We start from the raw sequence: 115,343 nt of genomic DNA, 5'->3' as shown, positions 1-115,343 counted from the left end.
CCGGGAGAAGGAGTTAATTTTATATATTAATCCCCGGGACTATTCCAAGGTGGTGGGCCAGAAACGCTGTAATATCGGCTTCTTTAAGGAACATTTAAAAATAAGGGAAATCAAGGTTGTCCCTGACCCCGCCATTCCCAATCAGGACATAGGGATTTTGGTATCATCTTCATGCCATCCTCTCATTTTAGCGAGACAGGAGTTTTTGGAAAAATATCGAATTAAGTAAAGCGTGAACAAGGAGGGGACGGAAAAGGTGTACCTGAAACGCTTGGAGATACAAGGATTTAAATCTTTTGCCGATAAAACAAATCTGGAATTTAATCCGGGGATTACACTGGTGGTAGGTCCCAACGGCAGCGGCAAATCCAATATTGCCGATGCCATCCGCTGGGTTCTGGGGGAACAAAGTGTAAAATCCCTGCGCGGCGGAAAAATGGAAGATGTTATTTTTGCGGGCAGTGATAAGCGGCGTCCTCTGGGGATGTCTGAGGTTTCCTTAACCATTGATAATTCTTCAGGGATCTTTCCCTTGGAATTTAATGAAGTGACCGTCACCAGGCGGTTATACCGTTCAGGGGAAAGTGATTATCTGATTAACCGGGTACCCTGCCGTTTAAAGGATGTACACGAACTTTTCATGGATACGGGTGTAGGGAGGGAAGGTTTTTCCATTATTGGCCAGGGAAAGGTTGACGAGATTCTTTCCGCCAAGCCGGAGGAACGGCGTGGTTTGCTTGAAGAGGCTGCAGGCATTGTTAAATACCGGCATCGTAAGCGAGAAGCCGTCAGAAAACTGGAAGATACGGAAGCAAGTCTCATCAGGCTAAGTGATATCATCAGTGAACTTTCCCAGCAGGAGGAACCCCTGGCGGAACAGGCCAGAATAGCTTCCATCTACCAGCAATACAAAGAAGAGCTTGATTCCCTGGAAATTGGCCTCTTAATCGATGAAGCCCAAAACGCCCAAAATAGACTGGAGCTTCTCAAAAACGACATCAACCAGGAAGAACGGGAGTGCGAGGCCCTTACCTCACGGTTTCATGGACTGCAGGCCCAGGAAGAAGAGCAAAAGCTGAAGCTGCAGCAGAAGGAAGAGGATGTAGCCAGGTTTCAGGAAAAGGTGTACCAGGAAAATATCCTGCTGGAGAAATATGAAGGGGAAAAGAAACTCAGTGCAGAGCGGTTATCCTCCCTGGACAGAGAGGAATTAGCCCTGGAACGGGAGTTGGCCCTGGTAACGGAAAATGCCGCCTGTTTACTGGAGGAAATTTCCCGACATCAAAAGGAAGGGGAACAACTCAAAGTAAACTTGCAATTGGCCAAGACCAGTTTAAAAGAGTTTGAAAACCTGATTCACCAGGAATACAGTCGTCATTTAAAAGACAGCGCAGATTTGGAAACCTTAAAAACAGAACACTTTGAGTCCTTACAGGAAGAAACCAAAATAAACAACGAAATTGCCGGTGCCAAGCAGCAAATAGCCGGACTGGAAAGACAATGGGAACAGCTAAAAAGCAAAAAGGAAATGTTGTACCGGGAAAAACTGGAAGTCGCGGCCAAAGTTACCGAGCTAAAACGGTCTTTGAGCGAGAACCAGGAAACCCTGGCTCAGTTGGAAAAGGAATTCAAAGCCCATGAGGAAAGGTTGAAGCGGGAAACGGTCCTCCACCAGGAATTATTGCAGCAAAACCGTTGTTTAATGGACGAAAAAAATAACATTCTCTCCCGCCGGAAAGTCTTAATAGAAATGGAGAGGGATGGGCAGGGATATGCACAAGGTGTCCGGGAACTGCTGCAGGCCAGTCACCATCATCAGCTCAAAGGAATTTTAGGCACCGTCGCCCAGCTTATTATTGTTCCCAAGGCCTATGAAACAGCCATAGAAGAGGTTTTGGGCGGTTCACTGCAGTTTATTGTTACCGAGGACGACCAGTGTGCCCAGGAGGCTATTCACTACCTGAAAAACAAAGATAAGGGCCGGGCTACTTTCCTGCCTTTAAATACAATTAAAGGGAGTAAACCCAATGACCTCTTGCCTCAGGGAAAAGGCATCATCGGCCGCGCCAGTGAACTGGTAAGTTTTGATAAAAAATTTGCCGGTATCATCGAGTACCTCTTAGGCCGGGTTTTTCTCGTGGAGGATTTACCTACTGCCGTTAAAAAGGCTAAAGAAACGGGCTTTAAATACCGGATGGTTACTTTAGACGGACAATTAGTGAATGCAGGCGGATCTTTAACGGGAGGAAGTGTTAAAGCCAACCAGACTGGAATCTTAAGCCGTAAGCGCCATATCGAGGAACTGGCCGGTAAGGCAGCGGTATTGGAAGATAAAATAACCCTTGGTCAAGAGCAGGAAGGGAAAAAGGAAAAATTACTCCAGTCCCTGCAGGTTGATATTGAGGGCTGTAAACAAAGGATGCAGGAGTGTTCTTTGAAAGATGTGGAATTAAAGAACCGTTTGGCCCGCTGGGAAGGCGAAATTCAACGCCTTGTACGGGAGTTGGAAAGCTTAAAGTGGCAGCATGAGGAAACCCGGGAAGAAAAAGCACAACTGCAAAAGAAGATACTGTCCCTGGAGGAAGAGAAAGGAATTCTGCGCGAAAAAACAGCAGTGTATCAGGCAAAAATCCAGGAGCTTCAGGAGAGAATCAAAAACACCCAACAGGAACAGCTCAGCAAAAATGAACAGTTGTCCCAGTTAAGGGTACAGGTAGCCACTTGTGAAGAAAAATTGTCGGTCCACCAGAAAGAAGAGCAGCAGTACATACAACAGCTAAGGAATCTGGAACAGCAAAAAGCCGGGAAAGAACAGGAATTGACTTTCCTGAAGGAAAAAAGACAGGAACTGCTGAACACCCAGCGTACTCTGGAAGAAGAACAGGGCAAAGTACAGGTCGCCCTAAAAGAACTGGAGATGAAACTTTCCGCTTTAAGAATTGAAAAACAAAACATCCAGGATATTTTGCTGGAGGTTGGGCAAGAACTTAAACAACTACAGAGTAAGATTAAGGAAAAAGAAGACAAAATCCACCAATGGCAGGTGCAGCAATCCAAAATAGAGACAGCCCTGGAGGCGGCGGTGAGACGCTTGACGGAACAGTTTTCCCTGGAATTTCACCAGGCTAAGCATAAAGGCGCCCAGATCCAGGAACGCCGGAAAACCCTGCAGCGCATCAATGAACTCAAAGAAGAAATTAATGCCCTGGGCAGCGTTAACCTGGCGGCTATTGAAGAATATGCCCGTTTAAAAGAACGCTTGGAATTTCTTACACACCAGGTTCGGGATATGCTGGAAGCCAAAGAACGCCTGGAGCAGGTTATCCGGGAAATGGACCAGATCATGACCAGGAGATTCAAGGAGACCTTTGTCCAAGTAGATACGGCTTTCCAGGAGGTTTTTCGCCAGCTCTTCGGGGGAGGCCGTGCGCAGCTCATCTTAAATTCCCCCGAGAATATCCTGGAAACCGGGGTGGAGATTATCGCCCAGCCCCCGGGGAAAAAGACCCAGTCTTTATCCCTCTTATCCGGGGGAGAACGGGCCCTTACAGCCATTGCCCTCCTATTGGCCATTTTGAAGGTTAAACCAAGTCCCTTCTGCGTGCTGGATGAAATTGAAGCCGCGCTGGATGAAGCCAATGTAGCGCGTTTTGCCCAATTCCTCCGGGAATTCGCCGAGACAACACAGTTTATTGTGATATCCCACCGCAAAGGAACCATGGAAGTGGCCGATGTTCTTTACGGTGTTACCATGGAAGAAACTGGGGTCTCCCGTTTATTATCGGTAAAACTTGCAGATGTGAGAAGAGAAGCCAGTTAATAGGGAGGGGGTTTTCTCTCTATTCTTTTTTTAATAAAAACGTGAACCGTTAACCGATTTCCGACAACCGACCGCCTACTGGACGACTTCCTACAATGCTGTGCTAGAACATGGACTAGAAATAAATTAAACTCGGAATATCGGAAAGCGGATATCGGAAGTTGTATAAAAAGATATCGCGTGGCGTTGTAAGGCAGGGCTGGATAAGGAAAGATAAATATGAGACAAAAGATGGGAGGACAGAAATAATGGGATTTTTTAGCAAACTGAAAGAAAGCCTGGTAAAAACCAAGGAAGCTTTTGTGGAAAAGGTTACCCAAGTAGTTACCGGAAGAAAGCCTATTGATGAGGAACTTTTTGATGAGCTGGAAGAAGCCTTGATCCAGGCTGATGTAGGGGTGACTACCTCCCTGAAACTGGTGGAAACCTTACGTAAAAAAGCCAAGGAAAACAAACTGGAGGAAGCACACGAATTAAGAGGCCTCCTGGAAGAAGAGATCACCCGCATGCTGGAAGAGGGTGAGCACACCCTCAACATACAAAAAGGAAGGATTAATGTCATTTTAATCGTGGGTGTCAATGGCGTAGGCAAAACCACTTCCATCGGCAAACTCAGCCATAAACTGAAACAGGACGGCTACAAAGTACTGGTGGCCGCCGGGGATACCTTTAGGGCGGCGGCCATTGACCAGCTGGAAGTCTGGTGCCAGCGGGCCGGGGTAGACATTATTCACCAGAAAGAGGGCTCAGACCCTGCTGCCGTGGTTTACGACGGGATCCAGGCGGCCAGGTCACGGAAAGCCGACGTGCTGGTTATTGATACGGCAGGACGTTTGCAGAATAAGACTAATCTCATGGAGGAACTGCGGAAGATACGGCGTGTGGTGGAACGGGAGATTCCTGACGGTCCCCACGAAGTGCTCCTGGTCCTGGATGCCACTACGGGACAGAATGCCTTATCCCAGGCCAGGATTTTCGGTGAGGTGGTGCAGGTTAGCGGGGTCATCCTGACCAAACTGGACGGGACCGCCAAAGGCGGGGTCATTTTAGGCATTCAGAACGAATATAAATTTCCCGTGAAATTCATCGGTGTAGGGGAAAAGATGGAGGATTTACGGGATTTTGAACCCCAGGCCTTTGCCCAAGCGCTATTTGGTAAGAGTGAGGAGGAAGAATAATGTTGAAAGTGGATTTAGCCGTTATCGGCGGGACCGGTGTGTATAAAGCGGATATGCTGGAACAGGTAAAAGATGTGGAGGTAGAAACTCCTTATGGTAAGGTGAATCTCATTGCCGGCTTTTATAAAGGGAGAAGTGTGGCCTTTCTGGCGCGCCACGGCAAAGGCCATTCCGTACCGCCTCATCTGGTGAATTACAGGGCTAATATCATGGCCCTGAAAAAGCTGGGAGCCAAGAGGGTTATTGCCACGGCAGCAGTAGGTTCCCTCAATGAAAAGATGGGTCCTAAGGATTTTGTGATCGTAGATCAGTTTTTGGATTTTACGAAAAGCCGACCGCAAACTTTTTTTGAGGGGGGACCCCAGGGCGTTTTACATGTGGACGTTACCGACCCCTATTGCCGGGAAGTCCGTCAATTTCTCCTGCAAAAAGCCCGGGAGTTAAATTTCAGGGTCCATGACGGGGGCTCTTATGTCTGTACGGAAGGCCCCCGTTTCGAAACGCCGGCAGAAATTAAAATGTTTAAAGTGCTCGGTGGTGACCTGGTAGGCATGACCAGTGTTCCGGAAGTGGTGTTGGCCCGGGAGGCCGGTTTATGTTATGCCACTGTGGCTATGGTGACGAATTTCGCTGCCGGCATCTCGCCGGACCCTTTAACCCATGGTGAGGTCCTGCAGGTCATGAATGAACTAAGTGCCAATATCTCACAGCTGATTATGACCGTGCTGGAAACCATACCCCTGGAAGGAAACTGCACATGCGGCAAGGGACCGGGCGAAGCGGGCAAGTTTTAGGAGGATGATGACGTGAAGTCTGTGGAATGGAAGGACCAGGTCTTGCATCTTATTGACCAGACCCTTTTACCCGCTGAACTAAAAATAGTAGAATGCCATACCTACCAGGAAGTGGCCGACAGCATTAAAACCATGAAAGTAAGAGGCGCCCCTGCTATCGGTGTGGCGGCGGCGTACGGTCTGGCCTTAGCGGCTATACACTTTGCGGGTACGGAAACCGGGAAAATGATAGAAGAATTGAGGAGGGCCAAAGAAGTTCTGGCCCGGACCAGGCCCACGGCAGTTAACCTTTTCTGGGCCCTGGCACGGATGGAAAGGGTTTGGCAGGACCACCGGGATAAAGATGTAAAGACCTTAAAAGCAGTCCTGGAAAATGAGGCCCGGGCCATTGACGAGGAAGACCAGGCCATGAACAGGCGCATAGGGGATTTTGGCAAAGAGCTAATTCCCGCTAAAGCCCGTATCTTAACCCACTGTAATGCCGGAGCCCTGGCTACAGCAGGTTACGGTACGGCTTTAGGGGTCATCAGGGCCGCGCAAGAAGCAGGTAAAGAGGTACAGGTTTATGCCGATGAAACCCGGCCTCTCCTGCAGGGAGCCAGGCTTACGGCCTGGGAGTTAATGCAGGATAATATTCCCGTTACCCTGATCACGGACAGTATGGCCGGGTATTTGATGCAGCAGGGCAAAATAGATTTAGTCATCGTAGGAGCAGACCGCATTACAGCCAACGGGGACGTAGCCAACAAAATAGGTACATACAGCCTGGCCGTCCTGGCCAATTATCACAAGATACCTTTTTGCGTGGCAGCTCCTCTTTCCACCATCGATATGGATTTACGGACAGGTAGAGAGATCCCGATAGAGGAGCGGCACCATGATGAGATCAGACGTTTAGGCAATCTCCAGCTGGCACCCAAGGATGTGAAGGTTTATAATCCAGCTTTTGATGTTACACCATCCTCCCTCATAGAAGCTATTATTACAGACCAGGGAATTGTGAAGGCACCCTATGAAGAAAACCTGGCTAAGCTGTTTAAGGGGGCAGGTAAGTGAACTGGAGAGTTTATAAAGAAGAACTCATACATACCGGCAAAGAGCTGGTAGACCTGGGATTGGTAGCAGCCACCTGGGGAAACATCAGTATCCGTTTGCCGAAAAATCAAGGGGTACTCATCACCCCCAGCGGCATGGATTACTACAATATCAACCCGGAAGACCTGGTAGTCTTAGATCTTCAGGGAAAGGTGCTGGAGGGGGAGCGTAAACCTTCCAGTGAAAAACTCCTGCACCTTACTATTTACCGGCATCGTCCCGATGTCCAGGCCGTTGTGCATACCCACAGCCCCTATGCCACGGCTTATGCCGTAGTGAGAAAGCCCATTCCCGCCCTGGTGGAAGACCTGGCCCAGATTGTGGGCGGGGACGTTGATGTAGCCCTTTATGCCAGCCCGGGGACCCAGGAACTGGCCGATCATGCCGTTAACGCTCTGGCCGGCAAAATGGGCGTATTACTGGCCAATCATGGGGTCATCGGTGTGGGCAGGGATATCACCGAAGCTTTAAGGGTATGCCAGTTAATTGAAAAGACGGCCCAGATAGGCATCATGGCCAAAATGCTGGGAGAACCTGTTCTTTTGAGTGACAATGAGAAAAGAATCATGCGCCAGGCTTATTTATTTCACTACGGACAAAAGGAGGAGAAGTAAATGACCGGCTTGTTAATTAAGAATGCCTTAATACTGCCTATGAATAAGGAAACAACGTGGTTTCAAGGTGATATTTACGTTGAGGGAAACTCAATCAAAGAGGTCGGTAAAGAGCTTTCGCCGGACACACCCAATATTACTATCCTGGATGGGCAGGATACGGTAGTGCTGCCGGGGTTTGTTAATTGTCATACCCATGCGGCCATGACTTTGCTCAGGAGTTATGGGGACGATATGCCCCTGATGGTCTGGCTCTCCCAGCGCATCTGGCCCCGGGAAGCCCATCTTACGGAGGAAGACATTTACTGGGGTACTATGCTCTCCATCCTGGAAATGATTAAATCAGGCACCACTTGTTTTGCCGATATGTACTTTTATATGGATCAGGTGGCCCAGGCTGTGGAAGAGACGGGTATCCGGGCTTCTCTTTCCCGGGGAATGATTGGTCTTGGTGATAAGGCGGAATTAGCTTTGCGGGAAAGTGAAGAGTTTGTGCAAAAGTGGCATGGCAAGGCCCAGGGGCGAATCACCTGTTTACTGGGGCCCCACGCCCCCTACACCTGTCCTCCCGATTACCTGAAAGAGGTCATGGCACTGGCCGATAAGCTAGGGGTGGGGTTACATATTCATTTAGCTGAAACACGTACGGAAGTGGAAGATATCCAAAAACAGTACGGTATGACCCCCGTAAAGCTCATGGATTCCTTAGGCTTGTTTACAGGCCGCCATGTTTTGGCCGCTCACTGCGTGCACCTGACCCCGGAAGAGCGGGCCATCTTAATCAAACACCAGGTTGGGATCGCCCATAACCCCGAAAGCAATATGAAACTGGCCAGTGGTGTGGCTCCCATCCCGGAGCTGGTCAAGGAAGGAGCCCGTGTAGGACTGGGCACCGATGGCGCTGCCAGCAACAATAACCTGGATCTCCTGGAAGAAATGAGAACCTGTGCCCTCCTGCATAAAGTAACTACCCAGGACCCTACTGTGCTTCCTGCTTATCAGGTTTTAGAAATGGCTACACGAAATGGTGCCCAAGTTCTGGGCCTGGAAAAAGTGGGTTTGATTGCGCCAGGTCAGAAAGCTGACCTGATTATGGTGGATCTACATAAACCCCACCTAACCCCCCTCCATGATCCCGTGGCCAATCTGGTTTATGCCGCCCAGTCTTCGGATGTAAAAAATGTTATTATAGACGGCAAGCTTGTCATGAAGGACCGTCACATGGTAACCATGGATGAAGAAAGGGTCATTTATGAAGCCCGGAAACGCGGGCAGGACCTGGTGACCAGACAATAAATGCGTGATAAAGACCTGCATATTTTTTTGCAGGTCTTTTAAATTTCACCCTTCATAACGTACATACTAGTATAGTAATATATTGAAGATGTGTTTAGTTTGAATTTAGTGATTGAAGAGAATATTCCTAAAGGAACGGCCCCGGAGTATGTTTATCAAATACTTAAAAACAATATCTTAAACTTAAACTAAGATTACGAGTTGACACTGGTGAGGGAAAAGTGTAGAATAAAGCCTGTTAAGTAAATATCCTTAACAGCATGGGTGGTGGGAGTTGTGCAGGATATCGCCCGGCGGTCCTTATTGTTTGATTTTTACGGTCAACTGTTAACAAAAAAACAGCAGGAAATCTACGACCTTTATTTCCAGCAAGACTTGTCCCTGGGAGAAATTGCGGAACTGCACAGGGTTTCCCGGCAGGCCATCTATGACCTCTTAAGAAGAACGGAAGAGACCTTGGAAGAGTACGAAAACAAACTGGGACTGGTGAGAAAACACAACGATAACACAGAAATATTGAAACAGGTGCAGGAAAGATTAGAAAGCATCCAGGAAAAATACGGGGCTTACGAAATAAGGGAAGTTTACGCTCTTTTAAAAAAAATGGCCGAAGCATAAAAAGGTGGTGAGACATGTGGCTTTCGAAGGTTTAGCGGAAAAACTCCAGGGAATTTTTAAAAATTTACGCGGCAAGGGTAAGATCTCGGAAAAAGACGTTACTGAAGCCATGCGGGAAATACGAATGGCTCTTTTGGAGGCAGATGTCAACTATAAAGTTGTTAAAGATTTCGTAAACAGAGTTAAGGAAAGAGCTGTGGGTGTGGAGGTTCTGGAAAGCCTTACGCCGGGACAGCAGGTCATCAAAGTAGTCCATGATGAAATGACCCAGTTGATGGGTGGTACTCAGAGTAAGATAAATTTGGCTTCCAAACCCCCGACTATCGTCATGATGGTGGGCTTACAGGGTTCCGGCAAAACCACTTCCAGCGGTAAACTGGCCAGGCTCTTTAAAAAACAAGGGCGGCGTCCTTTGCTGGTGGCCTGTGACATTTACCGGCCCGCAGCCATCAAGCAGCTGCAGGTTTTAGGTGAGCAGCTGGAGATTCCCGTTTTTTCCATGGGGGATAAACAAAATCCCGTGGATATTGCCAAGGCAGCCAGGGCTTATGCGGAAAACCAGGGCCATGACCTGATGATCGTGGATACGGCAGGCCGTCTCCATATTGACGATGCCTTGATGTCTGAACTGGAAAACATCAAAACCAATATTAGGCCCCATGAAATACTCCTTGTGGTTGATGCCATGACCGGACAGGATGCCGTCAACGTGGCTGAAACCTTTAATGCAAGGCTAGGTTTAGACGGCGTTATACTTACCAAACTTGATGGAGATACCCGGGGGGGAGCTGCCCTTTCTGTAAAAGCAGTGACGGGGAAACCTATTAAATTCGTGGGTATGGGTGAAAAGCTCGATGCCCTGGAACCCTTCTATCCCGACAGGATGGCCTCCCGGATTTTAGGTATGGGTGATGTTTTAACCCTCATAGAAAAAGCCCAGGCTAATTTTGACGCCAAAAAAGCGGAGGAATTGGAACGTAAATTACGTAAGGCCGAATTCACCCTGGAAGATTTTCTTGATCAGATCCAGCAAATGAAATCCATGGGACCTCTTAGTGAATTGATGGGGATGCTGCCGGGGATGGGGCAGATGAAAGCCTTGAAGGGTATGGAGATTAGTGAAAAAGATGTAAAACATACGGAGGCTATCATTCGCTCCATGACCAGGGAAGAAAGAAGGCACCCGGAAATTATTAACGGCAGCAGGAGAAAACGTATTGCCCTGGGGAGCGGGACATCCGTACAGGAAGTGAATAAACTGCTCAAACAGTTCGAGCAGGCCCAGAAAATGATGAAACAAATAGCCCAAATGCAGCAGGGGGCAAAAAGTGGAAAAAAAGGTGGCTTCAAACTGCCTTTCTTTAAATAATAACGACTATCCGCTAACCGTTTTCCGCTATCCGTTATAGGAGAACAGGTTTTGCTATTGGGAAGTGGGGTACACCACAGACACAAGTCTCGCTATGTCGGAAGTCGGACAGTCGCAAATATTTGAACTTTATCAAGGAGGTGATATTCATGGCAACAAGAATTAGGCTGAGACGTATGGGCGCCAAAAAAGCTCCTTTTTATCGCCTGGTAGTGGCTGATTCCCGCTCTCCTCGCGACGGGCGCTTTATTGAGGAAATTGGTTATTATGATCCCACCAAGAATCCGGCGGTCATCGAAATTAATGAGGAAAAAGCACTTAAGTGGTTAAAAACCGGTGCGCAGCCTTCCGAAACTGCTAGAGCATTACTGAACAAAGCCGGTGTATTAAATAAGCTGGGTGAATAACACCCATGCTTGGGGGTAGGGTATATGGAAGAATTAGTAAAAACATTAGCCCAGGCTCTGGTTGACCGGCCGGAAGATGTAACTGTGACGAGACGCGAAGATGGTGATGCTGTCATCATTGAGCTGCGCGTAGCGCCCACAGATATGGGGAAGGTCATTGGTAAACAGGGCCGGATCGCTAAAGCTATACGGACTGTAGTTAAGGCAGCTGCGGTACGTGAAGAAAACAAGAAAGTTATTGTAGACATCATTGAGTAGAGGGGGGCCGTCCTGGCCTCTCTTTCCTTAGTTTATGAGTTAATGAGTTCACGAGTTAATGAGTTTGAGGTATTGCTTGGTTCTCCGGTTTTGAACCCCCTTGCTCGTTAACTCGTAAGCTCATAAACTGATGTGTTGAGGAGGAAAATATGGATAAAATAACAATAATTCGCAGGATAAAAGTTAAAGCTATTGTCACGGAAAGGTTAAAACAGGAACTGGTACAGCAGATCCAGGAAGGAATAAAAAAGATGGAGATGGAGTTAAGTTTCCTGGAACAGCGCAACAAAAAAGCTCTTACCGAGTTAACCCTTAAAGCGTCACCACAGGTACAGGCCGTCAGGGAACAGTTCGAGTGGGAAAAGAAGAAACGAGAAGAAGGTAAGGCTACACTTTTAGAACAGCTTAAAAAAATCAATGTTCTGGAGGAAGGTCAAGAAGTTTTGCAAGGTGAAGTGGAGGGGCCGGTGGAGATCAAACTGGGTGACAGTTGGGACGGGGTTTTGGACAAAGAGATTGTGATTAAAGATGGTGTGGTTGTCAATATAAGATAAAGGTGATTGCGGGATGTACATAAAAATTGGACAAATCGTCAATACCCACGGGCATAGAGGTGAATTAAAGGTTTATCCTTTAAGTGATGACCCCCAGCGTTTTTATGAACTAGAGCATGTTTATATTAAGAGAAACGATGAGTATATGGAATATCACGTTCATAGTGTGCGCCTTCACCAAAATGTGGTGATTATCGCCCTCCGGGAAATCCCCGATATGAATGAAGGAGAAAAAATGAAAGGGCTGTACCTGGAACTCCCCGCAGGAGAACTTAGACCTTTGCCGCCGGGACATTATTATCATTTTCAAATCGTGGGGCTGGAGGTTTATGAAGGTGAGTATTACCTTGGTAAGGTTGAAGAAATATTAGAGACGGGCAGCAATGATGTGTATGTGGTGAAGAAGGAGCGGCAGAAACCTATCTATTTACCGGCTCTAAAAGAGGTTATTAAGAAAATAGACCTGGATTCCGGTAAAATGGAGGTACAGATACCGCCGGGACTGTTGGAGTAGTGAGAGAGCATGAATATTTATGTTTTTACCATATTTCCCGAGATGTTTGAGGGACCGTTAAATACCAGCATCCTGAAAAAGGCCCGGGAGAAAAAGATATTAAACATCGAGCTCATTGATTTTCGCCCCTATTCGCCCAGTAAACATAAAAATGTTGATGATGCTCCTTTTGGGGGAGGGGCCGGTATGGTCTTAAAGCCGGATCCTATTTACCTGGCTTTGGAGGATAAACTCGGTGATCTCGTCACATATCCGGGCCAAATTCTTCTCATGTCACCCCAGGGTGTACAGTTTAACCAGGAACTGGCCAAGGAGTTAGCCAAAGAGCAAAGCTTAGTCTTTATCTGCGGCCACTATGAAGGTTTTGACGAAAGGGTTCGGGCCCTGGCCCATAAAGAAATCTCTATTGGGGACTATGTGCTCACGGGGGGAGAGCTTCCCGCCATGGTGATTATTGATGCCGTCAGCCGTTTAATTCCCGGCGTGTTGGGTGAAAGTGAATCCGTTGTTTCTGATTCTTTTTACGATGGGTTGTTGGAATATCCTCACTATACGCGGCCCCGCTCTTTTAGAGGGATGAATGTGCCGGATGTACTCCTCTCCGGAAATCATGAAAAAATTCGCCTGTGGCGGCGCAAAGAGTCCCTGAGACGAACCTTAGAGCGCCGCCCGGAACTACTGGAGAAGGTAAATCTTACGAAAGAAGACCTAAAACTTTTGGCAGAGATAGCCAATGAGGAGAAAGGAACCAATGGCTAATCGATTTTTTTTAGGGCTTGTTCACTATCCTGTTTACAATAAGCATCTGGAAACAGTGGCTACTTCTGTGACCAATCTCGATATTCATGATATTGCCCGCTGTGTAACCACTTATAATCTGGAGAAATATTATATTATTCATCCCCTGCCTACACAGCATAAACTTGTCCAGGAAATTATCGACTACTGGCAGAAAGGATATGGGGCCCAGTACAATCCGGACCGGAAAGAAGCCTTAAATAGCGTGGAACTTATCGATTCCATTGAAAGGGCCAGGGCAAAAATCCAGGAACAGTTTAGCGGACCGGTCTACACTGTAGTTACAGATGCCCGGGTTTACCCCCGGACCATTGGTTACCGGGCTCTAAGGGAAATTATCGAGAGGGATGAAGAGAATAATTTTTTCTTTCTTTTTGGTACCGGCTGGGGAATGATTGGAGAAGTCATGGAAAGTGCCGATTATGTACTGGAACCCATCTACGGGAAGGGTAATTATAATCATCTCTCCGTACGCAGCGCGGTAGCCATCATTTTGGATAGGATTTTAGGCGAAAAATGGTGGAAATAAGTTGTTTTCCAATTTAACTTTATGGTATAATACTTGACGGTTACCTGCCGTAATGGCTATCAGGACGGTCCGCTGTCTTGACAAAGGGGCAAGATATGAACGTCTACGCGGGAAGGAGGTATAGAGTATGGACTTAGTAAAAGCTGTGGAAAAAGAGCAAATGCGTCAAGATATTCCTGAGTTCCGCCCCGGTGATACCGTACGCGTTAACGTAAAGGTTGTGGAAGGAAACCGTGAAAGGATTCAGGCCTTTGAAGGAGTAGTTATCAAAAGAAGAGGCAGCGGTTTGAATGAAACATTTACTGTACGCCGTGTATCCTACGGTGTTGGTGTAGAGCGCTGCTTCCCTGTACATTCACCCAGACTTGAGAAGATAGAGGTTATCCGTAAAGGTCGTGTGCGCAGGGCAAAACTTTACTACCTCCGTGAACTAAGAGGCAAAGCCGCCAGAATTAAAGAAAGAGAATAATGACGTTATGAAGGGACTGAGCTGTCAGTCCCTTTTAACCTATTCTTAGGAGGATATGAAGGTGAAAGCGGTGGAAAGGGAGAATAAAACAAATCAAGGTGCCTTTACCTTGCGGGAACTGTTGCAGTCCTTGCTTGTTGCTCTTTTCCTGGTGGTTATTATCAAAACATTTATTGTGCAATTATTCTGGATACCGTCCCGTTCCATGGAACCAATATTGTTAATTAACGATCGGATCATCGTGACCAAATTCAGCTATTGGTACGAAGAACCCCAACGCGGTGACATTATTGTCTTTCGTTTCCCTAAAGACACGTCCAAGCATCTGGTTAAGCGCGTCATTGGTATGGGTGGCGAAATTATTAGTATCAGGAATAATCAAGTTTACATAAACGGTAAATTATTAGACGAACCTTATATTAACAACGAAAAATATCAGGATTTTGGGCCTGTGGTGGTCCCGGACGGCCATTATTTTGTTTTAGGGGATAACAGAGACAGCAGTGAAGACAGCCGCTCCTGGGGTTATGTTCCTGCGCGGCTGGTGGTGGGGAAAGCCCAGTACCGCTATTGGCCCCTCTCCAGGGTAGGGAAAATTTACTAAGGAGGCGCATGCGTGATTCAATGGTTTCCTGGTCATATGGCCAAAACGAGAAGGCTCATTACGGAAAATCTCAAATTAGTTGATGTAGTGATAGAGATAGTAGATGCCAGACTGCCTTTAAGCAGCCGGAATCCCTTAATTGATGAGATTGTTGGTGATAAGCCCCGGGTGATGTTATTAAACAAAGCGGATTTAGCAGATGAGCAATTAACCCGCCTGTGGACTCAGTATTACAGTGACCAGGGACTGGTCGTGCTGCCTTTTAATGCCCTCCAAGGGGCTTCCCGCAGTGCTAAAAAACAATTATTGGAGGCAATTCAAAGCCAGGCCCAAAACCTTTTGGAAAAACGTAAGAACAAAGGGATCATCAACAAAACCATCCGTATGATGATTGTTGGCATACCCAATGTGGGTAAGTCTACCCTCATCAATTTCCTGGTGGGAAAAGGTGCTGCTGAAACTGCTGACCGGCCCGGTGTTACCCGGGGGAAACAGTGGATTCGCCTGGAAAAGGATTTGGAACTCTTAGATACGCCGGGGATTTTATGGCCCAAATTTGAAGACCCCCAGGTAGGGTTCAAACTGGCGGCTACCGGAGCGATCAGTGAAAATGCTTACGACCCGGTGGAACTCAGTCTCGAGCTTTTAAACTGGTTCCGTCTGCATGCACCGGGACGGGTTGAGACCCGCTATAAGATTACGGAAAATGAGGACGTCTTTCTCATGTTAACAGATATCTGTAAAAGAAGGGGTTTCCTGCGGCCGGGGGGTGTTCCCGACCTGGAAAAGGGCGCCATTATGCTGCTGGATGAATTTCGTGCCGGCAAATTGGGGCAGGTTACCTTGGATCAAGAACCACAAAAATAGAATAAAAAATAAATTTCTATATATAATAATATTTATAAATTGTATAATTTATACTATAATATGACTATATGAGTGGAGAGATTATGGAACTTAGGCGTTTGACCATAGAAGAAATTAGGAAAATGTTGTCTACTGCTCCCCGGGAGGCCTTGCCCCTAATAATGGCGCGGTTTCAGCAGGATGCGCGTAAAGGCGTCCAGACTCTGCTTAGACGTTATCAAAAAGAGTTAGCTTCACAGATAGCGGAAGAAGAACGCCTGAGTATACTTTGGGAAAAGGAAACAGACTTACGAAAAAATGGCTATACACATATAGCCGGGCTTGATGAAGCGGGACGCGGTCCCCTGGCCGGGCCTGTGGTGGCTGCCTGTGTTGTTTTACCTTCCGGCTGCAGTCTTCCCGGCCTTAATGATTCCAAACAATTGACCTTGGATGCGCGTTCCAAATTGGCAGAGTTAATCAAAGAACAATGTATAGCCTGGAGCATTGGCATCTGTGATCATCAGGAGATTGATCGTATTAATATTTATCAAGCCACTATAAAAGCTATGGTTAAGGCTGTACAGTCTTTGAAAATCCAGCCTGATTACCTGATCATTGATGCATTAAAGCTTCCTCTTAATATACCCCAGGAAGGTATTGTTCAGGGAGACTGTAAATGCGCTGCTATCGCAGCAGCTTCTATAATTGCCAAGACATACCGCGACAGGGTGATGGATGTACTTGATCAAATATACCCGCAATATGGATTCAAAGAGCATAAAGGATATGCTACACCCCGTCATGTGGAAGCTATCAGGCGTTATGGCCCCTGTGAAATTCACCGGCAAAGTTTTATGCAAAAGATAATGAAAAGTTATAATAATAGATGATTAAAACAGAAAAATATCCTTTAGGAAAGGAATTTTTGCAGTAATATCGAGTTGTTTTCGGATGGGCATTTATAAACTATGGTTCAAGATAGAAAACATAAGAGGGGATTTTATATTGAGGTTATTTAATATGTATAAAATATTTGATTTTATCTTGATAAGAAAGAATAATGGGTTATTATAGAGAAGGAAGAGGAAAGGAGCTATTCTTTCGCGAAAATTAAATATGTTTGATCCTTGTGTGAAAAACTTCACGCACTACAGCTCTTTACCCCTAGTCACGAGAGTGTTTGGGGTTAAAAATAACAGGGGAAAGGAGGTAATATAATGCTTCAGCAATACGGGGCCATAGGATTGTTCTTCATTTTCGGTATTATTTTCGGTTTTGCAGCCTTAGCTACCAACTGGTTATTACGTCCCAAGAAGCCGCACCAGGTAAAATTAGAAACATATGAGTGTGGTATGGAGACCATTGGTGAAACCTGGGTACAGTTTAAAATCAATTATTTCCTGTACGCCCTTGTTTTTCTCGTCTTCGACGTAGAAACAATTTTCCTGTATCCCTGGGCAGTAACGTTCCAAAAATTAGGTTTCTTCGCTTTTGTAGAAATGTTTATTTTTCTTGCCATACTTGTGGTAGGCTTCTGGTATGCCTGGAAGGAGGGAGCGTTTGAATGGCAGTAGATCAAGAAAAAGAACAAAAAGAAATTGAGGAAATGGTTAAGAAAAATATCCTCTTAACCTCCCTGGATACCGTCCTGAACTGGGCCCGGGGCAATTCCTTGTGGCCAGTATCCTTTGGCTTAGCCTGTTGTGCCATCGAAATGATCTGTTCCACACAAAGCCGTTATGATTTATCCCGTTTCGGTTATGAAGTGTTCCGGCCCTCCCCCAGACAGGCCGATGTCATGATTGTGGCTGGAACCATCACGAAAAAAATGGCGCCTGCCGTTAGAAGAATTTATGACCAGATGCCAGAACCTAAATGGGTTATCGCCATGGGAAACTGTGCCATTGGCGGAGGACCTTTTGCCGACTCCTATGCTGTTGTGCCTGGTGCAGACGAGATTTTGCCGGTGGATGTTTATATTCCTGGCTGTCCTCCACGGCCTGAAGCTTTAATTTACGGTATGCTTCAGCTTAAGGAGAAAATTAACAATCCCACAAAGGTGAGGTTAAAGAAGTATGGAAAATAACATTCACGCTTTAATCAAAGACAGTTTCCCCGAGTTAGAGATACAGGAAGGTCATCTTCAGGTATCCCCCGAGCAATTGGCAAAACTTATGGACTTTTTAAAAGAAAACGGTTTTGCCTATTTGCATGATGTGACTGCAGTTGACTGGCCCCAACACTTTACGGTTGTTTATCAAGTACGATCCTACGAAAAGCCCGATAAGCTTACCGTAAAAGTGAATGTGGCCAAAGATAAACCCGTGGTCCCTTCCATGACGGGGCTTTGGGATTCTGCCGATTGGTTGGAAAGAGAAGTCTATGACATGTTTGGCATTAAGTTTACAGGGCACCCCAACCTTAAACGCATTCTCCTGGATGATTCTTTTATGGGGTATCCCCTGCGCAAAGACTTCGTTGGATAAGGTAACGAATCATAATAAATAGGGGTGGAGAGCTAGTGAGGACACAGGAAATCACCGTCAATTTGGGTCCCCAGCACCCCAGTACCCACGGAGTATTTCGCCTCGTCATTCACTTAGACGGCGAAGTGGCTACAGGTGGGACTTCAGTGTTGGGATATCTTCACCGTGGTTTGGAAAAACTGGCCGAGAGCCGGACCTATCCCCAGTTTATTCCCTATACAGACCGCCTGGATTATCTTGCTTCCATGAGCAATAACCTGGCTTATGTACAAACAGTGGAAAAACTGATGGGCATAGAGGTGCCGGAGCGTGCAGAATATCTCCGGGTGATTTTTGCGGAACTGCAGCGGATTGCCAGCCACATGGTAGGGGTTGGAACCTTTGTCATGGACCTGGGGGCAGTAACGGCTGTATTTTATCCCTTTATCCACAGGGAAAAAATATTAGACTTATTCAGTATGACCTGTGGGGGACGCCTAACCTATAACTATATGCGTATAGGCGGGTTATCCCATGATATTCCCGAGGAATTCCTGCCCAAACTACAGGAGTTCTTGGATTATATGCGTACGGCCCTTGAGGAATATCATCAGCTTGTTACAGGCAATGAAATCTTCCTGGCCCGTACCAAGGGCGTTGGTGTGATTACGAAAGAAATGGCCATGTCTTACGGGCTGTCCGGGCCGAATGTAAGGGCTTCTGGTGTATGCTATGATGTGCGCAAAGCCCATCCTTACGGGATTTACGACCGCTTCAATTTTAATGTTCCTGTCTTTGAATCTGGTGATACCTTTGACCGTTACATGGTCAGGATGATTGAGATGGAAGAGAGTGTTAAAATCATTCGCCAGGCCATCAAAGATTTGCCTGAGGGTCCTGTGCTGGGTAAAGTACCGAAATTAATCAAGCCACCCGCTGGAGAAGTTTACCATTCCATTGAAAATCCCAAGGGAGAACTTGGCTTCTATATTGTGAGTGACGGCTCTCCTAAACCATATCGTTTACACATTAGAAGACCTTCTTTCGTAAACCTGGGGGTTTTGGAAGAAATCATTAAGGGCTGGAAAGTTGCCGACGTGATAGCCATCTTAGCAAGTCTTGATATCGTTTTAGGCGAAGTGGATGGTTAGGATTTTACACAAAATCCACGTATAGGGGAGAATGATAATGAGTGTACTGGACAACTTGTTTGTCAAAATAGCCGCTTTGGTTCGCACTACCCTGACTGGATTAGGCCTGGGGGATATCTGGGTGAACCTGGCTATGGTCATCCTTTACCTGGCAGGTATTTTGGGTGTGATGATGACAGCGGCCTTAGTGCTGGTTTTGGTGGAAAGAAAAATCGCCGGCTTTATTCAATTAAGACCAGGTCCCAACCGTGTAGGGCCCTGGGGAAGCCTGCAAACAGTAGCCGATACCATTAAACTCTTAACCAAGGAGGATATTATCCCCGCCTGTGCGGATAGAAAGGTCTTCATGTTAGCACCGGTTCTGGTCCTGGTACCGACTATCCTGGCCTTTGCTGTTATTCCTTTCGGTAAGGGTATGATTGCTACCGATGTCAACATAGGTATTTTTTACTTGATTGCTGTCTCGTCCCTGGCCACCATTCCCTTTTTGATGGCCGGTTGGAGTTCTAACAATAAATACTCCTTATTAGGTGGTATGAGAGCAGTCGCTCAAATGGTAAGTTATGAAGTACCCATGGTCTTTTCCCTCTTGGGTGTGGTCATGATTGTGGGGTCCCTGCAGATGTCAGCCATTGTAGAAGCCCAGAGTAAAGTATGGTTTGTCCTTTTACAGCCTGTGGCGTTTCTCATTTATGTCATTGCCGCTACGGCCGAATGTAACCGGGCACCCTTTGATATTCCGGAAGGGGAATCGGAACTGGTGGCCGGTGTGTTTACTGAATATACCGGCATGAAGTGGGCCCTCTTTTTCCTGGCCGAATACGCTAACCTGGTCCTGGTTTCCGCCATCGCTACCACCATGTTTTTGGGAGGCTGGCATGGGCCTGTTTTACCGGGCTGGTTCTGGTTCTTTATTAAGACTTCCATCATGATTTTCTTCTTTATGTGGATGCGCTGGACATTCCCAAGGGTCAGGGTGGACCATTTAATGCATTTTGGCTGGAAGTTCCTGGTTCCTTTATCCTTAGCCAATATCTTCATTACAGGAATCGGTGTTTATCTCTACAAGACGATAGGGTGGTGAGTGAATGTACGGGTCGGGAGTTGTAAAAGGTTTAGCCTTAACTTTAAAAAAATTTTTTAGCAAAAAGATTACTGAGCAGTACCCCGAAGAGCGTCCATTTATCGATCACCGCTGGCGCGGTTCTTTGCAATTGGATAAGGATGCTTGTATTTGTTGCAATATGTGTGTGAACGCCTGCCCTAACGGTGTCATTACGTTAGAATCAGGGAAAGACGAGAACAATAAGCGTTTTCTTACCAGGTATGAAGTGAATTTTGAACGCTGCCTTGTTTGCGGTTTGTGTGTGGAAGCCTGTCCCAAACAATGTTTGAAATTTACCCGGGAATATGAGTTGGCCACTTATTTCAGAGACGATGTCAAATTAGATCTTTATCACAATCCTAAGCTTTCTGCTCCGTCTTCTACCTATGCCCAAAAGACAGAACAGAAGAAGGAGGGCTAAACCATGGATATATTCACTTTAGCCTTTGGCTTTATCGCTTTGGTTACTATTCTTTCCGCTTTAGGTGTAGTTCTTTTTAAAAACATTGTGCATAGTGCTTTAAGTTTAGTGGTTACTTTTATCGGGGTGGCTGCCCTTTATGTTACTCTCCAGGCCGATTATGTGGCCCTGGTGCAGGTTCTGGTCTATGGCGGCGCTGTTTCCGTCTTAATTGTCTTCGCCATCATGCTCATTCAAAGGGGGACCATTAAGGAAACTAATCTCTTCGGTAATCTCAAAATACCTGCTTTCGTCGTGAGCCTGGCTACTGTGGGAATCTTAAGTTGGCTTATCAGTATTACCGGCTGGCAGACTGTGGAGAAAAAACTCCCTGAAACAACGGTTACAGGAATTGCCGAATTAATGCTGACCAAATATGCTATTCCTTTTGAAGTAGCTGCTATTCTTTTGCTGGTGGCTTTGATTGGGGCCATCGTGATCGGGAAAGAGGTGAAGAACGCCCGATGATTACTTTACAGCATTATCTTATCTTAAGTGCCATACTATTCTGTATTGGGCTTTTTGGGGCTTTATCCAAAAAAAATGCCGTTGCTATCCTCTTATCCATCGAGCTCATGTTGAATGCCGTCAATATCAACTTAGTTGCTTTTACCAAATTCCTTACACCCGGTGAATTGGTTGGTCAAGTATTTGCTATCTTTGTAATTGTCGTTGCCGCGGCAGAAGTAGCCCTCGCTTTAGCCATAGTTATAGCTATTTACCGGCAGAGGAATTCTGTGGCTGTAGAAGATCTGGATTGGATGAAATGGTAGTAAGGTACTAACACAAAGGCAGGTGTAGAAACGATTATGATTGAACAGGTTTGGTTAGTGCCCTTTTTGCCTTTGGTGGCCTTTGTTATGATTAATTTCCTAACAAAAAGGTATCAAGGGTTAAGCGCCCTCACCGCAATCTTGGCCATGGCCGGCTCTTTTCTAATCTCTCTGGGGATTATGGCAGAAGTGTTCAAACAGGGAATTACCATGGAAAAACCGGTAGAGATGGCGGTGGACTGGATTAATATCCCAGGGCTCTATATCGAAATGGGCGCTTTGGTGGATCCTTTAACAGCGGTGATGCTGTTTGTTGTAACCTTCATTGCCCTTCTGGTTTTAATCTATTCTGTAGGTTATATGCACGGTGACCCGGGTTTTTCCAGATTCTTTTCCTACGTTTCCATCTTTGCTTTCTCCATGCTGGGTTTGGTCATTGCCAACAACTACTTCCAGATGTTCGTATTCTGGGAACTGGTGGGTCTTTGTTCTTATCTTCTCATCGGCTTCTGGTACCAGAAGAACTCTGCAGCCGAGGCCAATAAGAAAGCCTTTATCACCAACAGGGTGGCGGACTTCGGCTTTTTGCTCGGTATCATCATCCTTTTCCTGTACTTTGGCACCTTTAACTTTGGCGAGTTAGCCGAAGCCATTAAGCAAAGTAAAGACCTGGCCTTTCTCACCCTGGCAGGTATTCTGATCTTTATCGGCCCAGTAGGTAAGTCCGGTCAGTTTCCCCTCCATGTGTGGCTGCCTGATGCCATGGAAGGTCCTACGCCTGTGAGTGCCTTGATCCACGCCGCTACCATGGTTGCCGCCGGGGTATACCTGATTGCCAGGGGTTACATCTTGTTTGCAGCCTCTAACACTACCCTCTATACTGTAGCGGTAGTCGGTGGATTTACTGCGCTTTTTGCCGCCAGCATTGCTATTGTGCAGAGAGACTTAAAACGTATCTTGGCTTTTTCTACCTTAAGCCAGCTGGGTTACATGGTCATGGCTATGGGGGTTGGCAGCATGACGGCAGGGATGTTCCATCTTACCACCCATGCCTTTTTCAAAGCCCTCATGTTCTTATGTGCCGGTAGTGTTATACATGCCCTCCATGAGCAGGATATCATGAAAATGGGCGGCGTGTATAAGCACATGAAAATTACCTCTATTACCATGGTAATCGGTGGTTTGGCCATCGCAGGAATTCCACCTCTGGCCGGTTTCTGGAGTAAGGACGAAATTCTCCTGGCTGCTTTTGACCACGGTTATTATGGTCTTTATGCCATGGCTTCCTTAACCGCATTTCTCACCGCTTTCTATATGTTCCGGATGATCTTCCTGGCCTTCTTTGGTGAATCAAGAAGTGAAAGTCACCATGAACCCCATGAATCACCCTGGACTATGACGGTCCCCCTGATGATTCTGGCTGTGTTCTCCATCTTTAGCGGTTTCATCGGTGCCCCTTTCCTGGAACACGGTTTTAGCTCTTATGTCTATTTTGGCGAACCCCATCATCCGGCAGTTAATGCAGTGGTCATGGGTTCCTCGGTGGTACTGGCAGTCCTTGGTATTCTTCTTGCCTGGCTCATGTATATGAAAAAAGCCATCTCCCCGGAGAAAATCGCCCAAACCTTCCCTGGGGTATATAAAGTACTTTATAACAAGTACTATATCGATGAAATCTATCTCTGGTTCTTTGACAATGTAGTCTTAAGAATTGCCAGTGCCTTTAACTGGAGTGACCGCAACCTGGTGGATGGTTTGGCCCATGCCATCGCTGATGGAACAAGGGGAATCGGGAAGAGATTACGCTACATTCACACGGGTAACCTGCAGAGTTATGCCCTGGTCATCTTTGCTGCCGTGGTGGTCATTGTAATCTTCATGGCCGTACCTGCGCTGGGAGGTGTAAAATAGGCATGCCACTATTATCAATTATTGTTTTAGCACCCATCTTGGGAGCACTGATCATACTCTTTATACCAGAAAATGAAGATAGGATTATCAAATGGGTGGCCGCTCTCTTTACCGGCGTATCCCTGATTGCTTCCATCTATGTTTATGTGTCTTATGACCAAGCTAAAGGTGGTCTCCAGTTCCTGGAGGATATTCCCTGGATCGAGAAGTTTGGCATCAATTACTCCCTAGGTGTGGACGGGATTAGTTTACCTTTAGTCCTCCTAACTGCCATCGTTATCTTTACAGGAGTTTTTGCCTCCTGGGGGATGACTAAACGGGTCAAAGAGTTCTTTATCTTCCTCTTGACACTGGTAGCAGGGGTTTTCGGTGTTTTTGTATCCAGAGATTTATTTTTCTTCTATCTGTTCTTCGAGGTAGCGGTAATCCCCATGTATATCCTCATTGGCGTATGGGGCAGTACCCGTAAAGAGTATGCCGCTATGAAGCTGACCCTCTACCTCCTGGTGGGCAGTGCTTTCGCCCTTATCGGTGTCATCGCCGTCTATCTTTATACAGGGTTAGGGACCTTCGATATCCAGGCCTTAACAGCCTTCAAATATGACCCCTTCTTCCAGAAATTCGCCTTCTTTTTAATGATGGTTGGCTTTGGCTTCCTGGTACCTATGTGGCCTCTCCATACCTGGTCTCCCGACGGTCACGTAGCTGCGCCTACAGCCGTCAGTATGCTGCACGCCGGGGTTCTGATGAAATTAGGGGGCTACGGTTTAGTCAGAGCCGGGATCTTCTTATTCCCGGAAGGAGCAGTATTCTGGTCACCGGTCATCGGTTTATTGTGTATCGTTAACGTGGTTTACGGTGCCATGGTTGCCATGGCCCAGAAAGACCTGAAGTTTGTGATCGGTTACTCCAGTGTAAGCCACATGGGCTATGTATTATTGGGTATTGCTGCCCTTAATACCATCAGTATTAACGGCGCTGTAGCCCAGATGTTTGCCCATGGTATCATGACTGCTTTATTCTTCGCCCTGGTAGGGGTCATCTATGATAAGGCTCATACCAGAGTGATTGCCGATTTTGGGGGCCTGGCCTACCAGATGCCCCGTGTGGCCACAGGTTTTGTCATTGCCGGCTTGGCTTCCCTGGGACTGCCAGGGCTCAACAACTTTGTGGCTGAATTCTTGATTTTTGTCGGTGCTTATAAGACCTATCCCATTTTGGCCATTCTGGCCGTATCCGGTGTGGTCATCACTGCTGTCTATGTTCTCAGGGTTGTGCAAAAGGTATTCTTCGGCCCCGTAAATCCCAAGTGGGCTGACCTGACAGATGCCAAAGGTGCCCAGATGGTACCGATTGTCGTCCTCTGCGGCGTTTTAATTCTCTTTGGTTTCTTCCCATCCCTCTTGATCGATGTGATTAACAATGGTGTGGATCCTTTTGTTAACACCTATTTGAAACATATCACCGTAGGGGGTGGATTCTAATGAACTTTACTTTAATTAGTCCGGAAATTCTAACCACCGCCCTGGCTTTCTTTGTGCTGATGGTATCCCTCATGATTCCCAAAGAGCAGAGGAGAGGACTCAGTTATGTGACCACCCTGGGACTCCTCGGTATCCTGGGTAATCTCATATACCTCTTAGGAGTCAATGATACTTTCCTCGATGGCATGTATATCGTCGACAGCTTTTCTACCTATTTCAAAATCCTGATTGTCATCTCGGCCATCTTTGTTTCCATGATTTCTACGGAATACGTTGATAAAGAATTACCAGGGATTATGAGCGAGTATTATTCTTTACTCATCTTCGCCGTCCTGGGCATGATGATCCTGGTATCCGCCGGGGACGTGATTACCCTCTATATGGCATTGGAACTGATGACCCTTTCCTTTATTGCTCTCGTAGGCTTTGGAAAGGGACTGAAAAAATCATCAGAAGCGGCGATTAAATATATCCTGCTCAGCGCCCTGTCTTCAGCCCTCCTGTTGTACGGCTTAACCCTGGTATATGGGCTCTCCAAATCACCTTTACTGGTGAAGATCGCCAAATATGTGGCCAATGCTCCTACCCTGGAACCCGTGATGATTCTCGGCCTGGTTTTTGTGCTGGCCGGCTTCAGTTTTAAGATTTCGGCTGTTCCCTTCCACATGTGGGCGCCTGATGTGTACGAAGGGGCTCCTACACCTGTGACTGCTTTCCTTTCTGTGGCCTCCAAAGGAGCAGGCTTTGCAGTGCTGTTACGCCTCTTTATGCAGGCTTTTACCAATGCCGAGGCCTGGATGCCCATCGTCGTTACCATTGCCACCTTGACGATTCTTTTAGGAAACTATGTGGCTATTCCCCAGACCAACATCAAACGCCTGATGGCTTACTCCGGTATTGCCCAGGCCGGCTACATCCTCTTAGGTTTAATTGCATACAGTAACTCCGGTCTGGAAGCCGCCATGTTTTACGCCATGCTTTATGTCTTCTCCAACCTGGGAGCCTTTGCCGTCATTACCGTCATGGGTAAAGAAATTCAAAGTGACGAGATCGAAGATTATTCAGGTTTATGGAAACGCTCACCCCTTATGGCTGCCACCATGCTGGTATGTCTCTTATCCCTGGCCGGGATACCGCCTTTGGCCGGTTTCTACGGAAAGTTCTATCTCTTTACAGCAGTCATGGAACAGGGTTATCTCTGGCTGGTCTTTGTGGCTTTAGCCATGAGCCTCGTATCTGTATACTATTACCTCATGGTAGCCAAGGTCATGTATCTCCATGACCCTAAGGAACCCAGTACTATACCGGTTTCCTTGTCTATGAAAGTTACCATGATTGTAACCCTTGTCATTACCGTTTTCCTGGGCGTATATCCCGATCCATTGACCAACGTAGCCGTAAGTGTGGTCAGAGTTTTCTTGCCGTAAAATTATTTGGGCAGTTCCTGCGGGGAACTGCCTGTTTTTTTAGTATAGAATTGTTGCTTATGCCTTAGGGTGTGTTATGATATTAGTGAATCAGGGAAAAAAGGTGAAAGAATGGACAGAAAACGTATGGGCCAGGTAGCTGAAGAGGCGGCGGTTCACTATCTTAAACACCAGGGCTATCAAATTTTAGAGAGAAATTACCGGTCTCCTTTAGGGGAAATTGATATTATTGCGGAAGATCGGAATACCCTTGTTTTCATAGAAGTGAGAAGCAGGCAGGGGACACGCTTTGGACTGCCCCAGGAAACGGTCAACTGGGCCAAGCAGCAAAAGGTAAAGAGAATTGCTACCCACTATCTGAAAACCAAAAACGCCTGGAAGAAAGCCTGCCGTTTTGATGTTGTGGGTATTCTTTTTAATGAAGAAGGGGAAGTGAAGTCATTGGAATTGATACGGGATGCATTCTAGTTAACGTTAACCGTGAACCGTATCTAAGGTTAGTCTTTATTAGGCATTTAAAAAGCCCGTCTCTCGCCAGGAGAAACGGGCTTTTCGTTATGTTTAAACATATATGGTTTACGTTACTTAGTAATATTGTTGATTTATTAAATCACAGGTATATAGCGGTTAACTGTTAACGTTTTAACGGTTAACGTTCTTTAAGTTATTTACTATACTAATCCTTGCAGGTTTACTGTCAAAGAGGGTAATCACCAGGAAGGTGATGAGGCAGACAATCCATTCCAGATAGATGACATGGGGCAGTATGCGTATAGCAGGGACAAACTGCCAGAGAACTAAAACGATAATCCCGACCAGCGTGGTATAGAAGGCGGAATTTTTACGGCAGAGACCCGGGGCAAAAACGGTGAAGAGAAAGATAACGGTGAAAGCGGTAGTGAGGCTCAACCCAATGACCAGGGTTTTCACAATTCCCACCACGGATGCAGCCATCCAGTAGGTAAGGATACCGAGCAGGGCCACGGCAAGACGATTGACCAGAAGATACTGTTTATCGTCCATATTTTTCTGAATAAACCGTTTCCAGATATCCTGGGAGAAGAGGGTGGCAGAACCTAAGAGCAGGGTGCCTGCGGTGGATACATCAGCGGCCCAGAGGGCAGCCAGGGTTATTCCGGCAACCACAGGGTCTAAAGACATGATGATTTTGGGTAAAGCCAGGGTAGCTTGAATACCTGGGAAGGCGGCTCTGGCGGCAATACCCATGAGGGCGGAGAGGAAACCAATGGGTAAGATTAAGAGACCTCCCAGGAGGAACCCATTACGGGCAGCTCTGGCGTCTTTGGCGCCGCAGGCAATCTGCACGGGACCCTGAGCAGACAGGGTTTGGGTAATCATTACCGCCATCCAGGCCATAATGGTGCCCATACCGGCACCTTTGATGGGGCTGAAGTACTTGGCACTGTCCGGTATGGCCAGGGCAATCTGCTGTAAACCACCCTGGGATTTAACGCACATGAAGGTACCGATAATGGTACCTATGTAGATTAAGGAAACATTAAGAAGATTTGATAATCCGGCGGACCACATACCGCCAATAAGGGTCATGCCGATAAAGACCAGGGCGCTGGTTATCATACCCGTTTGCATGTTGAAATATTGAGGGAGGAGGGAGGCTAAGATGGCTCCGCCAGCCACATATTGAAGAGAGGTGATCACCAGCATAATAATGATCTGGCCAATGACACTGATAATTCGTCCTTTTTTATCATAGAAGCGCTCAAAAAGTTCTGGAATCGTAGTAACCTGCAGTTCCCGGTATTTACCTGCGGCCAGTAAACCCATGATAAAAGCTCCGGCTGCCCAGGCCACGTCATACCAGCCGGCCGAGAGACCCATGTTGTAGGCATTTTCGGAAACACCGATAGTGGAGGCTCCCCCTATAGCCAAACCAGCGATACTGACGGCCACTAAAGCAGGGGAGAGAGCCCGACCGGCCAGGAGAAAATGAGTGGAGCCCTGGGAGGCTAAACGTTTGGCATACCAGCTGATACCAAATAAAACGGCAATATATAAGACAACGATCAGGAGTTGGATATTCATAGTCATGCACCTCTTTATATTAATTTTTAAACAGGAGGAAAGAGAGGAACCGTACTTCCCGCATAGGGCATAAGAATAGTAACAGGATTGGGGCCCAGGATGCCATAAGCTATACTTAAGGCTTCCTGAAGGTCAGGAACGGCGTGAAAGCCCATGGGTTTTACATCTTCCGGTGAAATCTGGGAAACCAGGATAACTTTACATTTTTGGGCTGTTTCTACGGCGGCAAAAAAGACATAGCCGGGGATGGTGAAATTATGGCGCAGTTCCTGGTCGATGGTGTCGTCCAGCAGGAATTTGCTCCAGCCGAAAAATTCATCAGCGCCCGCTCCCTCACGACATTCCGTAATTAAAATCATCACACCATCGGGTTTTACGGCTTTAGCCGCATTAAACAGGGACTTGGTGGACTGGTAAAGGTTCATATCCTTGGGGTAACCGCCGCAGCTGGCAATCACCAGGTCGGCTTGCTCATTGATAGTAATACCGAAATTATCATCACACCACCGGCAGCCCTCTTCCCAGGCTTTTAGCCAGTGACCTCCCACCAGCTTAACAATCTGACCTTTTGTATCAATGATACTATTGACGAGAAAATCGGGATTCACCAGAGCAGTGGCTTCCACCATATCCTCGTGAAGAGGATTGTATCTCAGGGCTCCTACGCCGATAAGGGGATTGGATTTTTTCGCCTGGGGATCTAAGGCATGGAGATGGTTTTGGGCAATAGTCTTTTTACTGGCTACCCCCGGTACAATGCTCTTGCGCCCGCCGCCAAAACCGGCCATCAAGTGGTGGACAATACCCCCGGTGAGAATGACCCGGTCGGCTTCTAACAAAAAACGGTTTACTTCTACTTCCGTGCCCCGGGAGGTAGTACCCACATAGACCAGGTTTTCCCTTTGGTCACAAATATGGTCTATTACTTTAATGCGCTGGAAAATATCAGTTCCAACGATGGCCCGCAGTTCACTTTCCGATTCTTCACGATGGGTGCCTGTAGCTACCAGGATAGTAATAGCATCATCAGTAATACCCAGCTGGTTTAAGCGCTTTATGATAAAAGGAAGAAAGAGGCTGGTTTTGACCCAAAGGCGTGTGACATCACTTACCACAATAACTACTTTTTGACCCGAGGCAAAAATGTGATTAAAGGGTTCAGTTCCCAAGGGATTATCCAGGATTTCATTTACTGCGGCTTCCAGGTCTGTAATGGGTTCCAGATCTTGACCCTCCAGGATGTGCAGGATGTTTTCCTCTTTCAGTTCCAGGGGAAGGTAGATAGAACCGTATTTCAATTTAAAATGTTTCTCAGCCATAGCTTAAGCCTCCTAAAGTAAAAAAATAAAAAAAAACACCCCAAGAAGGGGTGCTGTAATATGTCATAGCAACACCTCCTGCCATTCTTCCATCCTGCAGTGTTTTCAATATTAGCCAAGAATACCTAAACACCATACTACAAAAACAACTTTCTTTGATTATATTTTATACTTTAGTTATATGTCAATAACTTGAAATTAAGACAACTCTTTTATCAATTTTTCTAAGGCCCTTTTTTCGATGCGGGAAACGTAAGAGCGGGAGAATTTAAGAATTTTAGCGATTTCCCGCTGGGGTTTACGAATGCCGTCTAAGAGACCATAACGCATTTCTACCACTTTTTTTTCGATACTGCTTAAATATTTTATCTGAGAAATGATTTTCTCCATTTCTACATTATTTTGTACTGTTTCATGAACAGTATCGGGATTAGTACCCAGGATATCAATAAGAGCTACTTCATTACCTTCTTTATCCGTGCTGATGGGGTCGTAAAGGAAAATCTCAGCCTTGTTTCGCTTGCGCAAATGCATAAGGATTTCGTTTTTGATGCATTTAGTGGCATAGGTGGCCAGCTTGGTGCCTTTAGTTTCATCAAAAGTGTTAACAGCTTTAATCAGGCCAATGGTACCGATAGAGATAATATCTTCCCGGTCCTCCCCCGTGTTTTCAAAGGACCTGGCGATATGAGCAACCAGCCTCAGGTTTCGTTCAATCAAGACGTTGCGGGCGTTCATATCCCCTTTTTTGAATTTCTCCAGATAGAGGGCTTCCTCCTCTTCCGAGAGGGGTTGGGGAAAAGCATTGTTGTTCAGGTAGTAAATTAACAGGAGTAAACTTTTCAGCAGTGTGGCCAAAGCGATCACTGCTGTTCCTATACCCATTAAATCTCCACCTCCTAAAGAACGTCATTTTGCATCATATGCAGGGAACTTAAAAGTGTGCATTCCGATAATCAGATGTCACAGCGGATATTTGATTCCTTACACCATGATATTCAAAGGTCAAAGGAATTAGGAGTCTGTGGCAGGGGATTTTAAGTGGTAGTAATTAGCAAAAACGATTAGGGGTTGAAGTAATACTTTCCCGGAAAAAAACATATCTTAAAGGCATTATGGAATAGTTAACAATTAAAATTTCCCTTTTTCTGATATAAATGAAGGAAAATCCCCAAACACGCCAGAATATATAATTTTATAGAAAATATTGTCAGCGGAGTGGTAATTTTGTTAGCAAAAGTCTTTAGCTGTACTACGGTAGGATTGGACCCTTATATCATTGAAGTAGAAGTGGACGTTTCGGGAGGATTGCCTAATCTGGAGATAGTTGGGTTACCTGATACAACAGTGAAGGAGAGTAAGGAGCGGGTACGGACAGCTCTCAAAAACGCAGGCTTTGAGGTTCCACCTAGAAAAATCATTGTAAATTTAGCTCCAGCCGATATTAGGAAAGAAGGACCTGGTTTTGATCTTGCCATCGCTGTGGGTATCCTGGCGGCTACCGAACAGGTAAAGAGTGACTTTTTAGAGAACCATGTTCTGGTGGGAGAACTATCCCTGGACGGAAGTATCCGTCCGGTGCCGGGAATTTTACCTATGGCCTTATTTTTAGCAGAGAAAAACAGCAAAGCTCTTGTTGTAGCTGTAGATAACAGCGGTGAAGCGGCTCTTACTCCCGTGAATGCCTATGGCTTTTGTAACCTGTCTCAGGTGAAAGAATTCCTGGAGAAGCCGGAACTCTTTACCCCCGTGGAAAAGATTAGTTTAACAGAATTCTTGAACCAGGAACAGCCTGGAGAGGCGGATCTGGCTGAAGTCAAAGGACAAGCCATGGTCAAACGGGCCCTGGAAGTGGCGGCGGCAGGAGGGCATAACATTTTATTAGTAGGGACTCCTGGCTCCGGTAAGAGTATGCTGGCCAGGTGCCTGCCCTCAATTTTGCCGCCCTTAACAGCGGAAGAAGCCCTGGATGTCAGTAAGATTTACAGTATTGCAGGGCTGTTATCCAAGGATACACCTCTGGTGACGCGAAGGCCTTTCCGGGCTCCCCACCATACCTCTTCCCCCGCCAGCCTCATCGGCGGCGGGCAAATACCCAGACCGGGAGAAGTCAGCTTAGCCACCCACGGAGTCTTATTCATGGATGAGTTGCCCGAATACCGGAGAGATGTGCTGGAGGCCCTGCGCCAGCCCATCGAAGACAAGGTAGTCACCATCTCGCGGGTTTCTGCCGCTTTGACTTATCCGGCCAGGTTTCAACTGGCGGCTGCGGCTAACCCCTGTTACTGTGGTTTCTATGGTGACCCCCTCAAGGAGTGTACATGCACTCCTCATCAGATTAATAAATACCGTAACAAAATATCGGGCCCTCTCCTGGACCGGATCGATATTCATGTGGATGTGCCCCGCGTGACTTTTCAGGACCTGGATAACAAGAAAGAGGAGGAATCCTCCCAGGTGGTGAGGGCCAGGGTCATTCAGGCCCGGGAGAAGCAGCTGGCCCGTTTTGCCGGGAGCAGTATCAAGTGTAATGCCCAGATGGGCGGGAAAGAAGTAAGAAAATACTGTACTTTACAGGGTGAAGCCAAAGACCTTTTAAAAATGGCTTTTAACTCCCTGGGCCTAAGCGCCCGTGCCCATGACAGGATACTAAAAATTGCCCGTACCATTGCCGACCTGGGCGGTTCTGAGGAGATTACCACTGCCCACCTGGCCGAAGCCATCCAGTACCGCAGTTTTGACCGGAAGCCCGTGTAAAAAAAGGGTGTAGTCTTAAGGCTACAACCTTTACTTATTTTATACTAAAGAAAAGTATAATTTGGCGTAAGTGCAACTCCAGCGGTGCTAAAAGCTTGGCGTAAGCCAAGTTGTCTTAAGCATAAAAACAGCGCCCGGATAACCGGACGCTGTTTTCTCTTACAACAAAATCATAATAATTGGGTCAGTTCCTGAAGGGTGTCCGAGAAGTCCTGGAAGGCAGCCAGGATAGGCGCAGAAGTAGACATATCTACACCGGCCTTTTTCAGGATGTTAATGGGATAATCGGAACCTCCTGCTTTAAGAAAATCAAGATAAGCCCCCAAAGCCTGGGGTTTTTGCACCAAGATATTGCGAGCCAGGCTGATGGCGGCGGAGATTCCCGTGGCATATTGATAGACATAAAAAGCGTTATAAAAATGGGGAATACGGGCCCACTCGTAAGTCAGTTCTTCATCAATGGTAAAACCGGGACCGTGGTAGTACTCGTAAAGCTGCCGGTACAGGGAGCAAAGGACATCGGGCGTAAGGGGCTGGTCTTCTTCAGCCATCTGGTGCACGCGCATTTCAAAGTCCGCAAAAAAGGCCTGGCGGAAGAGGGTAGAACGAATACTGTCCAGATGCATGCTGAGGAGATGAGCCTTTTCCTTGGCGGAAGCAGCCTTATTCAGCAGGTACCTGAAAAGGAAGTATTCATTAACAGTGGAAGCTACTTCGGCGGTAAAAATGGTGTAGTCAGAATTAATATAAGGCTGGTTTTTATTGCTGTAGTAACTGTGCATCACATGACCTAACTCATGGGCCATGGTAAAAATGTCTTCCAAAGTTCCTGTAAAGTTAAGCAGGGAATAAGGATGAACTCCATACACGCCATTGGCGTAAGCCCCCGGAGTTTTACCTTTGTTAGGATAATAATCCAGCCAGCGCTTATTAAAGGCTTGCTTTAAGTCGGTGATATATGTCTCCCCCAGGACACTTAAAGCTTCCAGTACGGTTTCCCGAGCTTCCTCCAAAGAGTAGATTTTATTGATATCCTCAACCAATGGTACAAACATGTCGTAAAAGTGGATGTCCTCATAGCCTAAGGTTTTTTTTCGTAACCTGATATAATCCTGGAGAAGCCCTACATTACTGCGGACTGTATTAATTAAGGTATCATAGACCTCAATAGGTATATGGTTCCGGGACACGGCCATATGGCGGGATGAACGATATCTTCGCGTTTTGGCGAGATAAGCACGGTACTTTACACTGCCGTAGAAGGTGGAACTGATAGAATTGATGTGAGAACCATAGGTACTCAAAAGGCCTTTAAAAAACCTTTTCCTGGTTTCCCGGTCGTAGGAAGTCAGGCTTTTTCTATAATTAACTTCATTGGCTATTACTTTTTCGCCCTTTTCGTCCTCAATTTCAGGGAATTGCAAATCATTTACGGTAATATCGTCGAAGATTTTTTCAAAAGTACCGCCGAGGGATTCCATGCGGGCCAGTATTTCTTCCTCTTCCGGGCGCAGGATGTGTTCCTTTTGTTTAAAGAGTTTTTCAAACATAAAGACGTAGGTGTGAAGTTCAGGTTTCTCCTGTTCATATGTTTTCAAGGTTTCCGGAGAAATAGTCAATAATTCCGGTTCGATAAAGGCTAACTGGTCACCCACATTAGTATTGAGGTTATAGATTGTTTCATAGTCTTTTTTGGCTTGGGGGTTACCCATATCCACGTCAAAAGACATCCGGGCATAGCTTGCGGCCCATTCCAGTTTAAGGTTAAGTTGGTCAAGAAGGGTAAGTGTATCCAGTAAAGCTGTAGAACTCTTGGTTATCTCACCTTTCCTTTGGACGATTCTTTGCAGCAGCACGCTAATTTCCTGTAAATCCTTTTCCCATTCAGCGCGGGTGGGATAGAGATGAGATAAATCCCAGGTATATTCTGCCGGTAAATCCTCACGTTTTTTCATAGTTTGGAACTCCTTTACAATGTTAAATATAGTTAATTTCAGTATATAACAGATTATTTCCTCATGTTAAGACAGGCAAGGGCTTTTAAAAAAAATAGGTAAAAGATATAATAGCTTTTATAGGAGGTTGAGATAATGATTAATATTTGGCATGATGTAGACCCTCGCCGAATCACACCGGAGAATTTTCTGACCGTCATTGAGATACCCAAAGGCAGCAAGAAAAAATATGAGCTGGATAAGGAAACCGGTATGATTATCCTGGACCGGATTTTATACACTTCTACCCATTATCCTGCTAACTACGGCTTTTTGCCGAAAACCTTATCCCAGGATAATGACCCTCTGGACGTTCTGGTTTTATGTTCTGAGGTTTTGGATCCTCTCACCCTTGTCCAGTGTTATCCTGTTGGCCTGATTAAAATGATTGATAATGAGGAAGTAGATGAAAAAATTATTGCCATACCTTTTAAAGACCCTTCTTTTAACGAGTACCGCCACATCAATGAACTGCCTCATCATCTGTTCCAGGAAATATCCCATTTTTTCGAGGTATATAAACAATTAGAACATAAAATAACCAGCGTGAAAGAGGTCCTGGGAAGGGAAGAAGCAGTACGAACCATTGCGGAAGCCATTGGGAGCTACCAGCAAAAATTTTCCTCCTTGGGCTTAAAGGAAACTTTTTCTGATTAGAAAAAAAAATAATAATGAAGGATTACCAGAGATCAAACTAAGGAGAAGATAGTTTTATGCTAAAGGACCTGGTTCTTAAAAGCAGGAGCTACAGGAGATAGCGTGAAAACATTCTCGACAAGCGTCGAAGACCCCTGAGCTTAAAAAAGGGTATAGCAAACAAGCCCTAACGGAAGCAGAGCGCAGAAAGATTAAGCAGGCAGCGTGATATGTTCGGGGTTTACGATACCATGGGCAACCAAGAGTTTAGCAGCTTGCCTCAAAGCTTTCTCCTTTTGCTTATTGCGAAGCTCCACCGGCATATCAACATGGTAGAGGTCACAAGGATTGAAGACTTCACCTGATTGGAGCATATGATAAGTGGCTGTAAGTATCATTCTGGCAATGGCGATTATGGCTCGTTTCTTCCCTCGGCGCTTGGATATCCGCTCATATTTGATACGGTAGTAAGCGGAAGAATTCGATTTTACAGCGGCATGGGCTGCTTGCACGAGCGTGGGCTTGAGATAAACCCCGGCCCTCGTAATGCGAACGGACTTCTTTTTGCCTGCGGATTGATTGTTGCCGGGCGTTAGTCCCCCCCAGCAGCATAAGCGTTTCGAGGATGAGAACTGAGACATATCCGTACCAATTTCGGAGAGGATCGTAATGGCTATGTTACGGTCAACTCCGGGAATGGTACACAGTAGGGCAATGGCGCTTTCCAAGGGTGCAGCCAACCGGGCGATGGTTTGGTCGAGGTCGGCAATGAGCTGCTCCACGAAATCCAAGTGTTTGCGGACGAAACGGATGCGTGTCTTCTGTTCCGCAGACATTTGAAAACCCTCAATAGATTCGATGACCTCGTCGGCTTTCTTCTTCAAGGAGCGTTGCAGCAAGGAAACGCAATGTTTTGGATCGAAAGAATCCGAGTTTACAAGGTAGTCCGTGATGGAAGAGGCAGATTTGCCAAACATGTCGGAAACGACAGCATCAAGGGCGACATTGCAAACGGTGAAAGCGTTCTGAAAGCGGTTCTTTTCGCTGGATTTACAGGAAACGAGCTTGAAGCGGTATCGCGTATACTCCCGCAAAATGCGGATGTTCTTGGACGGGATAAAGCTACCGGGAACCAGACCGAGGCGAAAAAGATCGCCGATCCACTTGGAATCCTTGACATCATCCTTGTTGCCCTTAACAGCAGCAACCCACTTGGGGTTGGCGACGGTAACCCGGATGCTGTCCTCCAGCAAATTGTATATGGGAACATAATACTTCCCGGTGCTCTCCATGCAAACGTCAAAGCAGTTGTTGTCAATCAGCCACTGCTTAAACGCCAGAATGGATTTGTTAAAGGTAGAAAAACGCTTTTTTTTGTAACTCGGAACGATACCCTGCGTTGTGATGAGCGTAGCGACGAGAAATGTCTTGTGTACATCGACGCCACAACAGATGGGATAAACGATTCTCAGAATTCTCCCTCCTTGCAATGAAATTGTGAGGGAGAAGACAGTGACTGGATCGCCGCACATTTAACGCTGAGTTAAAACAATGATTAGCGTGCGGCCTCATGGCACCACTTATTTGTGCTTGTAAGGCGATCCTTACACTGGTTTTTATACTGATTTAAGCCAAGAGGCAGTCTGCAACTCGCCTCACCGTGCTTTGTAGTGTGCCTTCTCCTCAGACAGATTGTACTGTAATCAGGGTGGGTGTGCACCTGTTTTCATTACTATTTGTGTCGCCCGCACCGGCGGCGCGAGATGGAGGTTTTTATGAAGATTTAACCGTAAGTCAAGAGACTTTACTGGAACTGGTAGACCTGGGCAGGCTTTCGCCCACCGGGGGGAACAAACAGCCCTTGAAATTCATTATTTCCTGGGAGAAAGAGAAAAATGAATTGATTTATCCCACTTTAGCCTGGGCGGGTTATTTGACAGATTGGGCCGGTCCTGAAGCTGGGGAAAGACCGGCGGCTTATATTATTATCTTAGAGGATAAAGACATCAACATGAATGTTCCCAAAATAGATTTTGGAATCGCCGCCCAGAGTATCATGCTGGGCGCGGCGGAAAAGGGACTGGGTGGCTGTATGATTTATATGGTACAACGCCAAAAATTACGTGAAGTCCTCCATATCCCGGAAAAGTATGAAATTCTCATGGTGTTAGCTCTGGGGCAGCCCAAGGAAGAAGTGGTGGTGGATGAAATAGAAAATGAAGCCGATATTAAATACTGGCGAGATAATAACCGGGTTCACCATGTGCCTAAGCGTAAACTTAAGGATGTTGTTTTAGAACTGTAAAAGATTTACATCACAAGATGAGGTAGAGTCGTGCAGGATCTTACAATCGGTCTCGTACAAATGACCGCCAGGTTTGGTCAGATTGAAGAAAACTTGCGTAAAGTAACTAACTTTAGCTTGCAGGCCGCTGAACACAAGGTAGATATCCTTTGTTTCCCTGAGATGTGTATCCATGGTTACCGCCGCGGTGTTCCGCCCCAATGTCCCCTGGAGATTCCTGGTGTCTGGATGTCAAGTCTCAGGCAGATGGCGGAATCACATCAAATGATCATTGCCGTGGGGCTGGCCGAAAACAATCAGGCCGGTAATCCCTATATCACGCAATTACTCTTCTTTCCCGACGGGTCCTGGGATGTGTACCGTAAAACCCATCTGGGGCAAAGCGAGGAACCTTATTATACTGCTGGCGAAAGCCTCCCTGTATTCCATAGCGCTAAAGGGAAATTTGCTGTCCAGATATGCTGGGATACCCATTTCCCCGAAATTAGTATCATTCAATCCCTTAAAGGAGCAGAAATTATTTTTGCTCCTCATGCTTCTCCCAGTATTGTAGGGGATAGGAAAGAGATTTGGACGAAATATTTAACAGCCCGGGCCTATGATAATTCTGTTTTCCTGGCAGCCTGCAACCTGGTGGGTGAAGATAATGGGCACAGTTACAGCGGTGGCGCTCTGGTCTTTGACCCGAAAGGCAATATTATAGCGGAAGACTTTTCCCAGCGGGAGGGGCTCTTATGTGTCACCCTGGAGAGTTCCTTAATTAATACTATTCGGCAGAAAGAACGCCGTTCTATGCGGCATAGTTTTTACCTGGCCGGACGGAGACCGGAACTGTACCGGGACCTGCTAACCAGGTCGACATCCGATATCTAACGTTAGTGACCAGTAACCGGGAATAACAACTATCAACCAACAACTAAATGGTAGAGCCTTCCTCAAAAGGGAAGGCTCTACCATTTCCTGGGAAATGTTGATTGTATATTTCTGCTTTTGCCAGGGAAATCTACGGTCAAAAGGGTTTACATGGAAAAGGAGAGGATTCTCTTGGCCAGGTTGCCAATAGGCATGTTAGTGTTGGTTATTGCCTCAATTCTTATTTATTTTGGGCTTGCCCAAAGGCTGTTAGACCGCATGCGCTTATCGGACAAAACCGCCTTAGCTGTGATTGCGGCCTTGATCGTAGGAAGTTTTATTGATATTCCTCTATCCCGCGGGAACATCCAGGCCTCCATTAACGTTGGGGGTGCCTTGGTTCCTATTGGACTTGCTGTTTATTTATTAGTGACAGCGGGAACCACGAAAGAATGGGTAAGAGCCTTAGGGGCCTCAGTAGTGACAGGCGCAGTAATCTATTATCTCGGTCACTTTCTCATGAAAGGAGATCCCGGTGACCGGGCAGTTGTAGACCCTCTGTATGTCTATCCATTAGTTGGCGGTACCATCGCTTATCTGGTAGGGCGTTCACGACGGGCAGCTTTTGTGGCCGCTACCATGGGTGTCTTGTCTCTTGATTTAATTCACTGGTTTTGGCTCATTTCCACACGTACACCGGGAACTGTCAATATCGGCGGTGCAGGGGCTTTTGACTCCATAGTGATTGCCGGTCTGGTAGCCATCCTGCTGGCTGAAGTGATTGGTGAAACCCGGGAACGTTTACAGGGCGGGCCCGAATCGGAAGGAAGAGATCCAGTACTCATCAGTCATCTCAAAACAGTACCTAAACAGGAAGCAGCGGAGGAAAAGGACTTTTATGCACGGCAAGATACCCCGAGTGTCGAGAAGGAGGGTGAGGCCAATGAAAAGAGAGAAGATTAATCGCTTTATTGTATATTTAAGCCTGCTTCTCATCATTGTAGGCGGATCTCTTTATTATTATGAAAGTAATCCCAAAGTCTACAACACGGTGGCCGAAGCCGGTTTAGAGCTAAATTTCCTGGATAATTTAGGAAAATGGGAAGGAGAGCGCACAGACGGAGGGTATTATACTTTTGTCGATGAAAACGGCAAAGAAATAGATCAGATGGCCCGCGATGTCTTTATCGGGGATGAAATCATCGTTGAAGACAATAACCGGTATAAGGTGGTCCGTATAGAGAAAGATACAGTCTATTGCAAACTGGTTGGAAAAGAAAACATTGCCTGGCTGCCCGAGTGGGATCAGGTTCCTGTCGTGAATTTAGCCCAGGGGAAAAATCATGTGGCCATTTACATGACCCATACCGACGAGTCCTATGTGCCTACGGACGGTACAGAAAGTAAACCCGGTAAAGGCGGTATTAAACAGGTTGGCAACACCCTGGGCAATGCCCTGAGGGAAAAAGGGGCTAATGCCGTAGTTTCCTTTAATAATCACGATCCCCACGATGCCAATGCCTATCATCGTTCCCGTAAGACGGCAGTACAGCTTCTAAAAACGAATCCCATTGCTTTGATCGATGTGCACCGCGATGGTGTGCCTGACCCTAATTTCTATCGCAAAGTGATCGATGGTAGAGAAGCCACTAAAGTAAGGCTCGTAGTGGGAAGACAGAACCCCCACATGTCTTCCAACCTGGAATTCGCCAAACAGATTAAAGCCTATTATGATAAAAATTATCCCGGCCTGATTAAAGGAATTTTCATGGCTAAAGGGAACTACAACCAGGACCTGGGTCCCCGGGCCATACTTATTGAGGTAGGGACACATACCAATAGTAGAACTGCTGCGGAAAGGGGTGTGGCTCTGTTTGCTGATGGTATCCCCAAAGTACTAGGTATAGCCGCAGTACCCGGACCTGCCGCACCAGTTCCCGGTGCTCCCGGACTTCAAGGGGCCCCCAGTCCCGGCGCAGGTAGATCACTATTATGGCTCTTAGCTTTCCTGGTAATTGGTGGCGGTGCTTTTCTCCTTATCAGTACGGGCAGTATTAAAGGCTCCCTGGATAAACTGGGGGGACTGGGTAAGGAATTCGCCAACTATTTAGGTCCTGTTCAGGGAAAGAAAAAACAAGATAAGGATGAAGATACAAAAAACCCAAATAAATAGATAAAAGGGGGTAGCAGTTTTTGTTACCCCCCTTTTTAAATATTGGGGTGAAAAAGTGAGGATTATATATAACTGTTACGGGGGGTCTCATTCTTCTATTACTGCTGCGGCCATTCACGTAGGGCTCTTGCCGGAAACTCGGGTGGCCAAGAAAGAGGAACTGCTGAATGTTCCTTATTTTGATGCCCAGGTTGCCCCTGACCATGGACGGATAAGGTTTATAGGGTTTGATGAGTACGGGAATGAAGTCTATATCACCAGCAAAAAAAACCTGGGCCGTCAATACGAGAGTATTATGCGTCAATTTATTTACCTGGCAGGCGGAAATCAGGAAGATTTCCTATTTATTAATACTATGGCCTATGTCAATTTTCTCATGGTTATTGGAGGTTACACTTCACGCCGCCTGGGTTTATCTCTTTTAGGCCGTCCTATCGTCATTAGGGGCACACAGCTTTCGTACATGAAATTTGTCCACCTGGTGAGGTTGGTCAAAAACAAGTTTTTAAAGCAAAATATGGAGGATCGCTGTGAAAATTGTTTACCTTGATCAGCTTGGTTGTCACGCTTCCGTTCTTGCCGCCTCCTGGTATGCCGGTTTCTATGATGAAACGATGCACAGCCGGGATATCCTTAAGCTACCGCATTTTGCGGCACATACTGACTTTCGTGTGGGGAAGTTATACTATGTGGGAAAAGATACCCGGGGAACTGAGCTATTTACGCTGGGAGTTGGATCGGAAGGCAAGATTATATCGATAGCTGCCTTGGATTTATTTAAATTGCTGGAAGCTAAGGAGCAAGTTTTAGTCATTGATGTTTCTCCTTGTAACCATTTCTTTATCAGACTATGCTGGTATTTGCAAATGATTAAGCCCTTAAAGTACATGATGAGTTTATGCTCCGCTTATTTCCTAAAGAGAGAGCTGCCAAAAATAAAGAAATTAGTTAAAATAAAATTAGATGAAATAGCACAAGCCAAGTTTTCTTTGTATAATAGATATATTGTGTGAATTTAGTATGGTGGTGTAATCGTAAATGACGGCAGCAGTAATAGTTGAAATAGAACCCGGTTCATTGGCTGAGGAGTTAGGCTTAAAAGCAGGAGACAAGATTATCAGTGTTAACGGTAAAACATTACGCGATGTTATTGAGTTTCAATTTGAATGGGCCGGAGAGGAAGTAGAGTTGGAAATAGAGCGAGACGGAGAGCCGCAAATATTTGAGATTGATAAGGACTACGACGAACCATTGGGTGTGGTTTTCGGCAGTGCCGTTTTTGATCGTATCAAAGTGTGCCAAAACAAATGTCTTTTTTGTTTTGTTGACCAGATGCCTTTCAATATGCGCCAAAGTCTTTATGTTAAAGATGATGATTTCCGCCTTTCTTTTCTCCAGGGGAGTTTTGTGACACTGACAAACCTTAAAAAAGAGGATATAGAGAGGATCAAAAAAGAACATTTATCTCCTTTGTATGTATCGGTTCATGCCACCGACAGTGAGCTACGGACAAGGCTTCTCAAAAACCCCCGGGCGGGACAGCTGCTGGCTCTTATGAAAGATTTAGCCCGTGCAGGCATTGAGTTCCATACCCAGGTTGTTTTATGCCCTGGAATCAATGATGGGCAGTATTTAGAACAGACTTATGAAGATTTGCTGAAGATTAAGGGCGTTAGGTCATTGGCCATTGTACCTGTAGGGATTACGAAGTACAGGGAGAACCTCCCTGAACTTCGGCTTTTCACTCCCCGCGAGGCCAGGGAGATTATTGCCTGGGTCCATGAAAAACAGCGAGAATGTCAAAAAAAACGGCATTCCAACTTTATGTGGCTTTCTGACGAGTTTTACCTGGCGGCGGGAGAAGCCTTGCCAGGATATGATACCTACGAAGATTTTCCCCAACTGGAAAATGGTGTGGGTATGGTCAGACTCTTTTGGCAGGAATTCTCTGAGCTAACTCTCCCTGAACAAGTAAGGCCTGAAAAAAAAATTACCCTGGTAACCGGTGTTTCCGGGCGCTATGTACTGGACCCACTTATAGAAAAGCTTAATCAGATTAAGGGCTTGCACCTGTCGTTAAAAGTTGTGTCCAATGAATTTTTCGGACCGACAGTGACAGTAACGGGACTTTTGACAGGAATGTGTCTCTTATCCGGGCTAAAAGGGCTTGAGCCGGGTACCGAGGTCTTTCTTCCTTCCGTAATGCTGAAAACACAGGAAGGACGTTTTCTCGACGATCTTACACCCGTGGATATTGAGGAAAGATTAGGTGTAAGGATTACCCTCGTTCCTATACATGCCGGCGCTTTATTAGAAATGATCATCTCGAGATGAGGAAGAAGGTGGAAGGATGAGTAAACCTATTGTTGCCATAGTTGGGCGTCCTAATGTAGGTAAGTCAACGCTCTTTAACCGGTTAACAGGTGGACTTGTGGCTATCGTTGAAGATACTCCCGGTGTAACCAGGGACAGGCTCTACCGGGATGCCGAATGGCTGGGAAAATCCTTTACCGTAGTGGATACCGGTGGGATTGATTTTGCCAGTGAAAGTAACTCCATCCTGGGCCAAGTGAGAAAACAGGCCCAGTTGGCCATAGAAGAAGCAGATGTTATCCTTTTTGTGGTGGATGGCCGTACGGGGATTACCTCCGATGATGAGAACGTGGCGGAAATGCTGCGTAGGACAAATAAACCTGTAATTCTCGTTGTCAACAAGGTTGAGCAATTTAAAGGCAACGAGACCGTTTATGAATTTTATCAGCTGGGACTGGGTGATCCGGTACCCATTTCCGCAGCTCATGGCATGAATATTGGTGACCTGCTGGATGAGGTCGTAGGGCACTTTAAAGACATCCCTAACGATGATTATGAGCCCGATGTGATTAAAATCGCTGTGGTGGGTAGACCTAACGTGGGGAAATCTTCACTGGTCAATGTGATCTTAGGCGAGGAAAGGGTAATCGTTAGTGACATAGCCGGTACAACCCGTGACGCCATTGACACCCCCTTTATCAAGGATAACCAAAGGTATACCATTATTGATACAGCGGGAATGCGGCGCAAGGGGAAAATCGAAGAAACAACGGAACGTTACAGTGTTATTCGTTCCCTCCGGGCTGTGGACAGGAGTGATGTCTGTCTTTTAGTTTTGGATGGAACGGAAGGCGTCACAGAACAGGATAAACGGATAGCCGGTTACATTCATGAAGCCGGTAAGGCCACTATCATTGTCATCAACAAGTGGGATTTGGTAGAAAAAGATGAGAAAACCATGCATAAATATGAAAAAACTATCCGCTCTGAACTGGCGTTTATGCAGTATGCTCCTACTATCTTTGTTTCGGCTCTCACCAAGCAGCGGGTTATTAAAATCATTGACCTGGTCAATTTTGTGGCTGAACAGCAGAATCACCGAATTAATACCAGTGTGCTCAATGAGGTTATCACCGACGCGGTTCAGTTAAATCCACCGCCGGCCGATAAGGGTAAAAGACTGAAAATACTCTTTTGTACCCAGGCAGGTATTAAGCCGCCCAACTTTATTTTCTTTGTCAATGAACCTGAATTGATGCATTTTTCCTATTTAAGATACCTGGAAAATAAAATAAGGGACAATTTTGGTTTTGAGGGGACACCTATCCGCATCACAGTGAGAAAAAGAGAAGGGTAAAAGTGGAGGGGTAATGGATGGAGTTGTTTGTGGCAGTGATCTCCGGTTATCTGGTGGGTTCTGTTTCCTTTGGCATTATCCTTACTAAGTTATTGAGGGGTGTGGACATCAGGCAGTACGGCAGTGGCAACACGGGTATGACCAACGTCATGCGAACCATCGGCAAGGGCCCTGCTATGCTGGTTCTGTTAGGTGATGCTTTAAAAGGAGCCGTTAGTGTTGGGATAGGATTAAGCTTGGGAAGTACCGTGTACGCGGTGATAGCTGGGCTGGCTGCCATGGCCGGTCATACCTACCCGCTTTTTCACGGTTTTAGAGGCGGCAGGGGCGTAGCCACAGGGTTTGGGGTAATTTTAACACTGACCCCGGATGTGACCCTTATTGCCCTGTCTATCTTTTTGTTAACGGTTTTTCTCAGCCGTTATGTATCTTTAGGCTCTATTCTGGCGGCTTTAAGCGTACCGCTCACTATGACAATTTTACAGAAACCCTTGCCTATTCTTCTTTTCGGTGTACTTGGTGCGGGGTTTGTGATTTATCGTCATAAGGCAAATATTAAAAGACTTGTGAATGGCACTGAATATAAGGTAGGGGAGAAATAAGGGGGGACTGATGTGGCAGATGTGGCTGTTTTAGGGGCTGGGAGTTGGGGGACGGCCTTAGCTGTACTACTGGCCAAAAAGGGTTTTAAGGTGAACCTGTGGGGCAGGAACAGTGAACAGATAGATTCCTTAAATCGTGCACGGGAAAATCTTCATTATTTACCGGGAGTGGTTATACCCCATGGTGTCACGGCTACCTCTGATTTAGGGGAAAGCATAGATAGTGCAAAATACATAGTGCTTTCTGTTCCTTCCCACAGCATCAGGGAACTCTGTCGTAAAATCGTTGGCCTTATTGAGGAAGAAACCGTCATCATTAATACGGCCAAGGGGTTGGAAACAGACTCCCTCAAACGATTAAGCCAGGTGATAGAAGAGGAATTAAGCGTAAAAAAACCCCATATAGCAGTGCTGTCAGGTCCCAGCCATGCGGAAGAAGTAGGAAGGGATATTCCTACGGCTGTCGTTGCCGGGGCCCATAAACGACAGGTAGCGGAAGAAGTCCAGGATTTGTTTATGTCGCCCAAATTCCGGGTTTATACAAACCCGGATCTCATTGGTATTGAACTGGGCGGGGCCTTAAAAAATGTCATCGCTTTGGGGACAGGGATTGCAGACGGGTTGGGTTTCGGCGATAATACTAAAGCCGCCCTGATTACCCGTGGTGTAGCGGAAATGGCGCGGTTAGGCGTGGCGGCAGGGGCCAATCCCTTAACCTTTGCCGGGCTGACGGGCATCGGAGATCTAGTGGTGACCTGTACCAGTATGCACTCTCGTAACCGCCGGGCAGGTATACAAATAGGCCAGGGAATTCCTTTAGAAGAGGTCCTGGCTAACATGGGCATGGTGGTAGAGGGCGTCAAAGCCACAGCGGCAGCTTTTGCTTTAAGTAAAAAATATGGTGTGCCCATGCCCATTACAACGGAGACCTATCATGTACTTTTTGAGAATAAGAAACCAAAAGAAGCAGTGGTGGACCTGATGCTCAGGATGAAGACCCACGAAGTGGAAGAGGTAGTAACCAATCTCAAATGGTAAGAATTTATCTGTGAAAAAATGACCTCTAGCTCTAAGAAGCTAAAGGTCATTTTTTTTTAGACCAGTACTAAATAAGTCCTATTGCAAGTATATATGTATTGTTAATGAATACCAGCCTGGGGGTGTGTTTACTTGTGACTCCTTGTTGATTTTAAGGGGGGATGTTACTGTACGACTGCAAAGGTTGCGAAATGATATGTAGAAGGAGGGGATAATGTGGAAAGGATTTTCCGCGACTTAGCCGAACGAACTGGGGGTGATGTGTATTTAGGTGTAGTCGGACCGGTTCGTGCCGGCAAATCGACTTTCATTAAAAAGTTTATGGATCTCTTAGTGATACCCAATATCAAAGATGTTTACGACAGAGAAAGAGCCATCGACGAATTACCCCAGAGTGGCGCCGGCAGAACCATCATGACTACCGAGCCTAAATTTGTGCCCAATGAGGCTGTAGAAATCCAGGTGAAAGAAGGACTCTCCGTAAGAGTGCGTTTAGTTGACTGTGTGGGTTATACAGTGCCCGGGGCCAAGGGTTATGAAGATGAGTTGGGCCCACGTATGGTGAATACTCCTTGGGCGGAAGAGCCCATGCCCTTCCAGGAAGCAGCCGAGATGGGAACACGGAAAGTGATCGCTGACCACTCTACTATAGGTATCGTTGTAACTACCGATGGCAGCATCACTGACATCCCACGGGAGAACTATCTTGAAGCAGAAGCCAGGGTTATTGAAGAATTACAGGCCCAGAACAAGCCCTTTGTGGTTGTCCTGAACTCTTTACATCCCAATAACGTGGAGACCATAGAACTGGCCCAGGAATTAGAGAATCTTTACGGGGTTCCTGTACTGCCCATAGATGTAGCACAGCTCAGTGAAGGAGCTATTCTTCAGATCTTAGAGGAGGCCCTCTTTGAATTCCCGGTAACAGAAGTTAATGTAAGTTTGCCTAAGTGGATTGAAGAACTTGACAGTGAACACTGGCTGCGCCAGAAGTTTGAAACAGCAGTGCATGATACCATCAGCATTGTGAGGAGACTCCGTGATATCGACCAGGCTATTGAGGTTTTAGCCCAGATGGATTTTGTGGAGGATGTTGTTTTGGATAACATGGATATGGGTACGGGAGCTGCAGCTATTGAAATGACAGCCAAAGCCGGTCTCTTCCACGAGGTTATCAATGAAGTGACTGGCTTAAAAATCGAGGGTGACCACGATGTCCTCCGGCTGATGAAAGAACTGAGTGCCGCCAAACGTGAATACGATAAGGTTGCTGAGGGATTAGTTCAAGTACATGAAACTGGTTACGGTGTAGTTAATCTTCTTTCGGAAATGCATCTGGAAGAACCGGAGCTTATTAAACAGGGTGGTCTCTTTGGTGTGAAATTAAAGGCCAGTGCTCCATCCCTGCATATTATTCGCACCGACATCACAACGGAAATTACGCCTCTTATGGGCACGGAAAAACAATGTGCTGATCTTGCCCGTTATATTACGGAAAAATTTCAGGAGAACCCCTCACAGATTTGGTCCTATGATATTTTCGGCAAATCCCTCCATGACCTGGTGAAAGAAAACATCCAGGGCAAACTGCAAGAGATGCCGGAAAATACACAAGCCAAATTAAAAGAAACCTTGCGGCGTATTGTCAACGAAGGTAGTGGGGGCATAATTTGTATCATCATTTAGTTAATCGGTCCAAAAGACCGATTTTTCTTTTTGGTGGGGGAAAAGATTTTTATGTAAAAAGATTTTTATTGAATTGGAATGAAGTTGATGTTATAATGTCTACCATACAAGGAGTTATATCCGTGATACGAGGACATGTAAGGCGGTGAAAATCATTATGGGAATTGACCAGACAAAAAAGTTTTATATGGTAAGCAAAGACATCCTGCCGGAAGCCATCTTAAAAACGGCTATGGTGAAGGAATTATTAGCCCGTGGTGAAGTTTTGACCGTGAATGAAGCTGTAGAACGTGTGGGCTTAAGCCGCAGTGCTTTTTACAAGTACCGGGACGGTGTCTTCCCATTTTATCAAGCCAGTAAGGAGAAAATTATTACAGTTTCTTTAATACTGGAACACAGGCCTGGCATCCTGTCCAACGTTCTTAACGCTGTAGCTCATTTTAAAGGAAACATTTTAACCATTAACCAGGGGATACCTTTGCAAGGGGTTGCCAATGCCACGTTAAGTATTGACACAGCAGAGGTTTTAGGGGACCTTGAAGAGTTAATCTATAAATTACAGCAGATTAGTGGTGTAAAGAAAGTAGAGATAGTAGGCCAAAGCTAGGAGGGCTTCACGTGGAAAAAATAGAGATAGCTATTTTGGGATTAGGAAATGTAGGACAGGGTGTTGTCAAAATATTACAGGAAAATACAGAAAAGTGGCGTAATAAGTGCGGTGCCAATATAATAATTAAAAAGGTTCTCGTGAGGGACCCCGCGAAAAAAAGAGATGTCAGCCTGCCCCCGGATGTGGTAACAGGCCGGTGGCAAGAGATCATCAGTGACCCGGAAATTAAAATTATCGTAGAGGTTATGGGTGGTATTGAGCCGGCAAGGACTTATGTGATGGAAGCCCTAGCCAAGGGGAAAAATGTTGTTACGGCAAATAAGGATTTGCTGGCGGAACATGGGCGCGAGTTGTTTGAAAAAAGTCAAGCGGCCGGGTGTGATTTATATTTTGAGGCCAGCGTTGCCGGCGGCATTCCTATCATCAATCCTTTAAAACAAAGCCTTATTGCCAATAATATCGAACAGGTAATGGGGATTGTGAATGGTACTACCAACTACATCTTAACCAGGATGACCCAGGAAGGGATGGGTTTTGCCGATGCCTTAAAAAGAGCCCAGGAGCTGGGTTATGCCGAAGCTGATCCCACTGCAGACGTAGAAGGTTATGATGCGGCCCGGAAAATTGCTATTCTTGCCTCTTTGGCTTTTCATACCAGAGTTACCTTCCAAGATGTCTATGTGGAAGGAATAACGAAAATCAGACCTAAAGACCTCTCCTATGCCAGGGAATTAGGTTACACCGTTAAACTTTTAGGAATTGCCAGAGAAGAAAGTGGACAAGTGGAGGCTAGGGTTCATCCCGCTTTAATCCCGTCCAGCCATCCACTGGCCAATGTTTATGATTCTTTTAATGCCGTATTTGTACGGGGCGATGCCGTTGGCGAAACCATGTTCTTTGGACGGGGGGCGGGCCAAATGCCCACAGGCAGTGCGGTAGTCGGCGATATCATCGAAGTGGTTAAAAATATAGAGAAGGGCAGTACCGGACGTTTAAGCTGTACCTGCTATGAGCATAAAGCCTTTAAACCCATGGGTGAAATTATGACCAAATACTATTTACGCTTACATGTTATCGATCGACCCGGTGTATTGGCCAGTATCGCCGGTATATTTGGCAACCACGGCGTAAGCCTCGCCTCGGTTATCCAGAAAAATTGCGAGGATGGTATTGCGGAACTGGTGGTAATTACCCATAAAGTAAGGGAAAACGATATTCAGGATGCTCTGAAAATTATCCGTGAATTATCAATAACCAAAGAGATTGCCAATTTAATCAGGGTGGAAGAAAACTGAGCTGAGGCAGGCGGATGTGCATTTTTAGTTCAGGCCCTTAAGGTTAGGAGGAAAGATGCAATGATTAAAGTAAGGGTACCGGCTACATCGGCAAACCTGGGACCAGGTTTTGATTGTGTTGGTATTGCTTTAGATTTATATAATGAATTCTACTTTTATGACCAAAAGGAAACCCCGCCTGAGGGATGTCAAACACTTTTGGAAAACAGCTTAGCCCATAGGGCTGTAGCTCATTTTGCCCGGTATTTTAGGGAAAGGACACCACAGGTCAATATCGCCGTTAAGGGTAATGTACCTCCGTCCAGAGGATTGGGGAGCAGCGCTACCCTTACCGTTGCCGGGATCATTGCCGCCAATCTGATTTTTCAGGCTAATCTCCCAGAACAAAAACTTATTGAGCTAGCCTCACAATTGGAGGGCCATCCTGACAATGCCGCTCCGGCTTTATGCGGCGGTTTGGTCGTTTCCCTGATGACTTCACAAGGATTGGTTTATAAAAAAATAATGCCCGGAAAACCTCTTAAAGCAGTGGTTGCCGTTCCGGATTTCGAACTTGCTACTTCTGAAGCCCGTAAAGTGTTACCTTCCCTCATCAGTCATAAAGACGCAGTGAATAACACCGGCCGTTTCGGTTTTTTTATGACCTCGCTGTTAACAGGCGATTATAGATTTTTGTCTGTAGCCATGGAAGATTTCTTACACCAGCCGTATCGCATGCCTTTAGTACCGGGTTTAGATCGGGTAATTAAGGAAGCTGTCAGCAAAGGAGCGCTCGGCAGTTGTTTAAGCGGAGCAGGACCTTCCATTCTGGCCTTTGCGGATCAGGAGGAGGAGGCAATTGCCAGGATTATGGTTGATACCTGGAAAGAATATAATATTGAAGCGAAAGCCTATATCTTAAACATAGCCTCCCAGGGAGCAGAATATTCCATCATAATAAATTAATCTTCTACAAAAAACCAGGATTAATTTCTTGACAGAAGGGTTTTGGGGTAATATAATAATTATTGTGGTTGTCGGGGCGTAGCTCAGTTTGGCTAGAGCGCCATCTTGGGGTGGTGGAGGCCGCTGGTTCAAGTCCAGTCGCTCCGACCATTTAATTTAATTGAGTTTACCAAACCTAAGTACAAACGTACTTAGGTTTTTTTGCTATATCTTATGAAAAGTTATACCCCGGACAAAACTTGGCTAAACTATAATATGGTATAAAATACCATTATTTTTTAAAAGGGTATTACCTGCTTCAACAGCTTCACGCTTTTTAGAAAATATTTCCCACGGTGATCAAAGAAATACGAGGAAGAGGTTTAATCGCAGGGATTGAACTTACTGACGAAAGAGCAGGGGCAATAATCATGGCGAAACTTTTAGAACAAAAAGTAATCACCGCCCCTACCCTGCAAAACCGCAAGGTGATACGGTTAGAGCCGCCTTTATTCATTACCTATGAGGAGAATGATTACATTACTGCGGCCTTGAACAATGCCATCAAGTATGCAGAAGAACTGTTAAATATTTAACAAACTTATATAACAAAAAGTAAGATGTATTAATGTGAGCGGTAGACAAAATGCTCGGGCGGGGAATATAAAATATCAGCGGCACTAATGGGAAAAACAAACTTTTTTATTGACATCACTTCCAGATGTGCTAAAATTGTTTTTGATTGGATTGGACCCTGGCGAAAATGTTCGGGTTCTCTCAAAATAAAGTCACTAAAGGGGGCATGATAAATGAGCGCATTGGGCCGTCATGTGTTGGCCGAAGTTTATGGATGTGAATTTGAGATTCTTAATGACCTAAAAAAAGTAGAGGAAATTATGGTAAATGCGGCTCTTGAGGCTGGTGCCGAAGTAAGGGAGTACGTATTTCATAAGTTTAGTCCTCAAGGGGTAAGCGGAGTCGTAGTAATCTCTGAATCACATCTGGCAATCCATACCTGGCCTGAACTAGGTTATGCAGCAATTGATGTCTTCACCTGTGGCGAAAGCGTTAATCCATGGGATGCCTGCAATTATCTCGTTGAGAAATTCAAGGCTGGGCACATGACCGCTACTGAGGTTAAAAGAGGAATCATGGAAGGACTTCAGAAGGAAGCGGTAAATCTGTAGGAGGGATATTTATTTTATTCCGACGAAAAAAGAAAGGTTAAACGTCAACCTTGCAGACCCACAAGTTTGTGAGGTTGACGTTTTGTTTTTTCTAGGATTATTTATACGCTTTTTCTCTGTAGTTTTACAGGGTTTTTGGTATAATATTTTTGTTATGAATGATAATATTCCAAAACGCCGGTTTTATAAGGTGAAAACGATGAGTGAGAAAATTGCACCTATAACCGAACATTTAGAAGAACTGAGAAGGGTTATGTTAATATCCCTTGTCTCAATTTTTTTTGCTTCTATTCTTAGCTACTTTCTATTTCTTAACACCATTAAAGATATTTTGCTTGAACCCATTAAGAAGCTGGGGATGAATTTGGTGTTTTTAGGCGTTACGGAAGGAATATTCATCCATATTAAGCTGGCCTTAATGGGTGGTATAATATTAGCGTCCCCTATTGTTTTATGGCAATTGTTAAAGTTTTTCCTTCCTGCTTTACACGTGCACGAGAAGAGGGTCTTTGTACCTGCATTTTTTCTTGCTCTCTTTTTGTTTATTTCCGGTATTTTCTTCGCGTATAAATATGCGCTGGGATTAGGCCTGAAAGTGCTTTTAATTGATTTTAGCGGCGGTCTAACCCCCATGATCTCCATAAGTAAATATATTTCCTTTATTATTGCTTTTTTGGTGCCTTTCGGTATTGTTTTTGAAATTCCCATCATTACATACTTTCTTACCTGTTTAGGATTAATTACTCCCCAGTTTTTGCGGGAGAAAAGAGGTTATGTTATATTAGGCATGTTTATCCTGGCTGCGGTGTTGTCACCGGGATCTGATGTTATATCACAGTTATTAATGGCTATCCCCATGTTAATACTCTATGAGTTAAGTATTATCATCTCTTGGTTAATCTATCGCAAAAAAGAGAAAGAAAAGGAAGAAGCCGGTTTGTGAAGAAAAGATTAAAATAATGTAAGAAATAGTATTATGTATTAATTACTATATTTTAATTGAATTTAACCGGGGAGAAGAAACCATCATTTATTTGGTATAATTGAGATAGGGGGGTCCCAATGCTAGAAAAAATTGTACTAGAATTTACTCCTGAAATCGCCGTCATCCAGGCCAAAACTCAAAAAGCACTGCACAGCAAAGCGGGCCATGTGGCAAATTTGCTTAGTATCAAAGAAGCCCCCGATGATCATTTGTGGTTACCTCTGCTCTCTCTCATTTCAGCCAAAACTTTGAAAGAACCAAATACCAAGGTGCTTCACCTGGCTGCCAGTATGCAGGTTTTATATTTCGCAACCCGTATCCATTGGGCTATTCCTGAAGATAAAGATTGTTTAAAATTAAAAGAGCAAATACAGTACCCTATTTTACTGGGGGATTTATTATACAGCCGTTTTTATGCCACTATCTGCAGGTACGAACTGGATCAATACCTGGCATATCTAGCTACCCTCATCGGGAATATTCATCAGGAACACGTCCTGCGCAATGAGAAAAGAAAACAAAATCTTCCCGAAGAACCCCATGTTCTAAGGATATATTCCCTGCTGGGGGAAACCGCCTGTTACCTGGCAGCCCATCTCCTTGTGGGTAAAACCTATCTTTCTGAAGCCATAAAACAGATTGGTAATCATCTCGGTATCCTGAGGGGTGTTTGGGGAGAAAACTATGACCCTTATCCCTATCTGGCCAAGTGGTACCGTGCCTGGGAGCTTTTGGAGTTACTGCCTCCCGGCCCGGGTCGAGAATGTTTTCAAGCTTCATTATTAGGGCTGGGTTGTAAATGGGGATTGGAAAGACCGCCTATCTGCAAAGATTTACGTGCTTAATCTTCTGTGAACACTAAATGATAAAGGTGCGATATTCAAGTGAATTATCTGTTTTATGAAATAGAAGGTGAACTTAGACAAGTTGAAGAATATTTATTGGAATATATTCAGGCAGGACATGCAGATTTACGAAAGAGTTTTGTGCACCTGTTAAAAGCGGGAGGAAAAAGGATTAGGCCGGCTTTTGCCTTATTATCGGCGAAATATGGCCAATATGAAAGCGGCAAGATCATACCTCTGGCGGCAGCTTTGGAACTCATCCATATGGCCACTCTGGTTCATGATGATGTCATTGATTCTTCTATCATTAGAAGAGGAAGACAAACCGTTAAAGCCCAATACGGTAATAATTTTTCCCTTCATTCCGGTGATTTTCTTTTTGCCAAGGCTTTAATTATTATTGAAAAATATAAGAATAACAAGATTAACCAGTTGCTGGCCCACGTCAGCGTCGAGATGTGCCAGGGCGAATTAGAACAGATAGCCTCCGCTTTTAAACTTGAACAAAACATTCGTAATTATTTTTATCGTATTAAACGAAAGACCTCACTTTTAATTTCTGCCAGCTGCCAGATTGGTGCCATCGCTGCCCAAGCCGACCCTCATATTGTGAAAACCCTGGGAAGGTATGGGCATTATCTGGGGATGGCTTTCCAAATCACTGATGATGTTTTAGACTTTATCGCCGATGAAAAAACATTAGGAAAACCGGTAGGCAGTGATTTACGACAGGGTATTATTACACTCCCGGTTATCTATCTTTTAAACTGCGGCAATGAAGCGGTGAAAAAAAGTCTTTGGGAAAAGTTAAATTCTCCTGTTAGCTCCCAGGATGATATTCATGACGTGGTGGAATTAATCAAACAAAGCGAGGCAATACCTTATTCCCTGGATATTGCAGGCCTCTATGTGGAAAAGGCTTTAAAAGAGTTGGAAATGCTTCCCGCCAATGAAATTACGGAATCCCTTCACAAATTAGCCGTGTTCATCAAAAGACGTCAATTCTAGCAATTGCTCTACCCCCTACTTACAGGTAGGGTTTAAATTTGTTAATGATGGTGATGTTATGTCTTTATCTTATCCAGTAAATTTAAATATTAGCGGTAAAGGGTGCCTGGTAGTCGGCGGGGGAAGCGTTGCCGCAAGAAAAGTAAGAGGTCTTCTGGAATGTGGGGGCAAGGTCTGTGTGGTAAGTCCTATGCTTCATCCCCTGCTCCTAAAATTAACGGAAGAAAAACAAATTGTATGGCTGAACCGTAATTTTCAAGCAGAAGATATTAACGATAAATTTCTGGTGATTGCCGCTACGGATAATGCAGAATTAAATCATGAGGTGGCGGCCCTTTGTACGGAAAAAAATATTCTCATCAACGTTGTGGACGACCCCCTTTGGTGCAGCTTTACTTTACCTGCGGTACACAGACAGGGAGATTTGCTTATTGCTGTCTCCACCAATGGAAAAAGTCCCGCTCTGGCCCGGGTCATCAAGGAAGAACTGGCGGAAAAGTTCCGGGGAGAATTTGCCCAAGCTTTAGAATTACTGGGCAATCTGCGGGAGACGCTGTTTGCGGAATGTCCTGATGACAAGATGCGGGGTAAGGTGTTGCAGGGTTTGGTTACCGGGGAATTGCTCAAACTTATTGAAGATGGACAACTGGAGGTTGTAAAGGAGAGGATTAATCGTTGTTTATTATCGTTACAGGATTAAACCATAAAACAGCGCCAGTGGAAGTAAGGGAAAAGGTGGCTGTAGCCAAATATCGCCTTCAGGATCATTTACACTATTTAATGGAGAAGCAGGGTGTGAGTGGGGCTGTGATTCTTTCCACCTGCAACAGGACGGAAGTTTACCTGTCTACAGGGGAGATAGAACTGGCCAAGGGGGTTTTACAGGAGTATTATGGGAAAATCGCCAATATGACTGTGGCCGAGATTCTGCCTTTTCTTTATACCTATGAGGAGGAAAAAGCTGTACATCACCTTTTTCGGGTATCGGCCGGATTAGATTCTATGATCTTAGGAGAAAGCCAGATCTTAGGTCAGGTGCAGGAAGCATTTCAGGAGGCACTTAAGGCCGGCACCACCAACAATTATCTTAATAACTTATGGCAAAAAGCCATTATTGTGGGGAAAAGGGCCCGTACAGAAACTTTTATCGACAGGCAGGCCGTATCTGTTAGTTCCGCTGCGGTAGAACTGGCCAAAGGAATTTTTGGTGATCTTGAGGGGCGTACGGTCATGGTGCTGGGAGCAGGGGAAACCAGTGAATTAACGGCACGTCATTTAGTGGCCAACGGTATTTCCTCTGTGATTGTGGCCAATAGAACTTTTGCCCGTGCCCAAGCCCTGGCTCAGGAGTTTGGCGGCCTGGCGGTCAAGATGGACCAGTTTCACGATTATCTAAAGGAAGCCGACATTGTCATCAGCTGTACAGCGGCACCTAATTATATTGTCCACCCGTCGGATATCGAAAGAATACAGGATCAGCGTCAAAATAAACCCTTGTTTCTCATTGATATTGCGGTACCCCGGGATATTGATCCACTCTGTGCCAGCTATCCTAATGTGACTCTTTACGATGTTGATGATTTGGAGAATGTGGTCCAGAAAAATATCAATGAGCGCCTTAAAGAAGCGGAAAAAGTGGAAAATATTATCATAGAAGAAAAAGAAAACTATTTTAAATGGGTGTGCAGTTTAAAAGTTGTGCCCACCATCGTAGCCCTTAAAGAGAAAGCGGAAGGTCTTAAGAAAAAGGAACTGGACCGGGCTTTTCGCCGCCTGGGGAATCTAAGTGAAAAAGATAAGAAAGTCATCAGTTCTTGTGTCAGTTCTGTAGTTAACCAGCTGTTACACGATGCCATACTGGAGTTAAAAGACGCATCATACAGCACCCAAGGACTTTTATACGCGGAAGTGATCAACAAACTTTTCAATTTGCAAATTGAGGAAGCTCCCGAAAAGACTCGGGTTGAATCTCACTAAAGGGGTGGGGCTTAGTAAATGGATAACCGGATTAAGGTGGGAACGCGTGACAGCGTCTTGGCCTTGCAGCAAACCCAATGGGTTGTGGAAGAACTGAAAAGATACTGGCCTCAATATGACTTTGTCATCGTTCCCATGAAAACCAAAGGGGATAAAATATTAGACGTGGCCTTAGCCAAGATTGGCGACAAAGGACTCTTTACCAAAGAACTGGAGACAGCCTTATTAGCCGGGGAGATCGACCTGGCTGTGCACAGTATGAAAGACCTGCCGACTAAACTACCCCAGGGATTAATCATCAGTGCCATGACAGAACGTCATGATCCCCGTGATGTGCTGGTTTCCACCAATAACTACAACCTGCAGACGCTTCCCCCGGGGGCCAAGATTGGCACCAGCAGTTTGCGAAGACGTGCCCAACTCTTGCATAAACGTCCGGATTTAAGGGTAGAAGACCTGAGAGGTAATATTAACACCCGTTTAGCCAAGCTGGAGAAGGAGGGTTTTGCGGCCATTATGCTGGCCGCAGCCGGTTTATCCAGGCTTGGGTTGGAGGATCGAATCAGCACCTGGTTTTCGCCGGAGGAAATCGTGCCTGCTGTGGGTCAGGGATCCATTGGCGTAGAGAGCCGGGAAAATGATGAAAGAATCACCGAAATTGTGGCAGTTATAGACCATTGGGAAACCAGGGTGGCTATCACGGCGGAAAGGGCTTTTCTACGTACCCTGGAAGGAGGCTGCCAGATACCGATAGGTGCCTATGGCGAGGTTAAAAAAGAGGGTCTGGTTTTAACCGGGGTTGTGGCAAGCCTGGATGGTACCAGGCTGATCCGTCAAGCGATGACGGATGCCCCGCAAAATGCCCCAAGTCTCGGGGAAAAACTGGCAGAATTGATGCGAAGCCAAGGAGCCCAGGAAATATTAAACCAAGTGTTACAGGAGATAGAAAGATGAATGAAGGAAAAGTGTATTTAATCGGCGCCGGCCCGGGTGATCCCAAATTAATTACCGTAAAGGGGCTGGAATGTATCAAAGAGGCTGATTGTATTGTCTACGACAGGTTGGCCAGCCCGCGGCTTTTATCTTATGCCAGAAAAGATGCCGAACTCATTTTCGTCGGAAAATCACCGGAACGGCATGTCTTAAAACAGGAAGAAATCAATGAGCTCCTCGTGAAGCTCTCCTTGGACGGGAAAACCGTAGCCAGATTAAAAGGGGGGGACCCCTTTGTGTTTGGCAGAGGGGGAGAAGAAGCAGAAGTGCTGCGGGAACACCAGATACCCTTTGAAGTTGTACCTGGTATAACCTCTGCTATTGCCGTTCCCGCCTATGCAGGAATTCCTGTTACCCATCGAGATTATACCTCAACCTTTACCATTATTACCGGGCATGAAGATCCCCTCAAAGATGATTCCCGTATCGAATGGCCATGCTTGGCCGGCAGGTCTGGTACTCTGGTATTTCTCATGGGTATGGAAAATTTACCCTTAATTGTGGGACAGCTCTTGAAACACGGTAAAGATCCAGGAACCCCGGTGGGTGTTATTCGCTGGGGCACCAGGCCTGAGCAGCAAACGGTTACCGGAACACTGGCGGATATTGAAGTAAAGGTACAAGAGGTTGGGCTCACTTCTCCGGCCATCATTATTGTAGGGGAAGTGGTTCAATTACGAGGGAAACTCAGCTGGTTTGAGGATAAACCTCTTTTTGGGAAGCGTATTGTGGTGACACGGTCCCGAGAGCAGGCCAGCCAGCTCAGTGAGGAAATTAGTCGCTTAGGTGGAGAAGTTTTGGAGTTTCCAACCATTACCATTGCCGAACCTGATGATTATGGTCCCCTGGACCAGGCCATTCAAGAGATTAGTGATTATCAGTGGCTGATTTTCACCAGTGTCAACGGTGTGCAGCACTTTTTCAAGCGTTTTCGGGACCTGGGCCGGGATATCCGGGAACTATACAATCTTCGCCTCTCTGCCATTGGACCGGCCACTGAACGGGCTTTAGCGGAAAAGGGCTTCCTGGTGGATTATGTACCACAGGAATTTCGGGCCGAGGCCATTGTGGAAGGGCTGAAAACCAGGATAAAACCGGGGGACAGGGTTCTTCTACCCAGAGCGGACATAGCGAGAGCCCTCCTGCCGCAAGAACTTCGAAAGCTGGGAGCGCACGTTACGGAAGTAGATGTCTACAGGACAGTGAAGGAAAAGAGTTCCGTCCGGGAACTGTTAAACTACCTCAAGGAAAACAAGATTAGTGTCGTAACCTTTACCAGTTCATCGACAGTGGTAAATTTTGTGGAGATGTTAGGTAAAGATAACCTTTCTTTATTAGAAGGAGTAGTCATAGCCTGCATAGGGCCCATTACGGCACAAACCGCCCAGGAATATGGGCTCAAAGTGGAAATTCAGGCAGAAGAGTACACCATTCCCGGTTTAGTGAAGGCTATTCTCGCTTATTATCATTAAATGTTTAAAAGGAGTGAGGTAGGCATGTCAGTTTTTCCTTGGCTGCGCATGCGCAGGTTACGACAATCCGAAGGAATAAGACGCTTAGTGAGGCATACATATTTGCAGCTTGATGATTTGATTTATCCCATCTTTGTCAGTGAAGGCCACAATGTAAGAAACCCCATACCTTCTATGCCGGGGATTTACCAGCTTTCCCTGGACAGGGTTTTGGAGGAAGCAGAAGAGGTAGTGGCTTTGGGAATTCCTGCCATATTATTATTTGGCATTCCTGAAACAAAAGATGAAGTGGGCAGCCAGGCCTATGCCGAACAGGGCATAGTACAAAAGGCGGTCAAAGAGATAAAGGGTAAATACCCGGAAATTGTGGTGATTACCGATGTCTGCCTCTGCGAATATACCAGCCATGGTCACTGTGGTCTCGTGGAAAAAGGGGAAATCAAAAATGATGAAACTCTGGAACTTTTGGCTTTAACCGCACTAAGCCATGCCCAGGCCGGTGCTGATATTGTGGCTCCCTCTGATATGATGGACGGGAGGGTTTATGCCATCCGTCAAAAGCTGGATGAAAAAGGTTACAGCCACATCCCTATCATGGCTTATTCAGCCAAATATGCTTCCTGTTTTTACGGGCCTTTTCGTGATGCAGCGGGCTCAGCCCCTCAGTTTGGTGACAGGAGAAGCTACCAGATGGACCCGGCCAGTTCTGTGGAACAAGCCTTAGAAGAGGTGCGGCTGGACCTGGCGGAAGGGGCCGATATGGTGATAGTCAAGCCTGCCCTGGCTTACCTTGATGTCATCCGCAGGGTAAGGGATACTTTCGCTGCTCCTGTTGTCGCTTATAATGTGAGCGGGGAGTACGCTATGGTGAAAGCTGCCGCCCAGAATGGCTGGCTTGATGAAAAGAAAACTGTGCGGGAAATGATGCTGGGTATGAAAAGAGCGGGCAGTGATATGATTATCACTTATCACGCCAAGGATATAGCCAAATGGATCCGGGACGGAAATTTTTAGATAGGAGGTAGATGGTATGGGTAAAAACTATTCCACCTCACGGGCCTACTATGAAGAAGCACAACAATATATACCCGGCGGTGTGAACAGCCCGGTCAGGGCTTTTAAGGCCGTGGGACATGATCCTGTTTTTATTGCCCGCGGCGAGGGTGCTTACCTCTATGACGTAGATGGTAACCAGTATATTGATTATGTGGGCTCCTGGGGACCTCTCATCCTGGGACACCGGCATCCCCAGGTAGAAGAAGCCCTAAGGAAAACCCTGGAGATCGGGACGAGTTTCGGGGCACCGACTTTACTGGAGACGGAAATGGCTAAGCTTATCCGGGAAATCGTTCCTTCCATTGAAATGGTGAGGATGGTGAATTCGGGGACAGAAGCAACCATGAGTGCCTTGCGTTTGGCCAGAGCTTACACCGGTCGGGATAAAATCGTGAAATTTGCCGGTTGTTATCATGGACATGCCGACCCCCTCTTGGTGAAGGCAGGTTCCGGTGTTTTAACCTTAGGAATTCCCTCCAGCCCCGGTGTGCCTAATAGTATTGCCCAGAATACCATTACGGCCCAGTTTAATGATCTGGCTGGGATGGAGGCTATTTTTAGAGCGGAGGGAAACAATATTGCCGCTGTGATCGTGGAGCCGGTTCCCGGCAATATGGGCGTCGTTTCTCCTGAACCTGGGTTTTTGGAAGGGTTAAGAAAAATTACCAAACAGTATGGAGCCCTTTTAATCTTTGATGAAGTAATGACCGGATTCCGTGTAGCCCTTGGTGGCGCCCAGGCCCTGTATAACATAGATCCCGATTTGACCTGTTTAGGCAAGATTATTGGCGGAGGGCTTCCTGTGGGTGCTTATGGAGGCAAAGCCGAGATTATGAAAATGATTGCCCCGACGGGACCTGTGTACCAGGCCGGTACCCTTTCCGGCAATCCCCTGGCGATGGCGGCGGGACTGGCTACTTTAAGGGTCATCAACACACCGGGCTTTTATGAAGAATTAGAGAAAAAAGCTGCTTTCCTGGCAGAAGGCCTTGCCGATGCGGCTAAAGAGGCAGGGGCCAAAGTCTATTTCACCAGAGTAGGCTCTATGCTGTGTTGCTTCTTTACAGAAGAGAAAGTCCGCGATTTTACTTCTGCTTCCACTGCGGATACGGAAGCCTTCGGGAAGTTCTTCCGTTCTATGCTGGAGCAGGGTGTTTATCTGGCTCCCTCCCAGTTTGAAGCCCTTTTTGTCTCCAGTGCCCACAGCATGGCGGACCTGGAAAAAACTATTGCCGCCAGCCGTATAGCTTTCCGAGCTGCTATTAAATAACGAACTACGACAATCCGATATCCGACTTCCGACGTCCACGGAAATTTATAGAGATCCCCGGAATTACCAATTTCAAGCTGGTTCAAGATACGTGTTGATTAACCCACACTTTGTGGGTTTTTTTCTTAGTTCAGCCAACTGATAACTGCGAACTGTCGGATGTGGGAAAATCGGAAATCGAGGGCGATGGCTCGATGTCGGAAATCGGCGATCGGATAGCGTTAGCAGGCAGGAGATGGCAAAAGAATAGCGAATAAAGTAAGGACAAAATTTGGGGTGAGGCTTGATATGGACGTATACGAAAAGTTTTTAAAGGATTTACAGCGGCGGTTGGATGTGGATCTTACAGGGTATAAGCGACCGCAAATGGAAAGAAGAATCAATACCCTTATGCGTTCTTTAGGGGTAAAAGACTATGATGAATTCATAGATTTAATGGTTAGGGATAAACAGAGATTTGACCAGTTTTTAGATCATCTAACCATTAACGTTTCGGAGTTTTTCCGTAACCCTGCCCAGTGGCAGGTTTTAGAGAAACAGATTTTGCCGGCCCTTTTAGCGCAAAATCCCAATTTAAAAATCTGGAGCGCAGGTTGTTCCACGGGGGAAGAACCTTATTCTCTGGCCATGCTGTTATCAGAAGTTGCTCCCCGGGGACAGCACAGCATCCTGGCCACGGATTTTGATGTCAGGGTATTAAAAAAAGCCCAGGAAGGTGCTTATCCGGCAAAAACCACAGCAGGGATTCCAGGTCATTACCTGCAGAAATATTTTATCCAGCAGGGTGATACATACAGGGTCAAAGACGAACTAAAGAGACTGATCACTTTCCGTAATCATAATTTGATGCGCGATAAGTTCCCCGAACAGCTTGACCTGATTTTATGTCGCAATGTAGTGATTTACTTTACGGAAGAAACAAAATACGAACTCTATAAGAAGTTCTTTTACGCACTGCGTAGGCAGGGAATACTTTTTACCGGCAGTACCGAACAGATCATCCAGGCCAGGGAAATCGGCTATGAATCGGTCGCCATATTCTTCTATCGTCGACCCTAAAGATTTGCTGAATAGTACTTTTTAGCTGGGGAATGCTAAAAAAAGTATTTAACAATGCTGGGAGGTATTATACGTTGGGTAGTAATCCTCTAATCCACTCTCTTGGTCATCAAATTTTAGCGGAACTCCATGACTGTAACAAAGATTATTTAGATGAAATAGAGAAATGCCGGGAGATCATGGTAGGAGCTGCCCAGGCTGCTCATGCGGAAATAAGGGAGACTGTCTTTCACAAATTTGAACCCCAGGGAGTCAGTGGTGTGGTAGTAATTTCTGAATCTCATCTCACGATTCATACCTGGCCCGAACTGGGTTATGCCGCCGTAGATGTCTTTACCTGTGGGGAAACAGTGGATCCCTGGGATGCCATTGAACATATTGTAGTGGAGTTTGATGCCGAGTACGTAACGGTTTTAGATATAAACAGGGGTATGAAAGATTTAAACAAATTAGTGAAAGGTAAAGGGAGAATCAAATCTATAGAGCAGTTTTAGTTACAGGAGGAGATTCAATGAGTAATTTGTATCCTTACAAAGGAAGTTTGCCGCAGGCAGAGGAGGATGTTTTTATTGCACCCGGTGCCACCGTTATCGGGAAGGTTACTTTAAAAAAAGGTGTTAACATCTGGTACAACGCTGTCATCCGTGGTGATGTGGAAGCCATCTCCGTGGATGAATATACAAATATCCAGGATAACTGTATCGTTCATGCTGATCCGGGATCACCCACAGTTATCGGTAAATATGTAACCATTGGTCACAATGCAGTGGTTCATGGCTGCAAAATAAATGACTACAGCTTAATCGGTATGGGTGCTATCATTCTTAATGATGTGGAGATCGGGGAAGGGGCTGTGATTGGAGCCGGCGCGTTAGTTACCAAAGGAACTAAAATTCCCCCTTATTCTGTGGTAGTTGGTTCTCCGGCCAAAGTAATTAAGACCTTAGATTCTTCTAGTTTTGAAGAGAGAAAGACCCATGCTCTTAGATATTACAAATTGAGTCGGGCGCATATAGAGAGCCTGAGTGAATAAAAGCATGGATCTTAAAGCATTGAGTAATCAATGCTTTAATTTTTTGCTCAGAAAAGGATTTATTGGGTATAAAGTCGAAATAGGGTAAATGTTGGGAGGTGAAGACAATTGGAATCTATCTTTGTCTTAGATATCGGCACCAGGACAGTAATGGGTTTAATCGCCTCATTAGAGGATGGGAAGCTTTCTGTTTCTCATTTGATTTATAAAGAGCATAAGACCAGATCAATGTTAGACGGGCAAATACATAATGTAGAACAAGTTACGCAAATTGTCAAAGAAATAGTACAGGAAATTAGGAGCCTGTCCGGTTTGGAATTAAAAAAAGTGGCTGTAGCTGCAGCAGGTAGGGCTTTACGCACAGTGAGGGGTACGGCCAAAGTTAAATTTCCTGTGGGAACTGTCATCACCAGGGAAGATGTTTTATCTCTTGAATTGCAGGCAGTACAGGATGCCCAGCTTGCCCTGCCCAAAAACCAAGGCTATATACCTCTTTCCCAACAGTATTACTGTGTTGGTTACAGTGTGGTGGAACAACATCTGGATAATATTACCATCGGTTCTTTAGTTGGTCAGAGGGGACAGGACGCGGACCTTCAGGTCGTGGCTACTTTCTTGCCGCGCATTGTTGTTGACTCCTTGCAGACTGTGGTGGAACAGGCAGGGCTGGAGTTGTTCAGTATCACCCTGGAGCCCATTGCTGTAGCCAACCTGGTTTTAAATCCCACCATGAGACGTTTAAATTTAGTACTGGTTGACATTGGGGCGGGAACATCTGATATCGCCGTGTGCGGTGATAACACTGTCAGCGCCTTTGGCATGGTACCCATGGCGGGCGATGAAATTACAGAGGCTATCTGTGATGCGTATTTATTAGATTTTAACGTGGGGGAACAGGTAAAACGCAACCTAACTGATGAAAATATTACCGTAACAGACGTATTAGGTATTGAACAAAATCTCAAAAAAAGTGAAGTTCTCACAACCTTAGTCCCCGCTGTAGATAGTTTGGCGGAGGCAATTGCTCAAGAAATATATGGATTAAACGGCAAAACACCGCAGGCTGTATTGTTAGTGGGCGGCGGCAGTCTTACTCCCGGGCTAACCCGTAGCTTGGCTGAGAAACTTCAGCTCCCCGAAAACAGGGTGGCCGTGCAACAGGCCGGCAAACTGAACAATGTTTTAAATTTACCGCCCGATTCTCTGGGGCCCAATTTTATCACAGTACTGGGTATTGCCTATACAGGTTTAACCTGTCCAACCATGGGGTTTGTTTCCGTAAACATTAATGATATACCTGTACGCCTGTTAAATATAGGGAAAAATACCGTGGCGGAAGCATTACTGGCGGGAGGCTTTAATCTCCGTGACCTTTATGGCAGACCTGGTATGGCCTTAACCTTTGAAATAAACGGACAGATGGTTTCTATCCCCGGTAAAATGGGAACACCCGGCAGTATCACTTTAAATGGTGAGCCTGCCCAATTAAACAATACGGTAAGACAAGGAGATAAAATTATCTTTACGCCGGGCAAGCCCGGTGAAGAGGCCAAAGCTACCTATGGAGAGGTCTTGAAAGATTATTTTGGTTTTTGTCGAGTAAACGGAAAAAATGTGGAGATAAAACCGGTTGTTAAAACAGGTAATAAGATTATCTCTCTTGAAGACAACATCGTTGATGGCAGTAAAGCGGAAGTGGTGACGAAGCAAACTGTAAAAGACGTCCTGGCGGAAGCCGGTTTTCTCGGGGGTTCTACAGAGGTGACGGTTAATGGTAAAGTTTTATCTCTACTGGATATGTCCCTTTGTACAATTAACGGCAAAAAGGCAAAGCTCGATGACCAGGTAGCACCGGGAGATCACATTTATTTTGAACCTGTAAAAAATCTTACTGTGGACAATTTTCTTCCCGGAACTGTCACTAAAGGAACTGCCCTACAAGTTTATGTAAACGGAGAAAAGGTTGCTCTGCAGCAGGGTGAAAAAATCTGGGTGAATAAAAATCCTGCGGAAAGAACTACCCCGGTTCAACCAGGTGATGAAATTGACTATCAATTTTGTGATAAAAAATTTCCTCCTATCCTCATCGATATATTTAATAAAATAAATTTTTCACCAAACCCGCCTCCTGGCAAAACCCGGCTTTTGCTTTTGGTAAATAACGAAGAGAAAGAATATACGTACCCTTTACAAGATGGAGATAAAATTGAAATTTCCTGGACATAATATATTTCGATCTCCGACTCCCGATTCCCGATTGCCGATTATAAAAAATAAAAAACTAGCGACTAAGCTAGCTTTTTGGCCTAATTATTTTTATGCGTACTTATAGTAAAGTTAAGTTGTTATTTTGGCATTTTACGAGCCAGTAAACGGCTGTTTTCCAGGTCAGCGGGGTAAACCTCTATAAGTTTTATTTCTTCCTTTTTTAGAAAATGTTCCAGGACTTTATTATTCCTATACTGGGGCGAGACAAGAATGAAGCCGAGTTTCTTTTCGGGCAGGTAGAAATCTAAGCATAAACTGCGTATATAATAGCCTTTAACGATTTTCATATCAGGATATGTTTTTTTGAGAAACTGTTCTAGCAGTTCTTTGGGGTTCTCCTTTTTTACAGGGTGACCGGTTTTAGATTGATTATACTGCTGCTGGTGGAGTTGTTCCACTTTGTCCACGATGTTCTGCTGCTCACTGGTTTCATGACGTAGGGCGAGATTTAAAATACGGGTTAAATCTTTTTGCAGGTCGCCAAAACTGTTCATAATAACACCGTTAGGTAATTTTTGTGAGATCAACTGCCTTAACATGGGCTCCAGATGTTGCTCCTGTCCGTCTACAAGGCCTAAAAGCAAGGGTTTCATTTCTTCAATTACTTTAACCGCTTCCTCCAATAATGTTCCTTTATGATGTTCGTTTGTATGGCTTAACTCGATTAATATGTTGACTAAACGGTCAACACGTGATAAAATAGCTTTTTCAATAAGACGGTCATCGCGATTCAAATTAATCACCTCAGTGTGGGGAATTCTATTAAATGTTATTATGAAAAAGGACAAATATGCCAAGTTTTTTCTCCAGTAACTACCAAAAAATTATCTTAGTAATTAGTCTTGACCGCCATATGATATTTTGTTAAAATATAATTCGTCACGTCGAGACGGGGCATAGCGCAGCTTGGTAGCGCACCTGGTTTGGGACCAGGGGGTCGGGGGTTCAAATCCCTCTGCCCCGACCATGTCAAGAGGATAATCATGGCCCGTTGGTCAAGTGGTTAAGACACGGCCCTTTCAAGGCTGTAACACGGGTTCGAATCCCGTACGGGTCACCAAAAAAGCAGGTACTAGTTATTAGTGGACTAAACCCACTAGCAACTAACAACTATATAAGGAGCTGTGGTGTAGTGGCCTAACATGCCTGCCTGTCACGCAGGAGATCGCGGGTTCGACTCCCGTCAGCTCCGCCATACATGCCGACGTAGCTCAATTGGCAGAGCAGCTGACTTGTAATCAGCAGGTTGCGGGTTCGAGTCCCATCGTCGGCTCCACTCTTCGAGATTCGATTTTCGAAATTAGAGGTTCGACTAGATGCAAACCCCATCGGGTTTGCCACGTTAATCGGACTTCCAATCTCGAATATCCAACATGGAGGGGTTCCCGAGCTGGCCAAAGGGGGCAGACTGTAAATCTGCTGGCACTGCCTTCGTAGGTTCGAATCCTACCCCCTCCACCAATACAGGGGCGTAGCCAAGTTGGTAAGGCAACGGACTTTGACTCCGTCATGCGTAGGTTCGAGTCCTGCCGCCCCTGCCATCTTCAAAAAGTTTCTAGTCACTAGTTCATAGTTACTAGTGGACAAAAAATAAATTATGTGTATAATTATACTAGTGACGATCAACTAGCAACTAGCAACAATATACATGCGGCTGTGGCGGAATTGGCAGACGCGCTAGATTCAGGTTCTAGTGGGTGCAAGCCCGTGGGAGTTCAAGTCTCTTCAGCCGCACCACCAATAAAATCAAGGCCTTGGGGCTTTTTTTATTTTTGCATTTTTGGTCTAAAAAATAGACTGTGGGCTAAAAATGGGCTAATTTTAGGCTAAAAAAATTTAGCTCAACAGTTGTTCAAATTTTTGGGCGGTATCTAGAGCTTTTTTTGGTAAAACATGTCCGTAAATATTTAGGGTAGTCTGTATGTCAGCGTGGCCGAGCCTTTCACTCACAGCATTAATCATTTCGCCAGCAGCTAGCAGGATTGTTGCATGGGTATGGCGGAGATCGTGAAATCTCATGCCTTTATGGCCGTATTTAGCAGCGAGGTTTGAAAATCGATGTGATAGATTTTTTCTATCTATTGGATTCCCTTGCGAATCCAGGAAAACAAGAATTTTGCTTAGGTCATTGTTTTTGGAAGAACCATTTAATCCCTTGAGTTTGCGTGACTGTTTCCATAAATGCCATCTCAGGACTGCAAGAACTCTTCTTGTCACAGGTATTATTCGCGTGCTTGTTTCGTTTTTGGTCCGGGGTCGATGCTCATATTTCCCGTCTTCATGGCGGTGCAATGTCATTGTTACTCGTATTTTCTTTTCTTTCCAGAGGATATCCTCTCTACGCAGCCCTAAAAGCTCTGATTGCCTCATGCCAGTATAAGCGGCAGTATGTATAAGAGGCCAGTCTATGTGTTTCCTGGTGTTTTCTAGGAAGGTTTTAAGCTCTTCTTTGGAAAGGATAACCATTTCTTCTTTTTTGCGTTTTTTATTTTTATCCCTGGGCGGCTTAACGCTGTCACAGGGATTTTTTTCTATCAGTTCCAAATCGACAGCTTTATTGAGAGCCTGGTTTAAAATTGTGCCGATATATATGATCGACCTGTTTGAGAGGCCGCCTTTACCATCAAGTCGGCCGGCTTCTGTTTTATAGCTGTAAAAGGTTTGAATGTGGAGCGGGGTAAGCTCGGAAAGAGGTATGTGTCCAATACAAGGATTGATATGTTTTTCTATTTCCCACCTGTAACTATCATATGTATTCTTTTCAAGATCGGGTTTAGCGATAGTATCCACCCAATTGATGAGAAAATCGGCTGTTAATTGTTCAGAGTATTTCTTAGGTGGATTTTCAAGTTCGTCCAACATTTGCCGAAGTATAGCTTCAGCTTCCGGTCTTGAAACATGAACATCTTTTCGCTTTTTTTTGTAAGTACCGGTCTTGGGGTCACGTCCCAGGTTTATTACTATTCGATAGTGTTTTTCGCCAATTTTGTCTATTCTGCTTGTGTATTTCATGCAGGAACCTCCTATAAGAAAACCAGCCGGGCGGGCTTTTAGCTTTGTCTTGAAGTAGCGTTTAGGTAATCATATAATTTCATAAGAGTAAATAGTACGCTTGCTAGTTGCCATGATTTGTTTCCCCATAAAGTTGATTTCCATCTGGGTTAGAACAATTATTCAAGCTCTTCTGGACAATAAAGTCCTATTTACACTAACCAAATCAAAAAATATAATGGCAATTGAGAAGAATTACCAAAGGAATAGCGTCTGAAAAAAGGACAAGCAGAATACAATAAAAACCAAGGTTAATCTCTTTGTTTAAAAGGATGGAGATGTTTATGAAAACCCGAGACATTGATATACGTATGAGCTTGCATTCTATATTATCAGAGGAATTCTCAGATGATCCAAATACATTAATCATTGATGAGCTCGGGCTATGTCAAGGAGACGCAAGAGTTGATGTTGCAGTAATAAATGGCGCCATACACGGCTACGAGATCAAAAGCGAGAGCGATACATTAGAAAGACTGCCGAATCAGATTGATATATATAACAAAATTTTAGACAATATAACAATAATAACTGGGCAATGCCACATTGATCGAATCTTAAAGATGACACCCCCCTGGTGGGGGGTACAGCAGGCGGAAATGAGTGATACCAAAACAATAATATTAAGTACGATAAGGAATGGTAAACAGAACCCAGATATCGATCCACACTCCTTGGTACAATTATTGTGGCGAGATGAGGCTTTGGAATTACTTAAGGTTTATGGGGCAGAAAGGGGATTTATAAGTAAACCGAGGAGAGATATATGGAATAGACTAGTAGATTGTGTTCCTTTGGAGGAGTTGAAGTTTCATGTTAGGAATCAACTTAAGAAGAGAAAAAATTGGAGATCTGTTTAGTAACGTAGGTTAGATGATGGTTTGTTCCGACCCGTCGCCAAGTTTCTGCATTTCCACTTGAACAGTCTCTGTTAGAACAATTGAAGACGTATTCATCCCCCCAGCTAAAGCCCTTGCCGCAGAAACTTGGGTGATTGACTAATTGGGCTGACAAGCCGTGCATTTGATCCCAGGTGTTCTTTTTGACTTGTACCCCTTTTACTACGAGCCAAGAGTTTTCTGTGGTATATCTAATATTGCCGCTCATCCGCATTATTCTTGGGTCGATATCAACATACTCCGGATGTGCTATTGCGTAATCCCCAAATGTCGGCATTCTCTTGAATAAATGTTCTTTACCTTTGAGTATTTTCCAAACACCCCATTCCGATCTTGGTATTATCCCTATACTATTAGCGGGTATTTCAGATAGTGTTTCGGGGAACGCTGACGCACAAATTGTTAATGTACGCCAATCCATAATAGACGGTAAGTCTTTTAGAAGAGTTAGTGCGAAAATTGCATTCTTGCTGTCGTCGTTTGTAGATATGCTTCTTAAATCAATGATAATATCGGTCTCAGCTGGTGTGACCTTCAATAGTTTTATTAAATCTATTATAGCCCCTTTAACATCTAAAAAGTCTTCGTCCTCAAGTCTTAAACATACGCCTAAACCGTCTTTTTTATGGGCTTTTATTACTTCTTGCTGATAGTCTTTGTCACGAGAGGTTCCAGTTACAGGTATAGCTTTCATTTTGTTTCTACGGATATCTTCCAAGATGAAGTAGAACGGATGAAGTCCATTTGACATTCTCTCAGATTGGTCAATCCAATATGGATCGATGAATACAGGGCGTTTTTCCCCCCATGCGTTCAATAACTCTTCCCCGATACCATTAAGATGGTCATCAATTGATTTCGCTGGTCTTTCATTGACATAGTCGTAGGGAACAGGAACCAATTCAATTAAAGGCGTAAGGGATTCCCGGCTTGATGCGTCAAGCTGTTTAAGAGCTATTTGTTCACCCCTCTTCCATTTTAATACCGGAACATAATGTTTCTGGTCAAACATCAATTAATACCTCCCTGTTATTGAATTTCCATAACGCTCTCGCCGATATTAATTTTATTGTCATCGTAAAGAGTTTGCGGAAACGATTTTAATATGTCTGAGGATCAAAGATATTTCCATCATCTTCCTCCTAGATACCGATTGCCTCAAGAATTCTTATCCGCCTTTCTGCCAGACTTAAAGGTATATTGCATTCCTCAGCGATTTGAAATGACCAGGTGGGACGAAATTTCTTTAAAATTGATGGTGGCACCAGGAGAACTGCGGCAAAATCTTCGGCCTGATTCTCCTGCTTGTCCTGAACGATGCCGTCAATATGTGCATAGTTCCCCCGATGGAGGAAATGATGACCCAGGGCATGGGCAATCATATGTTTTTCTTGGGCAATATCTATACTTTCTTTAACAGCGATTTGAGTTATCTCATCGTTTGTTGCTATGTACCTTTCTTTGAGCCTTCCTTGAAAAGGAAAGGTATAGAATATTATGTTTTCTTTGTCTAGAATGGTCGATAATTGTTGAAAATCTATATAAGAATCCAAAAGCCCGTGGAGTTCTAATACCTCCAGGGCTTTTTTTATAGCAATGTTCATGATGACCACCTTATTTTATTCTTCTGATGTGAGCTGTCTCCATTTGTAAGACATCTACCTTAGCTTCGATACGGCCCAGGGTAGAGAGTATTTTTTCGTTAACATCGGTCTGTACTTCCCTGGCGTCAAAGAGGGCAGAGAGCTTTTCACCGTGGTTTTGCTCGATGCGTACAAGGTATTGTTCTAGTTTGGATTGTCCTTGTTTTAGTTCCGTAATATCATTCCGCATTTCCTGTTGATCCTGTTTTAGAAATGCAACATCTTTACTCAATCTCTCTTGACCTTGTTCTAACGAATTTAGCTTGTCCAGGATTTGCTTTAAAACATCTTCCATTATCATTCACCATCCTTCTTCTGTTGAGCCCGTTTCTGGCGTTCCTTCTCAATAATTTTGAGAGCAAACTGCATGTGTTCGGCCAAGGATTCCTTTTCCTCATCAGTTAGGTCCGGGACCTTCTTTAGCAGGTCATCGAGAAGGGGGTCGGTGATTGGGAGAACATCTTCTATGATTTGCTCAGCTGGCCGGCGCTCGTCTGTACGGCCAAGAAGATAATCGGTTGATACGTCAAAAAAAGTAGCGAACTTTTTTAATGTTTCATTATCTGGTTCTCTACGATCTGTTTCATACATTGCTATGGCACTTTTTGAAACTTCAAACAGGTCAGCTAATTCTTGCTGGGATAATCCTTTTTCTTTTCTTAGTTCTGATAATCTTTCACCAAAACTTGGCATAACACCACCTCTATTAAATAATATCACGATACGTGATTTATAAAAACAAAGTTCACGATAAGTAATATTTTTACTAAAAATCTATTGACTGTTCACTAAACGTGAGTATAATTATAATTAATCAATGTTCACGTTTGGTGAGAAAAGTGAGGTGATAAAGTTGCAACCTGTACCTAATAAAAAAATGAAGAAATTAAGGGAAGAAATGGGACTTACACAAGCGGAAGTGGCTACAAAGCTTGAAATGCCTTTGAGTTCTTATGCAATGATTGAGGCAGGTTACAGGAGAAATCCCCGGAGAGAAGTCCAGAAAAAGATAGCTAATTTCTACAGTTGTACTGTAGATGAACTTTTTTTTGACGACGATGTTCACGAAACGAGAACGTTGCCCGAAGCCAAAGCGGGATGAAAGGAGGGGGGAGGAATGTTTTGTAAGAACTGCGGCTTATCAAACGTGGAAGACGCTAATTTCTGTGAATACTGCGGAACTAAGCTAAACGAGATATGCCCGAGGTGCTGGAAGAAAAATGGGCAACCTGGAAGTTGCCCGACAGATAAATGCGATTAGTCACCAAAACTGTTTTCGTACTCTGCAAGCAACCCATTGGAGCCAAACAGAGTAGGAGCTCCGCAATACTCACAGTGCCATGCATCCGGAATATTAACTTTGGCACATTTTTCATCAGTACAGGTGTTTAATAGCGGTGTCCCACACATTTTGCAAAACTTTGCATAATCGGAAAACTCTTTGTTCTGGCATTTGAGACACATGTCGGTTCTGCCTTCCAAGATACCACCTCCTTCAATACGGATAGCCTAGACAACTATCTAATTCGACAGAGCGGTGGTAAATCCTGTATTAAGTTATCAGAGTCAACTCAGTCCAGAGTGGGATAGGGGAGGGGTGAAAATGACGCTGGATAGAAGAACTACCATCGGACGCCAGATGATTTCTCTTAAAAAAGCCCGGGAAAAGCTTGATATGGGAGACACATGCATCAGAAAGATAATAGCCACGGATCCGACATTTCCAGCATATTTCATCTGTGGCCGTTGGAAAATTGATGAACAGGAACTGGACAAATGGATAGAGTGTAAGAGGGCAAATGCTGGTGTTCAATTCATCCCATCTGGGAGAACGCAAACAAAAGCACATAAGAAAACACCTGCCCGACAACAACACTGTACGAAGGTGTACGAAGTTATTACTCCCGGATGGAGCCCAGGGAATAAAAATAGTGCAGTTTAGTTGCTTAGAAGGCCTTGCGTTATAGCCCAAAACCCGAAGCTAAAACTGGATGAAAGGAGGGCTGAAAGTGCGCATCTCATATTATCGCGAGAGACCTGAACAAGAGCCGGAAGTGGTTACTGTTAGTGAGGCTAAAAGGTTGTTGAAGACCAAGGGTGGTGAAGCCTGGACAGAGCATTACGAGCGCGATGGAGGTTTGTTTGATGTTACACCAATACTGCTTACAGGGAACAACTCTAAGTTTAAATATAACAGGCATCTGTGACAGTGTTGGTCAATTTGTCATAAGGAGTGATTTTCATGTCAATACAAATCAATCCAAAGGCTTTAGGGTTTACCCCGACACCCAGCGAGATCCAAATCGCTAGGGAGGTGTGGGCCCAGACCCCTAATCCGACTGTAAAAATGATGTTAAGCCAGTTTAGCGACGAATGCCCGATTTGCGGCCTTGGGGCCAGAAATTGGCGGCTGCTGCCACCAATTAAACCTATGGGGTCATACCACATAGTTAAATACCAGTGCAAGAGATGCCAGGCCGTTTTCAAAAAACTTGAGGATGCGGACGAGTGAAAGGAGGTGTACCCATGTGGATATTACCTAAACCGATTCACGACGGCTTAGTTGAGAAATGCCGTGAATCAGATACTTTTGCCTTTTGCTTTATGGTAATCGGCATAGTCCTGATGATATTGGTTGCTCGTTTATAGAAAAGGTGGTGGAGATAAGGGATTCGAGCAAGAACAGAACGAGGAGGTGCCGGCAGTTGCTAATTTACATTCCAGACAAGGAGGCGGCGGGCTATTTGCTTACGTTAGCCGTCGCAGCCGCTGGGCTTCCCGGGAGTGCTCACCCGATACATTATGCGAGATTGAGAGAACTCCGGGAACAAATTGAGCGGGAGATTTTAAAGAAAGAGAGGGTAGCCGGTGAAGCGACTAATGTTTAAACCTTTCATATGTAGGGCCAAGGACTATCATTTCTATAAACTTCTCAAAGCCTATGCATCTATGCGGTCTATGCAAACTGATTCTATTTAACTGATTCTACTTAAATTAAAACATGCCAAGGAGGTGAGAGGAATGTACAGAATTGCACGTGAAGCTGCTAGAATAAGCAGAGATGCTGCAGCTGATGCTTTGCACATAGGCTGCAGGACGTTGGCTGATTACGAATCAGGAAAAACAATGCCCCCACCTGATGTGGTCCTTGGGATGAGCAGGTTATATAAAGTGCCGTGGTTAACCCAGATTTATTGTCGTGAGAATTGTGCTATTGGAGCCGCTTATAGCTATGAAGTTCTTAACAATATTAACCAGGACCCGGTCAGTGTTTTGTTAAAGCTGATGGGGGAAATGAGCGAAGCACAAGAAGTTCTTCAGCGGATGATGATTCTGACAATAAATAAAAACCGACGTGAAGACTTCACGCCGGATGAGTGGGATACCTTTGTAACATATTTGCAGGAATTTTTTGATGTGGAGCATTGCATTGAGACATTTAAGATAGCCCTGGGCCGCTGGTGCGATGTTGCAGAATTAATACACCAGCATAACCAAAAATGTTGGGCTCGTGGTTATATCAAAAAAAGAAAAAGACCGCAGGAATGCGGCCAAATCAAAAAAACCTAAGGGAATTTTAGCATTATGACGGATTTTCGTCAAGCTAATATTCCCTCCCTCTAGCAATCGGCGGCAGCCGATGTCGCCAATCATTATAAGAAAATCCCATTTTCGAGGGGTGAAATATTTGCTTCGTTCAAACCTAAAGATAAACTACTACGCTCTTTGTATAGCCATACTGACCCCAGCTACGCCAGAATTGGCTTTTCGGCTTATGCAGTCTGATGAAAGCCCCAGGCTAATCCGGACAGTACGCAAGTTGCTGAGGTTTACGCCATGAGTCCGGATCAGATTTATGGACGTATCAAAAGAAAAAGAAAAGCAAGTTAAAGGAGGTTCTTATGGACAAGCGAACCTGCCCAAACTGCGGAAAGGTATGGTTTTCTGCGGATACTGTGAATCATTGGGAATGTGACAAATGTGGCGCGCTTATTCCGGCGCCCCAAAAAAGGAGGCAATTTAAATCATGATAGATATAGACCTGGCTGGCAAGTTTCTTAGTATAGACGCTCGTGCTTTTCGTAACAGAGTTGACATTACACTTGATGTGAATGGTGAAAGCATAACTTTAACCCTGAGTGAGGACGATGCAGAAGCCTTAGAAAGACAGCTTGAGATTGCTTTGTACGATGACTCCTACCATCGTTCCATCTTGGAAGAAAAGGTCCTAAATCTTGAACAGCAGCTTGAGCAGTTGAAAGATGAGCTGGAAACCGAACGGGAGTACAATGCAGTACTCAAAAGAAAATTGGCGTAAGGAGGTTTAGCCATGGACGCATTATTAAAACTTGACCTTGATGATATACAGGTTCCCCAGGAAGACCAGGAAGAGCAGCGGGAGGCCTTCCGCATAACCAATTTAGAGCAGGCCACCTGGGCTATGCGGAAACTCCGGGCCCTGGCTGCCAAGGAAGCGGAAATAAGGAAGGTGGCAGAGGAAGAAATTGCCCGTATTAATGCCTGGCTACAAGACGAATTTAAGGGAATCGAGAGAAGCCGCAGCTTCTTCTTAGGTGCCCTCGAGGGATATCACCGCAACCTAATACAGCAGGATCCGAAGGCTAAGACTGTGAAAACCCCATACGGCAAATTGAAACTCACAAAACAACAGCCTGAGTTCCAACGGGATGACGCATTAATCAAGGCCTGGGCAAAGGAAAATAAACCGGAAGTGCTAATTCCGCAAGAGCCCAAACTTGATTGGGCCGGGCTTAAGAAGCAGTTAGTGGTAGAAGGGGATAAGGCAATAGACCTCACTACCGGTGAGATGGTGCCCGGTATCCTGGTAATCGAACGGGAAGACAAATTCAGTGTGGAGGTGGATAGCCTATGACGCAGGTAAAGTATGAGATATCCCAACCTACTCCTCCACCCGTGACATCTCTCTCTGTCATTGATGAGGTGAACATTCAGCATGTACAGGCTACCATGGCAAAGATTAACCAATTCCAGGCCCTGGTCCAAAAGAATTTACGCCAGAATCACGATTACGGCATTATCCCGGGAACCCCTAAACCTACGCTATTAAAACCAGGAGCAGAAAAAATTCTAATGCTGATGGGTCTCCGCTCTGAGTTTGAGATTGTGGATAGTACCCGGGATTTCCGGGAGGGATTTTTCCAGTACCAGGTCAGGTGCAAGTTATTTAAAGGTGATGTCCTGATTACAGAAGGCCTGGGCAGCTGCAATACCAAGGAAAAGAAATATATTAAGCAGGATGCATTTGGTGCGGATAATACTGTTCTGAAAATGGCAAAGAAAAGAGCACTAATTGATGCTACACTCCTTGTCGCCAGTTTATCTGACATTTTCACCCAAGACCTGGAGGACATGGATCTTGAGGGTACACCGATTCAAGAGAGTGTACAAAATCAGAGAGTAGCTACTGACCAGTCCGGCACCATCACTTCCAGCCAGGCAAAAAGAATGTTTGCTCTTGCTAAAGGTGATCAAGATATTGTACGACAGGTATTGTCAGAGTACGGATATAAGGGCAGCTCTGAGGTAGAAAAAGTCAAATACAACGAAATCTGTGAAAAGATTGAAAAGATTGCTGCTGAGAAAGCAAGTGCTTAATGTAAAACCCTGGGGGCTACCGTAGTCCCCTGGGTTAATCTTCTCGAGGGAAAAGAATTAACCGGAAAGGTTGTGTATATAGCATGAGTATGCGAATCAAAAAGGTGAAAATCACCTCTGATGATAAGGTTGCTGTTTCTTATGATCAGCAGAGTAAAACAGGGTCATGGGATGAGTATTCATTTACCTGCTCAGAAAAAGCACGTCCTGAGTTTTACGAGGCCTTAAACGCCCTAGCACCGCACGTTATCGAAATGTGCGAGCTACCTGAAGATTATCTAAGTCGCATAAAAGTCCGTGGTGTATCGTTCTCTTACAGGGGAGAAAAACAGGTCATGGGGGCGACCATCATCGCCCAGATGGAACTATTCTATTCTAACACCGATCTTAATATTAACACGCCTCATAAGGCCAGTGACTCCTATAACGATCAACCAGCAGATGAGAATCAGTTACTAACTGATGAATGCATTGATGCTCTTGACGTTCTTTGTGATGAGGTCAAGTTGTATATCCAAGGCGAGCGTGCCCAGCTAAGGCTGTTTGGCGTAGCATGACTGCGGACGGTGAAATAGAATGAGTGATAATGTTTTTGCTCTACACAAACGCCTATGCCTCCTTCGCCGGCGGCTGGAGGAAATGTGCGAGAAATATGGACTCACTGATCCCCGGGTTCTGGCCATGAGCAGGAAGGTAGACAGGCTGGTCGTTGAAATGCAGAAGAGGCTGGCGGGGTAATAGCTCGTGCTGCATAAGGCGCAATTGTAAATAATGTGAAGGAAAGAAAGGATGAGATAAGAAAAATGAGCGAGGTTGAAAAGGTGTTAAATGAATTAGGGATGTCCATAAATGAACTTGTTGACATAGCTATTGCCAAGTCAAAAGGTAGGGTTGCGATATTACCATGTAGACCAGGTGATAGAGTTTACACAATAAGCCGTACTGATTGTCCTTGTGAAATATGTATACACGGCAAAGAAGTTGGATATTCGGCTTTAGACTGTGTACGTCAACACAAAGATTATGAATGTCCTCCGCCACAATACACAATACAAATACATATCTGCGAAGGGTTTGCGATTCATGGGGATGCAGATGGAAATCCGATTGTATCCAATCCCGGGGAATGGGGATATGAAGGACTTGAACAATTTTACGGATGTGATGGAAATATTTATTACGATTATGAGGCTGTTAAGGAAGCTGTTAAAACTTTAAGAAATAATAACTAATTTCACATTTCAAAGATTAAGTGAAAATTATCGCGGAAATGCGCGGAGGATGATTATGGAAGATATAGCAGACGGAATCTTTATAACCTTGCTAATCTTACTGATTATAACCGGACCAATTTGGATAACTCTACTTTTCTGAAAGAGATGGTGATATGGATCCCCAGATAAAAGAACTCCTTACACATATGCAAAAGATTCTGAATGCCCGGAATGAAAACTATCACATGATTGAGGTCCTCACAAAGAGGAATGAATTGCTTGAGGAGCTTTATTCTGAACTTCATAAAGAGTTGTTGGAACTTGAAAAATCTGTAAAGTAGGTGGTTAAATGCCGAATAGAACTATTAAAGAGAGTATCTGCACCAGTGAGAACATCAATAATCTTACTCCCGAAGAAGAGGTGTTTTTTTACCGCCTTATCACTAAATGTGACGACTTCGGGAGATTTGATGCCAGACCGCAGGTACTTAGAGCAATGTGTTTCCCCTGGAAAGTTGATCAGATATCAATTGAAACCATAGAAAAGTGGTTACAGTCTCTGGTCAGAGAAAACTTAATAGTTCTTTACACATTTGAAGGTAAACCATATCTTGAGATGGTTACCTGGAGAGACCACCAGCAAGTGAGAGCAACAAAAAGCAAGTACCCAGGACCTGATGACGAAGGCTCACAATTGATATCAATTGATATCAATGGAAATCAGGAGAAAGCAGTTGTCACCGATATACGTAATCGTAATCGTATACGTAATCGAATTAATACGGTGCAAAACGATGCTTATTCGCCTGAGTTTGAAACATTTTGGTCTCACTATCCACGGAAAGTCGAGAAAAAAGGAGCTTATAAGTGCTGGAATACCCGTCTTAAAGAGGGGGTTAGTCCAGAGGATATGATCATGGCTGCCAAAAATTACGCGGCCGAATGCAAGCGCAAAAACACTGAAGAGCAGTATATAAAACATCCCAAGACGTTTTTGGGCCCTAATACGCCTTTTATGGAATATGTGCCTAAGGACGAGCAAGAGGACTGTGGATATGGGGAGCCCCCGGCGCAGAGGGAAAGTAGTCCTCCAGTCAAGGATGAAGTAATCGAACTTTGGAGGCGTAAACAGGAACGACTTGCAAGGGAGGCATTAGAGAATGCCAGAGCGGATACCTCCTAACAACCAAGAAGCGGAAAAAAGCGTATTAGCCGCATGCCTGGTCAAAGAAGATGCCATCATCGAGGTAGCGGCTAATCTCAAGCCTGAGGATTTTTTTAACTATACCCACCGCGAGATTTATAAGGCCATGCTAAAGCTTTGCGAGGAGCATGTAACCGTAGATATGGTCAATCTCTCGGAAGAAGTGCGCCGGACAGGGGCTAAGGTGGAGTTAGCCAAGATCGTAGAAATAGCCAACTTCTATGCGAGCGATGATCTACAGCGGCACATGCAGATCGTGAAGGACAATGCATACTTGAGACGCTTTATCTCAGTATCATCGACCTTTGTAAACCGATGCTATGAAAAAGACTACGAGAACCTTGCGCAATTCAAAAGCGAGATAGAGGACCAGATGCTTTCCCTGAATCAAGACCAGACCGGGAAAATAGTCTCCGCCCGGGAGGTACTGAACTATCACTTTGACGAGATTATGTCTCGGAAAAAGAGTGACCCGAAAGGGATTAAGACGCATCTCTCTGGCCTTGACTGTTACCTGTCAGGGATCCAAGCTACTGACTTCGTGATCATCGCAGCCAGACCAAGCGTAGGAAAAACCGCTTTTGCTCTACAGATCGCTGCCAAAAATGCCCTGGACAAAAAGCCGGTGTTCTTTGTGACACTGGAAATGTCCAAGGAGCAGATCGCAGAAAGAATGCTTATTAACTTATCCGGAATCGACGGGAAGAAACTTAAAATTGGCGAGCTGGACCCCGGGGAAGAAAAGACACTCTCATTCTATCTGGGGAAGCTGACAAATGCCCCCATCTACCTTGATGAGTACGCTACAACAGTGGCCGACATACGGGCAAAAGCAAGGAGATTGAAAAATACTAAGGGGCTGAGCCTTATAATTATCGACTATCTGCAGCTCATGGAGGCAAAGGCCGAGAATCGGACCCAGGAGGTGACAAAGATATCCCGTGGACTGAAACTACTGGCCAAGGAGTTACAAGTGCCGGTGATTGCGCTAAGTCAGTTGAACAGGGCCTCCGAATCGAAAGCAGATAAGAAGCCAGGTATGTCTGAACTGCGAGAATCAGGTGCCCTTGAGCAGGATGCAGATATAATCATGCTTTTACATAGACCAGACCGGGAGAAGCAAGATGCGGAGATTATACTTGCAAAACATCGTAATGGGCCGATAGGGGCTATTCCCTGTAAGTACGATGCAAAAATTATGCGTTTTTACGAAACATGGGTCCAGGAAGCCCAGGTAATAGAGAGGACGGGAGGAGTTGAGTATGCTCAATAGAGTAATTCTAATCGGCCGCCTTACGAAAGACCCGGAATTGCGATATACCCCAAGCGGTACGGCAGTGGCAACTTTCACCCTGGCCGTGAACAGGAACAGAGCCAATCAAGAGGGGGAAAGGGAAGCGGATTTTATCCCCGTCGTAGTTTGGCAAAAACAGGCCGAAAACTGTGCTAATTATATCGGCAAAGGGAGCCTGGTGGCTATCGATGGGCGCCTACAGGTAAGGACTTATGATGGTAAGGATGGACAGCGCCGCTGGGTAACGGAAGTGGTAGCTGAGAATGTGCGGTTTTTGGACAAGCGGGAGAAGGGATCTACTTTAGAGCAGATCGGGAAAGAAGTACCTTTTAGCGATGATGATATTCCATTTTAGGGGGAATGTTTGAAATGACGATAAACGAGTTAGTTAAACAAGCACATGAAAACGCAAAAAAGAAAGGCTTCTGGGATGAGAGGCGGGAAATAGGTACCCTGCTTGCTTTAATACATAGCGAGGTATCCGAGGCCTTGGAGGCGGACCGAAAGGGACGCTGGGGTAATTTTGCAGAGGAGATGGCTGATATTGTTATCAGGGTTTGTGATTTGTGTGGTGGACTGGGGATTGACCTGGAATGGGAAATTATCCAGAAGATGAATAAAAACGCCCTTCGAGAACGATTGCATGGGAAGAGATACTAATGACCAGACTCAGCATGAAACAGGCAAAAGAACTGGGCATTGAGATGCCTAAGTCTAGCAAGTATCGGGCAAGAAAGGTAACAATTGACGGAATTACCTTCGACAGCCAGAAAGAGGCAAACAAATATTGTGAGCTAAAGCTTTTAAAAAAGACGGGGTAAATAATAGACTTTGAGTTGCAACCGGAGTTTGAGTTACAGCCAGGGTATCGCGATATTCACGGATTATGGATAAGGCCAATTAAGTATATAGCTGATTTTCGAGTGATGTATCCAGACGGACGTCAGCAAATTATTGATACCAAGGGATATCGAACAAAAGAGTATGCTATCAAAAAGAAACTGTTTAAGTTTAAATACCCGGAAATTGAGTTTGTGGAGGAGTGAGAGTTGAATGGCTGCTAAAAAGTTTAAAAGCGATGATCTTGAAAGTACTCTCTTTGGGGATAGATTGCTTTGGGAAATTGAAGAACTTTTTGAGACATTTGAAGATGAAAAGATTGATTGTGAACTTAAAAACAGAATTGCTATTTTAAGTGAGCGGTACGAAAAGATTTATCGTGAGTATGGGAGAGAAAAAATAAAAGGAGCAGTAACAGTTTTATTAGACAATTATTTTACTGATTATGAAGCTGATGAATTGACAAATAGATTTTTAAATTCTTGCGGGAAATATGAAATATACAAAATTTTTCGTGATGTAGGCAATATGGTTTTAAAATATTTTGAAATAAAGGCGACTGGTTGAGAAGTGGAGGAGTGAAACATGTTCTACATCGGTATAATGGTGGCGGCGATAGTCCTTGTAGCTATAGTGAAGATTGCCGCCAGGACACAAAGGCAGAAAGAAGCCATGAGGCGACTGGTTAATATACGTTACCCGGGACTGAAATAGCGGAGGTATAAGCATGAATGCGATTGAGTACAACATCCGCCGGCGGGATATAGAGTACACGGAGGAGCAATTTAAGACCCCCATATGCCAGATCAATATAGCCACTGGCGAAGGCTATAACAGGATAGATGAGATATGGCGGTACATGCACTGTGAGATTATTGTGATTTAGAAAGGAGAGGGGGAAGGAGAAGTGAATCAAGAGGCTAAGGAAAAACTTGAACGGACACTTCGAGAATACTGGAAGAGTAAGCAAAAACTCTGGGGCTTAGAGCGTGGGCTCGAACTTGTAGAAAAAGAAATAAAAAGATGCCGGACAATCTTAGCCGAAAAAGAGGACCTTATTCCTTCCCCGACTCAACTATCTTTTACGCTAGGTGTAGCTGGTGGAGGTTCATGTGAATTTACTCCAGTTGAAAGAACATTGCAGTTATATGAAATGACACAAATATCCTTAATTCAACGTATTAAAGAACTGAGACAAAAGCAGGCACAATTATCCCAACGAATTTTTAAGATAAGGTTTTCAAATGACTGGATAGATTATATTGCGGAAAACCACCTGGATGATTTTGAGAGAAAAATATTCGAGCAGTGTTACGCCTACGGGCGGAGTAATATCCAAGTAGGTATTGCTCTCAATTGTGATGAAGCCACAGTCAGAAGGAAGAGGGAAAAGATACTGCTGACGTTCTATGAGTTTCTGCGAATCCGGGCATAGGAGGGAATGTTTGTGAAAAAGTGTGACATACATAACTGTGATATAGCAAAAACAAGGAGTGAGCAATGTGACTAATGATGAAATGTACAGAAAAATGTGCGTTCTGCGAACTGAAGATGAAATATTGGGATGCTATATTGAAGGACACCACGATATGGAACAGTTTAAAAGGGTTGCGGTTGATTTCTTAAAAACAGAATGTGATATGGAAGTACCTGAAGAATATAGAGTGGCACGCAAAGGTTATTACAAAATTATTCCCCGATTTAAAGGGTGGTCCATTTTATACTTTTCGGAAAAACCTATGAGAGGTGCTAAGCCAATCATGGAAATGCAGTACCTATGATGTTAATTTAACGTAGCAAGGCAGGTGATTAGATGGATGCAATTGGCTTTAAAGTGGAGAAGCTTGTTTATAAAACCTGAAGATGAGGTTATAAGTCAGGAGCCAATCAGCTTGGGAGGTAAAGTGCTTAGACCAGGTATGGTATTTGACAGAATAGGTGAAAATGAAAGAACCGCTGTAACAATGCAGGAGGGTTATTATCTTGAATATGCTGGACTTTTAGATGATAAAGGTATTAAGCATTTGCTATTTAGGGAATATTTGCAAGATTGGGAGGGTTGGTATCAGGCTTATATATATATCGATGAGCATACACTGCTTGAACAAACAAGCCCATACGGTTTTAGAGATATTAGATGCCAAAGTTTAGAGCCTGTGGAAAATCCGAAACCAAAGAAGGTATTTAGACAATTGTGTTTCTTTTAAGTAACTGCACAATACAACGATTATGTGAATTAGTTAAAGGAGTGGTTTGATGTATCAAGTTGGTGACAAAGTGATAATAACCGATGCTATGGATAGAAGCTATATTGGCAAAATAGGTATAGTTGAGGAAGTAAGCACACATGCTCCGTATTGCTGTAAATTAACTATTGATGGTAAGAAAGGTTCATGGGCATGTGCTTGGTTATTTAGTTGTATAGAGAAAGTTTAATGCACATTCCAAAGAAACAGTTGTCTTAAACGATATCCTGGGACATCTTTAGCAGGTATGGTTACCAGAATGTACCCTGAAAAAAACAAGTAGCAAATGCCGAATTTTCGCCGAATTTCCGCCGAGTTTTTTCTCTGATTTGTAGTATATTGAGTATAAGAAGTATAGGCACTTGCAGAAGCAGGTGCCTTTTATATTTTAGGGAAGTGAGGTAAATGAAATATCGATGCAAACTGTTCGAGGTGACCGTATTACTTGGACACAACAACAAAAGAGGCAGAAAAAAGGCCCCTGATGCAGTAAGGGTTATCGCTGCAAGAGATTGTGTCCATGCACGGGACCGTGCCAGGAGGATTCTATGCGGTGTGAAAGAGATTATAGCTGTACGGCCGGCGAGTGTCGCTGATTTGATTAGCCGGTCGAGAGAAAAGGGAATTACGCTAAGCTTGAGGTGAGTAGGTATGGGCTCTAAGAATAAAGTAGATGACAAAACGATAGAGAAAATCAAAGCCCTGCTTGCCACTGGTAAGGCAAAGAACGCAGTGGCCAGGGAACTGGGTATCTCCTGGGCAACTGTAGATAAGTACTCACAGGAAAACGCAGATGAAATCGAGGATTTGCGAGAGCAAAAAAGAAGGGAATTTATCAATGAGGCCTGGGAAGACATAAAAGCCGCGATGTTTCTGGGTAGGCAAAAAATAAGGCTGGCCACGGTGACTCTTGAGAACTTCCAGCAGACTATTGATAAATTAGTGGAACTTCTTGAGAAGAACGAGGAGACTAATGGGAAGGACATCATCGAACTTATTAAAGCCATTTCCAGTGTGACCAGTATTCCGCTGAGTCACATTTCTACTTATTTTGGTACCCTTTACGATAAACAGGCCCTGGCCAATGGTGAGCCTACTAACAACCTTGGTGGAACCCTCAAGGTAGAGTTAGATGGTGATTTGGACAAATGGGCGCAGTAGTAAAGCTAAAAGGAAAACCGCAGCCAAGGCAGGAGGAATTTTTCCTTGATACGCACAGGCACATAGGATACGGAGGGGCCCGAGGCGGTGGCAAGTCCTGGGCCATGAGGCGAAAATTTGTTTTGATGTGCCTTAAATATCCGGGAATTGATATTTTACTGTTACGCCGGACATATCCCGAACTCTACTCTAACCATGTACTACCATTGATGGAAGAATTGAAAGGAATAGCCAAGTACCGGGATAAAACCCATGAATTTGTGTTCCCCAACAGAAGTAGGCTTGTTTTAGGCTACCTAAAGCTGGAGAAAGACGTTTTTCAATACCAGGGGCATGAGTACGACGTAATTGGGCTTGAAGAGGCCACTAATTTTACTGAATACCAAGCCAGGTGGATGCGAACTTGTAACCGTACTACAAAAGCGGAATTAAAAGCCATGGGGTTTTCCCCACGGATGTATTATACTGCTAACCCCGGGGGGCCAGGGCATGGATGGTTCAAGAGGCTGTTTATTACCCGTGAATACGGACCAAAAGATAACCCAGATGATTACTCTTTTATCCCGGCTAGGGTGTATGACAATAAAATACTGATGGAGATAAACCCGGAATATGTCCAGGACCTTGAGTCCTTGCCTGATGATTTACGCAGAGCCTACTTAGAAGGGGATTGGGACGTATTCGCTGGCCAGTATTTTAGCGAATGGCGCCGGGACAAGCATATTATTAAACCTTTCCCCATTCCCCAGGGATGGAAAAGGTTCAGGAGTATGGACTGGGGATACAATGACCCCTGTGCTGTTTACTGGCATGCTGTGGATCCTGAGGGAAGAGTATACACCTACCGTGAACTTTACATTACCCAGACCAAGGCCTCTGACGTTGCGAAGAAGACCCTGGAATTGAGTGAAGGTGAGAATATCGCTTATACCGTTGCTTCGCCCGATATTTGGGCCAAGAGAGGAAATGACGGGTTACAGGGTGAGTCAATAGCTGAGACCTTTATTAACAATGGAGTGATGCTAACAAAAGCCGATGATGACCGGTTAAACGGCTGGCAGAGGATGCATGAATATCTTGCCGATGCACCGGATGGAAAACCCTGGTGGCAGATATTCGATGTTTGTCAAAACCTAACCAGGACCCTCCCTGATCTCGTACATGACGAGCATAGGGTAGAGGATGTTGATGATAAATGCGAGGACCACGCCGCTGAAAGCTGCCGTTATGCTCTCATGAGCAGGCCCAGCGTTAAAGCAGCTTCATTTATCGCACCTGATGCAAGAACCAAGCCAGCTCAACCAGGTACAGTACAGAATCTTATTAATTTACTCCAAAAGGAGAGAGAAAGAGAGGAAGAGGAATCATGGCTGGAACGATATTGATATTCCTGACAGGGGCTTTTGTGGCCTTTGTTTCTTTTATAGCCGGTATGTACTTCACCGACAGGTTAAAGCAGAATCTGCCTGTGGTGGCAATACCGCAGAAGCAAGAACAGAAAAAGCTTGTGGATGATTATGAGGAAGAAAAGCAGTGGGCAAATAGATACAACATGCATGTGGATGAGGATGAGGAGTGAGGTGATACCCCTTGGAGGAGATAAAAAGCCTTACCGACAAACTGAAAGACAACCCGGCGGGGCTAATACATGAGCTTGTGGCTACTACTAATAAGGCCATGGCTCCTAAGTACCAACGCTGGCAAAGATACCGCAGGAAGCTCAGAAACGAGTGGTATATCAATAATCAGTGGAGCCAGAGGCCGTTATACTCTACTAACTACTTAAGGAGTAAGGTAGAGACGGTGAAAGCCTATATCTCCCAGCAGTTGCCTGTGCCGGAGGTGAAAGGACAGGAAAGAAATGATGATATTGCAGCAGAAGTAAAAAACAATGTCCTGCAGTGGGCTTTACGTATGGCCAAATGGGAGAAAAAAGCCCGGGAACTTGCCCATGAAGCGGAAGTATGCGGCATCGCCTGGATAAAACCAAGACTAGATCCCGATGCTTTCAATGGCCAGGGGATTGTGGTCTATGATGTAATACCCTCTGAAAATGTAAAGGTAGACCCCAAGGCTACGGAACCGGGTAACGCCCGCTGGATTATACAGCATATACCGGACGTTTCTGTGGAAGAAATTGAAGCATTCTACGGTAAAAAGGTCATTGGCAGTGATAAGGAAGATACGAAGAACGATAATAGGCCTGATGAGCAAAAAGCATCCACACCAGGGCAGACCTGTGATGTCTACGAGGCATATATCAGGGATTATTCTATGGAAACAGCAGAAGAGCCGGTTGAGCAGGAAACAGAGCAAGGAGTCGTGCAGGTTCTAGCAAAAGTAAAGCGGCGTAAGTACCCCAACTGGCGCATGATTGTGGTAGCAGGAAACACTGTACTGGCTGATAAACCTGTTGATAGGTTGCCTCTTAAGCCATATTGGCCTACGGATGAAACGGGAAATATGTATCCTCCTTCTATCGTAGAGATGGCAGAGCCGTTGCAGGACTTGGCCGATGCCATTGATGAGCAGATTTACCGGAACATCCGAATGACCGTCAAGCGGCAAAGGATAGTAAGCAGTGCAACGGGTTTAACTCGCAATATGATAACGGACGCTGCCGGTGAAGTATACATGGTAAGCGGTGACATTGACAAAGCCATGAAGTGGGATGAGCCCACTTTACTAGGACAAGAGATATTTGCTTACCGGAAGGAAATCGAGGAGCGTATCTCAATCGTCACCGGAATCTTCTCAGTAGCTCAGGGTAAGCCGGAATTTAATATACAGACTTATTCCACAGTGGCAGCCCTACAGGATGCTTCCACCAGCACCATTAAAATGAGGCTCAAGCTCCTGGCAGAAACAGCGGCAGAAGTAGCTCAGGAGACTTTGGCCCTCATTAAAGAGAATTTCGGGCCTTACCGGGAGATCAAGATTGCCGGCGAAGGTGTATATCGCATCATCGATGAATACCCTGCCGAACTCCAGGAGGCAACGGAAGAAGAAAAACGCGCCTGGATGGAGCAGAACGGCGTTGACCTGGTGCTTTCAGACATAGATGAGCTGCACGATATAGTGGTGCAGGCGGAGAATGCGCTGCCGGCGGACAGATCAGCTAGGGCACAGGTATCTCTTAAACTAATGGAAACGCCGGCAGAGGATGGTCTGCCTGTAATTACGCGTAAGGCGTTGTTGGATGCCCTCGATTATCCCAAAGCATCAGAGCTTATCAGGGAAATTGAAGAACTCAAAAACCAGCAGACCATGCAACAACAGCAGGAAATGCTGATGCAACAACAATTGATGAATCAACCTGGGATAGATGGTGGTTTACAAGTCTAAACCGCCTTTTTTTATTCTCATTTAGTGCGCAAAAAATTATGATCAAGGCTTAGATAGTAAAAGGCCAAGCTTGCCAAGTGCAAAGACAGCCCCCTATCTGGGTACAGTCAAGGAGGAAAAGAGAAATGGAAAAAATCATGGAAAAAACGGTATTTCCCTTCAAGATGAACCTTCAAATGTTTGCCGATACACTCCCCGAACCGGCGGACACAGAACCAGGTAATGACCCTTTGTTTATTGACGATGACTCGGACGATAGTCTCGATGTTTCTCCCGGAGACAATCCGGATGGTCCTGAGGGTGATAACTCTAATGTTGATCCAAACAACCCTGACACGGCAGATCAGCCGGAAACGCCTGAATCCCTCAAGGCCCAACTAGCGGAGGTACAAAAAAATTACCAGCGGCTGGAGCGAAAGTTTACGAAGGCAACCCAGGAACTGGCCCAGTATAAGCAGTCTGCAATCCCTCTGTATGACTACATCTCCCAGAGGCCAGACCTGGCGGCTCAAATTAATGCGCTCATTGAGCAGTATCCTGACAACGGGCCGGTATTCCAGCAGCCGCAGGTGGACCTGCGTGCAGAGTACACTGTTATGCAAAAACTGGCCAAAGATGCTATGTTTAACCAGCATGAGGCTGACATTCAGGACTGGGCAGAGGATAACGGTATTCCTTTCGAGACTTTTGCCGAAAAGCAAAAGGCTTATCTCATGTGGAAAGGGGAAAATGCCGAAAAACTGGCCCAGCAGGCGGCTCTGAACGCACAGAAAAAGGTAATCAATAAACAAAATCAGCGTAAGAACGCGGCCACTTTAGGGCCTAAAGCCCCCAGTGCAGTTCCTGTAGACTACAAAAAGATGTCTAACCAGGAGGTGTTGACGAGCCTGGGGCTTTCGCTTTATACGGATGATTAAAAGGAGGATAGATAAACCATGGCTCTTAACTACAATGCCATTACGGCACTTACCAGGAAGAAACATGTTCCAAAGTTAGTCGATAACTTTTTCAACTCTCACCCCCTTTTGGTGCTCTTAAAGAAAAGAGATAAGGGCTATAGCCCCTTTGAGGGCCATTCTATCGTGGAACCCCTGATGTATGGGGAACTAAATAATGTTGGTTCCTACGGAGCTTATGACACCACCAACTACGACCAGTCCACACCTATTACTGCAGCCGAATTTGCCGTGAAGCACCTGGTTGCACCTATCACCCTGAGCTTCCCCGAAGAAGTGCAAAACCATGGCTCAGATGTGAAGGTCCTGGATCTCCTGGATGCCAAGTACCAGGTTGCCGAAGAAACACTGATGAAGAAATTCTCTACCCAGTTGTATGGTGATGGTACAGGAAACAGCGGCAAAGATATCACCGGTCTGGGCGCCTGCGTGGCCGCAAGCGGAACTTACGGGAATATTTCGCCCGTCGACTTCGCCGGCTGGGTGGCCCAGGTTGATTCCAACTCCGGACAAGCGAGACCTCTAAATACCCGCATGATGAGAAGGATGTTCCTCTCCTCTTCCGACGGGCCGGATAAGCCTGATCTTATTATTACTACGGACAAGATATGGAACAGATATGCGGAGATGGCAGAAGGAAAACTGCAGCTCTCTACCAACAGTAAGATGCTAGCCGATCTGGGATTCCAGGTCCTTGAGTTTATGGGTGTACCCATCGTTGCAGATAAGGACTGCACTGCCGGTACTATGTTTTTCCTAAACACTAAGTACCTGAAACTGCGTTACAGTCCGATTGCTAACTTCAAGGCCACGCCTGTACGTCCTGCCGATACTTATATCGGTATTAAGCAGGAAATTCTCTGGTCCGGTAACCTCACCTGCTCCAACCGTAGACGGCAGGGTAAGATTACCGATATCGATGAGACTGGTTACTAAAATAGAGGGGGCTAGCCGCTCCCTCCTAGGAGGTGCAGTATGAAAGTAGTTAACCAGGGTTCAAGAGATGCCAAAGAGACGTTCTTTGGCCATGGGACATTCGAGATTAAGGCCGGTGAGACGAAAAACATCCCGGAAGAGGTTTATATCATATGGAAACAACCAAACTTCTGGGGCGGCGGCGAATGCCCCTTAATCTCTGTTGAAGAAATAGCGGAAAAGAAGACCGCCGAAAAAGAACCTGAGAAGAAATTAGCCCGGAAAAAAGAGAAGGAAGGAGAGGAGTAACGGATGGCTTACACATCTAATATTACATTTCTGGCCAGTGCGGCCAGGACAGCATCCGGCGAGAGCGGAGCCATGAATCTGTATGATGCCGAAGAACTACTGCTCTTCTTAAATGTTAAAGCTGCTTCTGGCACTTCACCTACGCTGGATGTCAAGGTTCAAGCAAAAAGTCCTGAGGGCGATTGGTACGATTTAGCTAGCTTCACACAGGCTACAGCTGCCAAGAAAGAAGCCAAGGCGATCTCCGGCTTCGGTCAAGATGTGCGTATCTCTTACACTATAGGCGGGACCAGTCCCAGCTTTACTTTCGCAGTGACTGGTATCGCCAAACATAGAAACTAACCATGGATAGAACTGAACTATTCGCCCTAGCACAGGGTAAGGATAGAGAAACTTTAAAAAGAGAACTGATGGAAAGAATACCGGGGATGCTGGCGACAGCTCCCCGCTGGTTCTTATCTATGACTTTTGAGGAAATAGCGGAAGCGCTGCTCAAGGAGGTAGAGGGGAATGAACAGAGGGGAACTGAGAAGTAGGATTAGGACAGAATTACTGGAGCCTACACCGGCCAGATGGACGGATAATCAACTAAATGATTACCTCAACTTCATCCAGGAGGACCTGGCAGATGTATCCCAGACCCGTTTGACGGCCTCTGTAAACGTGACAGATGGAGTAGCCTTTTTCCCCTCTACCATCCGTATCCCCGAATCTTTTTGGTGGATTGATGGAAGCAGGCGGACGAAGATCACGCCTGCACCTTTTGAGGTTATTCCCGACACTACGACTATGGGAACGCCTTATTATTATCTTAAAGACGGTAGTACAATTACTGTTTTCCCCAAGGCCACAGGAACGATACTGGTGAGAGGCATTAAACAGCCCACTCCCATGACTGATGATGCTCACAGTCCAGAATGGGTTGATTATCTGGTGTATGAAGCCCTGATTGCGGGTACAGTGTGGCAGGCTTATCTGTCTGACGGAGATCCCCAGACTCAGGCCTGGGAGAAAAAATACCTGGCTAAAAAGGCGGATTTTGCCGCACTGGAATTAAAACGCAATCCGCAGAGGGTTTTCATTCAATCTGATGAGGAAAGTTACCCTATTGATTCGGTAGGATACTTGTTATCAAGGGGTTGAGATAGATGCCTAAGCAAAAAATACAGTTTAATGTGCCGTTACGCGGTGATTTGTATGACTTTTCCGGGGGCCAGGTGGACAGTGTTCACCCGGCCCTTTTGAATGATAATGAGGGAAAGAAATATAAAAACGTGTCCCTGGAGGAGAAGGGGACGCTTAAGGTTACAAAAGGGAACCAGACCAGATATGCAACCCCTTTTGATGCCAATAATCCCTGTGTAGGGATAGGAGCATTTTATAAGTCGGACGGTACTTCCCGCCTGGTGATGGCCGCGGGAACGAATTTATATAGTGACAGTCCTCACGTGACTACAAAATATGATTCTCAGGCTGACTGGGACAGTGGGCAAAAATCATTTTTCTGCAATACTGCAACGGTTCCTGGAGATTTAACCTTGATAGGCAGTATCATCGGCGGAGATGGCGACTGTGAGGACGCCTCCAAGTGGACTGCAGTTGATGCCACTCTGGAAGCGGATACGACAAAGAAAAAGTATGATGATAAATCATTAAAAATAACAATTGCATCAGGGAAAACTACCGGCTTTGCTAAGAAGGCCAAGTCTTCTCTAACGGTAGATAATACAAAACTGCACGTACTTAGCGCCTATGTGGTGAATGGTAATGCCGGGAGCGGGATAAGACTGGTGACTTTGGATGCAAATAATGCTGTATTGAAAAGCGGTACTTATGTTACAGCTACGGCTGATTTTACGAAGGTAACTCTGAAGCTGACGGCAGCGGAAGTGGCAGCAGCGGTCTCCTTTGCGGTGCAGGTGACCGGTTCAGCTGGTCAGTACGCCTGGGTAGATGGAATAATACTGAAACAGATCACCCAGGCTGAGTATGATAATGCCGGATATGTAGGACCTGACTATGATACCCTGGAAGCAGTAAATGCGGTGCAGGTTGTGACAACACAGGCCGACTGGGAAGCGGGTACGAGGACGAATATAAACACCACTGGAAGCCCGGGGGATATAAGGGTAAGTGATGCTTACCCACGCTTTAGCGAGACTGATACGACAAATGCCGATTTCAACGGAACTCACTACGACACACAGGCAAGCAATGATTCAGTTATTCTAGGAGGTGGTACAGTAACAACCATAGACCGAACCACGCCGACAACCGTTGTTGCTAGTGCTTATGATACAAGCGGAAACGGCGGTAGAAAGTTGGTGAGGCTTAGTAATGGCAATCTTATTGCATGTGCATTAGAGCCAACCGTTGCAAATATTAGACTTTATAAGAGTGCAGATAATGGAGTCACATTTAACCAGCTTTGTTACATGGACTATTCTGCTAATTTCCTTTCTGTAGCATTAGCAACGAATGGCACATGGGTTTATGTTATTGCTACCGCTGACAATGGTGCAGTATATTTTTATAAGATAGACACCAACACTGTAACAAATACAAACATTGCAACAAACAGCAAGGTAGTAGATAGTGGTCAAAGTGCTGTTGGCGGAATAAGTATTACAGTAGATTCCAACGGCTATCTTCACGCCGCATGGTCAAGTAAAAACTCCACTTACCCAGATTCTTTTAACATTCGTTATTCTAAAAGTACAGATGAAGGGACAACGTGGAGTAGTCCGACACAGGTTAGTAAACACAATACAAGTGGTCAAGACTTTTCAAATCCTAATGTTATAATTCAAAGTGGTGTTCCGATTATTGTATGCAAGTGGTCAGCAACTAATTTAATTATAGTTATAAAAGAAACAGGATTAACTTCACACCCTAGTTTTAACTGGACATACAAAGTAATTTATGATGGTACAAGTTACACCCAATCCAACCCCTGTGCAGTAGTAGACAGAAACGTTCATATTCATGTTGTGTGGCATGGGACTGATTCAACCGATACTGGTTCCAACCATATTCGCTACAGTAAGTCTACAGACGGTGGAGTAACATGGAGTGCTATGTTAAAACTCACCAGTGGTGGAGGAAGTAGTGCTTACTACGAACAATCTTTTCCTTCGATAACGTTTAACAACAGTAATCATCTTTTTGTGATGTGGCAAGGACGTAATGGTAGTACAACAGTTCAAAACATAAAGAAAATTAAGTTCGACGGAACTTCGTGGGGTACGATAGAAACAATTACAAACAGTACAGGTAATAATATTGTCTCAGTTTCTACTATAGCCAACTTCAATGATTTTCTTGAACCATTAGCTATATGGCAAGATAACCAAGTAAATGCAGTAAAATTTTACGGTAAATGGACCTCAGGAAGCGGTTATCTTTCTAGCGGCACCTATACCCACACTGTACAAGATATAAGCGTAGTAACCCAGGCCAGGAGTTCGAGCATAATCTTCAATAAAACAACGCCGGCAAACACTACTCTAACTGTAGAGGTAAGGGTCTCGACTGACGGAGGGAATACGTGGGGCAACTGGGTGGCAAAAAACTCTGGTGACAGCTTAATCCCAACTGCAACAGTTCTCACGAATTACCGCCTACAGTGGAGGGCTTTATTAAGCACCACAGACACATCTGTAACACCAAGTCTTAATGATATCACGATAACAATAGAGCCAATTTACGAAGCAAGCGGGACCTGGACAGGTTCTGTTTTTAATGTAACTGATATCAATCCTGCATCTAGCGTAATCTCCTGGACGGCCAATCTACCCTCGGGAACCAGCCTGACTGTAGAGACCAGGGGAAGTGAAGATGGACAGAGCTGGGGTGCATGGGCGGCTCAGACAAGCGGATCTACAATCACTACACTAAACCTGTATAATCAGGCTCGCATAACGCTTAATGCAAGCACTGACAGAACGCTAAGCCCTACTGTATCTGATATTACGCTCAAGGTGGTACAAAACGGGAAGCGAGGGGTATGGCAGTCCCCCACAATCGATGTTTCCACAGCACAGGATAAAGCCAGCGGCCATGTGGCCTTAAGCAGTATTCCAGGAACTGGTGGTATCCAGGTCCAGTCCAGGTCCAGTGCCGACGGAGGAGCTACCTGGGGTCCATGGGTAAATGCTCTGGTAGACGGAACACTGATACATACGGCCAATAACCACGTACAAATAAGAATGATCTTAACGAAGGATGCCAGTATTCAAACTGCAACAGTTTCCTTTGATGGACAGCCAACTGCTACAGTCTTGTTAAGCGGTTTAACCGCCGGTGGAGAGTACTTCGATACAACACTTTTGGACTACTTTATTATTGCCAATGGTCTTGATATACCGAAGAAGTGGAACGGCATCGATGCACCTGCGGATTTAGGAGGAAGCGCACCCAGAGCGGCTTATGTGGCCTCCCATAAAAACCGCCTATTTGCGGCCAGGACCGGGAGCAACCCCTCACGACTGTATTTCTCCGATCTCCTGAATATCGACAGTTGGCCAGTGCTCAACTTTATCGACATATCGCCTAATGACGGTGACTATATAACAGGTATCAAGCCGGACGGCGACTATCTTGTAGTCACCAAGCAGCGCAGTATCTGGCTCCTGACTGGTGATAGCGTGGATACTTTTGCCGTAAGAAGGATTCATGCTGATAAAGGATGTGTGGCGCCCAGGTCCCTGTGTAGCATTAACGGCGCTATCGGCTTTGCCTCTGATGACGGGTATTATCTCTCTGACTATACCACATACAAGCTCCTGAGCGAGCGTATCCGTAAAACCTGGGACAGCCTAAATAAGCGGAGACTGAATCAGATTTGCGCATCATTTTATAACCATATTTTGCGCATTGATGTGCCTTTAGGTGATTCATTGAGGAACAACTTCCGGATTGAATTTGATACTATCAGGAACGCGTGGAAGGAGTCACACCTGCAGGCGGCCAGTTGTTATACTCACTTCCGGGAGGCCGGTCAGGATATCTTATTATTCGGTCATGCTGATATCGGACAGGTTTCAAGAGCGGAGATGGGATACTCGAATGGAGGCTTGCCGATTAACTTTGGCTGGGAGAGCAAGTATTACCACTTCGGGGCACCGCATCATATTAAACGGTTTAAGTCCCTGTATATAGAGGTCGTACCGGCATCAAGCGATACCACGCTTAATGTATCTTTTGCCGTAGATGGTGGAGCGTATTCCACACCTATTTCCGTGGTTATTCCTGGACGGAGTGATGAGAAGGTAGAAACAATTAGGCTATTACCATCTCAGGTGGGTGTGGTGCAGGGACACCTCTTGGGCTATAAACTGGAACAGTCGGTATTAAATGGCGGTGTGGCTATCCAGAGCATGCATCAGGAGTACTATATCAAGGGCGCAAGGCCCACTCTGACGGGGTGATGATGGATGCGGCTTGAAATAGGGCCTTTGAGGGGTGAGATATCTCTCCAGAAACTGCAGAATGTGTTTTTGTTGATTGAGAAAGCGGTCAACTACCTGGATAAAGGGAATTTCCAGAATAAAATAGCGGGGGATGATATCCTGTCCTCCGCTTCTGTTTCGCTTAATAAGCTGAAATGGTTGGAGTGGCCCATACCCCTGGTACTGCCGGCTGATCCGTATTCGACTACGGCCACAGCCGATGATGACATTGGCGGCTATTTCATGTGGGATCCTGGGAAGTACCCGGGAGGAACCTGGTATCTGGAGGCTTCATTGGCATGTAACGGAGCTACAGCCACGTGTACACTGAAAGGGGCTTCTGTGATAGGGACTGTGCAGTCTACATCGGCCACCATGGAATTAAAGAGGAGCCAGGTTTTGACTATGCCGACAACGGCTCAGACAATCTGGGTAACACTAAAGACAAGCAATGCTTCCTATGCCGCGGTCCTGGGCGGGGCAAGACTGATTTATGTGCCGTAATCACCCTTGTGGTAATATTTAGCAGGTTTTTTGCGAATACTGTAGAATATAGATATTACATAATTAAAAAGAGGGTGATTGAATGCAAAGAATAAAAAAAATTTGTTTGTCATTGGTCGCTGCATTAATTATTCTGGCGATCTATAGTATATCAGCGTTAGCTGTTGTTCAGTTCCCATTAAATAAGGCATATTATTTTAAAGACAGTCAGAGAATAGATATGGATGCAAGAACAAGGGTTAAAGATGGAAGAACCCTTGTTCCTGTGAGATATCTAGCTGATGCTTTAGGAATAAAGAATATTACATGGGATAAAACAACTCAGGGTGTAACATTATCTAATGGGTACACAACGGCTACTTTTTTTGTGGGAGCAAAGGGTTTTGTTCTTAACGGAAAAGCTATGGTATCCGATGTTCCCCCTCAATTACTAGAGGATAGGCGCACATATTTACCAGCACGAGTATTGGCAGAATCATTTGGTTATACAGTAACCTGGGACAATGAGACCCAGATGCTTACTTTTTCGAGCAATCGGAGAGAACTGTCTACCAGGGAAATAGTGCAATTGATCCAACCAGCCACGGTATTGATCGAGACCCAGCGTGGGCAAGGAAGCGGTTTTTTTGTATCAAAAGAAGGGGATATTGTAACAAATGCCCATGTAGTAAGAGGCGCTAAAAGCATTAAGGTCACCACTATTGATGGCAGACAATATATGGCTGGTATTAAAAAAATTAATAACCACACTGATCTGGCGATTCTTACAGTCATTGGCAACAATTTGCTGTTTCCATTTATAGAAAAAACACGGTACATTGATAGTGTATCAATTGGTGACGAAATCACAGTATTTGGCAATCCTCTTGGGCTAAGTGGGACTGTTACAAAAGGGATAGTTAGTGCAAAAAGAGAATTGCCTACACATGATGCTTTTAAGCAAAGCCCAATTAAGGTAATACAATATGATGCGACTGTAGATAAGGGCAGTAGTGGTGGGGCTGTTATAAACAGTTATGGTGAACTTATGGGTATCACATTTGCTGGTTACAGTAGTAAAGATTTTAATTTTGCTATTCCTGCAGATTATTATTACTGGCTTAATCAAAGCAATGAATTGTATGGTCTAAAAGATGACTGGTATTGTTATTTAGTCGAAGAGAATGGTTGGCTGGCAAAATCATCCAGCATTATGAACAACACATTTCAACCTAGTAATCCTAATGATTGGATTTATGAATTGCAGTTTAACAAGATACCTAGTATAGAAAATCTAAAAAAAGATATAGAGAATTATTACGCATCATATCCAGAAATTCAAAATCTCCGTGATCTTCTTTTGGAAGTCGTAAGGATACAACAAATAACTTACGTAACTACGTTAGATATGTTTAAAAATCCGCTAAATTACTATAATGCCAGCAGACAGGTGTTAGATTCGCTAAGTAATAGTTATAAAACGGCTTTGGATAAATACAATATGGAAAGAACATTGATTGAGCAAAAGATTAAGTAGCTTCCTTTTGTGTGGTTCGAAATTTTCACTAAAAATTGAATCCATAAGGTAACAGGGTTTTATTGCCCTGTTTTTTATTTTGAAAGGAGGAAAGAATATGGGATTTGGTGTTTTAAGAGCACTGGAACAAAAGATGAGTTCCATTTTAACTAAACCTAAGGTGCAACCTATCACGTCAAAGAGTTTGATTGGCCAGCTATTAAGTTTTATTAAACCGCCTTCGACTAAACCTATGGTTTATGCACAAACTAAACCACAAGTGCCGACAGTGACTACTATGAGCAAAAATACCCCGAGTATAATTCAGAGTAAAATCTTACCGAAGCCCACCAAACCAAAAATTCAGCCAAGCGGAGATAGGTATGCAATTAACGGCGTTGCTAGGCCTGGCAGCACAACCCCAACAAGCACATCCACTGTTGTACCAGGAGGAAGCGGGGGTACAACTAATAAATCAAGCGGCGGGGGCGGAAGCGGAAGTACAAGCTCAGGAGGAGGAACTTCGGCGGTAACTGCTAAACCGATGATACCTGTGCCTGAGAACTACAAATCCGATTATAATGATCAGGTAGCACAGCCCACTACACCACCTACGCAGGAGCAGAAACAGCCCACTACACCACCTACGCAGGAGCATGAACAGCCCCATATTGACATCACGCCCTATTTTGCGCAGGTAGGGGCGATTATGAACCAGGTCAATGACCAGGGCAAAGCACTTTTAGCACAACTGAATGCCAGCTTTATTAATGAGCTGAACTCCATGCAGTCTCAGATTGAGGATGCCTTTAAGAGGATGTTGGGCGGCGTAGACCCGGCCACGGAGCAGGCCCTGGCAAGGATTAAGGGCACTGTGGAGACTCAGCGCCAGAACCTAATGAATGAAATGAACCGCAGGGGCTTGCTGCAGTCCGGTATCTGGCTGGAGATGGAAAACAGGCTCAACCAGAATCAGTTGAGCGAAGAGCAGGCGTTACTCCTGAACCGTGTTAAAGCCCTCCAGGATCAGTACCTGGCGCAGCTTTGGAATTTTGCAAAGGCTAGGCTTAACTATATGAGCGAATACAATAAGAATGCAATGAACCAGTGGAATACATATGCTCAAGGTATCCAGAATCAATTGAAGAATAGCATGGATGCAGCCACTAAGGTATACCAACAGCAACAACAGAATTATAGGACCGGAATAGAGCAACAGGGAGCCAATTATCGCGCCGGAATAGAGCAACAGGGAGCCAATTATCGCGCCGAAATAGAGCAACAGGGAGCCAATTATCGCGCCGAACTGCCGTATCAATACCCTACAGCTAATGCCATGCTTCCTTATGAATTAGGGCCTACCCCTTATCAGCAAGAACAGCTTAAGATAGATCGGCGAAACGCTAATACCAATGCTGCCAGGGTAAATGCGCCTGATACTCCTACTCAGACCCAGATCGCTAATTACTACATTGCGTCGGCTATAAACAAGATGAACGAGTTTAGTACACTTCAAGAAAAGAATGACTGGCTCTACGCTCATAAGGCTGAAATTATAGCCAACGCAGGGCCTAGTGCTTATCAGTACCTTTTAGAGCAACTTTACCCCAGCTATAGATAAGGGGGGATACCCATGGCTTTCCAAAAGCCTTCCTGGGAAACAAACACGCAGCCAATAATAAAACCGTCTTGGGAAGCAACAAATTCATTCCAAAGGCCCTCTTGGGAAACCGGGCAGGATAACTACAAACCAGCACCCATAACTCACCCCCCACAGCCTCCCCAACAGGGCGGCATTTTTGATATTCCTACAAATTTAAGCCCTAATCGGCAGCAGGCTTACGACTGGATGAATGAGAGACTGCCTGGATTCCTAAAGCCAGTGAACAATGCCATTGCTAACATTACCCAGCGGTTCGATGATTCGGCCCTGGGTAAATTTATTCATCGGGGTTCTCAGACTGCTAACGCCATTGGCTTTGGTGCCGACAACGAGAACCGGCCCAGCACCGGGAATAAAGTTGCCGACATTGCTGCGGATGTAACAGGTGGAGCTGCGGGGATATTTGCACCTAACGGATTAGGTAAGTTTTCAATGATGGCAAGTGAAGCGGCGAAGGTACCCCAGTTTGCATCCAAGATGGCAAGTAAAATCAAAAGTCCTGCTGTGGCAAATGTGGCAAAGGGAGCAATTGAGAATGCCGGGGCCGGCACGGTGTACGGAATAACTGAGGGTATTGTCAATGACCGCACTCCTGGGGAAATTGCTGGTAACATCGCCCTTGATGCCGTTATAGGTGCTGGTGTAGGGATAGGTATTGAGGCATTAAGGCCGGTTGTAAGTAAAGTGCTTTCCAGATACAAGGGGATGCCTATTAACCCTGAAACAGTCGAAAGAGAAGTAGCCAAAGATATTGGGGTTGATTGGGATAATTTAAACGATCGGCAGAAGGATGCCATTCGCAAAGTTGTAACAGGGATGCAAACTGAACCGGTACAGAGTGGAAGATTGTTATACCCTGCTCAGGAGTTTACTTTCAGGAACCCCACTCTTAGAGATTATCCAGGCAATGTTGCTCTCCCTGCCGGAAAGGCCAAGATATTCAATAAAGAACGGGCAATTGCTGAACAGAAATTAAAGGAAGCTACCGAGTATTTGCAAAATTATTTCCGAACCAATGAACTCCGGGTTGATGAAATGGAATTTGCTAAAAACACTTTGGGCATCGATCTGGAAAAGTTGGCCGACGATGTGTTGAAAGCGGAGCAAGCAGGTTTACCTAATTTTGAAAGGGCAGTGGAGCGTGGGAGAATAGCCAGAGCAGCAGGGATAGAGATGCCTGCTTTAGTCAGAGGACGTAGCAAACAGGCTCCCGTGCCAGTAGAACCGTTAACACCATTGCAGTTCAAGCAGACTATAGAAGTGCCAAAAGTATACGACAGATCATCTCAACAAAATGATAATTGGCGTAACTGGGAACCCCCGGAACCAGTGACCACTGTTGCAGAGCAGACTGCCCAGGAGCTGTATAATGCCGATGGCCTCCGGGACCTATCAGGCTTTAGACTGTATTCCACTGATATTTATCGCAACTTCCGGGATGTCTTTGGCCCCCACTTTGAGAAAGTGAAAAAGGCTATTCTGGATCCCTTTGATGCTTCCAAGAAAGCAAACGTGGAGATGCAAAGGGAGTGGGCACGTAAACTTAAAGAAGAGGTTGTAGATAGACTGGGAATCCAAAAAGGCAGTGAATTGTCTGCTTTGGTCCAGAGATACGGGGAGAAGAATATTTCTTTGCCTGAATTGCAAAAGTTAAGGCCCAAGGACTGGCAAAAGGTGGTGGAAGCTGACCGGTGGTTCCGCTGGGCCTATGATCAGCTCCTTAATGAAGTTAATGCCGTAAGGGCCCAGATTTACCCTAACAATCCGGAAAAAATCATCCCTCGGCGCCAAGACTATTATCGCCATTTTCGGGAACTGGCCGACACCTTCGAAGGTGTGAAAAACCTTTTTGAGACCCCATCGGCAATAGACCCAAGTCTGGCGGGGCGTTCGGAATTTACTTTGCCTAAGTCTAAGTTTTTGAGTTTCGCCCAAAAAAGGGGTTTTGGGCCTTATAAAGAGGATGCCGTTGGGGGTTTCCTTAATTACCTGCCGGCTGCATCTTATGCGAAGCATATCGACCCGCACATAGGCCAGTTTGAACGGCTGGCCGCAGAATTGGCTGGGGCAACAGAAAAATCGAGGCATCTGAACAACTTCATCGAATGGCTGCGGGACTATGCCAGGGATCTGGCCGGAAAAACGAATCCAGCGGACAGGTTTGCGCAAAAGATTGTTCCCGGGGGCCGGACCACTTTTAAGGTCCTAAACTGGCTAAACAGCAGGATAAAGGCTAACGTGGTCATGGGTAATATATCGTCTTCACTCTCTCAGATAGCCAACGTGCCTCAGGGTATAGCTTTCGCCAAGCAATATTCAGTCCCAGGTTTTAAAAGGACCATAAAATCAATATTCAAGCCTGCTCCGGAGATGGCCAAATCCGGGTTCCTTACGGAGCGGTTTTCCAGTGACATCTATCGCCAGTTTGATACTAAACTCATGGATCAGCCCAAGAAATTTGCCGCCTGGATGCTTGAGGTAGTGGACAAGGTCGGTACTGAATTTATTTGGTACTCAGTCTATGAAAAGGCTCTGGCAGAGGGTATCCCAAACCCGATAAAATACGCTGATGATATGACCAGGAGTCTGGTTGCCGGCCGGGGAATCGGGGAAGTGCCTATCTTACAAAAATCAAAGATTATGCAGTTGGTAGCACCTTTTACGCTGGAGGTGTCCAACCTGTGGAAGGTACAGAAAGACTTTGTGAAGGCCCGGGACTTCGGCGGCCTGGTTGCCCTGTACGTGGCTAATTTTATGCTTAACAAAGCTATGGAAGCCACCAGGGGTTCCGGAGTAGTTTTTGATCCTATAGATGCCACTATCGAGGCCCTGACGGAAGAGGATATATCACCACTGCAGCGGGCTGGCAGGCTGGCAGGAGAGGTAGTTTCTAACTTGCCCTTGGGTTCTACAATCGCCTCCATTTATCCTGAATATGGAACCGATACATTACCCACCAGGAAAGAGTTATTTGGTCGTAATGACCCTACACGCTTTGGGCCTGGCCTATTGGCGGCAAAGGGATTGTCAGACCCTCTCTACAAGGTCCTTCCCGGCTTCGGTGGGGGGCAAATACAAAAGACTGTCAGAGGGGTATCGGCCCTAGCCAAGGGAGGGGCATATACCAGTGATGGCACCAAACTAAAATATCCGGTTAAGAGGACTCCTGCCAATATTGTAAGAGGTGTTCTCTTTGGTCAGTATTCATTCCCGGAGGCTAAGGAGTATTACGAGAATAACCGTAGACCCCTGGGAGAGAATCAGACTCAGATGTACCAGAAAAGCAGTAACCCCGATGCCACGTACCGGATGATTCTGCGGGAGCGGGAAATTGATAAGATTAACCGGCAGATATCGGAATTAAACAAGGATAAGTCCTTATCACTTGAACAAAAGCGGGAAAAGTATCAGAAACTGGTGGAGAGAAGAAAGAAGTTAATGCAGGGGGGCTAAAATCCCCCTCTTATTATGAGTAAAAGGAGGGGAGTCCCCGCATGACTGAACATGTGTGTAAACAAGAAAGACTACTGGGAGAGCACGACAGAGCCATCGAGGATCTGATGGACTATAAAAAAGCACAGAATGGAGCCATCCATCGGTTGGAAGATAAAGTTGACCGGCTCCAGTACTGGGTAATGGGAGGGGTTGCGGCCATGGCACTGCAATTCCTCTTACTTTTATTGAAGAGGTGATTTGTTTGGTTAACATTGTTCAAGATTTCATCCCCACAGGAAGGCGGAACCGTCCCGGCCATAAATTGACCCCGCAGTATATCACTATCCACGACACGGCAAACAGCAATGCCGGTGCCGATGCCCTGGCTCATGCAAAATATCTTAAAGGCGATGCAGCGGCCAAAGCCCCGGTGTCCTGGCACTTTACCGTGGACGATAAGCGGGTAATCCAACATCTTCCCCTGGATGAAGTAGGTTGGCATGCAGGAGATGGTGGTAACGGGCCCGGGAACAGGACGAGTATTGGCATCGAGATCTGCGAAAACAGTGACGGTGATCGTGCTATGGCAGAGAAGAATGCTGCCGAAGTTGTGGCCCAACTCCTTAAAGAGCTGGGTTTAAGTATTGACAAGGTTGTTCAGCACAACAAGTGGACTGGGAAGAACTGCCCTCATATTCTAAGGGGGCGATCTGGCGGATGGGAGAACTTCTTAGCGCAAGTAAAGGAGTTTATGCAGGAGACTAAGGTCTCTGAATCTGAAATAGATCTGAGAGCAGAGAACGAGCACTTGGTGAAGCTCCTGAATGCGGCTACACGGGAAAATGCCGAACTCAAGGCCAAATTGGCCGAAATAAATAAACTAAGCAGCCTGTGAGCTGCTTTTTTCTTTGGGAGGTGGTGCTTATGCGAAGAAATGTACGCTGGTAACTAGTATTAAAAGGTATTGAAAGGAGATTTGTATGGAAAAGAAATGGTATTTATCTAAAACTTTTTGGGTAAACATTATTGCGATTGCCGCCCTAATAGGGCAATCTTATCTTGGTGAGCAGTTTTTGCCGGCAGAAGAACAGGCGATTATCCTGGGGGCAGTGAACCTAGTACTGAGGTTCGTCACAAAAGAAAAATTGACATGGTAGATGTGCAAAAACTTAGGGAGGCGTGGGCCTCCCTTTTTTTGTTTAATATCATAACAATAATTTCGCTTTATAATATTAAAAATAATACAACATTTACTTGATGAAATTTGAAAATTATACTAAAATACTTTATGGAGCATGAGTAAAGGAAGTGGTACAAATGAAATTCTATAATAATGCAGATGAGTTAATAAAAAAGGAGTTACCCAGATCAATTAGGGCGCAGTTATATCCTTTCTTTTTGAGTGGTGCACGAGCTTTTCATGAAGTAATTCAAAGCAACAGTACCCTATTCACTTCCACTTTTTTAACAAATATAAAAGGTTGGTTATTTAACTATTTAATTTTTAGGCAGTTTGAGGAAGATATGTTGAGTGAAAATTTCCCATTTAAAGTTCAAGCGGTTAAGGTAAATAATTTTAATTATAAATCTCTTAATCTAGTGAGACAAAATGTTATTATCAATATCGGTAAAGCAAAAGACAAGGATGCACTACCTAATAGGTCTTGGTATAGAGTTAAGCAGTGTCGGAAAAATAAGTTTAAAGCTAAGCAGCTTTTCTACGATACAAATACTAAGAATAATTTAATAGTTAAGCCTGAACCCTACTATTTATTTCTTACATATGGTACAAGAAATAATGATATTGAATTCGTAAATCTTTTAGTTCCCAATGAAAATATGACAGGTTATCTCAAAAAAATTGAACTCGGATCCGAATTCTCATTAATAAAAAATAATGATATATTAATACAACAAGCGGAAAAAAGAATTACTTCTTTGAAGGCTGATGTGCTTAAGCAGTTAAATCTTCTTAAGGGTGAGGGAAATGAATCATAAAAAATTTATTAATAATGAGATCGTGCCAGCTAGAATAAGGGAGGCAAGAATATCTCGGGGATACTCGTTAACAGAACTTGCTGATTTAATCGGAGTATCGAGTCAGGCTATCTCACAGTATGAGCTGGGAACATCAAAACCGGGTACTCATGTTTTGGTAAAAATGATGGGGGTTTTGAATTTTCCGCTTAATTTTTTCACTAAACCTAAAATAAATATAAACAATTCGTTTTGTAATAGTGCAGTTAACTTCAGAAGCATGAAAAGTGCATCTAAAAAATTAAAAGATGCATTTTCCTGCAGAATTCAATGGGCTGATGAAATTTATCAATACCTAAGAAAATTCGTGAATTTTCCTGATGTTGATATTCCAAATATAGACCACTTAGTAAAAAATTATGAATATGATGCCGATACTATAGAAAGGATTGCATTGTATCTTCGTAAATATTGGAAAATCGATAGAGGTCCAATAAAAAATCTTATAGAAATTCTCCAAGAAAAAGGATTTGTAATATGCAATATAGAATTTGGAGACAAAAAAATTGATGCATTTTCTCAATGGTATAACGGAATACCTTATATAATAATGGGAACAGATAAGGCTTCTGCCGCAAGAGCTCGTTTCGATATAGCACATGAATTAGGTCATTTAATTTTACACCCACACATAGACCAGGAAAGCCTCAAAAATAAAGAACTATTTGATCAGATTGAAAATGAAGCAAACTATTTTGCTGGTGCTTTTTTATTACCTGTAGATTCATTTCCCACCGAAGTGGTATCTAACTCTTTAGAGCATTTCGTAGTATTGAAAAAACGTTGGAAAGTATCAATCCAAGCAATGATAATTCGTTGTGATAATCTCGGTTTGTTAAAAGAACATCAGGTTAGATATCTTTTTGCAATAATTAATAAACGGGGACTTAAGACTAATGAGCCCTTGGACGACGTGATACCAATGGAGAATCCATATTTGTTTAAACAAGCAATAGAGTTACTTTTAGAAAATAATATAGTTTCCCCACAAGAGATAATTGATAAGATTGCACTCAATAAAGAAGAAATAGATAGTCTATGCTTTTTGCCTAAAGAACTTTTAATAACAAATTCTCGTAAACCAAAGTTGACTTTAATAAAGTCCTCTTGTACTCCGTCATTTTTAAAGTAATACAGGGCATTCTAAGAAGAGGTGTAGAGAGCATTTTCTGGTAAATAATAACAAATGTGATGAATTGTATGGGCTAATTTTGGGCTAATTGTTTTAAAAAACAACGGTTTTTTCCACTAAAAAACGATAGGTGTATTTCTCGGAAATCCAGTAATATCAAGGGTTTAGCATGTTTTATCAAGGATCCAAAAAGGCCCCACAACTGATTCAGGTTCTAGTGGGTGCAAGCCCGTGGGAGTTCAAGTCTCTTCAGCCGCACCAAATCCAGTAAAATCAAGGGTTCCGGCAATCTTATAATGTCGGAACCCTTTTTTTGCTGTCTAGGAAAAAATGATTCTAGTGCAAAAACCATATTTTTTAAAGTACAAACACTATATGTAGATTTATAAAAGAAAGGTTTATCTATATATAGTACAAGACTTCGTAAATCTTGACTTTTTTCATTAGAATCAAAAATAAATTTTTTGGTTATGGATAACTTTGTGCTTAGATAGAATTTAGGTATACACTATGCATGTTTCAAAAATCGTAGATTACAAAAGTAAAATAAAGATAAATGAGATATTTAAACAGCATTTTTATCCTGAGTTTATCAGTTGAGAACAGCAAACCTTTGATATAATAGGATTCCTCTCTAAAAAAACGCAAAGTTTGCCACTACAGGCTACCCTATTTTTTATACCAGGCAACCAGGTCTTCTTACGATAAGATATTATTGGGCTGATCAACACGGATTGTTTTAAGAAAAGCCAGAAAACACACAACAAAATGCCTTTTGATTCTTTCTTTTGTCCAGTGATTAATATATTTCCAAGTAATAATTAGAGCAGTCGATTAAAGACGCATATCAAGCCGCATAACAGTCTACCATTGATGATTTTCTGGGAAAATACTGGGAATATCCCTTTGGGCGTGGCGGCGGTGGACTGAAATGCGTCTTGATATAAATGAACTTAAAGATCGTGTTACTAATATCGAAGTAAAAATAGAAAATGAAATCTCTCCGAAGATCTCGGCTCTTTTTGATGGCTGGCTGTTGCCGTCGAACTAATATGGCACAAAGCTGACGGAATTGCCTGACCAGGAATTGCTGTATATAATGACCATATCAAATAGAAAGGAAAAGACGCCCCCGTTTTGATGTGTTACTGCGCCAACAGTAGCACTAGGAGCGTCCCCAATAAGCTTAACATGGTCATTGTAACAAAATATAAGCTCATTGAGAATCCCCTTAAAGGTGTTTTTTGTTAGGAGCGAGGAACAGAATCTCTGTCCCTGCTGTAGCGAATCAATGGAAGTGATCGGAAGTCGCCGGCGGAACTGCATTAATAGTGCCGGAGAAAAAATGGTCCTAATGATTAGAAGACTTCAATGTAGTAATTGTAAGCGCATCCATCACGAACTTCCAGATATCCTTGTTCCATACAAGCGGCATTGCAGTGAAAGTATAGAGACTGTGATAGCCGGGAATACTCTCGCCGTTGCAGCAGATGAATCAACTATTACCCGTTGGCGGATCTGGTTTTTTGATTTAGTTAATCACTTTTTGGGTTGCCTAATATCTATAGCTATTATTCAGTATTCCAGAAATTCTGTGGAAGTACCATCCGACCTTCCCCTGTCCCCGCTCCAAAGGATATGGCATTATGTAGGAGAATCTTACGGCTGGCTAGCCAGAGTTGTCCGAACCGTAGTTAATTCAAATAACTGGGTACAGACCCGTTCTGCCTTTTTGTCCTGATGTAGAGGTTATACACTCATGTTAGATTCCGAATATTAGGGAGGTAATCTAGCATGAGAGACCAAAAAAAGGCCGAGGACGTTGCTACTCAACGAGTACAACTCATATCCCCACTTCTAACTGAAGGGTTGGACCCTGCCAAAGCCAGACAGATTAAAACCCAAATTTGCGAGCAGGCTGGAATTTCCGAACGTACTCTGCGCAGATATCTGTCAGAGTATAAGACACATGGCTTTGCCGGACTTAAGCCCAAAGGTAAAGCTCAGAGCAGAAGCGAAGATGCCATTCCGCCAAACATCCTGGAACAGGCCATATTATTGCGACGAGAGGTTCCAAAGCGCAGTGTGGCCCAAATCATACAGATTCTAGAATGGGAAGGTCTGGCCCAGCCGGGTCAAATTAAGCGCAGTACACTGCAAGAGAAGCTAGCCGAACGTGGATACAGCGCCAGGCATATGCAGATGTATATGAGTACCGGTGTTGCTACTCGGCGGTATCAGCAGAAGTATCGTAACAAGCTTTGGCATTCCGACATTAAGTATGGACCCTACTTACCTATCGGCATAGATGGTACCAAGAAGCAGGTATACTTAGTAACATTTTTTGATGATTGCACTAGGTTTGTTCTTCACGGTCAGTTCTATCCAACCTTGGATCAGGTCATCGTTGAAGACTGTTTCCGTCAGGCTATCTTAAAATATGGAGTGCCGGAGGCAGTGTTCTTCGATAACGGCAGCCAGTACCGGACAAAATGGATGGGACGGGCCTGCGCCAAGATGGGGATTAGGCTACTATTTGCTAGGCCATATTCCCCAGAATCGACTGGGAAAGTGGAACGTTTTAACCGGGTGGTCGATTCCTTTCTCAGTGAAGTTGCCTTGGAGAAACCTCAGTCATTAGACAAACTCAATGAGCTGTTCTGGGTGTGGTTAGAGGAGTGTTATCAAAACAAGCCCCATTCTGCATTGGAAGGCAAAGCTAGCCCCGCCAGTGCCTATCGTAGCGACAAAAAAGCCCTAAAATTCCTGGACCCGGAAACAGTAGCCAACGCCTTTCTTCATTGCGAAGAACGCAAAGTTGATAAAGCTGGATGTATCAGCTTCCAGGGGAAAAAGTATGAGGTCGGGCTTAGTTTCATCGGGTGTACCGTAGATGTCATCTATGATCCCGCTGACATTACTGAACTGACCATAGAATATGAGGGGCATACCCCTTGGAAGGCCCGGGAACTCGTTATCGGAGAAATGGTAGGCCAGCGACCTAAGCTACCTGAACATCTAAGGACACAACCAGCCGAATCCTCAAGACTCCTGGCTGCAGCTCTTGAGAAGAATCAGCAGAGAATAGAACAACAGGCTCCTGCCATTTCCTACAGAACCGTAAGAAAGGCAGGGAACTAAGATGTTTGAACCTTTCTACGGGCTATCTCAAACTCCGTTTTCACGGGATATCCCAACAAACGAGTTGTATCAGTCACTCATGCTGGAAGAGACGTTAGGTCGCCTGGAATATGCTGCCCAGCGTCAGTTGTTCGCCGTTGTTACCGGTGACTGCGGGACTGGCAAGACTACTACTATCCGTCGATTCAGGGATTCCTTAGACCCTGCTAAATTCATGGTGCTGTACCTGGCGGATTCCAAGCTGACACCCAGACATTTCTACAAGGGTCTCTTGGAGCAGCTAGGCTGTGAATCCAAATTTTATCGTGGTGATGCCAAGCGTCAACTGCATAGAGAAATCGAGCTTATGCGGGGTATCCAGCATCTTCAGCCTGTTGTCATCGTAGATGAAGCACATCTTCTGGACCGGGAGATGCTGGAGGAGGTCAGATTCCTTCTCAATTTCAAGATGGATGCGCAAAGTCCCATGGCTCTTATCCTCGTCGGTCAGACTGAACTTTGGGAGAAGTTTAAGCTTCAGGCCTATGCCGCTATCCGGCAACGCATTGATCTCCAGTGTAAACTGCCCCACTTGGACCGCGCCCAGGTAGGGGATTATGTGAAACGACATCTTGCTTACGCTGGTGCCGACCATGATATATTTTCTGATGGTGCTTTGGATGAGATATTTCGGTTCTCTAGTGGTGTCCCTAGGCTAGTGAACAAGGTCTGTACTCACTGCTTGCTATATGGGGCACAGAATGGCCGCCGGATCATCGATGACCATATGGTTAAGTTGGTTATCCAGGGAGAATTGTCATGAAGCAGCAATGGTGCAAGATGACATACGACCACGAACAAGACCGCTGGATGGTGGATACGGGAGACTACTGTTACGAACTCCATTGTGGAGAAGTTTTTGATTTGTTAATCGGTTCAACTAGTATTCCTTGCCGCATAGAGTACGATCATCAGTGGTATGTGATTATGCCGGGAGCCCGCTTCAATTTGCGGATCGGGAATTCGTACAAGGTGGAAATATAACGGCATCCGGGAAGGTGGCGATAAAGTCGTCTCACCTTCTCGGCCACTGGCCAAATTGTCCGTCATAAACTGGACACCATATACTGGCAGTTACAGGACATTATGAAGTGTCAGTAACAGCTGGCAGCAGCACACAGACCAATTAAATCGTATTGAGGAAAAAGTTAGTACACATGAGGAATTTATAATTAAACGTATTAAGTGAGTCCATAATAAACAATCTGTTAATTATGTGCAATAAACTCGATAAACAAAAAAGGAAACCCTCTTCTTAATAGGGTCTCCAATAAAGTGATTTCCACAAAATTATTTACTTAATGCAAGAACGTATTCTTCTTGAGCTTTTTCAATTTCTACTCTCCATCCTAAATTCTCTGCCATGCGGGATACATTATCCCTTGCTGAAGCGTTATCTACTATAACTTTAATTGGACCAGAAGGAAATTGTTTTATTGCTTGCGTTGTTAAAACAAGGGGTTCAGGGCAGGATAAGCCTCTAGCGTCCACCACTTGTGACATTTAAAGTACCTCCTATTCTCTTAAATTTTAATATGTTTAGTCCACCAATAAGTGAAACTACGATAAGACCAAGAATAACAGCTATTTTTCCACCAATTGGTACACCTGCAGGACTGGCAGCAAGAGAGAAATTATGGGAAAATGCTGCTCCTGCCATTAAGCCAAGAACAGTGATTGCTGAGTCGCCATTACCTTCAGCAGCAGAGATTAACTGGCGAAGAGGACAACCACCAAGTAAGACAAAAGAGAAACCTGCCAATGTCATTCCAAGGAAATTCCATAAACCATCACTGTGAGCTACAGGCTGGTTCGCAAAACCCAGGTGGAATTTACCTACCACTAAGTTGCCTAAAGTTGCTACTACTAACATTGCTATAAATCCAGAGAGTAAATAAGTGTCTCTGAAAAAGACAAAGTCTCTTATTCCCCCAATCATGCATAGACGGGAGCGTTGAGCCAGACAGCCTACAATTAGCCCTGCCAATAAAGACAGCCATATTGCTGCATGTTGAGAGCCAGGACCTTTATTACTAAAGAATATAAATGGGGGGTTAGCTATTAATAAAATCAAAAGTGCTACCATAAACAAAGGAAAAATATACCCATTTGTTTTTGATTGAGATACTGTTCTACCTAAGGAATATCCTTGGCTAATATAATATGTACCTAAACCTATGCCAGCAATTAAACCAAATAATCCCATAATTGCATTTAAGTCTCCTCCTGATAGGCGTAACACAACCCGTACAGGACAACCTAGGAACACTAACATACCAAACATTCCAAAAAAACTTAGAGTAAATCGGGTGAATGTATTAGACCCACCAACAGATTTAAATTCTCCAGTGTATAGAGCAGTAGCAAATGCCCCAATAACTAAGCCAATAATCTCAGGTCTTAGGTATTGGACGGGTTCAGCACGGTGTAATCCCAAGGCGCCAGTTATATCCCGTATAAAACAAGCTATACAATAGCCCATGTTAGCTGGATTTCCGAATACCACCAGAAGTACACCCAATAAACCTACAACACCCCCCGTAAGCATAATGAGAATCTTTTTGTTCATAAACTACCTCCTTTGCATTCTTGGATAATTTAAACTTCTTTATGGATATTCATTTACCTATCAAAATTGTTATGAAATTATATCATTGTCTACTCTAGTTATATAACAATAAGTTATTAACTCAATAGGTCTGTTGCACATTGCAATGTGATGTGCAATAACTCTTCGCCTTATCAAGTGCATACTTTCTTTAAACTCCGTAGGAGTGTTAGGAAAATCAATATCCAAGTATTACAGGTTTTTAAGCATCTGTTCTTTTACTAAGCCTGCTCCCATCGGGAAGGACAAGCGGATATCTTTGGGATAATAAATAAAACCTATGAACAAAACCTATGAAAAAAACTTGACAAAAAAACAAACTAAGGATTAACATATTTCTAGAAGTAAATAATTCCCATTTAAGGTGCCCCGTCAAGGGGAGAATAGGGAAACCGGTGAAATTCCGGTGCGGACCCACCACTGTAAGCGGTGACAAATCCCAGTATGCCACTGTCCAGCACTCAACTTAGTGGTTAATGTGAAAGCATAAAATTTATTTGAACATACTAAAAAAAGAGTATGGAATTATAAATTAAGTTTTAATCACAAGTTGAGTGCGGATGGGAAGGCGGGAAGAGGTTGACCCGCGAGCCAGGAGACCTGCCTTAAATGTATGAACTAGACGAAGGGGATTAAATTCGTTCTAGCTGCTAGCGGCTTTAAGATGGGGAAAGTCTCTTAGTAACATACTAAGAGACTTTTAATTTTTTAAGCTTTCTTTGTCAGGCATGATGTTTACTTTTATCCATTTGGTGCCCTGGGTTTTAGCTTATTTAGCTGAGGGATTTATTATTGGAGGTGAGAAAAGTTAGCAAAAGATGTATTGATAGCAAGAGAAAATAGATACATAGCAGGAGGAGGAATAAAATGAATATTTTTACAAAGAAAACACACAGATACCTGGTATCTAAGTTATTACTGATATTCTTTATAGCAACCTTGTTATTGCCTGCATGGCCATTACTTTTTAGTGGACTCGATAATGGCAAAGCTGTGGCCGCAGAGGTATATGATAACTTAGCATTAAAGGCAGCAAGAAACAACTACAATTTACACCAAGGTGGACAGGCAGTTGACGGCGGCTGGGGGAACTTTGGTGCCTATGATGCCTATATCCTGACCCAGGCGGGGGCGGATGTAGGAACATGGGTATATAACGGCACAAGTTTCAAAGACAGTGTCTTGAGTTTAATTGATGCGACTATTGCAAACGAAGGGAAAGAAAATCAGTCTTCGGCCAAAAGAGTAGCGCATGAATATCTGGCGGCAAAAGCTTTCGGAGATGCAAGAGCGACCCAGTTGCTGAACATCTTAAAGAACAGGCAGACGGCAGGCGGGAACGGCTCTTTTGACAACAATGCCTTCAGCGACTTGCCCGCCTTTGAATCATTGGGCAGAGCCGGGGACATGGCCGAAATAGATGCAGCAGCTGTCATTACTTATATCTTAAGCTGTCAGGACGGCGGTACAGGGGCCTGGACTTCCACTTGGAACGATTTTCAGGCGACAGCCCAGGCGGTGCGGGCGTTAGAATACCTGAAGCCCCTTGCGGGAGGGCAGGCTGATGCCGTGCAAACGGCTATCGATAAGGGAATTGCCTGGCTGAGGGCTCTGCAAAAAGACGATGGAAGCTTTCAAGACGCTGGAGGATTTGATGATCCGCTTGTAGACACGGCAGAAACAATACTTACCTTAAACTGCCTGGGTATGGACCCTGCGGTCTGGACAGTCGGCGGCAAGAGTGCCGTAGATTACATGCGGGATAGTGCTCTCAATGAGGATGGGACGTTTGGTACCTCCAAGAACCTGATGGACAACACCTGGGCTTTGGATGCTTACCGTGTGTTAGGAGGAAATATTTCGCCTGACGCTGTACTAAGTTTAAGAGTGACGCCAGCCAGTGCAAATATAGTTGCAGGCGGCAGTCAACAATATACGGCCCAAATTTATAAATTGAATGGTACCAATGAGGATGTAAGTGCAGCAGCAGACTGGTCTGTAAATAACAGCAGTATAGCAACGGTAAATAACAGAGGTCTGGTTACAGGGGTGGCGGCAGGAAATACAGTTATTACTGCAACTTATCAAGGCGTTAGCGGTACTGCTGATGTAAGTGTTGCCGGCGGAGGAAACAATGGCGGCAATAATGACCAACAAGGCATCAGAGTTACTATAAAAGTTATTGGCAGAAGCGGAGAAACTTTGTTTGGTCCAAGTACTGTAACATTGAGGGAGAGTGATAGATGGGGTGTTACTGCTTTAGGAGCTTTGGATAAAACAGGACTTAGTTATAATGATGCTAACCCGAGCTATATTGACACAATTGCAGGCCAGGGACCCCAGGGCATGAACGGGTGGATGTATAAGGTTAACGGTGTTGTACCCGGGGTGCCTGCCAAAGATTACCCGGTTGCCAATAATGACCTGGTTGTCTGGTGGTACAGCACAAGCCCTACTGAAATATCCGGTGTTTCTTCTAATACTAAAGAAAACCCTAATATTCTTGATGATAAGAAATTGTCTGATACCATTCAGCAAACAGGACAAGCCAGACTTAACCTAGCAGAAAAAACTGATGGAAAGGGTAAGCTTTCTCCCCATACAATTGTTGGATTAGCCAACGATAACAAACCACTAACTATAGAAAGCAAGGGTCTTCAAGTAGAATTTGCTCCCCAATCCTTAATTACAGAAGAGTTAATGAAAGTTCTAGAAGATAAAAATGCTGCTTTAGAAATCGGAGCAAGAGAAGTAAGTGGAGCAGAAAAACAAGAAATACTTTCAAAGGCTTCTGTAGGTGAAAGTACCGGGTTGTTTGATATTGGAGCTAAGATAGTAGATTTAACTGCCCAAATAATACGCACCAGCAATGATGGCACTGTTAATACTGATGTAATTAAAAACTTCCAGGAACCCGTAAAAGTAACTATTGATTTATCAGGCTCAGTTCTGAATCAAGAGGACATTGCTAAATTAACCGGGATAAGATATGAGAAGGATGCTCAAGGTAATGTTAAACCTGTAAAACTGGGCGGAGCTTACGATTCCGAGAAAAAGACTTTTACTTTCTATAGCGATAAATTCAGCTTATATGGGGTAGTGAAAGCTAAAGACCTGAAAAAAATCAGTTTAGGAGTGAACAAGTTAACTACTACGGTTAACGGCAAAACAATTTGGCTTGATATTCCGCCGGTTATCCTGGGTAACCGTACTATGGTACCTTTAAGATTTATCGGGGAAAATTTGGGTGCTGAGGTAGAGTGGATCGCAGAAACAAAAACAGTGGAAATGATGTTGGATGGTAAAAAAGTAACCCTGGTTATTGGAGAAACTGGGCCTGGTTTAGATACGCCTGCAACGATCATTACTGGTCGTACCCTTGTACCCATCCGTTATGTTTCAGAATCCTTGGGAGCTTATGTAACATGGTTTCCATCCAGCAGAATGGTAGAAATAGTTAAGTAATAAAAAAAATAAAAGCAGATGTGAAGAACCCAAAGACTGG

General features: G+C 44.9%; 129 protein-coding genes, 8 tRNA genes, 1 pseudogene and 1 riboswitch (1 of these 139 running past the window's edge). Of the genes and pseudogenes, 124 read left to right on the top strand and 14 right to left on the bottom strand.

The genetic code is table 11. The features are described 5' to 3' along the window. From BR63_RS06240 to BR63_RS06090, 31 genes are all read left to right on the top strand, one after another. A protein-coding gene (locus BR63_RS06240) for an elongator complex protein 3 (RefSeq protein WP_051965826.1) crosses the window boundary here: on the top strand, positions 1-229 show its end. 854 nt of this gene lie to the left of the window's left edge; 229 of the gene's 1,083 nt are visible here — the last part of the coding sequence; the start codon falls outside the window, past its left edge; its stop codon occupies positions 227-229. A gap of 27 nt (positions 230-256) precedes the next feature. Continuing rightward, a complete protein-coding gene (gene smc / locus BR63_RS06235) occupies positions 257-3,820 on the top strand; it encodes a chromosome segregation protein SMC (protein ID WP_034422840.1) in 3,564 nt (1,187 codons plus the stop codon). A gap of 248 nt (positions 3,821-4,068) precedes the next feature. After that, the gene (gene ftsY, locus BR63_RS06230; RefSeq protein WP_207724768.1) at positions 4,069-4,998 is read left to right on the top strand and encodes a signal recognition particle-docking protein FtsY; all 930 of its coding nucleotides are present in this window, start codon (positions 4,069-4,071) and stop codon (positions 4,996-4,998) included. A gap of 2 nt (positions 4,999-5,000) precedes the next feature. Next, positions 5,001-5,792 (top strand): S-methyl-5'-thioadenosine phosphorylase, encoded by a 792-nt coding sequence (mtnP, locus tag BR63_RS06225; RefSeq protein WP_034422882.1) that lies wholly within the window; start codon positions 5,001-5,003, stop codon positions 5,790-5,792. Between the two features lie 12 nt (positions 5,793-5,804). Then, positions 5,805-6,848 (top strand): S-methyl-5-thioribose-1-phosphate isomerase, encoded by a 1,044-nt coding sequence (gene mtnA / locus BR63_RS06220; RefSeq protein ID WP_034422839.1) that lies wholly within the window; start codon positions 5,805-5,807, stop codon positions 6,846-6,848. Further along, positions 6,845-7,501 carry a class II aldolase/adducin family protein gene (locus tag BR63_RS06215; RefSeq protein ID WP_034422838.1) on the top strand — a complete coding sequence of 219 codons (657 nt, stop codon included), beginning with the start codon at positions 6,845-6,847 and terminating at the stop codon, positions 7,499-7,501. Before mtnA ends, BR63_RS06215 begins: the two co-directional genes overlap by 4 nt. Then, complete coding sequence (locus BR63_RS06210; RefSeq protein ID WP_034422836.1) at positions 7,502-8,797, top strand: amidohydrolase; 1,296 nt, start codon at positions 7,502-7,504, stop codon at positions 8,795-8,797. 276 nt (positions 8,798-9,073) lie between these two features. Continuing rightward, a complete protein-coding gene (gene ylxM, locus BR63_RS06205; protein ID WP_034422835.1) occupies positions 9,074-9,415 on the top strand; it encodes a YlxM family DNA-binding protein in 342 nt (113 codons plus the stop codon). A 16-nt stretch (positions 9,416-9,431) separates the two neighbouring features. Continuing rightward, positions 9,432-10,784: a signal recognition particle protein gene (ffh, locus tag BR63_RS06200; RefSeq protein ID WP_034422833.1), complete on the top strand. Its 1,353-nt coding sequence runs from the start codon at positions 9,432-9,434 to the stop codon at positions 10,782-10,784. A 149-nt stretch (positions 10,785-10,933) separates the two neighbouring features. Then, entirely contained in the window at positions 10,934-11,191 is a 258-nt protein-coding gene (gene rpsP, locus BR63_RS06195; protein ID WP_034422832.1) for a 30S ribosomal protein S16, read from the top strand. A gap of 24 nt (positions 11,192-11,215) precedes the next feature. Beyond that, on the top strand, positions 11,216-11,449 hold the full coding sequence (locus tag BR63_RS06190) for a KH domain-containing protein (RefSeq protein WP_034422830.1): 234 nt from the start codon (positions 11,216-11,218) through the stop codon (positions 11,447-11,449). Between the two features lie 149 nt (positions 11,450-11,598). Then, complete coding sequence (locus BR63_RS06185) at positions 11,599-12,003, top strand: YlqD family protein (RefSeq protein WP_034422828.1); 405 nt, start codon at positions 11,599-11,601, stop codon at positions 12,001-12,003. A gap of 13 nt (positions 12,004-12,016) precedes the next feature. Then, positions 12,017-12,517: a ribosome maturation factor RimM gene (rimM, locus tag BR63_RS06180; protein WP_034422827.1), complete on the top strand. Its 501-nt coding sequence runs from the start codon at positions 12,017-12,019 to the stop codon at positions 12,515-12,517. A 9-nt stretch (positions 12,518-12,526) separates the two neighbouring features. Further along, on the top strand, positions 12,527-13,276 hold the full coding sequence (trmD, locus tag BR63_RS06175; protein ID WP_034422825.1) for a tRNA (guanosine(37)-N1)-methyltransferase TrmD: 750 nt from the start codon (positions 12,527-12,529) through the stop codon (positions 13,274-13,276). Continuing rightward, positions 13,269-13,844 carry an RNA methyltransferase gene (locus BR63_RS06170; protein WP_034422824.1) on the top strand — a complete coding sequence of 192 codons (576 nt, stop codon included), beginning with the start codon at positions 13,269-13,271 and terminating at the stop codon, positions 13,842-13,844. The genes trmD and BR63_RS06170 overlap by 8 nt, the downstream gene beginning before the upstream one ends. A gap of 127 nt (positions 13,845-13,971) precedes the next feature. Then, on the top strand, positions 13,972-14,313 hold the full coding sequence (gene rplS, locus BR63_RS06165; protein ID WP_034422821.1) for a 50S ribosomal protein L19: 342 nt from the start codon (positions 13,972-13,974) through the stop codon (positions 14,311-14,313). A gap of 55 nt (positions 14,314-14,368) precedes the next feature. Further along, entirely contained in the window at positions 14,369-14,917 is a 549-nt protein-coding gene (lepB, locus tag BR63_RS06160) for a signal peptidase I (protein WP_034422818.1), read from the top strand. Positions 14,918-14,929: 12 nt separating this feature from the next. After that, a complete protein-coding gene (gene ylqF / locus BR63_RS06155; RefSeq protein WP_243270073.1) occupies positions 14,930-15,784 on the top strand; it encodes a ribosome biogenesis GTPase YlqF in 855 nt (284 codons plus the stop codon). Between the two features lie 80 nt (positions 15,785-15,864). Beyond that, entirely contained in the window at positions 15,865-16,656 is a 792-nt protein-coding gene (locus tag BR63_RS06150; protein WP_153802099.1) for a ribonuclease HII, read from the top strand. A gap of 327 nt (positions 16,657-16,983) precedes the next feature. Next, the gene (locus BR63_RS06145) at positions 16,984-17,340 is read left to right on the top strand and encodes an NADH-quinone oxidoreductase subunit A (protein WP_034422816.1); all 357 of its coding nucleotides are present in this window, start codon (positions 16,984-16,986) and stop codon (positions 17,338-17,340) included. Beyond that, complete coding sequence (locus BR63_RS06140) at positions 17,331-17,852, top strand: NADH-quinone oxidoreductase subunit B (protein WP_034422814.1); 522 nt, start codon at positions 17,331-17,333, stop codon at positions 17,850-17,852. The genes BR63_RS06145 and BR63_RS06140 overlap by 10 nt, the downstream gene beginning before the upstream one ends. Next, entirely contained in the window at positions 17,842-18,252 is a 411-nt protein-coding gene (locus tag BR63_RS06135; RefSeq protein WP_034422813.1) for an NADH-quinone oxidoreductase subunit C, read from the top strand. The genes BR63_RS06140 and BR63_RS06135 overlap by 11 nt, the downstream gene beginning before the upstream one ends. A gap of 35 nt (positions 18,253-18,287) precedes the next feature. Further along, the gene (locus BR63_RS06130; RefSeq protein ID WP_081908180.1) at positions 18,288-19,382 is read left to right on the top strand and encodes an NADH-quinone oxidoreductase subunit D; all 1,095 of its coding nucleotides are present in this window, start codon (positions 18,288-18,290) and stop codon (positions 19,380-19,382) included. 46 nt (positions 19,383-19,428) lie between these two features. After that, positions 19,429-20,466 carry an NADH-quinone oxidoreductase subunit NuoH gene (gene nuoH / locus BR63_RS06125; protein ID WP_207724798.1) on the top strand — a complete coding sequence of 346 codons (1,038 nt, stop codon included), beginning with the start codon at positions 19,429-19,431 and terminating at the stop codon, positions 20,464-20,466. A gap of 4 nt (positions 20,467-20,470) precedes the next feature. Next, a complete protein-coding gene (locus BR63_RS06120; RefSeq protein WP_034422807.1) occupies positions 20,471-20,908 on the top strand; it encodes a NuoI/complex I 23 kDa subunit family protein in 438 nt (145 codons plus the stop codon). Between the two features lie 3 nt (positions 20,909-20,911). Continuing rightward, positions 20,912-21,415 carry an NADH-quinone oxidoreductase subunit J family protein gene (locus BR63_RS06115; RefSeq protein ID WP_034422804.1) on the top strand — a complete coding sequence of 168 codons (504 nt, stop codon included), beginning with the start codon at positions 20,912-20,914 and terminating at the stop codon, positions 21,413-21,415. Further along, a complete protein-coding gene (nuoK, locus tag BR63_RS06110; protein WP_034422802.1) occupies positions 21,412-21,720 on the top strand; it encodes an NADH-quinone oxidoreductase subunit NuoK in 309 nt (102 codons plus the stop codon). Before BR63_RS06115 ends, nuoK begins: the two co-directional genes overlap by 4 nt. 36 nt (positions 21,721-21,756) lie before the next feature. Further along, positions 21,757-23,631, top strand: coding sequence for an NADH-quinone oxidoreductase subunit L (nuoL, locus tag BR63_RS06105; protein WP_034422801.1), 1,875 nt, complete (start codon positions 21,757-21,759; stop codon positions 23,629-23,631). Further along, positions 23,628-25,115, top strand: coding sequence for a complex I subunit 4 family protein (locus tag BR63_RS06100; RefSeq protein WP_153802096.1), 1,488 nt, complete (start codon positions 23,628-23,630; stop codon positions 25,113-25,115). The genes nuoL and BR63_RS06100 overlap by 4 nt, the downstream gene beginning before the upstream one ends. Continuing rightward, positions 25,115-26,542 (top strand): NADH-quinone oxidoreductase subunit N, encoded by a 1,428-nt coding sequence (locus BR63_RS06095; RefSeq protein ID WP_034422799.1) that lies wholly within the window; start codon positions 25,115-25,117, stop codon positions 26,540-26,542. The genes BR63_RS06100 and BR63_RS06095 overlap by 1 nt, the downstream gene beginning before the upstream one ends. Before the next feature lie 111 nt (positions 26,543-26,653). After that, positions 26,654-27,010, top strand: coding sequence for a YraN family protein (locus BR63_RS06090; RefSeq protein WP_034422798.1), 357 nt, complete (start codon positions 26,654-26,656; stop codon positions 27,008-27,010). A gap of 174 nt (positions 27,011-27,184) precedes the next feature. Here BR63_RS06090 and BR63_RS06085 read toward each other — a convergent pair whose 3' ends face one another. The 3 genes from BR63_RS06085 to sigK form a co-directional block, all read right to left on the bottom strand. Next, complete coding sequence (locus tag BR63_RS06085) at positions 27,185-28,606, bottom strand: sodium:solute symporter family protein (RefSeq protein WP_034422797.1); 1,422 nt, start codon at positions 28,604-28,606, stop codon at positions 27,185-27,187. 26 nt (positions 28,607-28,632) lie between these two features. Then, a complete protein-coding gene (gene larAH10, locus BR63_RS06080; RefSeq protein ID WP_034422796.1) occupies positions 28,633-29,925 on the bottom strand; it encodes an NPN-dependent 2-hydroxyacid racemase, LarAH10 family in 1,293 nt (430 codons plus the stop codon). 198 nt (positions 29,926-30,123) lie between these two features. Continuing rightward, positions 30,124-30,810, bottom strand: coding sequence for an RNA polymerase sporulation sigma factor SigK (gene sigK, locus BR63_RS06075; RefSeq protein ID WP_034422795.1), 687 nt, complete (start codon positions 30,808-30,810; stop codon positions 30,124-30,126). 342 nt (positions 30,811-31,152) lie between these two features. On the opposite strand from sigK, the gene BR63_RS06070 reads away from it, so the two are divergent. Further along, the gene (locus BR63_RS06070) at positions 31,153-32,682 is read left to right on the top strand and encodes a YifB family Mg chelatase-like AAA ATPase (RefSeq protein WP_034422793.1); all 1,530 of its coding nucleotides are present in this window, start codon (positions 31,153-31,155) and stop codon (positions 32,680-32,682) included. A gap of 170 nt (positions 32,683-32,852) precedes the next feature. Here BR63_RS06070 and pepF read toward each other — a convergent pair whose 3' ends face one another. Beyond that, complete coding sequence (gene pepF / locus BR63_RS06065) at positions 32,853-34,637, bottom strand: oligoendopeptidase F (protein ID WP_034422791.1); 1,785 nt, start codon at positions 34,635-34,637, stop codon at positions 32,853-32,855. Between the two features lie 135 nt (positions 34,638-34,772). On the opposite strand from pepF, the gene BR63_RS06060 reads away from it, so the two are divergent. After that, positions 34,773-35,333: an inorganic diphosphatase gene (locus BR63_RS06060; RefSeq protein ID WP_207724767.1), complete on the top strand. Its 561-nt coding sequence runs from the start codon at positions 34,773-34,775 to the stop codon at positions 35,331-35,333. A gap of 191 nt (positions 35,334-35,524) precedes the next feature. Here BR63_RS06060 and BR63_RS06055 read toward each other — a convergent pair whose 3' ends face one another. Then, positions 35,525-36,784 carry an IS110 family RNA-guided transposase gene (locus tag BR63_RS06055; protein WP_187142874.1) on the bottom strand — a complete coding sequence of 420 codons (1,260 nt, stop codon included), beginning with the start codon at positions 36,782-36,784 and terminating at the stop codon, positions 35,525-35,527. Positions 36,785-37,026: 242 nt separating this feature from the next. Here BR63_RS06055 and BR63_RS06050 point away from each other — a divergent pair, with 242 nt between their 5' ends. The 30 genes from BR63_RS06050 (at position 37,027) to BR63_RS05905 (ending at position 65,578) form a co-directional block, all read left to right on the top strand. Beyond that, on the top strand, positions 37,027-37,617 hold the full coding sequence (locus BR63_RS06050; protein WP_243270072.1) for a nitroreductase family protein: 591 nt from the start codon (positions 37,027-37,029) through the stop codon (positions 37,615-37,617). A gap of 30 nt (positions 37,618-37,647) precedes the next feature. After that, a complete protein-coding gene (locus BR63_RS06045; protein WP_051965955.1) occupies positions 37,648-38,490 on the top strand; it encodes a nitrilase-related carbon-nitrogen hydrolase in 843 nt (280 codons plus the stop codon). A 171-nt stretch (positions 38,491-38,661) separates the two neighbouring features. Beyond that, a complete protein-coding gene (locus tag BR63_RS06040; RefSeq protein ID WP_034423573.1) occupies positions 38,662-39,432 on the top strand; it encodes a DUF1614 domain-containing protein in 771 nt (256 codons plus the stop codon). After that, entirely contained in the window at positions 39,413-40,642 is a 1,230-nt protein-coding gene (gene spoIIP, locus BR63_RS06035) for a stage II sporulation protein P (protein ID WP_051965957.1), read from the top strand. Before BR63_RS06040 ends, spoIIP begins: the two co-directional genes overlap by 20 nt. Before the next feature lie 55 nt (positions 40,643-40,697). Further along, positions 40,698-41,192: a DUF3189 family protein gene (locus BR63_RS06030; protein ID WP_034423574.1), complete on the top strand. Its 495-nt coding sequence runs from the start codon at positions 40,698-40,700 to the stop codon at positions 41,190-41,192. Beyond that, positions 41,173-41,655: a DUF3189 family protein gene (locus BR63_RS06025; RefSeq protein WP_034423576.1), complete on the top strand. Its 483-nt coding sequence runs from the start codon at positions 41,173-41,175 to the stop codon at positions 41,653-41,655. The genes BR63_RS06030 and BR63_RS06025 overlap by 20 nt, the downstream gene beginning before the upstream one ends. 25 nt (positions 41,656-41,680) lie before the next feature. Continuing rightward, entirely contained in the window at positions 41,681-42,976 is a 1,296-nt protein-coding gene (locus BR63_RS06020; protein ID WP_034423578.1) for a DUF512 domain-containing protein, read from the top strand. A gap of 16 nt (positions 42,977-42,992) precedes the next feature. Then, positions 42,993-44,312: a ribosome biogenesis GTPase Der gene (der, locus tag BR63_RS06015; RefSeq protein WP_034423580.1), complete on the top strand. Its 1,320-nt coding sequence runs from the start codon at positions 42,993-42,995 to the stop codon at positions 44,310-44,312. 17 nt (positions 44,313-44,329) lie between these two features. Further along, the gene (gene plsY / locus BR63_RS06010; protein ID WP_034423581.1) at positions 44,330-44,914 is read left to right on the top strand and encodes a glycerol-3-phosphate 1-O-acyltransferase PlsY; all 585 of its coding nucleotides are present in this window, start codon (positions 44,330-44,332) and stop codon (positions 44,912-44,914) included. Positions 44,915-44,926: 12 nt separating this feature from the next. Further along, the gene (locus BR63_RS06005) at positions 44,927-45,952 is read left to right on the top strand and encodes an NAD(P)H-dependent glycerol-3-phosphate dehydrogenase (protein ID WP_034423582.1); all 1,026 of its coding nucleotides are present in this window, start codon (positions 44,927-44,929) and stop codon (positions 45,950-45,952) included. 216 nt (positions 45,953-46,168) lie between these two features. Continuing rightward, on the top strand, positions 46,169-47,638 hold the full coding sequence (spoIVA, locus tag BR63_RS06000; RefSeq protein WP_034423584.1) for a stage IV sporulation protein A: 1,470 nt from the start codon (positions 46,169-46,171) through the stop codon (positions 47,636-47,638). 157 nt (positions 47,639-47,795) lie between these two features. Then, positions 47,796-48,245, top strand: coding sequence for an ACT domain-containing protein (locus tag BR63_RS05995; RefSeq protein WP_081908221.1), 450 nt, complete (start codon positions 47,796-47,798; stop codon positions 48,243-48,245). Positions 48,246-48,256: 11 nt separating this feature from the next. After that, positions 48,257-49,543 (top strand): homoserine dehydrogenase, encoded by a 1,287-nt coding sequence (locus tag BR63_RS05990; RefSeq protein ID WP_034423586.1) that lies wholly within the window; start codon positions 48,257-48,259, stop codon positions 49,541-49,543. A gap of 60 nt (positions 49,544-49,603) precedes the next feature. After that, the gene (thrB, locus tag BR63_RS05985) at positions 49,604-50,488 is read left to right on the top strand and encodes a homoserine kinase (protein ID WP_034423587.1); all 885 of its coding nucleotides are present in this window, start codon (positions 49,604-49,606) and stop codon (positions 50,486-50,488) included. Positions 50,489-50,560: 72 nt separating this feature from the next. Beyond that, positions 50,561-50,638: transfer RNA gene (locus BR63_RS05980), tRNA-Pro, on the top strand. A 185-nt stretch (positions 50,639-50,823) separates the two neighbouring features. Further along, on the top strand, positions 50,824-51,063 hold the full coding sequence (locus BR63_RS05975) for an aminotransferase class III-fold pyridoxal phosphate-dependent enzyme (RefSeq protein WP_161781891.1): 240 nt from the start codon (positions 50,824-50,826) through the stop codon (positions 51,061-51,063). A gap of 213 nt (positions 51,064-51,276) precedes the next feature. Further along, positions 51,277-51,654 (top strand): adenosylmethionine decarboxylase, encoded by a 378-nt coding sequence (gene speD, locus BR63_RS05970; protein ID WP_034423589.1) that lies wholly within the window; start codon positions 51,277-51,279, stop codon positions 51,652-51,654. A gap of 199 nt (positions 51,655-51,853) precedes the next feature. Next, a complete protein-coding gene (gene tatC, locus BR63_RS05965) occupies positions 51,854-52,597 on the top strand; it encodes a twin-arginine translocase subunit TatC (protein ID WP_034423645.1) in 744 nt (247 codons plus the stop codon). 119 nt (positions 52,598-52,716) lie between these two features. After that, on the top strand, positions 52,717-53,484 hold the full coding sequence (locus tag BR63_RS05960; RefSeq protein ID WP_034423592.1) for an isoprenoid biosynthesis enzyme family protein: 768 nt from the start codon (positions 52,717-52,719) through the stop codon (positions 53,482-53,484). Positions 53,485-53,523: 39 nt separating this feature from the next. After that, a complete protein-coding gene (locus tag BR63_RS05955; RefSeq protein WP_243270071.1) occupies positions 53,524-54,492 on the top strand; it encodes a polyprenyl synthetase family protein in 969 nt (322 codons plus the stop codon). Positions 54,493-54,550: 58 nt separating this feature from the next. After that, the gene (locus tag BR63_RS05950; protein WP_034423595.1) at positions 54,551-55,192 is read left to right on the top strand and encodes a precorrin-2 dehydrogenase/sirohydrochlorin ferrochelatase family protein; all 642 of its coding nucleotides are present in this window, start codon (positions 54,551-54,553) and stop codon (positions 55,190-55,192) included. Further along, positions 55,168-56,469, top strand: coding sequence for a glutamyl-tRNA reductase (gene hemA / locus BR63_RS05945; RefSeq protein ID WP_034423597.1), 1,302 nt, complete (start codon positions 55,168-55,170; stop codon positions 56,467-56,469). Before BR63_RS05950 ends, hemA begins: the two co-directional genes overlap by 25 nt. Before the next feature lie 18 nt (positions 56,470-56,487). After that, positions 56,488-57,423 (top strand): hydroxymethylbilane synthase, encoded by a 936-nt coding sequence (gene hemC / locus BR63_RS05940; RefSeq protein WP_034423598.1) that lies wholly within the window; start codon positions 56,488-56,490, stop codon positions 57,421-57,423. Beyond that, on the top strand, positions 57,420-58,934 hold the full coding sequence (gene cobA, locus BR63_RS05935) for a uroporphyrinogen-III C-methyltransferase (protein ID WP_034423600.1): 1,515 nt from the start codon (positions 57,420-57,422) through the stop codon (positions 58,932-58,934). Before hemC ends, cobA begins: the two co-directional genes overlap by 4 nt. A 24-nt stretch (positions 58,935-58,958) precedes the next feature. Continuing rightward, complete coding sequence (gene hemB, locus BR63_RS05930; protein ID WP_034423602.1) at positions 58,959-59,948, top strand: porphobilinogen synthase; 990 nt, start codon at positions 58,959-58,961, stop codon at positions 59,946-59,948. A 16-nt stretch (positions 59,949-59,964) separates the two neighbouring features. Continuing rightward, positions 59,965-61,260, top strand: a complete 1,296-nt coding sequence (hemL, locus tag BR63_RS05925; RefSeq protein WP_034423604.1) for a glutamate-1-semialdehyde 2,1-aminomutase — start codon at positions 59,965-59,967, stop codon at positions 61,258-61,260. A 288-nt stretch (positions 61,261-61,548) separates the two neighbouring features. Further along, positions 61,549-62,319, top strand: a complete 771-nt coding sequence (locus BR63_RS05920; protein WP_034423606.1) for a CheR family methyltransferase — start codon at positions 61,549-61,551, stop codon at positions 62,317-62,319. 74 nt (positions 62,320-62,393) lie between these two features. Continuing rightward, complete coding sequence (speD, locus tag BR63_RS05915) at positions 62,394-62,813, top strand: adenosylmethionine decarboxylase (RefSeq protein WP_034423608.1); 420 nt, start codon at positions 62,394-62,396, stop codon at positions 62,811-62,813. Positions 62,814-62,830: 17 nt separating this feature from the next. Beyond that, the gene (locus BR63_RS19735; RefSeq protein ID WP_051965961.1) at positions 62,831-63,352 is read left to right on the top strand and encodes a gamma carbonic anhydrase family protein; all 522 of its coding nucleotides are present in this window, start codon (positions 62,831-62,833) and stop codon (positions 63,350-63,352) included. A gap of 108 nt (positions 63,353-63,460) precedes the next feature. After that, positions 63,461-65,578: a cell division protein FtsA gene (locus BR63_RS05905; protein ID WP_034423609.1), complete on the top strand. Its 2,118-nt coding sequence runs from the start codon at positions 63,461-63,463 to the stop codon at positions 65,576-65,578. A 119-nt stretch (positions 65,579-65,697) separates the two neighbouring features. On the opposite strand, the gene BR63_RS05900 is transcribed toward BR63_RS05905, so the two are convergent. Next, positions 65,698-66,354, bottom strand: coding sequence for a hypothetical protein (locus BR63_RS05900; protein ID WP_034423613.1), 657 nt, complete (start codon positions 66,352-66,354; stop codon positions 65,698-65,700). 156 nt (positions 66,355-66,510) lie between these two features. Here BR63_RS05900 and BR63_RS05895 point away from each other — a divergent pair. From BR63_RS05895 to BR63_RS05865, 7 genes are all read left to right on the top strand, one after another. Beyond that, positions 66,511-66,587, top strand: a tRNA-Pro gene (locus BR63_RS05895). 18 nt (positions 66,588-66,605) lie between these two features. Next, positions 66,606-66,680: transfer RNA gene (locus BR63_RS05890), tRNA-Glu, on the top strand. Between the two features lie 58 nt (positions 66,681-66,738). After that, positions 66,739-66,815: transfer RNA gene (locus tag BR63_RS05885), tRNA-Asp, on the top strand. Positions 66,816-66,820: 5 nt separating this feature from the next. Then, a tRNA-Thr gene (locus BR63_RS05880) sits at positions 66,821-66,896 on the top strand. A 99-nt stretch (positions 66,897-66,995) separates the two neighbouring features. After that, positions 66,996-67,081: transfer RNA gene (locus BR63_RS05875), tRNA-Tyr, on the top strand. A 4-nt stretch (positions 67,082-67,085) separates the two neighbouring features. Further along, positions 67,086-67,161, top strand: a tRNA-Gln gene (locus tag BR63_RS05870). Positions 67,162-67,270: 109 nt separating this feature from the next. Continuing rightward, positions 67,271-67,357, top strand: a tRNA-Leu gene (locus tag BR63_RS05865). A 99-nt stretch (positions 67,358-67,456) separates the two neighbouring features. Here BR63_RS05865 and BR63_RS05860 read toward each other — a convergent pair. Beyond that, a complete protein-coding gene (locus BR63_RS05860) occupies positions 67,457-68,632 on the bottom strand; it encodes a tyrosine-type recombinase/integrase (protein ID WP_034423614.1) in 1,176 nt (391 codons plus the stop codon). 323 nt (positions 68,633-68,955) lie between these two features. Here BR63_RS05860 and BR63_RS05855 point away from each other — a divergent pair, with 323 nt between their 5' ends. Beyond that, complete coding sequence (locus tag BR63_RS05855; RefSeq protein ID WP_034423615.1) at positions 68,956-69,531, top strand: sce7726 family protein; 576 nt, start codon at positions 68,956-68,958, stop codon at positions 69,529-69,531. On the opposite strand, the gene BR63_RS05850 is transcribed toward BR63_RS05855, so the two are convergent. The 4 genes from BR63_RS05850 to BR63_RS05835 form a co-directional block, all read right to left on the bottom strand. Further along, positions 69,500-70,582, bottom strand: a complete 1,083-nt coding sequence (locus BR63_RS05850; RefSeq protein WP_034423617.1) for a beta family protein — start codon at positions 70,580-70,582, stop codon at positions 69,500-69,502. The genes BR63_RS05855 and BR63_RS05850 overlap by 32 nt on opposite strands. Before the next feature lie 130 nt (positions 70,583-70,712). Next, complete coding sequence (locus BR63_RS05845; protein WP_034423619.1) at positions 70,713-71,174, bottom strand: ImmA/IrrE family metallo-endopeptidase; 462 nt, start codon at positions 71,172-71,174, stop codon at positions 70,713-70,715. Positions 71,175-71,184: 10 nt separating this feature from the next. After that, entirely contained in the window at positions 71,185-71,508 is a 324-nt protein-coding gene (locus tag BR63_RS05840) for a hypothetical protein (protein ID WP_034423621.1), read from the bottom strand. Positions 71,509-71,510: 2 nt separating this feature from the next. Then, positions 71,511-71,906: a helix-turn-helix domain-containing protein gene (locus tag BR63_RS05835; RefSeq protein ID WP_034423623.1), complete on the bottom strand. Its 396-nt coding sequence runs from the start codon at positions 71,904-71,906 to the stop codon at positions 71,511-71,513. Positions 71,907-72,057: 151 nt separating this feature from the next. On the opposite strand from BR63_RS05835, the gene BR63_RS05830 reads away from it, so the two are divergent. Both BR63_RS05830 and BR63_RS19970 read left to right on the top strand, forming a co-directional pair. Next, the gene (locus BR63_RS05830; protein WP_243270070.1) at positions 72,058-72,315 is read left to right on the top strand and encodes a helix-turn-helix transcriptional regulator; all 258 of its coding nucleotides are present in this window, start codon (positions 72,058-72,060) and stop codon (positions 72,313-72,315) included. 15 nt (positions 72,316-72,330) lie between these two features. Then, positions 72,331-72,474 (top strand): double zinc ribbon domain-containing protein, encoded by a 144-nt coding sequence (locus BR63_RS19970; protein ID WP_081908219.1) that lies wholly within the window; start codon positions 72,331-72,333, stop codon positions 72,472-72,474. Here BR63_RS19970 and BR63_RS05820 read toward each other — a convergent pair. After that, positions 72,471-72,695, bottom strand: coding sequence for a hypothetical protein (locus tag BR63_RS05820; RefSeq protein WP_034423625.1), 225 nt, complete (start codon positions 72,693-72,695; stop codon positions 72,471-72,473). The genes BR63_RS19970 and BR63_RS05820 overlap by 4 nt on opposite strands. Positions 72,696-72,816: 121 nt before the next feature. On the opposite strand from BR63_RS05820, the gene BR63_RS05815 reads away from it, so the two are divergent. From BR63_RS05815 to BR63_RS05585, 50 genes and pseudogenes are all read left to right on the top strand, one after another. Beyond that, on the top strand, positions 72,817-73,155 hold the full coding sequence (locus BR63_RS05815) for a MerR family transcriptional regulator (protein WP_034423627.1): 339 nt from the start codon (positions 72,817-72,819) through the stop codon (positions 73,153-73,155). 67 nt (positions 73,156-73,222) lie between these two features. Beyond that, positions 73,223-73,420 carry a hypothetical protein gene (locus BR63_RS05810; protein ID WP_034423630.1) on the top strand — a complete coding sequence of 66 codons (198 nt, stop codon included), beginning with the start codon at positions 73,223-73,225 and terminating at the stop codon, positions 73,418-73,420. Between the two features lie 35 nt (positions 73,421-73,455). After that, positions 73,456-73,725 (top strand): hypothetical protein, encoded by a 270-nt coding sequence (locus tag BR63_RS05805; protein ID WP_034423632.1) that lies wholly within the window; start codon positions 73,456-73,458, stop codon positions 73,723-73,725. A 193-nt stretch (positions 73,726-73,918) separates the two neighbouring features. Further along, on the top strand, positions 73,919-74,101 hold the full coding sequence (locus BR63_RS05800; RefSeq protein ID WP_034423633.1) for a hypothetical protein: 183 nt from the start codon (positions 73,919-73,921) through the stop codon (positions 74,099-74,101). A 133-nt stretch (positions 74,102-74,234) separates the two neighbouring features. Beyond that, a complete protein-coding gene (locus BR63_RS05795) occupies positions 74,235-74,783 on the top strand; it encodes a helix-turn-helix domain-containing protein (protein ID WP_051965964.1) in 549 nt (182 codons plus the stop codon). Positions 74,784-75,115: 332 nt separating this feature from the next. Then, on the top strand, positions 75,116-75,244 hold the full coding sequence (locus BR63_RS19965) for a hypothetical protein (RefSeq protein ID WP_153802129.1): 129 nt from the start codon (positions 75,116-75,118) through the stop codon (positions 75,242-75,244). Further along, on the top strand, positions 75,241-75,531 hold the full coding sequence (locus tag BR63_RS05790) for a hypothetical protein (RefSeq protein ID WP_034423635.1): 291 nt from the start codon (positions 75,241-75,243) through the stop codon (positions 75,529-75,531). The genes BR63_RS19965 and BR63_RS05790 overlap by 4 nt, the downstream gene beginning before the upstream one ends. 12 nt (positions 75,532-75,543) lie before the next feature. Beyond that, entirely contained in the window at positions 75,544-76,107 is a 564-nt protein-coding gene (locus BR63_RS05785) for a host-nuclease inhibitor Gam family protein (protein WP_034423637.1), read from the top strand. Further along, positions 76,104-76,850, top strand: a complete 747-nt coding sequence (locus tag BR63_RS05780; RefSeq protein WP_051965966.1) for a hypothetical protein — start codon at positions 76,104-76,106, stop codon at positions 76,848-76,850. Before BR63_RS05785 ends, BR63_RS05780 begins: the two co-directional genes overlap by 4 nt. An 83-nt stretch (positions 76,851-76,933) precedes the next feature. After that, on the top strand, positions 76,934-77,407 hold the full coding sequence (locus BR63_RS05775; RefSeq protein WP_051965968.1) for a hypothetical protein: 474 nt from the start codon (positions 76,934-76,936) through the stop codon (positions 77,405-77,407). Positions 77,408-77,426: 19 nt separating this feature from the next. Next, a complete protein-coding gene (locus tag BR63_RS05770; protein ID WP_081908220.1) occupies positions 77,427-77,588 on the top strand; it encodes an aspartyl-phosphate phosphatase Spo0E family protein in 162 nt (53 codons plus the stop codon). Positions 77,589-77,653: 65 nt separating this feature from the next. Next, on the top strand, positions 77,654-78,082 hold the full coding sequence (locus tag BR63_RS05765; protein WP_187142844.1) for a hypothetical protein: 429 nt from the start codon (positions 77,654-77,656) through the stop codon (positions 78,080-78,082). Positions 78,083-78,237: 155 nt separating this feature from the next. Continuing rightward, positions 78,238-78,405: a hypothetical protein gene (locus BR63_RS05760; RefSeq protein WP_153802158.1), complete on the top strand. Its 168-nt coding sequence runs from the start codon at positions 78,238-78,240 to the stop codon at positions 78,403-78,405. A gap of 8 nt (positions 78,406-78,413) precedes the next feature. Then, complete coding sequence (locus BR63_RS05755) at positions 78,414-79,247, top strand: hypothetical protein (RefSeq protein ID WP_051966123.1); 834 nt, start codon at positions 78,414-78,416, stop codon at positions 79,245-79,247. Further along, positions 79,225-80,541 (top strand): replicative DNA helicase, encoded by a 1,317-nt coding sequence (gene dnaB / locus BR63_RS05750; RefSeq protein ID WP_051966124.1) that lies wholly within the window; start codon positions 79,225-79,227, stop codon positions 80,539-80,541. The genes BR63_RS05755 and dnaB overlap by 23 nt, the downstream gene beginning before the upstream one ends. After that, positions 80,531-80,917 carry a single-stranded DNA-binding protein gene (locus tag BR63_RS05745; RefSeq protein ID WP_034424665.1) on the top strand — a complete coding sequence of 129 codons (387 nt, stop codon included), beginning with the start codon at positions 80,531-80,533 and terminating at the stop codon, positions 80,915-80,917. The genes dnaB and BR63_RS05745 overlap by 11 nt, the downstream gene beginning before the upstream one ends. 14 nt (positions 80,918-80,931) lie before the next feature. Further along, positions 80,932-81,222 carry a pyrophosphohydrolase domain-containing protein gene (locus tag BR63_RS05740; protein ID WP_034424667.1) on the top strand — a complete coding sequence of 97 codons (291 nt, stop codon included), beginning with the start codon at positions 80,932-80,934 and terminating at the stop codon, positions 81,220-81,222. After that, positions 81,222-81,608: pseudogene (locus BR63_RS05735) on the top strand (DUF1064 domain-containing protein). Before BR63_RS05740 ends, BR63_RS05735 begins: the two are co-directional and overlap by 1 nt. A 7-nt stretch (positions 81,609-81,615) precedes the next feature. Continuing rightward, the gene (locus tag BR63_RS05730; protein WP_034424669.1) at positions 81,616-81,969 is read left to right on the top strand and encodes a hypothetical protein; all 354 of its coding nucleotides are present in this window, start codon (positions 81,616-81,618) and stop codon (positions 81,967-81,969) included. Between the two features lie 18 nt (positions 81,970-81,987). Then, positions 81,988-82,116 carry a hypothetical protein gene (locus BR63_RS19730; protein ID WP_276568955.1) on the top strand — a complete coding sequence of 43 codons (129 nt, stop codon included), beginning with the start codon at positions 81,988-81,990 and terminating at the stop codon, positions 82,114-82,116. Between the two features lie 13 nt (positions 82,117-82,129). Further along, a complete protein-coding gene (locus tag BR63_RS05725) occupies positions 82,130-82,288 on the top strand; it encodes a hypothetical protein (RefSeq protein WP_153802159.1) in 159 nt (52 codons plus the stop codon). Between the two features lie 21 nt (positions 82,289-82,309). Beyond that, on the top strand, positions 82,310-82,837 hold the full coding sequence (locus BR63_RS05720; protein WP_034424671.1) for a hypothetical protein: 528 nt from the start codon (positions 82,310-82,312) through the stop codon (positions 82,835-82,837). Between the two features lie 67 nt (positions 82,838-82,904). Next, entirely contained in the window at positions 82,905-83,183 is a 279-nt protein-coding gene (locus BR63_RS05715) for a hypothetical protein (protein WP_034424673.1), read from the top strand. 36 nt (positions 83,184-83,219) lie between these two features. After that, the gene (locus BR63_RS05710) at positions 83,220-83,609 is read left to right on the top strand and encodes a hypothetical protein (protein WP_034424675.1); all 390 of its coding nucleotides are present in this window, start codon (positions 83,220-83,222) and stop codon (positions 83,607-83,609) included. A gap of 49 nt (positions 83,610-83,658) precedes the next feature. After that, the gene (locus BR63_RS05705; RefSeq protein WP_034424677.1) at positions 83,659-83,838 is read left to right on the top strand and encodes a hypothetical protein; all 180 of its coding nucleotides are present in this window, start codon (positions 83,659-83,661) and stop codon (positions 83,836-83,838) included. Between the two features lie 461 nt (positions 83,839-84,299). Beyond that, on the top strand, positions 84,300-84,809 hold the full coding sequence (locus tag BR63_RS05700; RefSeq protein WP_034424681.1) for a hypothetical protein: 510 nt from the start codon (positions 84,300-84,302) through the stop codon (positions 84,807-84,809). Continuing rightward, positions 84,797-86,194 (top strand): phage terminase large subunit, encoded by a 1,398-nt coding sequence (locus tag BR63_RS05695; protein WP_034424682.1) that lies wholly within the window; start codon positions 84,797-84,799, stop codon positions 86,192-86,194. Before BR63_RS05700 ends, BR63_RS05695 begins: the two co-directional genes overlap by 13 nt. Next, a complete protein-coding gene (locus tag BR63_RS05690) occupies positions 86,176-86,388 on the top strand; it encodes a hypothetical protein (protein ID WP_034424683.1) in 213 nt (70 codons plus the stop codon). Before BR63_RS05695 ends, BR63_RS05690 begins: the two co-directional genes overlap by 19 nt. A gap of 11 nt (positions 86,389-86,399) precedes the next feature. Next, positions 86,400-88,154: a portal protein gene (locus BR63_RS05685; protein ID WP_034424684.1), complete on the top strand. Its 1,755-nt coding sequence runs from the start codon at positions 86,400-86,402 to the stop codon at positions 88,152-88,154. 125 nt (positions 88,155-88,279) lie between these two features. Beyond that, on the top strand, positions 88,280-89,071 hold the full coding sequence (locus BR63_RS05680) for a hypothetical protein (protein WP_034424686.1): 792 nt from the start codon (positions 88,280-88,282) through the stop codon (positions 89,069-89,071). An 18-nt stretch (positions 89,072-89,089) separates the two neighbouring features. After that, positions 89,090-90,046, top strand: coding sequence for a phage major capsid protein (locus tag BR63_RS05675; RefSeq protein ID WP_034424688.1), 957 nt, complete (start codon positions 89,090-89,092; stop codon positions 90,044-90,046). Between the two features lie 39 nt (positions 90,047-90,085). Further along, complete coding sequence (locus tag BR63_RS05670) at positions 90,086-90,334, top strand: hypothetical protein (protein ID WP_034424690.1); 249 nt, start codon at positions 90,086-90,088, stop codon at positions 90,332-90,334. Between the two features lie 3 nt (positions 90,335-90,337). Next, positions 90,338-90,676 carry a hypothetical protein gene (locus BR63_RS05665; RefSeq protein ID WP_034424692.1) on the top strand — a complete coding sequence of 113 codons (339 nt, stop codon included), beginning with the start codon at positions 90,338-90,340 and terminating at the stop codon, positions 90,674-90,676. Between the two features lie 2 nt (positions 90,677-90,678). Beyond that, positions 90,679-90,870, top strand: coding sequence for a hypothetical protein (locus BR63_RS05660; protein ID WP_034424694.1), 192 nt, complete (start codon positions 90,679-90,681; stop codon positions 90,868-90,870). Continuing rightward, positions 90,845-91,477, top strand: a complete 633-nt coding sequence (locus BR63_RS05655; protein WP_034424695.1) for a phage adaptor protein — start codon at positions 90,845-90,847, stop codon at positions 91,475-91,477. Before BR63_RS05660 ends, BR63_RS05655 begins: the two co-directional genes overlap by 26 nt. A 5-nt stretch (positions 91,478-91,482) precedes the next feature. Further along, positions 91,483-95,763 (top strand): hypothetical protein, encoded by a 4,281-nt coding sequence (locus BR63_RS05650; RefSeq protein ID WP_034424697.1) that lies wholly within the window; start codon positions 91,483-91,485, stop codon positions 95,761-95,763. 6 nt (positions 95,764-95,769) lie between these two features. Then, positions 95,770-96,288, top strand: coding sequence for a hypothetical protein (locus tag BR63_RS05645; protein ID WP_034424699.1), 519 nt, complete (start codon positions 95,770-95,772; stop codon positions 96,286-96,288). Between the two features lie 82 nt (positions 96,289-96,370). Further along, positions 96,371-97,804, top strand: coding sequence for a stalk domain-containing protein (locus tag BR63_RS05640; protein WP_051966127.1), 1,434 nt, complete (start codon positions 96,371-96,373; stop codon positions 97,802-97,804). A 362-nt stretch (positions 97,805-98,166) separates the two neighbouring features. Further along, on the top strand, positions 98,167-98,316 hold the full coding sequence (locus tag BR63_RS05635; protein WP_153802160.1) for a hypothetical protein: 150 nt from the start codon (positions 98,167-98,169) through the stop codon (positions 98,314-98,316). An 11-nt stretch (positions 98,317-98,327) separates the two neighbouring features. Next, a complete protein-coding gene (locus BR63_RS05630; RefSeq protein WP_153802161.1) occupies positions 98,328-99,404 on the top strand; it encodes a hypothetical protein in 1,077 nt (358 codons plus the stop codon). A 12-nt stretch (positions 99,405-99,416) separates the two neighbouring features. Continuing rightward, on the top strand, positions 99,417-102,899 hold the full coding sequence (locus BR63_RS05625; RefSeq protein ID WP_034424703.1) for a hypothetical protein: 3,483 nt from the start codon (positions 99,417-99,419) through the stop codon (positions 102,897-102,899). Positions 102,900-102,940: 41 nt separating this feature from the next. Continuing rightward, complete coding sequence (locus BR63_RS05620) at positions 102,941-103,138, top strand: hypothetical protein (RefSeq protein ID WP_034424704.1); 198 nt, start codon at positions 102,941-102,943, stop codon at positions 103,136-103,138. Between the two features lie 5 nt (positions 103,139-103,143). Beyond that, positions 103,144-103,776 (top strand): peptidoglycan recognition protein family protein, encoded by a 633-nt coding sequence (locus BR63_RS05615; protein ID WP_081908271.1) that lies wholly within the window; start codon positions 103,144-103,146, stop codon positions 103,774-103,776. An 85-nt stretch (positions 103,777-103,861) separates the two neighbouring features. Further along, positions 103,862-104,038: a hypothetical protein gene (locus BR63_RS05610; RefSeq protein ID WP_153802162.1), complete on the top strand. Its 177-nt coding sequence runs from the start codon at positions 103,862-103,864 to the stop codon at positions 104,036-104,038. 160 nt (positions 104,039-104,198) lie between these two features. Then, positions 104,199-104,879 carry a hypothetical protein gene (locus BR63_RS05605; protein ID WP_034424705.1) on the top strand — a complete coding sequence of 227 codons (681 nt, stop codon included), beginning with the start codon at positions 104,199-104,201 and terminating at the stop codon, positions 104,877-104,879. Further along, positions 104,869-106,050, top strand: coding sequence for a helix-turn-helix domain-containing protein (locus BR63_RS05600; protein ID WP_034424706.1), 1,182 nt, complete (start codon positions 104,869-104,871; stop codon positions 106,048-106,050). Before BR63_RS05605 ends, BR63_RS05600 begins: the two co-directional genes overlap by 11 nt. 1,237 nt (positions 106,051-107,287) lie before the next feature. Beyond that, the gene (locus BR63_RS19465) at positions 107,288-107,791 is read left to right on the top strand and encodes a DUF6431 domain-containing protein (RefSeq protein ID WP_276568918.1); all 504 of its coding nucleotides are present in this window, start codon (positions 107,288-107,290) and stop codon (positions 107,789-107,791) included. Between the two features lie 53 nt (positions 107,792-107,844). Next, on the top strand, positions 107,845-109,191 hold the full coding sequence (locus BR63_RS05595; protein WP_187142733.1) for a DDE-type integrase/transposase/recombinase: 1,347 nt from the start codon (positions 107,845-107,847) through the stop codon (positions 109,189-109,191). A 1-nt stretch (position 109,192) separates the two neighbouring features. Further along, a complete protein-coding gene (locus tag BR63_RS05590) occupies positions 109,193-109,993 on the top strand; it encodes an ExeA family protein (protein WP_187142735.1) in 801 nt (266 codons plus the stop codon). Continuing rightward, a complete protein-coding gene (locus BR63_RS05585) occupies positions 109,990-110,214 on the top strand; it encodes a DUF5348 domain-containing protein (RefSeq protein ID WP_187142736.1) in 225 nt (74 codons plus the stop codon). The genes BR63_RS05590 and BR63_RS05585 overlap by 4 nt, the downstream gene beginning before the upstream one ends. 306 nt (positions 110,215-110,520) lie before the next feature. On the opposite strand, the gene BR63_RS05580 is transcribed toward BR63_RS05585, so the two are convergent. Both BR63_RS05580 and yedE read right to left on the bottom strand, forming a co-directional pair. Next, positions 110,521-110,733 carry a sulfurtransferase TusA family protein gene (locus BR63_RS05580; RefSeq protein WP_034424203.1) on the bottom strand — a complete coding sequence of 71 codons (213 nt, stop codon included), beginning with the start codon at positions 110,731-110,733 and terminating at the stop codon, positions 110,521-110,523. Beyond that, on the bottom strand, positions 110,711-111,799 hold the full coding sequence (gene yedE / locus BR63_RS05575; protein ID WP_034424201.1) for a YedE family putative selenium transporter: 1,089 nt from the start codon (positions 111,797-111,799) through the stop codon (positions 110,711-110,713). Before yedE ends, BR63_RS05580 begins: the two co-directional genes overlap by 23 nt. Before the next feature lie 384 nt (positions 111,800-112,183). Beyond that, positions 112,184-112,460: riboswitch (cobalamin riboswitch) on the top strand. Between the two features lie 245 nt (positions 112,461-112,705). On the opposite strand from yedE, the gene BR63_RS05570 reads away from it, so the two are divergent. Beyond that, the gene (locus BR63_RS05570) at positions 112,706-115,303 is read left to right on the top strand and encodes a stalk domain-containing protein (protein WP_081908246.1); all 2,598 of its coding nucleotides are present in this window, start codon (positions 112,706-112,708) and stop codon (positions 115,301-115,303) included. The last annotated feature ends 40 nt before the right edge of the window (positions 115,304-115,343 follow it).

The sequence above is a fragment of the Thermanaerosceptrum fracticalcis genome, from assembly GCF_000746025.2.
In the GTDB taxonomy this organism is placed as follows: Bacteria; Bacillota; Peptococcia; order DRI-13; family DRI-13; genus Thermanaerosceptrum; species Thermanaerosceptrum fracticalcis.
Note: the sequence above shows the minus strand (reverse complement) of the source record. Positions and strands in the feature narration are given on the sequence as shown.

Coding starts and splice junctions, on each gene's coding strand:
- ftsY (WP_207724768.1), top strand. CDS start 4,069: ATGGGATTTTTTAGCAAACTGAAAGAAAGCCTGGTAAAAACCAAGGAA.
- BR63_RS06210 (WP_034422836.1), top strand. CDS start 7,502: ATGACCGGCTTGTTAATTAAGAATGCCTTAATACTGCCTATGAATAAG.
- rpsP (WP_034422832.1), top strand. CDS start 10,934: ATGGCAACAAGAATTAGGCTGAGACGTATGGGCGCCAAAAAAGCTCCT.
- BR63_RS06190 (WP_034422830.1), top strand. CDS start 11,216: ATGGAAGAATTAGTAAAAACATTAGCCCAGGCTCTGGTTGACCGGCCG.
- BR63_RS06185 (WP_034422828.1), top strand. CDS start 11,599: ATGGATAAAATAACAATAATTCGCAGGATAAAAGTTAAAGCTATTGTC.
- rimM (WP_034422827.1), top strand. CDS start 12,017: ATGTACATAAAAATTGGACAAATCGTCAATACCCACGGGCATAGAGGT.
- trmD (WP_034422825.1), top strand. CDS start 12,527: ATGAATATTTATGTTTTTACCATATTTCCCGAGATGTTTGAGGGACCG.
- BR63_RS06170 (WP_034422824.1), top strand. CDS start 13,269: ATGGCTAATCGATTTTTTTTAGGGCTTGTTCACTATCCTGTTTACAAT.
- rplS (WP_034422821.1), top strand. CDS start 13,972: ATGGACTTAGTAAAAGCTGTGGAAAAAGAGCAAATGCGTCAAGATATT.
- lepB (WP_034422818.1), top strand. CDS start 14,369: ATGAAGGTGAAAGCGGTGGAAAGGGAGAATAAAACAAATCAAGGTGCC.
- BR63_RS06145 (WP_034422816.1), top strand. CDS start 16,984: ATGCTTCAGCAATACGGGGCCATAGGATTGTTCTTCATTTTCGGTATT.
- BR63_RS06140 (WP_034422814.1), top strand. CDS start 17,331: ATGGCAGTAGATCAAGAAAAAGAACAAAAAGAAATTGAGGAAATGGTT.
- BR63_RS06135 (WP_034422813.1), top strand. CDS start 17,842: ATGGAAAATAACATTCACGCTTTAATCAAAGACAGTTTCCCCGAGTTA.
- BR63_RS06120 (WP_034422807.1), top strand. CDS start 20,471: ATGTACGGGTCGGGAGTTGTAAAAGGTTTAGCCTTAACTTTAAAAAAA.
- BR63_RS06115 (WP_034422804.1), top strand. CDS start 20,912: ATGGATATATTCACTTTAGCCTTTGGCTTTATCGCTTTGGTTACTATT.
- nuoK (WP_034422802.1), top strand. CDS start 21,412: ATGATTACTTTACAGCATTATCTTATCTTAAGTGCCATACTATTCTGT.
- nuoL (WP_034422801.1), top strand. CDS start 21,757: ATGATTGAACAGGTTTGGTTAGTGCCCTTTTTGCCTTTGGTGGCCTTT.
- BR63_RS06095 (WP_034422799.1), top strand. CDS start 25,115: ATGAACTTTACTTTAATTAGTCCGGAAATTCTAACCACCGCCCTGGCT.
- BR63_RS06090 (WP_034422798.1), top strand. CDS start 26,654: ATGGACAGAAAACGTATGGGCCAGGTAGCTGAAGAGGCGGCGGTTCAC.
- BR63_RS06085 (WP_034422797.1), bottom strand. CDS start 28,606: ATGAATATCCAACTCCTGATCGTTGTCTTATATATTGCCGTTTTATTT.
- larAH10 (WP_034422796.1), bottom strand. CDS start 29,925: ATGGCTGAGAAACATTTTAAATTGAAATACGGTTCTATCTACCTTCCC.
- sigK (WP_034422795.1), bottom strand. CDS start 30,810: ATGGGTATAGGAACAGCAGTGATCGCTTTGGCCACACTGCTGAAAAGT.
- pepF (WP_034422791.1), bottom strand. CDS start 34,637: ATGAAAAAACGTGAGGATTTACCGGCAGAATATACCTGGGATTTATCT.
- BR63_RS06060 (WP_207724767.1), top strand. CDS start 34,773: ATGATTAATATTTGGCATGATGTAGACCCTCGCCGAATCACACCGGAG.
- spoIIP (WP_051965957.1), top strand. CDS start 39,413: ATGAAAAGAGAGAAGATTAATCGCTTTATTGTATATTTAAGCCTGCTT.
- BR63_RS06020 (WP_034423578.1), top strand. CDS start 41,681: ATGACGGCAGCAGTAATAGTTGAAATAGAACCCGGTTCATTGGCTGAG.
- der (WP_034423580.1), top strand. CDS start 42,993: ATGAGTAAACCTATTGTTGCCATAGTTGGGCGTCCTAATGTAGGTAAG.
- plsY (WP_034423581.1), top strand. CDS start 44,330: ATGGAGTTGTTTGTGGCAGTGATCTCCGGTTATCTGGTGGGTTCTGTT.
- BR63_RS05995 (WP_081908221.1), top strand. CDS start 47,796: ATGGGAATTGACCAGACAAAAAAGTTTTATATGGTAAGCAAAGACATC.
- thrB (WP_034423587.1), top strand. CDS start 49,604: ATGATTAAAGTAAGGGTACCGGCTACATCGGCAAACCTGGGACCAGGT.
- speD (WP_034423589.1), top strand. CDS start 51,277: ATGAGCGCATTGGGCCGTCATGTGTTGGCCGAAGTTTATGGATGTGAA.
- tatC (WP_034423645.1), top strand. CDS start 51,854: ATGAGTGAGAAAATTGCACCTATAACCGAACATTTAGAAGAACTGAGA.
- BR63_RS05960 (WP_034423592.1), top strand. CDS start 52,717: ATGCTAGAAAAAATTGTACTAGAATTTACTCCTGAAATCGCCGTCATC.
- BR63_RS05950 (WP_034423595.1), top strand. CDS start 54,551: ATGTCTTTATCTTATCCAGTAAATTTAAATATTAGCGGTAAAGGGTGC.
- hemC (WP_034423598.1), top strand. CDS start 56,488: ATGGATAACCGGATTAAGGTGGGAACGCGTGACAGCGTCTTGGCCTTG.
- cobA (WP_034423600.1), top strand. CDS start 57,420: ATGAATGAAGGAAAAGTGTATTTAATCGGCGCCGGCCCGGGTGATCCC.
- hemB (WP_034423602.1), top strand. CDS start 58,959: ATGTCAGTTTTTCCTTGGCTGCGCATGCGCAGGTTACGACAATCCGAA.
- hemL (WP_034423604.1), top strand. CDS start 59,965: ATGGGTAAAAACTATTCCACCTCACGGGCCTACTATGAAGAAGCACAA.
- BR63_RS05920 (WP_034423606.1), top strand. CDS start 61,549: ATGGACGTATACGAAAAGTTTTTAAAGGATTTACAGCGGCGGTTGGAT.
- BR63_RS19735 (WP_051965961.1), top strand. CDS start 62,831: ATGAGTAATTTGTATCCTTACAAAGGAAGTTTGCCGCAGGCAGAGGAG.
- BR63_RS05860 (WP_034423614.1), bottom strand. CDS start 68,632: ATGAAATACACAAGCAGAATAGACAAAATTGGCGAAAAACACTATCGA.
- BR63_RS05855 (WP_034423615.1), top strand. CDS start 68,956: ATGAAAACCCGAGACATTGATATACGTATGAGCTTGCATTCTATATTA.
- BR63_RS05850 (WP_034423617.1), bottom strand. CDS start 70,582: ATGTTTGACCAGAAACATTATGTTCCGGTATTAAAATGGAAGAGGGGT.
- BR63_RS05845 (WP_034423619.1), bottom strand. CDS start 71,174: ATGAACATTGCTATAAAAAAAGCCCTGGAGGTATTAGAACTCCACGGG.
- BR63_RS05840 (WP_034423621.1), bottom strand. CDS start 71,508: ATGGAAGATGTTTTAAAGCAAATCCTGGACAAGCTAAATTCGTTAGAA.
- BR63_RS05835 (WP_034423623.1), bottom strand. CDS start 71,906: ATGCCAAGTTTTGGTGAAAGATTATCAGAACTAAGAAAAGAAAAAGGA.
- BR63_RS19970 (WP_081908219.1), top strand. CDS start 72,331: ATGTTTTGTAAGAACTGCGGCTTATCAAACGTGGAAGACGCTAATTTC.
- BR63_RS05815 (WP_034423627.1), top strand. CDS start 72,817: ATGACGCTGGATAGAAGAACTACCATCGGACGCCAGATGATTTCTCTT.
- BR63_RS05805 (WP_034423632.1), top strand. CDS start 73,456: ATGTCAATACAAATCAATCCAAAGGCTTTAGGGTTTACCCCGACACCC.
- BR63_RS05795 (WP_051965964.1), top strand. CDS start 74,235: ATGTACAGAATTGCACGTGAAGCTGCTAGAATAAGCAGAGATGCTGCA.
- BR63_RS19965 (WP_153802129.1), top strand. CDS start 75,116: ATGGACAAGCGAACCTGCCCAAACTGCGGAAAGGTATGGTTTTCTGCG.
- BR63_RS05790 (WP_034423635.1), top strand. CDS start 75,241: ATGATAGATATAGACCTGGCTGGCAAGTTTCTTAGTATAGACGCTCGT.
- BR63_RS05785 (WP_034423637.1), top strand. CDS start 75,544: ATGGACGCATTATTAAAACTTGACCTTGATGATATACAGGTTCCCCAG.
- BR63_RS05780 (WP_051965966.1), top strand. CDS start 76,104: ATGACGCAGGTAAAGTATGAGATATCCCAACCTACTCCTCCACCCGTG.
- BR63_RS05775 (WP_051965968.1), top strand. CDS start 76,934: ATGAGTATGCGAATCAAAAAGGTGAAAATCACCTCTGATGATAAGGTT.
- BR63_RS05770 (WP_081908220.1), top strand. CDS start 77,427: ATGAGTGATAATGTTTTTGCTCTACACAAACGCCTATGCCTCCTTCGC.
- BR63_RS05765 (WP_187142844.1), top strand. CDS start 77,654: ATGAGCGAGGTTGAAAAGGTGTTAAATGAATTAGGGATGTCCATAAAT.
- BR63_RS05760 (WP_153802158.1), top strand. CDS start 78,238: ATGGATCCCCAGATAAAAGAACTCCTTACACATATGCAAAAGATTCTG.
- BR63_RS05755 (WP_051966123.1), top strand. CDS start 78,414: ATGCCGAATAGAACTATTAAAGAGAGTATCTGCACCAGTGAGAACATC.
- dnaB (WP_051966124.1), top strand. CDS start 79,225: ATGCCAGAGCGGATACCTCCTAACAACCAAGAAGCGGAAAAAAGCGTA.
- BR63_RS05745 (WP_034424665.1), top strand. CDS start 80,531: ATGCTCAATAGAGTAATTCTAATCGGCCGCCTTACGAAAGACCCGGAA.
- BR63_RS05740 (WP_034424667.1), top strand. CDS start 80,932: ATGACGATAAACGAGTTAGTTAAACAAGCACATGAAAACGCAAAAAAG.
- BR63_RS05730 (WP_034424669.1), top strand. CDS start 81,616: ATGGCTGCTAAAAAGTTTAAAAGCGATGATCTTGAAAGTACTCTCTTT.
- BR63_RS19730 (WP_276568955.1), top strand. CDS start 81,988: ATGTTCTACATCGGTATAATGGTGGCGGCGATAGTCCTTGTAGCTATA.
- BR63_RS05725 (WP_153802159.1), top strand. CDS start 82,130: ATGAATGCGATTGAGTACAACATCCGCCGGCGGGATATAGAGTACACG.
- BR63_RS05710 (WP_034424675.1), top strand. CDS start 83,220: ATGCAATTGGCTTTAAAGTGGAGAAGCTTGTTTATAAAACCTGAAGAT.
- BR63_RS05705 (WP_034424677.1), top strand. CDS start 83,659: ATGTATCAAGTTGGTGACAAAGTGATAATAACCGATGCTATGGATAGA.
- BR63_RS05700 (WP_034424681.1), top strand. CDS start 84,300: ATGGGCTCTAAGAATAAAGTAGATGACAAAACGATAGAGAAAATCAAA.
- BR63_RS05695 (WP_034424682.1), top strand. CDS start 84,797: ATGGGCGCAGTAGTAAAGCTAAAAGGAAAACCGCAGCCAAGGCAGGAG.
- BR63_RS05690 (WP_034424683.1), top strand. CDS start 86,176: ATGGCTGGAACGATATTGATATTCCTGACAGGGGCTTTTGTGGCCTTT.
- BR63_RS05680 (WP_034424686.1), top strand. CDS start 88,280: ATGGAAAAAATCATGGAAAAAACGGTATTTCCCTTCAAGATGAACCTT.
- BR63_RS05675 (WP_034424688.1), top strand. CDS start 89,090: ATGGCTCTTAACTACAATGCCATTACGGCACTTACCAGGAAGAAACAT.
- BR63_RS05670 (WP_034424690.1), top strand. CDS start 90,086: ATGAAAGTAGTTAACCAGGGTTCAAGAGATGCCAAAGAGACGTTCTTT.
- BR63_RS05665 (WP_034424692.1), top strand. CDS start 90,338: ATGGCTTACACATCTAATATTACATTTCTGGCCAGTGCGGCCAGGACA.
- BR63_RS05660 (WP_034424694.1), top strand. CDS start 90,679: ATGGATAGAACTGAACTATTCGCCCTAGCACAGGGTAAGGATAGAGAA.
- BR63_RS05655 (WP_034424695.1), top strand. CDS start 90,845: ATGAACAGAGGGGAACTGAGAAGTAGGATTAGGACAGAATTACTGGAG.
- BR63_RS05650 (WP_034424697.1), top strand. CDS start 91,483: ATGCCTAAGCAAAAAATACAGTTTAATGTGCCGTTACGCGGTGATTTG.
- BR63_RS05645 (WP_034424699.1), top strand. CDS start 95,770: ATGCGGCTTGAAATAGGGCCTTTGAGGGGTGAGATATCTCTCCAGAAA.
- BR63_RS05640 (WP_051966127.1), top strand. CDS start 96,371: ATGCAAAGAATAAAAAAAATTTGTTTGTCATTGGTCGCTGCATTAATT.
- BR63_RS05635 (WP_153802160.1), top strand. CDS start 98,167: ATGCAATTAACGGCGTTGCTAGGCCTGGCAGCACAACCCCAACAAGCA.
- BR63_RS05630 (WP_153802161.1), top strand. CDS start 98,328: ATGATACCTGTGCCTGAGAACTACAAATCCGATTATAATGATCAGGTA.
- BR63_RS05625 (WP_034424703.1), top strand. CDS start 99,417: ATGGCTTTCCAAAAGCCTTCCTGGGAAACAAACACGCAGCCAATAATA.
- BR63_RS05620 (WP_034424704.1), top strand. CDS start 102,941: ATGACTGAACATGTGTGTAAACAAGAAAGACTACTGGGAGAGCACGAC.
- BR63_RS05610 (WP_153802162.1), top strand. CDS start 103,862: ATGGAAAAGAAATGGTATTTATCTAAAACTTTTTGGGTAAACATTATT.
- BR63_RS05605 (WP_034424705.1), top strand. CDS start 104,199: ATGAAATTCTATAATAATGCAGATGAGTTAATAAAAAAGGAGTTACCC.
- BR63_RS05600 (WP_034424706.1), top strand. CDS start 104,869: ATGAATCATAAAAAATTTATTAATAATGAGATCGTGCCAGCTAGAATA.
- BR63_RS05595 (WP_187142733.1), top strand. CDS start 107,845: ATGAGAGACCAAAAAAAGGCCGAGGACGTTGCTACTCAACGAGTACAA.
- BR63_RS05590 (WP_187142735.1), top strand. CDS start 109,193: ATGTTTGAACCTTTCTACGGGCTATCTCAAACTCCGTTTTCACGGGAT.
- BR63_RS05585 (WP_187142736.1), top strand. CDS start 109,990: ATGAAGCAGCAATGGTGCAAGATGACATACGACCACGAACAAGACCGC.
- BR63_RS05580 (WP_034424203.1), bottom strand. CDS start 110,733: ATGTCACAAGTGGTGGACGCTAGAGGCTTATCCTGCCCTGAACCCCTT.
- yedE (WP_034424201.1), bottom strand. CDS start 111,799: ATGAACAAAAAGATTCTCATTATGCTTACGGGGGGTGTTGTAGGTTTA.
- BR63_RS05570 (WP_081908246.1), top strand. CDS start 112,706: ATGAATATTTTTACAAAGAAAACACACAGATACCTGGTATCTAAGTTA.